Genomic DNA, 113,057 nt, shown 5'->3' with positions numbered 1-113,057 from the left:
CGGTTCGTCGCGGGCGCTACAGCGCGCTATGGGCGAAGCGGTCGCGGATGTTCTTGTTGAAGTATTCGACCTTGGCGAACGCCAAGCGCAGGCCTTCGGCCACGTCCTTGGGCGCATCGGCATAGGCGTAGGCGCGACCGCTGACGAAGATGATCGTCAGGGTCGCGCCCGCCGGATCGTAGATGTAGCTCTTGATCAGAGCTGACGGCATGAGCGCGCCTTAGGTCTTTTGGCGGTCGCCCTTGTCGCCCTGGCCGGGACCGGCGTCATGGGTCGAGTGGCGCCGCTGGTCCGCCGCAGAGGACTTACCCACGTCCACTTCTTCGCTGAAGTGGCCCTGGTTGTCGCGGCGCACGTAGCGCTTGTCACCGGGGGTGGGTTCGATCAGTTCGCGTTTGGGCATGCAAAAATCTCCCTGCTCAAAAATCGAATCCGCAGCGACGCGATTCTGTTCCGCGAGCGGCGTCCAGACACGCGCGAAGGCTCGCGCCTTTCTTCCGATCGGACGGAACGTCCGGGCGTGGGCGCTTCTCTTGGTGTCCGGACGGCGCCTTTCAGACGCTGGGGACGCCAGCGGCCCGGCCATACTCCCCCCGACGATCGGCCGTCCGGGAGAAGTCGCGCATCTCCTGGTATCTGGAGAGCTTGGCCTTGGGATCATCCTTGGAGTTGGTCGTGGCCATGGCGTCTCCTTTGCCAACCTTAACGGCCAGGCGGTGCGGCTGATCCCGCCGCTTATTCTGTGGACAAGCGCCCGCTGAAAACCGGGTGGAAACCATCACGTGCGAGAACCGGGGGGTATCGGATTGAGCCGAGAGGTTTGGTCATGGATTTTCAGGAACACGCAAAGCAACACAGTCAAATCCGCGATGCGCTCGTCGCGGCCATTGCCGAGCGCCAAGCGATCGATCCCGCGACTTTGCGATCGGATCGTCTTTGCCCGAGCGGGTGCTGGCTGCATGGCGAAGGCGCCCGGCGCTGGGCCGGCAACCACGCCTTCCTGGGACTGATCGAGGCGCATCGCGCCTTCCACCACGAGGCCGCGGGGGTCGCCGACCTGATCAGCCGCGGCCAATGGGTCGAGGCGCAAAGATCGCTTCGCAACGGATCGCCGTTTGCGCTGGCGCTCGGCGACCTGACCGCCGCCCTGCGCCGAATGCGTGCGGCGGCCACGTCGGTGGCCGCCTAGACCAGGCTAGGCCCGCAGCGCCACGGGCATCGTGGGTTCGGCCAGATAGGCTGGAAAGAGGAAACGTCCAGCGCGTTCGCCGTTGCGCAGGCGGATTTCCAAAACCACCGGCTCGCCCGCGTCGGACAATCGGTGACAAAGGTCACGCGCGGCCTGCTCGGCGCGGGCGCCGGTAGCGAATTCCAGGGGGCCGTCGTCGAAATCGCCGCGAACGATCCAGCCGTCTCCCGACGGCGCGACAAAGACAAAGCAAGGCATGGCTACAACGCAGAAACAGTAGAATGACGAAGTGGCGGCCGGTCCTCCGCTGGCCGGCCGACCACCCCTACGCTTAGGAGAACGTGTCGCGGTCCAGGCGCCTCAGCGCTGAGAGGACTTCGCTGAGCGGCACCGGCCCGGGCGTCCCCAAAAGCCATCTCTGGCTAGGCCGATGTTCCACCGCACTGGCGTCCGAGGCCCAGGCCGCCAAGATCTCGCGCTTTTCAGCGGGATCGAGGTCCTGGTCCTTGAGCACCTCCAAAGGATGGAGAAAGCCGACAGCGGGCCGCACAGGCCATGGACGCGCCCGATCGTTCCAAATGTCCGTGCGCATGGCCCGTCTCCTAGGCGGCCTTCCGCGTCTTCGCGGGCTCGAGAGGCAGCGCGCGTTGGTCCGCGCCCACGGCAATGCGAATCTGCCTGGGCTTCAGAGCTTCGGGCACCTCGCGTGCGAGGTCGATCGACAAGACGCCATGGGCGTGGGTCGCGTCCTTGACGACCACGTAGTCGGCCAGCTCGAACCGGCGCTCGAAGGCGCGCTGGGCCAAGCCTTGGTGGAGGAATGTTCGCGCGCCCTGACCCTCGCTCGCCGCCTTCTGTCCTCGGATCACCAAGAGATTAGGCTCGGTCGTGATCTCCAGATCCGCTGGCGCGAAACCGGCGACCGCCAGCGAGATGCGATAGGCGTCCTCGCCCGTCCTTTCGATATCGTACGGCGGATAGGACGTGCTGGCGCCGGTGCGCAGCGCGGTCTCGACCAGATCGACCATCCGGTCGACGCCGATCATCGAGCTATAGAGGGGGGTAAAATCAAACGCGGTGCTCATTTCCATCTCCTCGAAAGCAAGTTGGACATGAGGGGCGCTGAGCGAAGCGCCAAGCACCCCACGCGCCGGGCCCTGTCGGCGCCCGGCAAGCAAGCGATGAATTAGGTCGACCTCGAAATGCGTCAAGATGTTCGCGTTTGGAAAAAATACTCGCATGTCGCTCCTAACCTCGCGTGGTTCTTCCGTCGCGACCACCCCGGGGGAACGCCACGCGTCAGGCGCTTGAAGCTCCCGCAGGTTTTCTCCGTTTCCACCCGCCAGGGTCGAGCGTAAGGCTTGAAGCGTGAAGCGATGCTCGCTTCTGCCCTTCCTGGGCGTTTCCTCCCTATGACTGGCCCGGCGTGTGAACGCCGGGCCTTCTTTTTGGCGCGCGGCGCCGCCTGCCAGCGCCTCGCATGTCAAAAGCGGTCGCAGCTTCAACTTGGCGAAAATTTTCCGAGTCGCCTCAAACCCTTGGCGGCGTTGGATCAGGCCTTGGCGCGCGCGTGGGTCGCACCCCTGGGCTGATTGACCCTCGCGCTGGGACTGCACGCTCAAACCGATCGGCGAAACGGGCCGTCTGGCCGTGCGCCTGGGCCTGCGCCGCATCAGTGGCCTGCGGGAGGAAGACGCCGCCCGCCTCGTTCTGGCCCGGGGCGAGGAGCCTTATCGGTCGGTCGAGGACGTCTGGCGCCGCCCGGGCCTGGGTCCCGGCGCGCTCGATCACCTGGCCAAGGCCGACGCTTTCGGCCCCGAACTCAACGTGGCCCTGAAGGCCATGACCGAGGGCCGGGAGATCATCGAGGACTACAGCCACGTCGGCCTGACCCTGCGCCGCCAGCCGCTGGCCCTGCTGCGCGAGGACCTCTCCGCCCTCAAGCGCGTCCCCTGTCGCGCGGCGGACACGGCCTGGGACGGCCAGTACGTCCAGACCGCCGGCCTGGTGCTGGTTCGCCAGATGCCCGGCGCCGCCAAGGGCGTGATGTTCATGACCATCGAGGACGAGACCGGCGTGGCCAATCTGGTGATCTGGAAGACCCTCTACGAGAAGCAGCGTCCCATCGCGCTCGGCGCCCACCTGATCGGGGTAGACGGTCGCATCCAACGCGAGGGCGAGGTGGTCCACCTGGTCGCCTACAAGCTCCACGACCTGCGCGACGTGCTCAGCGGCCTGGAAAGCCGCGCCAACGATCCGGGCGACATGGCCTGGGCCAAATGCTCGCGCAATTTCTGCTGAGGAAGCCGATGGACGCCCAGCCCCGCCTGTTCGACCTGCCCCTGGCGCCCAGGAAATCCCTGCCCGAAGGGTTCCGCTATCAGGAGAACCTGGTGAGCCCGCAGGAGCAGCGCGACCTGGTCGCCAGCGTCCAGGGCCTGCCGTTCAAGCCCTATGAGCACCTGGGCTATTTCGGCAATCGCCGCATCGCCGGCTTCGGCTGGCGCCAGGACGAGGCGGGCATGATGGTCGAGACCAGCGAGCCGATCCCCGCCCTTTTGAAGCCCCTGATGGAAAGGGTGGCCGCTCTCACCGGCCTGGCCGCCGAGAGCTTCCGCCACGCCCTGGTCACCGAGTACTCGCCCGGCGCCGACATAGGCTGGCACCGCGACCGTCCGCGGGCCGTGGCCGTCGCCGGCGTCTCGCTGCTGTCGCCCTGCAACTTCCGCCCGCGTCGCAGGGCCGGGGCCGGCTGGGAGCGCGCCTCGATCATCGCCGCGCCGCGCTCGGCTATCTGATGAGCGGCCCCTCGCGCAGCGACTGGCAGCACTCCATCCCCGACGTCGAGGCCCTGCGCTACTCGGTGACCTTCCGAACCGTCCGCGGCTGAACCGCGCCCATCCCCGGCTAGGTCGCGGCCGGCGCGTTCAGCATTGCCTCCAGCCGCGTGACGCTGGACAGCACCGCCTCGAAGTCGGGAACAGCGCCAAAGATCATGCCGCTCATCGCCGCGTAGTCGCGCGCCAGCCTGACAATCATGTCGTCGTGCGGCGCCAGGGCGAAGCTCCCCGGCTGAGCCGAGGCCAGGTCGGCGTCGGGGCGGTTGAAGAACAGGCGCGCGTGGGCCACGCAGTCGGCGCCCAGGGCTTGGGCGCCCAGGGCGCCCCGGGCCGCCGGGCTCTCCATCAGCCGATGGATGTCGTAGTAGTGGCGCGAGACCCGCTGGCCCTCGCCCCGCAACACGCCCTTGGCGTCGAAGGCCCGCCGCAAGCCGTGCAGGATCACCACCTTGTCCCAGAAGGTGCGTTCCGGATCGACCGTGACGACGCCGGCCACGGCCAGATCCGCGCCCGGCAGATCTTCGTCCGCATAGGGTCTGATGGTCCTGGGCTGGTGCGGATCCAGGGCCGACTTGGCCCCGCTCTCGATCTTGACCAGCTTGTGAACATAAGGGTCGTCGGCCGTCACGGCCGGGTAGCGCAGAAGCAGGCTCTGGCCATCCTGGTCGTCCAGGTCGATGTCGACGGCGAAGGCTCCGGCGTCCAGGCCGTTGAACAGGGCGTCCAGGGTCCAGCAGACCCAGAAGTCCTTCTCGATGTTCGAGGGCGTGGAGCCCAGCCGCTGGGCCGTGGTGTTGAACAGGCCAAGGCGCGTTTCGGCGTCGGCGCCGATGACCTGATCGAAGGCTGGATTCATCATGGCGCCGGCGCCTGGGCCAACTCATCGGCGATGTGCGGGCGGATCAGGTCCTGCATCCAGCTGGGCAGGGCGGCGAATCCGTCGGCCAGGTCCCGGCGCAGCGCCGGCCCCGTCTTGGGATCGGCGAGCAGATTGCCCACCCGCCGCGCGTAGTCCTGGCCGACGTCGTCCTGGCCAAGCGTGTCGCGCAGCCAGTGCAGCGCCTGGACCAGGCGCATGGCTGGCCGGCCGGCCCAATAGAGCTTGCTGGCCGCGGTCGGCCGGAAGGTGATGGCCATCTGGCCAAGCTTTATCGACCGCAGCCGCGCGTCGGCATGGACCACGATCTTGGCCGGCACGGCGTTGGTGAAGCCCAGGTCGTTGGCCGCCGTCATGCCGTCGATCAGCAGCCGGATGTGGTCGCGGCGGGCCACCGCGTCGATCACGGCGGCCGGGTCGGGCGGACTCAGCTGCTGGGTCAGGCTGTTGAGCTTGGGTTTGTCGTAGAGTCCCCGGTCGATCCGGCGCAGCACGCCCTGCGCCAGCCGGCGTTGCAGCGCCTTGTCCACAGCATCGCGACCGCCGAGGTCGGTGAAGTCCGACGGCGTCCACACCTGGCGGCCGGCCGCCTTGGCGATCCGGTCGTCCATGGTAGAGGTCAGTTGTGATCGGCCGCTGGTCATGTCCGAAATGTGTAGACAAATTTCGGACGTCATTGCGCGACGGGCGTCAGGCGGTAATCGCCGTCAATCCAGCCCTCGACCCGAACGAGGCTCTCCAGACACCGGCCGGCCGGCGCGCGACGGATGAACGCCACCAGGTTGACGGCCTGGCCGATCGCCCGATGGGGCACACGCGGCGCGACCTCGCCGATCAGGTCTTCCAGGCGGCTGAGCGCCTCTCGCGCGCTGTTGGCGTGAAGCGTGGCCAGGCCGCCGGGATGCCCGGTGTTCCAGGCCTTGAGCATGTCGAGCGCGCTGCCGTCGCGGACCTCGCCGATGATGATGCGGTCCGGGCGCAGGCGCAGCGCGGCTCGAACCAGATCGGCCATGGTCACCGCCGGCTCCGTGCGCTTGGTCAGCAGGGCGATCTGATCCTTGGCCGAGCACTGCAGTTCAGGCGTGTCCTCGGCGATCAGCACCCGATCGGCGGCGAAGGCGGGCTCGGCCAGAACCGCATTGGCCAGGGTGGTCTTGCCGCTGCCCGTGCCCCCGGCGATCAGGATGTTGTCGCGGCCCTTGGCGGCCGCGCGCAGCGCTTGGGCCTGCGCGTCGGTCATGACGCCCGTCTTCACATAGTCGTCGAGGGTGAAGATCACCTCCGGCCGCTTGCGAATGGTGAAGGCCGGCGCGGTCGACACCGGCATGAACACGCCCTGAAAGCGCTCGCCTGACCTGGGCAGGGTGGCGCTGACCAAGGGCTGGTCACGGGTGACCACCTCTCCCACATGGTCGGCCACCAGCCGCAGGATCCGCTCGGCGTCGGCCGGCGCCATGCGCTCCCCGCTGAAGACCCGGCCCTGGCCGATCCGCTCGACCCAGATCGCGCCGTCTGGATTGACCATCACCTCCACCACCGAAGCCTCGGCCAGGGCGGCGGCGATCACCGGTCCCATGGCTTGGCGCAGGGCGCTGTGCTTGCGGTCGAGCGATTCCTGGGACGAAGACGTCACGCCTAGTCCTCCTCGTTGTAGACGAGGTCGACGATGCTGAGCCCGTCCGCGCAGGCGAGAGTCATGGCGACATCGGCGCCGCGCATGGGCGGGGCGTATTCCTCGATGGCGCGCACGCCCAGCCAGTCGATTGGGGGCTTTCCTGGAACGTCCAGGGTCTCGGGCGTCTGGACGAACCCGGCCTTTTCTCCGTGAAAAAAGTCGCGGCAGTGGACCGAGAACAACGGTTCTTCCCAGAAGCGGATCTTGTCGGCCAGGAAGGGCTTGGCATTGTTGACGAACAGAAACTGCTTGCCGCCTGGCAGGGCCCGAACATCCTGCTCGGCCAGGACATAGCGCTCGACCTCGGCCTGGTTGCGGCTGCGGTGTCCCTTGGCGAACATCAGTCTCGGATCGCTGAAACTCTCGCGCATTTCCAAGGAGCGCCCGGCCCGCTTGATGATCCGTTCGATGCTGGTCGGCTCGGAGGTCGCGAAGGCGGCGGTGATGTGGCAGTTGTCGAAGATCGAAGTGTGCACGCCATAGTGCTTGAAAACGTCGTTGAACGATTGGCAGATCAGGTGGGCGGTGACCCCGTAGCCGGCCATCTCGCCAAGGGCGTTCTCCAGGAATGGCAGCGCTCCGAGCTTGGGGAACTCGTCCAACATCATCAGCAGCCGATGGCGCTTCTTGCGGCCGCGGCTGTCGGCGTCGATGGTCTCCATCAGGCTGTTGAGGCTTTGGCGCAGCATAACCCGCACGAGAAACGCCAGGCGATCGGCATGGGCCTGGGGCGTGATCAGGTAGAAGCTGACCGGCGCCTCGGCGCAGACCAGGTCGCCGATGCAGAAGTCCGACCAGGACGTGGCGTGGGAGACCAGGGGATCGGCCCACAAGGCCAGCGACTTCTGCGCCGTGGCTAGGACGCTGGAGCGCACCCGGGGTTCCATGCTGCGAAAGGCCGTCGCTCCTAGCCACACCTCCGGATGCACCTCGGCGATCGGCTCGCCGTCCGCGTCCCGCGCCAGGCCGGCGGCGGCCCGCGGATCGGGGCGCCAGCGATGCTTGGTCCCCAGCATGGCGTCCAAGGTGGCGTTGATGTCGATCAGCAGCCGGCGGACGTAGGTGAGGTTCTTCAGCTCGTCGGGGGCGGTGTAGAGGGCGTGGAGGATCACCCCGGTGAAGAAGTTGGCCGCGCTCTGGTCGAAGAAGTCGAGATTGCCCTGCTTGAGCCCGATCGGATCGACCAGAATGCCGACGATGTTCTGGATGTCGGCGATTTCCATGGGCCCCTTGCGCACCTCGAACAGCGGGTTCCAGCGGGCGGTGTTGATGTCCGTCGGCGCGAAGTAGAAGGTGTGGGAGAACTTGCGGCGATGATCGGCGGTGATATGCCAGAGCTCGCCTTTGCGATCGTAGGTGAACTGGCTCTCGCCCCAGGCGGTCTCAGATGTCACCACATGGCCCGCGCCCTTCCCCGACCGCGATGCGCCCACCAAGATGCAATGCTCCACCCCGGTGAAGGTGAGGAGCCTGCCCTTAAGCCGTCCCAGCACCCGGCCGGTGAGCCGTTCGCCATTGAGCAGGCCCGCGGCCTTGGCCTCGGCCAAGCCGCCCCACGCCGCCGTCCCGAAGGGCTGGGGCCGAGCGACGAACCGCTGCGTCAAGCCGGCGATCAAAAGGATCGGCCAGACGAACACGCAGAGGCCGACCAGCGCCGCCTGATCGAAGGCCTGCGGGTGCCTCGCGGCCCAACGGCCATACCAGGTCAGGATCGACCAGGGCGCATAGATCCTTATCGGGCCAAGTTCGCCCCAACCCGCCCCGAACGGTCTGGGATAGGCGAAGAGATGGGCCGCCGTCTGGGTCGCGGCCCAAAGCCCGATCAGCGCCAGCAACAGGCATAGGGGCGCGAGCCAGCGGGCCTTGACGGACATGCTCATATGGTCAGCAGAGCCCAGGCGGCGCGGCGGGCCAATTCCGCATTTCTCCAGGGTCTGGGCGCTTGCGCCGGCCCCGCCCTTGCCGGCTAAGGTCCCGGGGAGCCGAGCAGGAGACGTCGATGGGCGGCATCTGGATGGATAACCACGATCTGGCCGACAGCCTGGCCGAAGTCGTAGGCTTCAAGGCCGGCCTGGCGCTCTCGCGTACGCGGATCGGCGCGATGCTCAAGGACTACGACGTCAAGCTGGCGGAGCGGCTCGTGTGGCCCGAGGCGCGCATGATGCGCGTGGAATCGACAACCTATCAGGAGGCGGCCACCTATCTGCTGTACAAGGTCGGATACGTGGCCACCCCGACCGTCCTGCCGCCGGTCGGCGGGGTCTATCATCGATACAAGGGCGATCCGGTCCGCGGGAAGCTCACCGGCCCGATCGGCGAGATGCTGGTGGAATGGATGGACACGGCTCTGTCCGGGCCGGCGCCCGCCAGCGGCCTGGACCCGACCCCGTTCATGAAGCGCGCGGCCGAGAAATTCGGCGGGCCCGGGCTCGACGTCGCCATGGCCTACCTGCGCGGAATCGACGTCAATCAGCAGATCGATCCCTGGACGCGCATCCGTCGCACCGACTGGGCCGATACGCGCCAGCTCGAGGATCTCTTCAAAAGCGAAAACCTCGAGACGTTGTACGGCAAGTTCTTCGACCAGCGCTTCATCGACTACATCGCCCGCAACTTCGACGAGGAGATCGACGACGTCCATTGGCGCCAGTTTGAGGCGCTGACCGCCGAGCATTTCGAGAAGCAGGGCTTTCGCGCCGAGCTCGGGCCGGGTCGGAACGATGACGGCATAGACGTCCGCGTCTTTCCCAAGGACGACAATCCGAGCCTCCCGCCCCTGATCATCGTCCAGTGCAAGCGTGAGAAGCGCAAGATCGGCAAGACCCTGCTCAAGTCGGTCTATGCCGACGTGCTCTGGGAGAAGGCTGGGTCAGGCCTGATCGTCACCACCACGGAGCTGTCTCCCGGGACCGACGGCGTGCGCCAGGCGCGCGCCTATCCGGTGGAGGCGATCGACCGCGGGAAACTGCGTGATTGGGTCTTGGCCATGCGAACAGCGCCGACCTAACGCGCACTCTCAGCGATCTGGCCCGATCCCTGGGACCTTGCCCTGCACAAGCGCCATGACCTTACTCAGGGCCCGCTCTTGGGCGACCGGCGCGTGGGCCTTGACCACGTCGACCGCCCGGCGATCGACCTCGCGCACCGCCTGCCCCACGCCCAGGTCCATGCGAGTGGGCGCGACTATGCCGTCATGCCCAAGCTCTCGGGCCACCAGGAGCTTGACCCGCGTACGGGCCACAGCCTCGATCCGGCGGTCGGCGCGCTTGATCTTGCGCTCGAGGGTCCGAGCTTCGCGCCGCGCATCCGCCGCCGCCTGCCGCGGAGGATCCAGGCGGGAGGCGAGATAGACCCGGCCGGCCTCGCTGCGCAGCCACTCCTGGCGAACCTTCAGATCGACCTCCGCGCGCCGGTCCGCCGCGCGCGCCCGATCGACCGCGTTCATCTCGGCATGCGCCGCCCAGATCATCCGGACCGGGTTGCGGACCCATCGCACCAGGGTCTGGCGACGCGCCCTGCCCTGCTCGATGCGGTTCTGGGTCCAGTCCAGTCGCCGGGCCGCCGCCGCCCGTCGCGAAAGGGCCTCGCCCATCACCTCGCTCACCACGGACCGGGCCGTCGGAACCTCGATCGGCGCGGTGACGCGCGCCTGGGCGCGGGCCCAGCTGTCGCGCTCGCGAACCATGGTCTGGTGGATGGCCTCGAACTCGCGGATCACCGCATCGATCGGATAGGCCTGGCGCGGACGTCCGGCCGCCATCTGGTCCTCGAGCTCGCGCACCTGAACGGGGCGCGTCTGGCGCTCGGCGTTGCGGGTCTGGACCCGGCGGTTGATATCGCCGCGATCGGACGCCTCCCCGCGCCGCTCCATCCCCGAGGCGGCCGGCCCCAGGTGGATGGTCGGCTCCTGGTCCAGGCCCTGATCGTTCAGACTGCGGCTGGTGACCTGCGGCGCCTCCTGACCAAGATGCTGCCGCAGATGCAGGTTCTGGATCTGCTCCCACTCCAGGCGCAGGGCTTTCACTGCGTCCGGGTTGTCCCACTCCCGAGCCTTGAAGCCGAAGCCTTCAGGCCCGACACGGCGGGTCGTCACCAGGATGTGGGCGTGATGGTTTCGCTCGTCGCCGTGGGCGTCGGGATAGTGGATGCCGTAGTCGGCGATCATGCCCTTGCCCACCAGGCTCTCGGCGATGAAGGCGCGGACGAGGCCGTGGCGCTGATCGTCGGACAGCTCGTGGGGCAGCGACACCAGGATCTCGCGAGCGGTGCGCGAGTCCGCGCGCTTGTCGGCCGCCTCGGCCGCGTTCCATAGCCGCTCGCGGTTCTGCAGCTCGCCGGGCGCGGCGGCCGGGGCCATGATCCCGGTGAAGGCCACCCCGCCCTTGTCGGTGTAGTCGAACACCATTTCGAGGCGCTTGTCGAAGAGCTTGCCGGCCGCGCGATAGGCCGACGCGGCCACGGCCGAGCGGCCGTCGCTGCGTTTGATCGCCTTCACCTCCAGCCGATAGTGGGCCACTGGATCCTTCCCTTGCTGGGCGTGGAGCGCCCGATCTTCAAGCCGCGCAGCGAACGGGATCGCTAAGGGGCTTGCCCCTTGGCTCGACGCCAGACGACGCCCCGATCTTTCGGCGTCGGCGGGCTGCCGGGTCTCCCGGCCGCAGGCATTGCAACGCAATGCATAACTGCGCCCTTGTCACTATGTGCTGAGAAGGGGTACGCTCAATCCGTCGTTAGTTCAAGCCGAAGCCTCTCGATGGAAGCCGCCGTCAGACCCAAGCGCGCTCCCCGCCGCGCTCCCGAGAGCCCAGCCGCCAAGGCGCGTCGGCTGCAGAACCTCGCCGTGCAGCTGGCCGACCGTGAGCACCGCGCCCGGTCGGCCCTGGCCAACCTGACCGGCGCCCTGCCCCGGCATCGCGGGCATGTGACGCGGCTCGATCAGATCGAGGACGAAGGACGCCGCCTTCAGGTTTGGAAGGCCAGGGTCGAGCGCCTCGAAGCCTTGCTCGATCAGACCGAGCGCAAGCGCGAGACCCGCGCCAAGATCGTGCTGGGCGGCGCGCTGCTGGCCGAGGCCCGCGCCGATGACGAGGGTGCGGCCCTGATGGCGCGACTGCTCGACGTGCTCGATCGACGGGTCAGTCGCCCGCGAGATCGCAAGGCCTTGGCCGATACGCTCGGGCTGGCCATCGCGCCGCTGCCAGGAACGCCGGCGCCGTCCCTGCCGGATTTCGACGCCATGGCGCGGGCGAGATTGGAGGGCGCGGCCGCGGAGCCAAGCATTGAGGGTCGCGGGCGCAAAAAGGGAGCTTAGCGCGCCCCCTCCTCCGCGCTTACCCACCGCTCGAACATCGCGTCCAGGGCCTCGTCGCATTCGGCTCGCAGCTGCTCTGCCGACTTGCTGTTGGGCGCAAAGGCCACATCCACGGCCCAGACCGTCATGTGGTCGAATGCGATGGCCCAGGACAGGTTCGGATCGGTCCGGTCGGCCTGTAACTGTGTACGGGCCGCCGCCTCGTCGTCGGTCCAGCGCCGGATGAAGCCGCCGCCGAGAAGATAGAGCGTGTTGCTGTATCGCGGCATGCCGCTGGCCAGATGCTGGGCGATCAGGTCGTCGTCGATGTGATCGAACGTGGTCTTGGTGAACTCGAACATGGGACATCTCCGGCTAGGCCGACGCTCCCCTTGAGCGCCTTTGTCCCTTCCCCGCTGTCGGGCCCCGGCCAGTCACCGCAGGGGTCGCGCTCGCGCGGGCCCGGAGGGGAACCCGCGCAGCGGGTTGACGGGCTGGGTGACAGGGTAGGATTGGAAGAGGCGCCTCCAGGCTCAGTAGCCGAAGCCGCGCCGTCGCAAGTCGACGGCGACGAGCGCCTTCAGGGCGCTCGCCAGCGAGGCGGGCCCTCGGGTGGACGCCGAGGCGACCGGGATCTGGCGCCCTGGCGCCGGGCCCGTGGAGACGAGCGGGCGCCGAGGCTCAGGAAGGGCGCGCCCCGATGAGGCGCAACCCCGGCCCAGCGTCACGCAAAGAGAGGGCTCACGCCCCCTCCCCGCCGCGCGACTTGCCGACCAGCACCTGACAGAGGGCGAGATAGGCCATGGCCACCAGATCGATCGCCAGCAGCGCCCCGAAGAGCATCAGGGCCTTGGGGCCGGCTGGACGCCCGATGAAGAAGGACGCCGTCAGCCCAAGGCAGGCGAAGAAGCCGACGACGAGGGTCAGCTTGAACCCGATCAGGACGATGAGCTTTTCAGTGCGCGTGAAGGTCATGGGTCTGGTCTCCGATCGACGCTCCCGATGAGCGTCTTCGTCGACCGGGCCTGTCGGGCCCTGGACCGTCACCGTCCGCGCCGCGCGCGGCGCGGCACCCGCGCCAGCGGGTTGACGGACCGGGTGACAGGGCAGGATCGGCGGAAGCGTTCACGGGCTCGGGCAGCCCATGCCCTCAGCGGCCTGCCAGGGCGCGGATCGGTCGCTCAGGGTTGGGGCGCGGCAAGCCGTGCGGGGTCTTCGACAATCTCGCCCGTCGGCAGCACGACGAGGCCACGGGCACCCGCCGCGGCCGGCGCAAGGGTTCCTGACGCCTGGACCGAGACGTCAATCGCATCGGGCGAGCGCCCCTGATCGGGAAAGATTGCGCCGCCCGCCGCCGCAAGGGGATCGAGCGGGGCGGCGCCCGTCCTGCCCGCCTGGCCCGGATAGAAGGCGTGATCGCCGATCACCACGCTGGGCGCGGCTCCGCCGAAATGCACCAGGCGCGGCGACACCGTTCCGGCCGCTGCGCGCGCGGCCACGATCTTGGGGTTCTGGAAATAGAGGGCCCCGCCGGTGAGATCCGGCAGCCGGCCCTCCAGGGCCAGGTTCAAGATGGTGTCGATGCGCGCGCGCTCGGCCGGGCGCACCGCCGGCAAGGCGCGCCAGTCGCCGCCCGCCCGCAGCACCGGCTCGAACTGGGCGCGGGCATTGACGACCTGGTCGATGCTGTCGCCCCAGCGCCCGGCCGCGAGCCTGTTGAGGATGGTGTAGACCACGCCGGCCAGGCCGCTGTCGCCCTGCCCGGCCGCCTCGGCCCAGGTCACCCGGGCGATGGCGTCGCGCCCGCCTGGCGCATCGACCACGTCCCGCAGCCGGGCAAGGTCCGGGCGCTCGGCGGCGACCTGACCCCAGGCGCTAGCCGGGGCCGTCGCCAGGACGAGGACGGCCATGGCGCCGGCGAGGACCCGCCCCCAGGTCACGAAGGCGTCTCTGAGGTGAGAATCGGCATGTAGACGCCGAGGATCTCCGCCCGATGGACCGGACCGTAGTAGCGGCTGTCGAAGCTGTTGGGGATCCGCGTCGAGAGCACGAAGACCTCGTCGGCCGCTAGGCGCCGACAGTCGCGCCACTGCGGGAGGGACCGACCGCGCCGATCGATCCGCGCCGCGGCCGGCCAAACCTGGTCGTTGACGAGCACGCGCCGCTCGTCGGCGCAGACAAGATCCCCTGCCCCGGCCCGCACGGCCTTGAGTATGCTGGTGCGCGCTCGCTCGGGCATGGCCTCGGCGACATAGGGATAGGCGCCCGGCGGCGGCCGAAAGGCGATGATGCGCCCGACCGCCGGCGGAAGGCGGGAGCGGACGTAGATGCCGGTCGGTTCGCTGGGCGAGGTGTTGACCAGGACCAGCGGCGCGGGCGCGAGGGCCTGGACCGCCGCGATCGGTGCGGGGATCAGACCAAGCAAGGCGATGCGGAGCCCTCGATGCATGGCCAAGGCTCTCACCCGGTCGATGGTCTCGGCAATTCCCGAGAAATCCGGGGTCGTCGGGCCTTCTCGGGGTTCCCGGCCTGGGTCGCAGACCCCGAGCCGGGGAAACAGGGCCCCTCTTTTGGCCCTGTGTTTCCCGGCGGCGCTTCAGCTGCGCCGTTAGAGATATTGTTATGTACGAAGTTAATTAAGTTAAGGGGCCTGACAGGGAGGAAAACCTGAGTGCGTTCCGTGGCTTGGCGAAACACCCAGTGGGCGATACCCCGTGGATCGGTGTCTGTTCCCCCGAGGCTTGGGTGGGCGTTCCCCCGCAGGAAGCGTGGGTGAAAACCCGTGCCATCCACAGGTTGGACCGGTGGGTGAAAGACCGAACCCGGCCCGAAGTCCCTCCGGTGGGCGAATCCCCGACGCTTTCAGGCCGCTGAGGCCGCAAAATCCCCGCCAACTAGGCGTTCTGCCGGTCCCGCGAACATCTGACGGGGCCAAAATCCGCCCTTAGATGGCCCCGCGCTCCCGTGAAGGCGCACCAGTGGGCGAAACCCCGACATCCGGACCGACCCCGGTGTGTGAAACCCCGAGGCAAAGCCGAGTCCAGGGTGGGTGAAACCCCGAAGCATGGCCCTGGCGCCCGGTGTGCGAAACCGCGATGGCGCGGTGTGCGAAACCCCGACGCAGCTCCCTCAACCGGGTGTGTGAAACCCCGAACGATAGGCCGATTTCGGTGTGTGAAACCCCGAGGGCCTACCCCCACCTCCGGCGGGCGTTCCCCCCGACGGATTGGAGGCGCTTCGGTGGGTGAAACCCCGAAGAAAGGCCCAGGCGGTGTGCGAAACCCCGACAAGCCGGGCCTTATCGGGTGTGTGAAACCCCGACGTGTCCCTTCCACGGCCGCCGCCGGCGTTTTGGCGCTGAAAATCGGCGTCCGCGCCCGGTTTTAACCCGCTGTTTACCAATTTGGCGGGCGGCCAGGGCGACTCTGGTGTGTGAAAGACCGTCCCGCAGGGCCAGGCGTTACTTGAAGTCCTGGCGGCAACTACTTGAAAATATGAGGAGTCGGCAATCGCGGTGTGCGATAGACCGTTAGTCGTCGTCGCGCACGACCCGGCGCTTGGTCCAAGGCTCGATCAGCCCGTCGACCTCGACGGCACGGCGATCTTCCCGCTCCCGGCGGACCCGCGTGGCCGTCTCGGCCTCAAGCTCGGCCTGGACCTGGATGCGCTCGACGACCGAGCGGCGAATGAACCTCACCGCCTGGGAGCCGTCCCCGGCTGTCGTATAGGCCATGTCGTACTCAGGCAGGTCGTTGGCCTCGACGATCTTGCGCAACATGCGCGCAAATTCCTTGGGCGCGCTGTCGGAGCCGCTCTTCTCGTGCAGCAGGCTGACCCGGCAGGTCCAGCCGTCGTCCTGGTCGCCGGCGTGTTTGCGGGCGATGCGGTAGATGATGCGCTCGAGGCCGCCGGAGATCTGGAAATAGTCGGGGTGCATGGTCAGCACCGCCTTCTCGTTCATGATCCCTTCCCAGACCCAGTTCGACAGCACGATACGCAGCGCCACGGGGTTGCCCTGGCCGTCGGTCTCCACGCCCCATTCGTCCAGCCAGCTGAAGCGCGCGTCGTGGCCCTTGCGGGGCCGGCGGATGGAGGTGTGGATCGATGTGGTCGCGAGACGATCCAGCGCCGCCTTCAGGTCGGCATAGCCCTTGCCGCCGGTGTCGCGCTGGATCGTGCGCAAGAGGTCATAGGCGGTGACGTGCAGGGTCCGGGGCACGTCGTTGCGGCCCTCGGCCTTCATGCGGTTGAGCGCGCTGGTCGCCCAGATCAGGATGTCGGCGTCCCAGATGGTGGCCATGCCGTAGGCCGGCATCGCCTCGACCTTCACCGTGACCTCGCCGTCGGCGCTCTTGTACTCGATGGGCTTGAGGCGCTTGCGCTTCTGCAGCGAGAAGAACGGCCGCTCCATCGTCTCGCGCTGATCCTTCAGCGAAAGATCCCGCATCAGCGGAATGAACAGGTCGAACTGGTTGTTGCGGTCCTTGGGGGCCGTCATGCGCCCTGCCCTACTCTCACGATCATCTGGCGTACCGCGATTCGCTTCATCGCCGCCGCGTGCCGGATGGCCGCGGCCACACCGGCGGATCCACCCAAGTCATCGAGGGGGCAAAGGAGCAAAGCCCCATTTGCCCCTTTGCCCATCTTCCTATTTTCTCACCCGGCGTCCGTCTTCGTGGAGCGTCGCCATATCGACCGGGTAGCCCTTCTCGGCCAAGGCCTCCAGGACCAGGAACTTTACCGTCACCCGCCGCCTGACCGCGTCCAGCTTCAGCGCGGTCGACAGCTCATCGTCGATGACGAATTTCAGCGAGGTCTCGCGGTCGGAGAAGTCGGTCGCCGGAGCGGGCTTGACCGCCTTGGGTTTGGGAGCCGCGCGGGGGGCCGGCGCGACCGCCAAGGCCTTTGGCGCGGGCGCGGGCGCGGGCGTCGCCTGGGCCGGCGAGGCCACGTCCGCCTCGATCACGCCGGCAGGCGCACTGGTCGTGCGATTGAAGCCCAAATCCTCGGTGGCTTTGCGGAGGGCTTCGGTGGCGCCCGCGTCGTTGATCGGACGGGGTCGTGGGGCCGGTTGGAAGGCCGGGCGGGCGGCTTTGTCGGTCATGGTCTCCCCTCCCCTATCAGGCCGCCTGGGCCTGGTTGGCCAGCGCTTCAAGCAGCTCGGCCAGCACCGCGGCGATCTCGCGCGCGGCCTTGGCCTCCCCGCCGGGGGCGCTGGGCGTCATGCCCGTGAAGTGGATCTGCTGATAGGCCGCGCGCTGGATGATCTCCGTATTGAGGACCGGGATACTGTTGTCGCGGATCTCCTGGCGGGCATGGCCAGCCACGCGGCTGTAGAGCGGGTTCATCTGGCTGAACACGACGCGCGCGGGGATGCCGCGCTTGAGCATCTTCTCGGCGCGCTTGACCACTTCGTAGGTGCGGTAGACCTCCTGCAGGTCCATGCCCGAGATTTTGGTCGGGATCAGGACCATGTCGCTCTCGGCGATGGCGTAGGTCACCGCCTGGGAGGCCGCGCCTTCCAGGTCCACGAAGACCAGGGCGTACTCGCTGGCGGCGTTGGCGATGACGTCCTGGATCCTGGTCTCGTTGGCCTCGCTGATGACGGTGACCGTGCAGTCGTCGCCGGCGCGCTCGCGCCAGCTGGCGACGTGGCCGTTGGGGTCCCCATCGACGATGGCCACCGAGCCGCCCTGTCGGGCGAAGGCGTCGGCCAGGCACATGACCAGGGTGGTCTTGCCCACCCCGCCCTTCGTCGAACACACGCTGATGACCGCCATGGGGAAGTTCCCTTCTGAGGCAATGGGCAACTGGACAACTGGACAACTGGGGTCTTGGGTTTCTGCCGAGGTCCCCTTTTGCTCAAATTAGGTTATGGGCAATTGGTGAACAGGGTTTTAACCCAAGTGGGTAAATGGGGTTCTGGGGACATGTGGAAAGCAACTTTTCCACAGAAACCCGCTTCACCAAATTCGCAAAACACCTTCATCCCAGATGGGCAAGGGTGGACTTAACCCAGAGCCCATTTGGTGAACATCACTCTAAACCAGATACCCAAGTTCGCAAACGGGGTTCCGGGAACTTCCCGGTTTGGGTAAAATACCCAAATGGGGATTTGCCCTCTTGCCATGATGGGGCGAGGGGGTTCTGGGCAAGTCCTCAAGAGGGCAAGACCACGCCTTGAGCTGAACTGCTTCGCCGGGCCGCGCAACACCCCAGACGCCCAAATGGGAACTTCCCCATTTGCCCACCTGGCTGAGCTCCCGCGCTACAGCCGCCAGGCGCGATAACGCGATCGGCCGCTGACTTCCATCACCGACGCGCCCAGGTTCGTCAGCAGCCGCCGGGCCGTATGGCCGGCGACGCCCAGGTGCTCGGCCGCCATCGGCGCACTGACCAGGGGCCTGGCCAGCAGAAGGTCGACGAGATCGGCCGAGCGGTCGTTGGTCCTGCGCTCGCCGACGCGCTTGAGCACCACCTGGCGGGCCAGATCCAGGCGCTTCATCTCGCCCAAGCCCGCCTCGGCCCCGACCGCCGTGATCTTCAGCCAGTAGGCCAGGCGGGCCGCGACCGGGGCGGCGACGAACCCCCGCGGCGGCTGCAGGTGGGTCCGACGCGGGGCCTCGAAGGCGAGAAGGCACGAGCGCGTGCGGCCCGACACCCTCAGGGCCTGGGCGACCATCACCCCGCCGACGAAGGTCTGGCGGGGCAGGGGGTTGACCAGGCGCCAGCCCTCCAGCGCCGTGGCCGCGCGCAGCAAGGCCGGCGCGCGATCGGGGAGGCGCCGGGTCCACTGCACCCACTCCTCCACCGCCTCGATCGAATCGGCCGTCTCGCCCCGGCTCAGGGTTTGAACCTGGTGGACGAGTTCGCCGACCAAGTCGCGGGCTTCCGCGCCGGGGCCGGGGCGAACCTCGTCGGGGTCGATAGCGGAGGGGGCCATGAGCGGCGGGTCGCTGCGATGGCCCGCCAGCCAGACCGCCCCGTGCGCGGTCTGTAGCTCCGAGCCCGCGCCCCGCGCCTTGCGCCGGGCCCGCACGAGACCGTAGGTCGCACGCAGGGCCTGATCGGGAAGGCGCGCGTCCATCTGGGCGTCGTGCAGGACCAGGTCCTCCATGTCGACGATCTCGCCGCTGACCCAGCCCCAGCCGTTGGCCTCGATGAAGTCGACCCGCGCGGCCCAACCCTCGGCGAAGGGGCAGGCCTGGGCGCGCGCGTCGAGTCGGCTCACCGTGTCCTCGGCTTTGGCGAGGTTCAAAAATAGCCCTTCGACCGAGGCGTCCAACAAGCCGTTCTCCGCGCCGAAAACGGCGAGTCTGAGTGACGCACATTTATACCCCTTAAGTGTGCGTTACGCCATGGCCCGAACATGACCCCGCCCCGGAAGGGATCCTCCGGGGCGGGGGAGGGGCCTTTAGACCTCCTCGTCTTCGGGATTGGTCTCGGGGCGGTCGAGCGACTTCAGCTCGTGGCCCGGACCGGCGACCACCACCTTGGTGAAGTAGCGCTCCTGGCCGTCCTTGTCGGTGTAGTGCTCGTTGCGGATCTCGCCCTCGACATAGACCTTCGAGCCCTTGGGGAGGGGACGCGAGGAGAGCCACTTGACCGTCGCGGGGCTCCAGATCTCGACCTGGTGCCAGGTGGTGAAGTCCTGACGCTCGCCGTTCTTCTTGGTGTAGCGGCTGGTGGCGACCCGCAGGACCGCCAGGGCCTTGCCGCCCGAGGTGGCGCGAATTTCAGCGTCCGCGCCGGTGAAGCCGATCAGTTGAACCTTGTTGAGCATGGTCTTTCTCCGTCTTCCGCCGGGAATGGCCCCGGCGGCTCGCGGTCCCTGCCGCGATCACGCGTCCTGGCAGGGCGGGGACTAAGGGCCGGGCCAAAGCCCGCGGACGGTGGACACCGGGCTGCACGCAGCGCAGCGGAGGAAGGCCGGAGGCTCCGCCGGCCCGCGCCTCGCTTACGAGGTCGGCTTTGACCCGGGCCGCCCCGCCCTAGGGATGGCGTGACAGATCGCGCGGGTCCGCACGCCACTTGGGGCTCCGCTGCCAAGGCGGATGACCTGCTGATCAAGGTGCTGGTCGGCCAAGCCGCGCCGCGCGCTTAGCCCGGTTCGACGCAGCCGGCGCAGACGGCCGAGGTTTTCCGCCGCCTCCGCGCCTAGGACCGGCCAGACGTCTGGATCCACCGGCCTTGGCCGGCGATGGAGCCCAAGGCCTTCAAAGGGCAACGCCCCAGCCCCGAGGGCGCGCGTGTCGGATGCAAGATCCGCAACGAGCATGCGCCGTCCGCGGCAAGCGGTTTCAGAAGGCGACAGGTCGTCGGTCGGGCGCTGTCGGCGCCGGCCGAACAACAGCCGAACGGGTAGGGGAGGCGACCGCCCGTCCCAGGGACGCTCTGGACGGGTCATCGCAAGGCGCCGGAACGAATCGCCAACCGCTAAGGTTAGGGTCCGATCCCATGGCGGCCGCAAGATCTCGCGGTTCGTTCGGGCTTTATTCCACCCGGCCTGGCGTCGTCCCAGGCCTTCGGACTGATGCGGTTAGCCCGCGTCGGCGGCGTCCTCATCGGCCATGGCCCGAACGAGCGACAGGATCTGCCGACGCACTCGACCCCGCCCGATCCTCGCGAACTTCTCGGCCAATTCGAGACCCTCCGGCGTACTTAGGAAGGCGTCGAGGGTCCGATCCGCCGCCGCACGGGATGGATCGGGCGCGTCCGCGCCCGGATCGCCCAGGCCTTCGAAGAAATAGGACACCGGCACCTTCAGGACGCCGGCGGTCTCGTAGAGCTTGGAGGCGCTGATGCGATTGGCGCCGCGCTCATACTTCTGCACCTGCTGGAAGGTGAGCTTCAGTCCCGCAGCCAACTGTTCCTGGCTGACGCCGGCCACCTTGCGGCGGGTCCGCACGCGGGCGCCGACATGGAGGTCGATCGGGTTGGGCGCGCGGCTGTCGGGTGGAGAGTTGGCCAAGTTTCTAGGTCCTTTGTCCAAGGCCGCGGGCGCCAAACGCCGCCGGCGCGTCGGAGCGAGAGAAAAAGCGCCGGGCCGCGGCTTTTCAACCCTGATGTTTTCCAGGGACGAGCGCTGGCCCCCAAGCCTCACAAAAGAGGGCGCGACGGCCAAGGCCGCCGCGCCCGAGCCGTCAGGCCCGCAGCCGCACCGTCACGCAGCGGATGCCGCGTTCGGCCGCCTTCTGGGCGAGGTTGAGCGCCGGACCGAACGGCTTGAGCTCGCCCCCCCGCGCGGCGTCCAACGAATTGGCCAGGGTCAGGACGCAGACCGGCTCCAGCTCCAGCAGTTCGTCATTGGCCCGGAACGGCGCGGCCCGGCCGTTGCGGTCGAAGTCGGCCCTGGCCAGCACCGTGGTGACGCCGTGCGACCGCGCCCATTTCTGGGCGAGCTTCTCGCCGCCCCGCGCGCCGGTGACGGCCAGAGCCATGTCTGGCCAGGTCTGGCGCGCCCAGTTGAGGGCGTCGAAGATGCGCCCGGCGTCGACGGCGGTGTCGGCCTGAGGGGCGGCGCGGAAGCCCACCACCACGGTCCCCGGATCGACGGCGCGGTGTCGCCGGGCCCGCATGGCGCGGATCGCCTCCCGGGCCTCGACCTGGGCGGCCGATAGGCGCGAGGCCTTGACGCTGCCGCGCCAGGGCTGCCAGGCCTCGCCGGTGGCCAGGGCGTAGGCCTGGGCGGCCGCGTCGCGGATCAGTTCCACGGCCTGGACGGCGACATCGGCGGCACGCGTGCGCTGGGTGGCCTCTTGGAGGTCGGTGTCGGCCACCTCCGAGCCGTTGAAGTCGCGGACCTGGCGCTGCAGGTCGTCGCGGGCGCGGTCGGCCTCCCGCTCGATCCGCTGGGCGGCGGAATGGAACGCGCCGATCAGGGTCTCGGCCAGGGTCGTCTGGAAATCCTCCAGGGCGGTGTCGGCCAAGAGGTCCAGCAGTTCGGTCATCACGCAGTGGCCCAGCTGGACGAGGGCGTCCTCGGGCGGATGCGGCCGCGGATCGTCCAGGCTCAGGGCCTGGGCCTCAAGGGCGGTGAGCGGGCCGGTGAGGGGGGCAGGGGCGGTGGCGGTCATGGGACCAGTCCTTCAAAAGGGTCGGGAGCGAGCCCGTGGGCTCCCGACCGCCTTCCGCGCCGACGGACCGGTTCCGGTCGCAAGGGCTTTGAGCGCAGCGCCCCTTGCGGCCGGGGCCGGCCGGTGGCGAGGTCGCTGGAGCCCAGGGCGGCCTCCCACCGTCCGGACGGTCACCAGCCCCGCGCCGCGCCCGAACGACGTCCCCACGCCGTCCCCGCGTAGGGGTCGGCCTTGAGCTGCAGGCGGGCTGGATAGGCGACCGCCTGATGGCCCGGGCAGTAGGGCCCCTTTCCGATGACCGCCGCGCCGCAATAGCCAAAGCCCGCCGCCTTGGGATCGCCCACCGGCCAGCGACAGATCCGCGCCGTCAGGGCCGCGCCGTCGAACACGCGGGCGACCGCCTCGACCGGCGCGGCCTGGGGCGTTCGCGCCCGAACGGCCGGGGCGGCCGGCGGGGGAGGGGGCCTGGACGGCGACGGCCGGCGCGGGGCCGAGGTCCTTGGCCGTTCGGCCCGGGTCCGGCGCGGAGCCGACGGCTCCATGCGCCCGGCCAGGCCAAGCCGGTGGACCTTGCCGATCACGGCGTTGCGGGTCACCCCGCCCAGGGCCTTGGCGATCTCGGCGGCGGAACGGCCCGCCAGCCACAGGGTCTTCAGAGCGGCGACGCGCTCGGCGCTCCAGGAGGAAGAAGACATGGGACACCTCGTCTGCTCGCGCCCGATCGGCGCGCAGACGGATCCCTCCCTTTGCCTTTCCCCGGGCTGGGCGGGTCCCGGCCCACCCTTGAGATTCTCCGGTATTGGCAGGCCGCCCGGCCCCGCCTAAACCTCGTCGTTTCCGATCCTGGCCCCGCCCCATCGGGGCCCGCCCGGGAGGCCAGCGTTATGTCCAGGCTTCGGCTAAAGACGCTGGCGGGTGTCTATCAAGCGCCTTCTCAACTCCCGGAGCGGCTGATCGATCGGCGACACGTCGGATCAAGGACCTCCATGTCGATCATCAAGGCCAAGCCCTTGCGTCCCGGCGACGTGCTTCTGGAGTCGGGGAATCCGAAGATCGCCGCCGGCGCCGAGGGCGGCGTCTTCGGACATGCCAGTCTGGCCGTGACCCGGCTCACCTGGATGCAGGTCGGGCTGCGCGCGATCATGCTACAGGCCCGCCCCATCGCCCGCTACCGCTCCGAATCCAAGACGTTCATCGGGTTTGAGATCGATGGCGCCGCCCTGGTGCGTCGCCGCCATGCGCCGCCGACGGCGACGGACGTCTGGGCCGCCGTCACTTCGGAGCTGGGGCGCAAATACGCCTCGCGGGTCAAGCTGCAGCAGATCAAGGATTTGACGCCGGAGGCGATCGAGGCCCTGGCCCAACCGCTGGATTACGTGCCCGAGTCCGACGACCCGCTCACGCCCGGCCGGCTCTGTTCCGAGGCCTGCGCCGTCGTCCTGGGCCTGTCGCAAACCCTTATCAGTCCCGGCGCCCTGGCGGCGACCGGCGAGCTGATGGATCTGCCCGCGCTCGTGGTTCCCTACGCGACCTTCGTCGAGGCGCACCCCCGATCTGACGAGCTCGCCGATCTGGTCAACACCATCTCCCGCCGCGCTGCTCCCAGGCTCTCGCGCGCCTTGCAGGCCTGCGCCGAGCGTCTGGAGGCGGGCGAGGACATTGACCAGGACGCCTTCCTCGCGTCGATCGAAGCCGAATTCACCGACACGGTCGGGACCAATTCACAGTTGGTCCGCGAGATTGAAGCCCTCGAGGCCCAGATCCTCGACGGCTGACAGCATGAACCGTCGCTTTTGCTTGTGACGCCGGGAAGGGGACGCCAGACTCCTCGGCGATGAAATCGAATCTCGACTACCTGCCCGACCGCCAGCACCGGGAGCTGGACAAGATCGTCGGCCACCTGCTGGCCGGGTTCGAGCAGGCCGTGGCCGGCGGCACCCAGGCCTGGCGGCGCGGAGCCAAGATCTACAAGATCATCCTGTTTGGCAGCTATGCGCGCGGCGACTTCGTCGACGAACCCCACAACGGCTACCTTTCGGACTTCGACATCCTGGTGGTGGTCAGCGACGAGAAGCTGACCGACACGGCCGACTACTGGTACGAGACCGAGGAGAAGATCGCCCACGACCCGTCGATCGGACGGATCGTCAACCTGATCATCCACGACCTCTCGGAGATCAACGCCGCCCTCGACGCGGGCCAGTACTTTTTTCGGGAGGTCATCGAGCAGGGCGTCGTCCTCTACGAGGTGCCCGGCCATGCCTTCCACCCGCCCAAGCCCCTGACGCCCCAGGCCGAACTGGCTCTGGGCGAGACCTACTATCGCAAGATCTTCGACACGATCGAGACGTCCTACAGGATTGCTACGTTCGCGATGTCGAACGGTGACGAGAAGGACTGGCCGCACAAGGCCGCCTTCAACCTGCACCAGACCGTCGAGGCCGCCTATATCGCGGTGCTCCTGCTGACCGGCTTCTACGCGCCGCGGTCGCACAACATCCTGTTCCTGCGCTCCCAGGCCGAGGCCAAGGCCCCGTCGCTGATCCCAGTCTGGCCGCGCGACACACGGGCCCAGCGCAAGCCGTTCGGCAAGCTCAAGCGGGCCTATGTCGACGCCCGCTATAACCAAGAGACTTTCCACATCACTCAGCCGGAGCTGGAGCACCTGAAGGTCAGCGCCGAGCAGCTGATCGGCCTGGTGCGGGCGGTCTGCGAGGCGCGGCTGGGCGAACTGCGCCGCGTCGCGGGCCAGGCCGCGACCTGATCCACGCTTGAAAATTTAACCTTCAAGGTGTATTTCAATGGCGGCGAAGCGAAATCCGCATCACGCGCTGGCGGCGATCCAGACGAAATTCGCGACCGTGGCGGGGCTGGAGATCACGCGGGTGGCGACCGAGAACGCGCGAGCCCTGGGTTATGGATTGCAGGATGTCGTCGACGCCGTGCAGGCGCTGCAAGGTGGTGACTTCATCAAGTCGGAGACGGCGCACAGTCCGCCCAATTCAAGGGTCTGGCACGACACCTACAACCTGCCCTGGGACGGACGCGTGCTGTTCCTGAAGTTCGCGGGCGAGACCTTGATCGACCTGACGCTGACCTCGTTCAAAGAGACCGGAAAATGACCGAGACCCGCATTCATCCCGAGACCGGCAAGGTCCTGCGCCGCGACACCCGCGCCCAGACGGTGCGGTTCGGCTCGATGTCGCGCGTGGTGCAGGCGCCGGGCTGGTATCCCGACGACGACAGCGACTCCATCCATTCGGGCGCTGATCTTGCTGAGAGCAACAGGGCCTTCGAGGCGTTGAAGGCCGCCTACGCCGCCCACGTGCGCAAGGTCCGCAAGCGGCTCAAGCTCACCCAGGAGGAGGCCGGCCGGCTGATCGGCGGCGGCAGGCGCGCCTTCCAGAAATATGAGAGCGGCGCCACACCGCCCGGCGTGGCCGCGGTCGGCCTGATCGAAATTCTGGCCCGCCATCCCGAAGAAGTCGACTTCCTTCGGGCCCTGCGCGCGGAGGCCTGAGCGGACCCTCGGCGACAGGACGTCACACGCCCGGGCAGGGCGACCTCTGGCGCCGAACCGTCCGCCACCCCGCGTCAGGGATCGCAACCCGAAGGGCCAAGACCCGCGCGCGGGGCTTGGGGCGGCTCCGACGCCTAGAGCCCGGCCGCCGAAGGGCGGCGACGCCCTTATGCTCTATCAGTAGCCAACCTCGGCGGCCTGCACGTCCGGATAGCGGGCGAGCAGAGCCTGCGCGGCCGCGACCCGGCCGCCCGTCAATCCACGGCTGGTCAGCAGGTGATCGAGACACTCCAAGCGGGCCTTCAGCTTGTTGACCGGAGCCGTCGGCAGGTTCTGACGGCGCAAGCGGCTTGGTTGCTTCTGGAAGATCCGATTGAACAGTCGGTCGTGATGGGCGCAGACGTTGCGCAGATCGACCAGACACTCCAGCCAGTTGGTGAGCACCTCGTGGGTGGGCATGCCGAAGTCGTCGGCCACGGCGGCTTTTATCGGATTGGACAGAAGGGCGTAAAACCTCACGGCGGCCCCGAAGGTCAGAAATTCCTTCATGGTCCAGAATGGCGGCAGCACAGGATCGCTGTACTTGGCCATGTAGTTGTGAGCGCGCGCGTCCCTGGACTTGGCGTAGAGGGTCGATAGCTGTTCTAGGGCCACACGGCGCGAGGCGCCGTCCTTAAAGGCGCTCTCGGCCTTGTGGGGATGGCTGCCGTGCGCGCGGGTCAAGGCCTCCGACATGCTGTTGCGGAAGGCCAGCTCGAAGTCACCGCAGGCGTCGAAGCAGATCGCCCGCAGGCGCCGGTCGCAATCATAGAGGTTGAGGATCTGGTTGTAGGTGGTGCCGGCCCGGAACGGCTTTCCCGGCAGATGGGTCTGGCGTCGCGCGATGAAGTAGATGCGCAGGCGCTCGTACCCAACCCGCTCGATCTTGCGGGCCGCGACATTGGGCCGAGGCACCACCAGACCGCGGGCGCGCAGATGCGCGACCCAGTCGCTGGGCGTGGCGTGCGGCTTGGTGTAGGGAGGAAGCGCCATCTCAAACGAGAAGGACCGCCCTTTTGCACTCCACCCGAAGGTGGATCGTGTGGCGGCCCGTGACCCCTTATAAATAGCCTTTCGGCCTTTAAGTTCAAGTAAAAAGGCCCGCTGGCGTCGCACGTCCGCCAGGGCGCCCCTCTCAACTTGCAATATTGGCGGTCGTCCCGCTCATGGCAAGCGGGCTGCCCCGGATGGAAATCTCGCCGATTTGGCCCTAAGATCACCGCAAAGCCCGCCCGGCGGACGATTTTTCGCGCCCACCCCAGGGCGCCCACGCCTCTCGGGGAGACCCAAGCGTCGCCCGCCCCCCAGGCGGCGGCGCCTCCCCGGAGGAAGACCCCCACGCCCGACCAAGCAGATTGCCGCCATGCTGCATCCCGTTGGAGCTGCATGCCCTGTCGCTCATTCCCAGATTTCCGTAACCGGAAGACGCTGGCGCCTCCCCCTCGAAGTTGCGCCGGGCCCGGCCCGGGCTCATATCGGTTTCACCAACCGGAGCCGAAGCGATGAGCGCCAAGGAAAAGGGCAAGGCCGCCGACGCGGACCTGCGCACGAACGAGAAGAAGTGGTCCAAGCCGCTGATCGAGGCGGGCTACACGGTGTTCCCCACCGTGATCATCGAGAACCAGCGCCAGCTGGGCCTCGACGCCGTCGACGTCAACATTCTGATGCACCTGGCGTCGAAGTGGTGGAAGGCCGAGGGCAAGCCCTATCCGTCCAAAGGCACGATCGCCCAGGCCATGAACCTGGACCCGCGCACGGTGCAGCGGCGGATCGCCGCCCTGGAGAAGGCCGGCTATGTCCGTCGCGAGGAGCGGCGCGAGACGCCGACCGGCAGCAAGACCAATGTCTATCACCTGGATGGCCTGATCGCCGCGGCCAAGCCCTTCGCCGAGGAGAAGATCGCCGACATCGCCGAGCGGGTGGCCATCAACAAGGCCAAGGCCGCCCGCAAGGGCGCCCCCAAGCCCAAGCTCACCCTCGTGGCGACCGAGGAGGATTAGAGCCTAATCCTCCTCCCTGACGCGGCGTAGCTCAGCCAGGATAGAGCCCCTGTTTTCGACATGGACTGGGCGGTGACACGCCAGACTATGGGCAGGGCGGTCGCGGGTTCAAGTCCCGCCGCCGCGTCCCCTTCCTTCCACTCCAGGCCTGGAGCCTCGTCGATGGCCCGTGATCCGCGTCCCGCCCCCGCCGCGCCGGAAGACGGCCTGCTGGAATGGATGAAGGCGGCCCGGATCATCGCCAAGATCCCGTACCCGCCGGTCTCGGCCTGGGAATTTGGCCAGTTGAAGACCGAACGCGCCGTCCGCGACCGCCTCAAGGGCGCGACAGTCTACATCATCGCCCAACGACCGATCCTGTGGTTCGACCAGGTCCGCGTCGAGGACGGGCAGATCCGCTTGGACATCAACGACGGGCAGGGCCCGCCCGTGAAGGCGATCGTCGACCCCTATGGCCTGGGCATCTTCGCGACCGACGAGCCGATGACCGTGGAGTGCGGATTTCACCATGACGCCACGGACCAGCCGCCGCCTTGGGACCGGGCGGCCAGCCTCAAGCTCTATGACCGCGACAAGACCCTGCGGGTCTGGTGGAGCCCCCAGAAGCTGCTCTTCGAAGCCTTCGCCCTCGATCGCCCGATCCTGCTCGCCGGCGATCCCGAGCGGTTCATGGACTTCGAGATCCACTATATCGGCAAGGCCTACGACCAGCGGCTTTGGAAGCGGCTGAAGGCCCATGAACGCTATCTCGACATCCTGACCTACGAAAAGGTCCGGGGCGTCGACCACGCCCAACCGTCCCTGGAGATCACGATCTTCGCCCTGGAAGTCGTCGAGCTGGAAGAGCTTCACGGCGTGCGCGACGGTTCGGAGGAGGGCCAGGCCGATCCGCCGGGGCTGACGATCTTCCGCCATCCGGACAATCCGGCCGATCCGCGCTGGCGCGCTTTCCGCCGCCGCTGGGCGCAGGCTCACGAGCCGGCGGTCACGACGGAACTGGAAGCGGCGCTGATCGATCTCTTCAAGCCGGCGCACAACACGATCAAGGTGAAGGTCTATCCGAAGATCGCCGGCGGTCTCCACGCCTTGGGCTATAGCGACACCTTGCTGCGCCTGAAGAACTGCCCCTACATCTTCCGAACCGAGGCAGGCGGCACGCCCCTGGAAGGCGCCGATCCCGAAGACGGCTGGTAGCCGCGCCGGTAACCCAGCCCTGCGCCGACCGACTTGGCGCGGCGTGAAGTCTATGGCATCGCACGGCGCGAAACTCGCGGATCCCGCCCCATGACGCCCGACACCTTCCGCACGCTCGCCCTCGGTCAACTCAACGCGCGCCCGGCCTCGCGGCTGGGCGTGATCGAGTTCCTGATCGGCGACAAGGTGTTCGCCGCGCTCGGGGTGGATCCGGGCGTGGCGATAGTCCGGCTTTCTCCCGAAGATCAGGCCCGGGCCCGGGCGGCCGCGCCCGCCGTGTTCTCGCCCCAGCCGGGCGGGGCCGGCGCGCGCGGCGTCACCTGCGTGCGTCTGGCCCTGGCGCAAGACCATCAGGTCAAGCCGGTGCTCGCCCAAGCCGCGGCCCGCGCCCGCAACGCCCGCTCGGCGCTCACGCGCCTGGGCTGAGCGCCGCCGGCGCGCCGCTCGGCTTGCAACCCCGATTCGGCCGTCTTAGACTCAAGCCGCGTCGCTGAAAGCGTGACGCCGAGGCGTGAGAACCTCGCTTGATAGAGCCGCTTCGCGACCGGACGTCACCCGGCGCGACCGGTGTGCCTGCGCCGCTGGCGTCGACGACGACGCGCGCCTTGCCACTCAAGCCATGGTCTCAAGGACGACCCGACCCTCGTCGGGCGGCGCCTCACCACGGAGGCGAACCATGGCCGGTGGCCACGATCTTGAGGGCGGGTCGGTGACGACGCCCGCCGCCGGGCGGCGAGGGGAGGGGCGGCGATGAGCGACCTACTAGCCGAGCCGCGTCCGGCTCCGACCGACACGGCCGTCTCCCCGCCGGTGCGCGGCGGCGACGTCGAGCGCCTGTTCCGCAGCCAGGCGCCCCGGCTCTTGCGGCTCCTGACCCGGCGCTACAGCCGCGAAGAAGCCGGCGACATCGTCCAGGAGGTCTTCCTGCGTCTGACCGGCGCGGCCGACCGCCAGACCCTCACCAATCCCGAGTCCTACATGAAGGGCATCATCTGGAACCTGCTGCGCGACCGCTCGAAAAGCTTCGCCCGTCGGATCGAGCGGAGTCACGCCGAGCTGCAGCCCGACCGCCACGCGACCGAGGAGGGCGATCCGCATCAACTCCTGGTGGCGCGCCAAACCCTGGCGCGCTACGAAGCGGCGGTCAGCACGATGAAGCCCAAGACGCGGGAGGTCTTCCTGCGCCATCGACTGGACGGCGAGAGCTACGGCCAGATCGCCGAGGCGCTGGGCATGAGCGTGAGCGGGATCGAAAAGCAGATGGCCAAGGCGGCGGCGCACCTCAAGCGCGCCTTGTCCAGGCGCTGATCAGGGAAGGGGGCGTATGAGCCAGCAGGACAAGGCGAGGGACCAGGAGGCCGCCCAATGGTTCGCGCGCATGCGCGGACCGGGGGCCCTGACCCATCGCGCCGCCTTCGACGCCTGGCGCGCCGACGCGGCCAATCGCCGGGCCTATGAGGCGATCGAGCGCCAGTTCGACGAGGCCGGCGTCCTGGCCCAATCGCGCCGTCCAGACGTGTGGCGGCGCACGCGCCGGACGCGCGATCTCGCTCCGGTCTACAAGATCACCGGCGCCCTGGCGGCCTGCGTCATCGCCGCGGCGGTTCTGTCGCTGGTCGCATGGCGCGGCGGCCAGGCCGAGATGCGCTACGCCACGGGGCTGGGCCAGATCCGCGCGGTCAAGCTGGCCGACGGCTCCTCCATGGTGCTGGACACCGACAGCGCCGCCACCGCCGTGACGCGCGCGGGCCGCCAGGTCGTACGGCTCGACCACGGGCGGGCGCGGATCGTCGCGGCCGGAGCCTTGCGGATCGAGGCCGACGGCGCCCAGCTCGACGGCCATGGCGCCACCCTCGACCTGGCCTTAGCACCGCAGGGCGGCCTCGCCGTCACCGTGCTGTCAGGCCAGCCCCGGCTTTCCGGCGCCGCGGCCCGCTTGCTGCCGGACAGCGCGGCCCTGCCGACGGGACGCGAGGTGCTGTTCGGGCCCAAGCTCTCGTCGGTGAACATCCGGCCCGCCTCCAAGGTCGAGGCCCAGTGGCCCTCGGGCCTGCGCACCTTCGACCAGACGCCGCTGTCGGCGGTGGCCGCGATCGCCAACCGCTACAACAGCCGAAAGATCCGCTTGGCCGACCCAGCCGTCGGCGCGCTGCGGGTCTCGGGGGCTTTCCGGGTCACCGGCGCGGACGAGCTGGCCAACGGCCTGGCGGCGGCCTTTGGCCTCACCGTCCTCAAGGCCCCGAACGGCGACCTGATCCTGAGCCGCGCGGCCGCCTGACGACGACGCCGTGACACTGGCGTGGACTTTTTTGGGAGGCGCCGCCCGCTCGCCTCGTCCCTCCCCCCCAGACACGACGCACCTCGCGTCCTTTTGGGGGAAACCATGTTCTCGATCACGACCCGCCGGGGCCTGCTCGCCAGCGCCGCGGTCCTCAGCCTGACCCTGGCGGGTCAGGCCGCAGCCCAGGCGCAAAAGCCCGCGGCCGCTCTGGCCTACGACCTCGAGCGGCAGGACCTCGGCAAGGCCCTGACGGCCGTGGCCCAGGCCAGCGGCCGGGAGGTCATTGTTCCCTCCGACCTGGTGGCGGGAAAAGGCGCGCCCGCCTTGAAGGGCCGCTTCACGCCCGACCAGGCGTTCGAGCGCCTGCTGGCCAACAGCGGGCTGGTCCTGATCCCCGTCGGCGACAAGCTGGTCCTGCGCCGCGCGCTGAGCACAGCGCAGGGGGAGCCTCAAGCCGGCGACCCTGAGGTTCTGTCGGAACTCGTGGTCACCGGCACATTGATCCGCGGCGCCGCGCCTGTCGGGTCGAACCTGATTGCGATAAATCGCGACGACATCGATCGGGCCGGTCAAGCCACTGCCCAACAAATCATGCTGGCCCTGCCGCAGAATTTCGCTGGGGGCCCGGGCGAGACCACCTCGGGGACAAGCAGCCGAAACGGAGCTCCGTTCAACACCGCCATGGGATCGGGCGTCAACCTCAGGGGTCTCGGGTCGAACTCAACACTTGTACTGATAAACGGCGCACGACCTGCGGGCGGCGGCATTGCCGGCGTTTTCGCCGACATTTCGGTCATCCCCGCCTCGGTGATCCAGCGCGTCGAGGTACTGGCTGACGGCGCTTCCGCGACTTATGGGTCCGACGCGGTCGCCGGCGTGGTGAATTTCATCATGCGCGATCGCTTCGAGGGCGCTGAGACACGGCTGCGCTACAGCACGGCCGACGGGGACGCACGAGAGGTCCAGACCGGCTTCTTGGTCGGTAAGCGCTGGGCTACCGGCCGGGTCGTCGCTGCCTACGAGTACTATGACCGCGACGCCCTAGACGCTGCCGATCGTGACTTCGTTCGCGAAGACCTGCGCCCGTTCGGCGGCGCCGACTATCGCCGGGCGTTCGCCGCTCCAGGCACGATCGTCATGTCTGGTCAGTCCTATGCGCTGCCGCAAGGCCAGAACGGCACAGGACTGACACTCAAACAGTTGACCGCCGGATTTCAGAACAAGGCGGATGACTATGCGGACACCGATGTCCTTCCGCGCCAGCACCGTCACAGCGTCTATCTTTCGGCCGAGCAGTCGCTTGGAGATCGGACGCGTCTATTCGGGCAGGCGCTGCTTGCTCAACGCGAGTTCGATCAACGTGTCCTGGGCGGCAGCCAACGGACCGTTTCGGTGCCGAACAGCAACCCGTTCTATTTGAACCCACTAGCCGGAACAGGCCCCGTTTCGGTGCAGTACGATTTTCGGGGGGATTTCGGCGCTCCGCGCAGCAACGGCAAAGTACGCGCTTACAACACCCTCTTCGGTCTGACCGAGAGCTCGGCGAGTGGTCAGCGACCTTACAAGGTGGCGTCGCACGCCAGGAAGAGCACTACCGTATCGACAACTACGGCCCCAACAGCACGGCGTTGGCCGCGGCGCTGGCCGACAGCAATCCGGCTACGGCGTACAATGTATTTGGGGTGGCTGGATCAACGCCCGCAGCGACGAGGGCTCGTGTAGCCGGCTGGTTCGGCGCCGATGGCGCGTTCAAGGCCGCCTCGGCGGCCCTGCGTGCCGATGGTCCGCTGATTGCTCTGCCTGCCGGCCTCGCCAAGCTTGCCGTTGGTGTCGAGTGGCGGTCCGAGCGCTACAGCCAAACATCCGCGTCGTTCCTGAGCGGAACCCAGCCCACGTTCACGCCGACCGTTTATCCAGGGACGCGCGAGATCGCTGCCGCCTACGCGGAGGCGCGGCTTCCACTGGTCGACGAAGCCATGCGCGTGCCCGGCGTCCGTCGTCTTGAGCTATCCCTGGCTGGACGGATCGAACGGTATAGTGATGTCGGCACGACGTCGAACCCGAAGCTGGGACTCGATTGGCGGCCGGTATCAGACATCGTTGTCCGGGCGAGCTTCGGAAAGTCCTTTCGCGCCCCGAGCTTCCAAGACCTGCGGAGCGGCCCGACCGTCACCGCGTATCAGCCGGTGGTGCTGCCCGATCCGCGCTCGCCGTCGGGAAGTTCAACGGTCCTCGCCTTGCTTGGCAACGCACCGGACATGGGTCCCGAGCGGGCCACCACCTGGACGGCGGGGTTCACCTATACACCAGCCATCGCGCCCGGTTTGAACGTGTCGACGACCTTCTATGACATCGAATACAAAGACCGGATCGCCAATGTGAACGCCAATGCGTTCAATCTCCTGATCGAACGTGACGTCTATCGAGACGTCATCACGGAAAACCCCCCGTCTTCCGTGGTGGCCGGCTACTACGCTAGCCCCCAGTTGCTCAATCCGAGCAATATCCCCGCCTCGGCCATCACCGCGCTGGTCGATCTGCAGAACCGCAATCTTTCGTCGGTCCACCAGAAGGGCCTAGATGTCGATGTAGGGTACCGTCTCGCCCTCTCTGCCGGCGACCTGGTCTTCGGCCTCACCGCGAGCAAGATCTTTTCGGTGGACCAGAAGGTCACATCGGGTTCGCCGGTGATTGATGTCGTGGGGACGATCGGCAACCCCGTGGATTTCCGCGCAAGAGGTCGGGCGCTCTGGGCGAACGGGCCATGGTCGGCGAGCGCTTTCGTCAACTATACCGCCGACTATCAAAACCAGACGGTCAGCCCCCGCCAACGCGTGAAAGCCTGGACGACGGTGGACGCCCAATTGGCCTATCAAGTCCCGGCCACCTCGCCACGGTTCGGGGGGGTGCGGGTGGCTCTCTCGGCAAATAATCTCTTCGACCGCGCTCCACCGTTCGTGGAGCAGCGCACGGTCCTTTCGGCCATCGGCTACGACGGCGAGAAGGCCGATCCCACGGGTCGCCGCTTGGCGATCGAGGTGACCAAGGCATGGTGACGATGCCCATGCTGGCCGCGCTCGCCGCTATTGCGCCCGCTCCATCAATGCCGGCGCTCATCGAGACCGTTGACCTCACCACACCAGTCATCTCACCCGACGGTACGACGGTGGCGTTCCGGCAAGGGCGAGCTTCGCTGAACAGCAACCGGTACGAACTGTCATGGTGGACTCTTCCGGTCGATGGATCGGGTGGCCCAATCAAGGTCGGTGACGGTGGGACGGCCTTGTGGAAGTCCGAGGGCGTTCCGGTGATCGAGCCCCCGCAATGGAGCCTCGATTCCAGGAACATCTATTACCGGGCCCTGCGTTCGGGCCAGGTGCAGGTCTGGCGCGCACGCGGCGATGGAACCGGAGACCAGGTCGTCAGCCGGGACGATGCCGACGTCGACAGCTTCGCGCTCCAAGGCGAAAATCGCCTGACCTATTCCGTACGCGCGACACGCTCGCAGATTATCGAGATGGAGCGGACGCTCTACGAGAAAGGCGTCCGAATCGACGGAACGGTCGACCCGTCGCAAAATCTCTTCGACGCTGTCGAGATCAATGGCCGACCGGCCGTAGAGCGGTTCTCGGGTCGATGGTTCCAGCGCGACAGTCTGGCCTTCGCAACGCCTGAACGCTTCAAGACGGTGGATCTCGGCACGCTCGCCCTCGTCGATGAGAGCGATAAGGGCGGGCCCTCCCGCGCGAAGGCATTGGATGTGTTCGCCAAGGTCAAGATATGGGCGAGCGCGCGCTCCGAGCGGTTCGGCGAAGCGCGTCTAACCTACGCTGCGGGGCGCTGGCGCTTGGAGGTCGTGCGGCCGGACGGATCGGTCGTGACCTGCGCCGGCGCGCCTTGCGACCTGCCGTCGCTCGACTGGGTCGCCTGGCGCCCGGAACAGGACGAGGTTGTCTTTCGGGCGCAAGACGACCAGCATCGCACCGTCCTGGCGTCGTGGCGGATCGGCCGACCGCCGCGAACGATTCTCGTCGCGCCCGGACGCTTCGACGGCGGCGAGTCGGGTGTTCCCTGCGCGATCGGCCCTGGCGCGGTCATATGCGTCCAGGCTGCGGCCATGACGCCGCCCACCTTGGAAGAGATCGATCTGGTCAGCGGCGCTCGCCATGTCCTTGCCGCTCCCAATGGGACATCGATCGTCGATCCCGCCCTGGTGGCCAAGTCTCTCGTTTGGAAGGACAAAGAAGGCCGTGTTTTCACGGGCGAGCTCATAGCGCCAGCGGGCGCAGCCCAGGTTCCGCTGTTCATCAACTACTACAACTGCAGCGGCTATCTAAGGGGCGGCACCGGCGACGAGTGGCCTTTCGTCGCCTTCGCCAAGGCCGGGATCGCCGCCCTCTGCATCCAGCGGCGTCCCGGAAGCATGGACGCCATGGCCAACTATGACGAGGCGTTGAGCGGCGTCTCCGCGGCCATCGACCTGCTCGATCGTGAAGGCCGTATTGACCGGCGCCGGGTCGGGATGGGCGGTCTTAGCTTTGGCACCGAAGTGACCGTCTGGGTGGCGCGAAAGTCCAATCTCCTCGCGGCGGCGTCGATCGCCTCCGTCCTGATCGAGCCCGCCTACTATTGGCTGAACGGCGTCGCCGGCCGCGATGTGCACGACGGCCTCAGGGAGGCGTGGAAACTTGGGGCTCCGGAGGAAACGCCCGAACGATGGAAGCAGGTGTCACCAGCCCTCAGCATCGAGGAATTCAAGACCCCTCTGTTGATGCAGCTTCCAGAACAGGAGTTCAGGCCAACGATTGAGTTCTTTGCACGTCTTTCGACAAGCAAAACCCCAGTCGAACTGCATGTCTTTCCCCAGGAACGCCACGTCCTGGCGCAGCCGCGTCATCGCCTAGCCGCCTACGAGCGCAACCTCGACTGGTTCCGCTTCTGGCTCCAAGACTACGTCGATCCGGATCCCCTCAAGGTCGATCAGTACCGCCGCTGGCGCGCCATGCCTAGGCCGACGCCGCGCTCTTAATTGGCCAAGTGCGGGCCCAAGCCTCCACGTCAGCGAGATACAAAAGCCTAGCCATTTCCAGGGCGTTAGGAGCGGGCTTGGCTAGGCTTGCCTCGACCGCGGAGCGATCGACCAGCTCGGCCGTAACGAGCCAGCCCCGAACAAGCTGGTCGGCAAGGGCGGCGCGGTTGGCCTCGAACGCCTGGCCCATAAATCCCGTCAAGCCACCCTTGGACTGACGGTGGAAGACCTCGCTCGGCAGTCTGTCCTTGAAGGCGTCACGCGCTACAGCGCGATTACGCCCGCCGGCGTTGGCCATCCAGGTCGGGACCCGAAGGCAAGCTTCGAGCACGGGTTGGGCCAGCAGAGGAAAACGCACCGGCGCTTGGTCAGCATGCCCGTAGCGATCGAGGAAACCCATCGCGACCAGGATGGCCGACACATGCTCACGCTTTCCGGGCAGGATATCGGCGGGCGGGTTGAGCCATGGATGGGCTGGCGGATCCTCCGGCACCTGCAGCGTCAAGTAACTGAACACTGGCGCTATTCCGAGCAGCGGCATGTGGCGAAACGCCTTTCGGACGGTAAGGCTCAGAGCGCGCCAGGCTGTTGCTTCGTGACGGCGACAAAGGTCGTCGAGAGCGGTGAAGAATCGCGGGCCGAGTCCGAAAGCGCGAAGCGCGTCGGCCGCCGGCGCCGCTGTGGGCAGCGCGCAGAAGACGTTGTCGCCGCCCAGCCCGCTGAAGTAGGCCCCGACGCGCTGACCGGCGCCGAGTTTCGCCAGCGCTGCATCGATGGGTTGAAGCAGCGCTTGCGCCGCCGGGCGTGGATGTAGGCCAGGCCGTGCTTGCCGTATGTCGACCCCCTGGGGCGTGACCAGTTCGGTCGTGAGCTTGCCCCCTGCGGCGAGCGCTACGGCTTCGGCGTAGCGTCGTTCATCGCCATCCATCGTCGGAGTGTGGAAATTGATCAGGCTGGTTTCCGCGCCAGGATCCAGGCTGCAGGCGATGATCGAGGAATCGAGGCCACCGGACAGCTCCAGAACGCATGACCCGGAGGCGGCGCTCCATCCGCGAACGCTGCGCTCAACCGCGTCGCGGACGGCTGCGGCTGCCGCTGCCGGGCTCAGGAACTCTTCGGAGCGGGCCGCGTAGACCCACGGCGACCAGGCCAGTGTCTCGCGCCGATGGCCTCCAACCTCGAATGCGGCCCGAACTCCCGGAAGAAGTTCGGAGATTCCGCGCAGGCCGGTTTGCGCGCCGCGCAGCTGCGGATAGGCCAGCATTCGCCCGATCGCGGACCAATCAAGTTGGGGCCGAGCAAATCCAGCCCTTAAGGCGACGTCGATGCGCGAAAAAATCCACCACGCACGATCTCGCCGCACCATGTAGGCGGGCAGGGCGCCGGAAGGGTCCCGCAATACATTGATGGCGCCGCGCTCGGGCGAGCTCGTTATCGCAATATAGCCGCCCCAGACGCGGTTTAGGAGGCCTTCGTCACCTGACACCATCGCATCAGCGGCCGCGACTTTAGGAAGTTCGGAAAGCGGTGTGGCTTCGCCCGTGGAAAAGATTGTCCCAAGCACCGCACCGCATGGGAGCTCCGTGTGCGGGAGAGCCTCGTCGGCCAAAACCCGAAGCCGGCTTGCTCGATAGATGACCCGCATAGTCGGCAATCGGGCCACGGCGTTGTTTAGGTCGTCGACCTCGGCGTCATCGCCGACCACGATCAGGTAATCGGCCGACATCAGACGGCCAGGATGACGCTGTGGCCGATCACATGGTCCAGATGGTCGTTGAGAACCATCCGATCATGCTGGAGCCAGCAATGGGCCTTGAAGGGCTGGCGTGTGACGCCAAAGACCAACAGCGGCCGATGTCCGCGGCCCGCGAGATAGTTCAGCATTGCCAGGGAGTCGAGCAGGCACACTGGTTTGATAGGTGTCCAGCGGCGAGCTCTCTGGTATCGGCGCGCCAATTTGCAAAGCTCGTCGCGATCGCTGGACCCGTTCGGCCCAGGAAGACCGGAGATGATCTCGCGCAACGGGGTTCCACGAACCATAGCCCTGGCGTGCAGTACAGCGCGGGCGACAGCGGCGACGTCCGTTGCCGAACAGGAAATCGAGGAACATGCGCCCACATCGCGCAGGCTGGTGTTTGCTGTCGGCGGCCGCCGGCCATGGTGCGGCACAGCGGCATCTTCGACAACGCCCAGCGCCTTGAGACGCGCCAAGGCCGCCAGATCGGAAGCCTCTTCGAAGGCGCAGTCGACCAAGCTCGAGAACGCGGTCTCGAGGTCGCCCGGCAACCCGAAGTAGCGGTCACGCCGAATGTCGAGAAACATCGCGCCGCTGGGGCTTACGCAAAACCCAAGATGCGCCGGCACGGTCAGAACCATAAGGGCCTCCGTTGGGACCCGCGTCGCGGGTCCCCCGGGTTTCGTCAGTCCTCGCCGAGGCCATCCGGCGCCCCGCCGATCCCAACTTCGGGCATAACGGGCACGACGCCTTGGGTTTCGACGGTGACGGCGCCCAGGTCGACCAGGACGTCTTCGACGTGGTCTTCGATCCGTTCCATGACGGTCTCCTACTGTTTGGATGAATCCTGCCGTGCGCCATGAGCTTGCCCCAGATCGCACGACAATGGCGTTGGGGACCCGCGGGAGGCGGGTCCCCGCTTCGCGTCAGTCCGCGGACAGACCAGCCGGCGCTTCGCCGATCCCGACCTCGGGCAGGAACGGCGTCCGTCCCTGCGTTTCGACGGTGACGGCGCCCAGGTCGATCAGGGCGTCTTCGATGTGCTCTTCGATCCGTTCCATGACGGTCTCCTTCTCTAGGTCACGCCCACCGTGACGGTTGTAAGGTGCGACCGAAGGTGGAGAACACGCAGGGAATAGCGCCGGAATTTCGCGAAAATTCTCGCAGAATTCAGCGCGGCTCGCGGTCCGCGAGACCGTGAAGATGGCGGACGAGGATCGGCACCAGTCGGAGACGCCGACGATGATAGGCGACCATCATGGTCCTGATCGCCCCGCCTTCGCCGTCGAGCAGGAGCCTATGCAGCTCTGCCACCTCATCCGCGAAGTCGGCGACGAGGCTCAGCTCCGCCCGACGCACGCGGCGCAGGCGATCACTCACGCCGGCGACGGCCCACTCGACCTCGACATTGTCGCTCTGCGCGGCCAGCACCGCGAAAACTGTCTCCAGACTGGCGATGGGCCTCGCGCCCGCGTCGATGTCCGGGGCTGGCGTGAACGTTCGAGCCGGTCCCGTCCTAAGCGCGTTGACCAGCAAGGCGGCATTCCACTGGTAGAGATCCGACAGGCCCGGTTCGGTCAAACGTGGGAATGAAAAGCCCTCGCCCTGATGGCTGACCAGCAACCGCTCCCCCGCCATTCGGTGAAGGGCCGCGCGTACGGGTGAGGCGCTCGCGCCGAAACGGCGCGAGAGTTCGCCGATGTCGACGCGCTCGCCCGGGCGGTAGTCGCTGTCGGTCAGAAGGAAGGACTTGATGGCGAGGTAGACCCGCTCACCGGTTCCGGCTTTCTCGATCATCCGCACGATGATGGTGATTGGCCGTCGATCGCGCATCTCCAGAAAAATACGGGTGGAATTCTACGGGGTGCGACCGATCACATGAGCCCCTCCGCCTTCAGGCTGAGCACCTTGTCGCTGCCGACGATCATGTGGTCCCACAGCGCCAGGCCCAGGGCCTTGGCCGCGTCGCCCAGGGCCTTGGTCATCTGCAGGTCGGCCCGCGACGGGTCAGGATCGCCGGACGGATGATTGTGCGCCACGATCAGGGCGCTGGCGCCGACCTCCAGCGCGCGACGTATCACCTCGCGCGGATAGACCGGTGCGTGGTCCGTCGTGCCTTGGCCCAGTCGCTCCACGACGATGAGCTGGTTGCGCTTGTCAAGGAACAGCGTCCAGAACTCCTCGCGCGGCAGGCCGCGCATCTGGGTCGCGAAATAGTCCGCGACCGTCCTGGACGAGGTGAGCAGCTGGCGCCCCGCCAAGCTCGCGGCGCTAACACGGCAGGCGATTTCACGCACGAGCTTTAGGTTCACCGCCGACTGGGGGCCGACGTGGCGCAGGAGCTCCGCAACGTCCGCGGCCAGCACGCCCGAAAGGCCGCCAAACCGCTCGAGCAGGCGCTCGGCGTTGCCCAGGGCGTCGTCGCAGTCGCTCGCGGCCAGATGCAGATTCAGGATCTCCACATCCGACAGCACCGCGTTGTCCATCCGCGCGGCGACTTGGCGCACGGCTTCGGCCGAAGACGTTGGCGGAATGAAATCGCGTGCTGCGAAGACTTCGCCGACGCCGAAGCACTCGGACCCAGGCTCTGCGGGCGCGGTGTGATCGGTGGCGGTCGTGGTGTCGGGAGTGGGCGGGGGAGGGCAGGCGGACATGGCGTCCTCCAGCTGGTCGGCGCCGGACGAATTTCCGGATCGCTCGCCACCGACCGCCCTGCCTTTTTCCTTTTGACCCGACGCCCGAGATCTCGGCGCTAGATCAGATCCTCCGGACGCTGCGGCCGCCCGGAGGCCGGTCAAGCCGCCGACTAGGCCGCCGCCAGGATCGTCTGGGCCGGCCAACGCGCCAGGACCGCCGACAGCACAGCCTCCTGATCGGCCGGGACGAACACCCGGGGCTGGTAATTGATGATCTCGACGAAGCAGCCGAGCTGGACGAAGGCCTGCCGTTGGGCGGCGGCGCCAACCACCTCGATCCGCCAGCGATCCATGACCTTGGCCCGCCGTAGCCACAGGCCAGTCGTCAGGGACAGCGATGCGCCCTCGTCCAGGATCATGCGCCGGGCGACGCCGCCTTCGCCCACGGCCTGGGCGGTGTCGGTCAGACCCAGCGCCACCTTCAGCGCCGGAACCTGGCCCAGATCCAGCACCCGCCCCAGCCACCGCCGGCCATCAGGAGCCTTCAGGCGTCGCACCGTCGCCTGCTTGCCCGGCAGACTCGACCAAACCGGCAGAAGCAAGCCCGTGACCAGCGCCATCTCGCGCGAAATCCAGGGATCGGCGGCGGCGACCTCGGCGGCCCAGGCCGCGCGCCACGCCAGCTCGTCGACCGGCTCCCACGCCGATTCCTCGAACGCCTTGAGCGGGGCCACGGTGCGTTTTTCGGGTCGAATCAGGCGGACGGCCTGGATCAGGCGGTCGTTGTCGTCCGTGGTGGTCAGACCCCGAACCACCAGGGCCCCGCGGCCCGACTTGGAATTGACCGCCATCATCAGGGCGGCGGCGTCCTGGCCGGCAAGCGCCTCGTCGGCCGAGTACATCTGGCGACGCGTGCGGACCGCGAACCGCACCAGGCGGGTTTCTGCGCGGGTGGCCACATCGGTGCGCAACACCTCCTCGCCCAGCACCTCCAGATCGTCGGCGACGATGTCCTCCATGCCGCGATCCAGCGCGCCAGAGGCGCTGGCCCGTTCCAGGATCCCGGCCAGGATGGCGTCGAAGGCGGCGAAGAGACCGTTCTGGTCCTCGATCCGCAGGGCCAGCAGCCGATTGAGGAAGGTGTTCATCGGCGGCAGGTCGTCGGAGGCGCGCAAGTTCCCTTCATGATCGGCCAGGGAAAGGCCGGTCTTGGCCTCGAAGGCTTGCCGGTCCATGGCCTCGACCTGACCGGTGAACAGCGCGACGTAGAAAGCCAACAGCGCCCGGTGCGCCCACGGGCTTTCCAGATTGTCCTCGGGGCGGAAGAGGCCATTGCCGGCGGTGCGCCGCTCGCCGCGGGTCAGGGCGCCCAGACTGTCCAGACGCCGCGCGATGGTCGACAGGAAACGCTTTTCGCCATGGATGTCGGTCGTCACCGGCCGGAACATCGGAGCGCTGGCCTGGTTGGTGCGGTGCGAGCGGCCCAGGCCCTGGATCGCCGCGTCGGCCCGCCAGCCAGGTTCGACCAGATAGTGGGCGCGGCGCTGCTGATTAGCCGCCGACAGATCGGCGTGATAGCTGCGTCCGGTGCCTCCGGCGTCGGAAAACACCAGGACCCGCTTCTTGCCGGCCATGAAGGCGTCAGTCTCGACGCTGGCCGCAGAGGCGCTGCGGCGCTCAACGACCTTGCGCCCGCCCCGTGAGACGACACGGCGGGCCCGCCCGGTGATTTCCGCCACCATCTCCGGCCCCAAGGCCTCGAGCACCGCGTCGAGCACGCCCGGGACGGCGGGCAGGCAGGCCAGGTGGGCGACGCTCTCCTCGCGCAGCCGCAGGGCCGCCTGGCTGAGAACCGGCGCGCCGTCCTCCATCAGGGGAACCAGTGTGACCTCGCCGTTCTCGTCCTCGACCTCGCTCATGGCCTGAACCGGAAAGGCCGACATCAGGTAGTCGAGCACCTGGTCCTTGGGGGTGAGGTCGATGGAGAGGTTGTTCCACTCCTCGACCGGGATCTGGGCCAGCTTGCGCTCCATCACCGCGGCGTTGGTGGACACGACCTGGACGACCGCTGAGCGTCCGTTGGCCAGGTCCTCGCGGATCGCGGCGATCAGGCTAGGCGTCTTCAGCCCGGCCAGGAGGTGGCCGAAGAACCGAAGCTTGGCCCCCTCGAACGCCGACATCACCGCCGAGGCGGATTGGCCGCTCCTGACCTTGCCATCATCGTCGATAACGCCGGTGGCCTTCAGGGCCGCGCGAAGATTGTGGTGGATCAGCTGATAGGCGTCGGCCCAGCTGTTCCAGATCTCCACGTCCTGGTCCGTGAGCTGATGGCCGAGCGCCTCGTACTCCACGCCGTCGAACGACAGCGAACGGGCGATATAAAGCCCCAGCGCCTTCAGCTCGCGGGCGATCAGCTCCATGACCGCCACCCCGCCGGACTCGATGGCGTCCAGGAAGGTCTCGCGATTGACGAAAGGCGCTTCGACCCCGCCCCACAGGCCCAGGCGCGAGGCGTAGGCGAGGTTCTCGGGCGTCGTCGCGCCCGTCGCCGAGACATAGAGGACGCGGGCCTTGGGCAGGCGGTTCTGCAGGGCAAGACCCGCCATGCCCTGCTGGGAGGCCTTCTTGGGGCCGCGCGCGCCCTTGCCGCCGCCGACGGCGTTGGCCATGGCGTGGGCCTCGTCGAAAACAATCACCCCGTCAAAGTCCTCCCCGAGCCAGGCGACGATCTGGTCCAGCCGGGAGGCCCGCGCCCCGCGCGCCGGTTGGCGCAGCGTCGCATAGGTCGAATAGAGGACGCCCCGGTCCAGCCGAATGGCGTCGGCCTGCTTCCAGGACCCCTGCGCGACGATGTCGCTGGCCGCCCCGCCGATGGCCGACCAGTCGCGGCGCGCATCTTCCAACAGGGCGTCGTTCTTTGACAGCCACACCGCCTGGACCCGGCCCTGGGCCATGTTGTCGGCGATGACGCCGGCGATCTGACGGCCCTTGCCGCAGCCGGTGCCGTCACCCAGGAAGAACCCGCGCCGGAAATGCACCGCTTCGGGCGTGTCGGCGCCGACCGACAGGGCGATGTGTGGCGCGTCGGAGATCTTCCAGGCGCCCGGCAGCATCGCCGCATGGGCCTCGCCGGCGTAGATCACCGTCTCCAGCTGGGCGTCGGACAGCCGGCGTTCGGCCAGGAGACGCGAGGGCAGGATCGGCCGGTAGGTCGGGGCCGGCGGCGCCACCGAGGCCATGGGCCGCGACTCCACCAGGGCCGAAGGGTGGGGAGCGGCCCGGTCGATGGCGATCCGCCCCAGGCGATAGGCCTGGTAGAGGCCGACATCCTGGCCTTCGCCCGTCCAGTCGACGACCCGATAGTCGAGCGGTTCGGTTTCATTGATCAGGGAGAGACGTCCGGCCGGTGCGGCCAGGGAGCGCGCGCGCGGCGCCAGCACCGAGACCTGCGCCACGCTGACGAAGCGCCGGGGCTTGGCGCTGGCGCGCGCCGCGAGCGCAGCGGCGGCCTTGGCCGCATCGGCGAGGGTCTCGGCGGCGATGACGGGGGAGGGGGCGACGGCCACGCCGCGATCGACCACCAGCAACCCAGTCTCCACCGAAGTTCCCTGGCCCGCATAGGCGCGGGCCGGGAACGCGATGCGCGCGACGATCGCGCCCTGGCGCGACAGCCGCTTGAGCGCCGCCTGGTCGTCGAAAAGTCGCGCCGGGACGATCGCCGAAAGGCGCCCGCCCTCGGCCAGGACCTCGATCGCCGCGTCCAGGTGGGAGCCCAGCGCCTGGAATGGCGGATTGAGCACCACGGCGTCGAAGGAGCCGGAGGGTTCGAGGAGATCCTTGAGATGGACCGCGTCGTGGCGGGTGCGCGGAACCTGGGCGAAAAGGCCATCTAGCAAACCCGCGCGGCCGCTCGACAGCTCGTTGAGCGTCAGGTGCGCCCCGCAGACCTCGGCCAGAACCGCAAGAAGCCCTGTGCCGGCGGACGGCTCCAAGACCTTGTCGCCCAGCCGCACCTGGGCGGCCAGGACAGCCAGGGCCCCAAGCTCCGGCGGCGTGGAAAACTGGTCCAGGGCAACCTGCTCTTCCGAGCGCCGGCTCTGTGTCGGGGTCAGGGCCGAAAGGCTGGCCAGCAGGGCGCAGATCTCGGCCGGGGCGTCCTCCAGGCGCGCAACCTGCGGGGCCAGACGGCGGATCTGCAGCACCAATGCCGCCTCGATAGCGTCGTAGGCGTCGCGCCAGGACCAGGCGCCGTCGACGTCGGACGCGCCGAAGGTGGTGGTCATGACGCCGGAGACGAGCTTGCGATCGAGCACCCGCGATCGATTCAGCTGGGCGGCCAAGGCCCGGGCGGCGGACAGGAGGTTGGCGGCGGTGTCGGCCTGGGAAGGGGCGAACAACGGCAGGGTCGCGGTCATCGGAAGGTCCTGGCTCACCCGCCGCGGAGGGCTCCTCCCTCCAGACCCGACGGGCTCGCCCCGCCGGTCCCTTCCTCGCCCCTGGCTCCTTGGGCCGCGGCTAGCAGAAGTCGGGCCCCTGCCCGCTAGGACAGGGGCCCTTGGTCAGGCCGCCGCGGCCGCCTCGCCTTCGGCCCCGCCTTCCGAAGCGGTGGCCCCTTTCGCGTCGTCCCCCGCGGCGTTCGCTTGGTCCCCGGCGTCGGGGTCGGCCGCGGGCTCGGGCTCGGCTTCGACCGAGGCCGACCAGGCCAGGGCCTTGGGCGTCCATTGCCGCTGCGCGGCGGCCTCGGCGACGAAGGCGACCAGTTCGTCCTTCTTCAGACCCGAGGCGCGTGCGTCCTCCACGCCCATCTCGCCCAGCATCGCCAGCAGCTGGCCCTTGGAGTGGACGGCCAGAAACGCGGTGTCGGGCGTCCAGTGGACGCTTAGGTCGGCGTCGCACAGGGCGGCGATCTCGGCGGCCTCGGCCCGAGCGCCGTGCCGCACGAGGCTGGTGCGCACTTCGCGCACGTCGAGACTGATGGCCACAAGTTCGGCCAGGAGCGCCATTTTCTCCCCATGCGCCAGGGCGTCGACATAGGCGACGGGCCGCAAACCCGAGGCCAGATAGTCCTCCCGGCGGAGCGCCAAGCGCGCGCGCACTTCGCCGTCCAAGGCGGGATGCGCCGGGAGGCTGGCGCGCTTGTAGCGGGTGGCCGACAGCGTCAGGGCCGACTCCCCTTGATAGACATGAGCGTTCAGGGCCAGGAGCTTGAAGAGCTGGGCCAGGAGCGCGGTCAGCGCCGCGCTCGGATGATCGGCCAGATCTCGGATGAGGCCGCGCGTGGCGATGTCGGTGCGCGTCTCGTGGAGGGTGTGGCTGGTCCCCTCGACCACGACAACGGCCTTGGGGACGGCCAGCTCCACGATCCGGCCGTCGGCGGCCGCGGCGCTGTCGACCGTTTCGTCGTCCGCGCTTTCATCGCCGCTTTCGTCCTCCTCCGCCTCCGGCGCGGGAAGCACGAAATAGGTCGCCTCGACCCCCAGTTCGCGGTGCGGCGACAGCAGCACCGCCCCCAGGCTCGCGCCGGTCAGGCCCGCCTCGACCAGTTCGGCCTTGGCGGCCAGGAGGCTGGTCACCGCGTCCAGCGCCGTCTCCTCGTCGAGGGACTGGCCGCGCACCGCCGCCTCGGCCTCTTCGATGTCCTGACGCGCCTTGGCGCGGGCCGCCTTTTGCGCCTCGGTCAGGTCGCCATGATAGACGTAAGGCAGGGTTTCGAACCCGTCCGGTGCGCGGTAACCGTTGTCGGGACCGACATAGACCGCCAGGCCCTGGGCCTTGTAGGCCTCGATCAACGGCATGATCCGCACGCGCCATTGCGCGTCGAGAATGTCGGCGTCGAGCACCTTGTCCGGCAGCTCGCCGAAGAGGTCGGCGACCAGCCGCCCGCCCGCCGCGCTATAGCGACCGGCCCCGACCAGAGCGAAGCGGGGGTCCCTGGCGGTCAACTCGTCCTCGTCCAGGACTTTGCGCAGCTGATACTCTTGGAAATGGCCGTCGAGCGCGGCCTGAGCCAGCTGTTCCTGCTGGGTCTTGTCGGCGATGCGCGTGAAGGCCCGCACCTGCTTGAGGGTCAGGCGGCCCTGTCGCAGCGCCGCCAGCACGGTGGGATGAACCCCGGCCAGGGCTTCGAGCCGCTTGATCTCCAGTTCCGAATAGCCGAGCGAGGCGGCGATGAACGCGGTGTCCATCTTGGCTTTGCGCAAGCTGCCGATCGCCATGATGATCGAGGCGATGTGCACCGGGGCGGTTTCGGCGTTGGGCAACACGATCGCCGCGGCCTGGGCGGCCTTGCCGACCGCCAGGACGCATTCGACGGCATAGTCCTCGTCGATCGCGCCACGCGCGACCAGTTCGAGCAGGGCCAGGCGACGTCGGCGCCCGTCGAGCGTCATGTAGGCCTGTTCGTTCTTGCGGCCCGTCCGGACGATCGGCGGGACGATGACCCCGGCCGCGGCGATGGTGTCGGCCAGCTGAGCGATGCGTTCATCGGCGGCCTCGTCGAAGCGGAGGTTTTCGGGCGCCAGGCCCAGGTCGCGCAGAGGCACGCGGATGCGGTTGTCGGACGGCGCCGGCGCGGCGGAAGCGGCGAGGGCCAGGGCCCTGGCGGAAGACGAACGGGACATGGGGGAACTCCAGCGCCCCCGGACCAGGACCATCCTGCCGGTCGGGCGCATCCGCCCGGTCCCTCACTTCCTCCTTTGGCCACCGATCGGGCCGTTCGCCCCGGCCGCGTCCAGCTCATTCCAATCCCCGAACCCCGGCGGCGGAAGGACGATCCTTGTCGCCACGCCGAGCGCTCGGAGAACCCGTGCGAGGGCGGCGGCGGACGCTTCGCCCTCTGGCCCCCGATCGGCAGCGATGACCACCCGGCGCACCCCGGGGGGTGGACGCCAGGCGCGAAGGTTTGAGGTCGAAAGCAGCGCCCAAGCCGGCAGGTCGAAGCGTCGTCGCGCCGAGAGCGCCGTGAAGACGCCTTCGGCGACGAGCAAGGTCTCGGCTGCGACATCCAGGCGTACGGCGCTGCCCGGCGCGACGGCGCCGACCGTCTTGCGCGCCAGCCGCAGCGCCGACGCGCGGTGGCCATCGGCCCGCAGGTAGGTGATCTCGATGGCGGTGACCACGCCGTCAGGATCGCAGACCCCGGCCAACAAGGCGGGCCGCGTGGCGGGACCCGGCCGATAGACCGAGAGCGGCGCCAGGCCGTGGTGGCGAAGCGCCGCCGGTCCGGGCGGATCGCCGACCAGGCCGCGCAGCCGGCAATGGCGTTCTGACAAGGTGCCCGCGATCCTGCGCCCGCTGGCCCAAAGGGCCTGGGCGACCTCCCGTCGGCGCGCCCGGTCCTCATCCCGAACCGGTGGTCGCGGCGAGGCCGAGGAGTCAGCGGGTTCGCCGGCAAGCAGGCCCCTGGCGCGAAGATCGTCGCGGACAATGCGCCAGTCGGCGTCGCCGAAGGTGTGGATGATCAGCCGGCCGTCCCGCTCCAGCAAGGACACCGACCGATCTCGCCGACTATGGCCAGGGGCGGGGATGTTGGCGCGACGACCTCCGGCATAGAGATCACCCCCAAGCGCTCTGACTATGGATTTGAGGGACATGGCAAGGCTCCAGCGACCGCAACCCAGCGGCCCGGCGGCCTGGCCCTCCCTTCATCCTTTCAAGCGGACGGGCGGGTCCAATCGCCCCTGGGCCGCGCAGAGCTGAAATCAACGACACCATCACCGCTCCGAGCGCCTGGGCGGGGTTTTTCCGAACCGATCCTTCAGGCCATAGAGGCTAGGCAGCAGGTTCAGGCACCCGACCTTCTCGCGTTCGCACATGGCGCGCAGATAGCCGCCGGCCGAGCTCCTGATCTCACCATCCTTCCAGCGGGCCAGGACCGTGGCCAGGGCGACGGCCGCCCGGTTTCGACCCATCACGTCGCGCGCTTCGCGCATGGCCGAAAGATTGATCCCCATCAGGGGGGCTACGCGAGCGACGGCGTCGACCAGGTCCTCCCATGACGCGCCGGCCAGGTCGTCCAGATAGTCGGCGACCTCGGGCACGGCCTCCAGCACCAGCGACAGCGGGATCACCTCGTCGCTGAGCGGCGCCTCCACCCGCGAAGGTTCAGCGGGCGACGGCGACAAGGCCGATCGCGCCGAGGGCTCGACTACCTCTTGTCGAAGAGATGGATACGTTGATCCTTCAGATCTTGGCTGGGTTGTAGGTTCTTTCTGGGCTTCGCTGACGACGCCCCTGGGCTCATGTTGACCTTCCTGGCGAGCCCTGACCCAGGCCGCGTCCACGGCGGCCAACAGCGCCTGGAACGTCTCATGCAGGGCCTCGAGCTCTCCAAGAGAGGGGGTTCGAGGGAGCCGGCCCAGCGCCTGGTCGACCGCCCCATGCCAGTCGAACCCACCATAGCCGCGATGAAGCGCGTCGGCGCAGACGGTGCGGATCTCACGCCGGATCTCGCCCAGCTTGCGCTTCAAATGCCGGCGCTGGGCCTGCTCCAGGCCTCGGGCGGCCGCCAGGTCGGCGAACTCGTCCCAGCGCACGGCCAACGGGGCCAGATCGAAGCCGAAGGCCTCCAGGATATGGCCGCGATCATCGCGATAGCCCCAGCGTTTGCCGTTGCCGCTGTCCTTCATGTGGACCAGGCCCGCGCGCACCGCCGAGCGGATCAGGCCCTGGATGCAGCTGCGCGAGCGCTGCAGCTCCTCGCAGAGCGCATCGTTGGACGGCCAGGCGATCGGCCGGGTGCGGCCGATCCAGTCTTGTTCGGCGGTCACCCGCACCAGGGCGCGCACCAGGCGCACGACCCCGTCGCCAAGCCCCAGCCGAGGCGCGGCCCGCTCGAAACGATCGAGCAGCATGGCCTTGGAGATGCCTTCCGGCAGCCCCTGGTAGGTGTCGGCGAGCTTGGCGGCCGCCCATTGGGCGTCCGCCAGACGGCGCACGTCACCGATCCCGTTCGAGACGGTCTGCATTTCCTGCTCCTCCTAGGGGAGGCCGCGGGCGCACAGGTTCCCGTCGCGCGAACGCGCGTTTTTGATTGCGGCGATGTCGGTGATTCGGTTAGAAAGAGCAGGACTTGAGAGCTCGGGCGGGACGCCAATCCCGTCTAGCGAATGACCTGGAGAGCCCGGCGCGTTTCGGCGAGCCGGGTTTTTCTATGCGCTCACGGCACGGTTCCTTTCCGATTGCCCCCGCTCGAAGTACTCGCGAAGCGCTTGCTCCAGAGCCGCCGTGCGGTTGGTGAAACCGCGCCCGTCCTTCATCGCATCGAGCCTGTCGATGAGATCCCTATCCACCAGCGCGTTTAGTTGTCCCTTGCCGCGCGCCCGGGCCTCGGCCCGGAGACGCTTCTGGTACTGCGCGTGATATTCGAGGTCGCGTGCGGTCGTCATGGCGTCGACGATAAGATCGCGATTCCGGCGGGCGGAACTAATAAAGGTGACCGGCCAATACCCGGGATGCGCGAATAAACGCCTTGAATTGAAGAAGAATCGGACTCTCGGGCCGAGTCGCGCCGCATCAGTGACCTCCCACGACTTCGGGCGGCAGGATCAGGTCTTTGTCGACCATGACCCGCACTGGAAAGCCCGGGCGGATGCGCAAGGTCGGCGCGCGTTGCAGATCGCGCTCGACCAGGCGCTGGCCGGTCTGGCTGGCCTGAGAGGCGATCCCGCCGGCGCCGTCCTGCAGGACCAGATTGTCGCTGCCGCGGGCGATGCTGTTCTGAGCCGCGGCCCCGCCGATCGAGATCAGGGTCGACAGGCCGATGGCCCGGGCCAAGACCGGCAGGTGGGTGTCGACCTTGTCCCTCAGGCCCGCCGTCCCGGTCGCATCGGCTCCAGTCATGCCGGCCAGGTCCACTGACCGTCCTGAGGGCCAGATCAGGCGCGTCCAGACCAGCAGCACCCGATCCTGACCATAGCCGACCTGGCTGTCGTACTTGCCGATCAGCCGCGCCCCCTGCGGGATCAGCAGCACGCGGCCGGTGCGATGGTCGAACACTGGCTCGGTGACCTGGGCCGTGACCAGACCGGGCAGATCGGAGTTGAGGCCCGTGATCAGGGCCGCCGGGATGACCGTTCCGGCCTTGACCTCGTAAGGCGACAGCGCCGCCTGGGGCAGGCTGGGCGCATAGGTGGGACCGGCCGCGCCGGTCCGAGCGATGAACGCCTCCTTGGGACGAGCCCCGTCGCCCGGCGAGGGGGCCGGGGCCGCCACGCCCAGGGCAAGGTCGGCGCCGGCCGGCGCGGAGGCCTGGGTCGCGGCCCCCGGGGCGCCGCCGAAAAACGGCCCGGCCCGGCGGGCGGCCTCGCGCTCCTCGGCCCGTTGGCGGGCGACTGCGTCGGGCGGGGCGGCGGGGGCGACCGGCCCGGTCGGCGCACCAGGCGTCTGGCCAGGTGAAGTCCCAGCGGGGCCTGGCCCCGGCGCGGCGGGCGCGAACGGCGAGGGTTTGGGCGGGGGCAGGTCGCCATAGGTCGCCGGCAGGCGCTCGTCGATCGGCGCGCTCGTGGCGGCCTCAGGGCTGGTTTGGGGCTCGGCCGGCGGCCTGGCGGCCTTGCGGCCGCCGCCGAAGGCGATCAGGAAGCCGATCCCGACCAGCAGCAGGACGCCCAGCACGCCCGCCAGGATCACCGCGGGCCGATAGCGGGCGATCGGCCGGCGCGGCGCTTCGAGCACCGAGCGCGGCGAAGCCTTGGCCGAGGCGGGCGTCTCGGGCTCCCCGGTGACATCGCCGCGGGCCGGGCTCACCGCGAACCGCCCTGGCGCGTGATGCGAACGATGCTCTGGCGGCCCTCGCCAATCCGCAGCTCGGCCCGGTCGATCAGCCGGTCGACGACGTAGAACGTCCCGCTCTGGCGATAGTTGACCAGCTCGGCGCGGTCCTTTTCGCCCAGCAGAAAGAGCGGCGGGGCCTGATCGGTCGCCAGATCGGCGGGGAACTCGATATAGGTCTTGGCCCCGTCGTCGAAGACCCGCACCGGGGTCCAACGCGGCGCCCGCCGGTCCTTGGGATCGATGCGGTAGCGGAAGTTCAGGCGATCGACGGCGACGTCGGCGGCGACGGCTAAGGCATGCTGCTGGGCCAAGGCGCGCTCGACCGCCGCGGCCTTGGCCAGATCCTGGGGATAGTTCCAGCTCAGGACGGCGGTGTAGATCCCGCCGCCGGTGCTGACCGCGTCGATCAGGTAGGTGCGCTGATCGGTCGTCAGGACAATGTTTGTGCGCAGGTCGGGCCGGATCGGCTTGACGAAGACGACCACCTGGGACGCCTCGCCGGCCCCGGCCGTCGTCTCCCCGATCACCCAGCGCACCGTGTCGCCGGCGGCCTTTGAAATCAGCTTCTCACCCGGTTTGAGGGCAATCGTGGTCAAGAACCTTGGACTGGTGTGGACGGTATAGAGGCGGCCCGGCTCGAAGTCGTAATAGAGCGCCGAATTGACGTAGGACGCCGGGGTCGGCCAGTCGCGGGCCTGGGCGTTGGCCAGGGCGATGGTGGCCATCGGCCCGCTCGCCGCGCGGCGGGACCGCGCCGCCGGCCGGCGCTTGGGCTTTTGCCCGGCGCGCGCGACGGTCGCGCCGCCCGCGGCGCCTTGCGGCTGTTGCGCCGCCCGGATCGGCGCGACCGGCGATGGCGCGGGTCTCGCCGCCGGCGCGGCGGCGTTGGGCGCGGCCGGCGCCGAGCCGGGGGTCAGGCCCAGCAGGAGAACGACCGCCAGGGTCGGGACAGACGGGCGCGACGGCAGGACAGGGCCGCTCATAGGTCTCGGCTCCACTGGAAGGCGGTGATGAAGACGCCCAGGGGATTGGCGCGTAGCTGGGCCTCGTTGCGCGGCGGGGTGTGGGCGACGGTGAAGAGCCCGGTCCAGCGTTGCGCGGGCAAGGCCGCCCCGTGGTCGAAAGCGGTCTCACGCCACTGGACCTGGTATGTGGTGGGACTGCGCGGCAGGACCGAGACGATCTCGACCGTGGCGGCTTCGTCGCCGACCCGGGCGAAGGGGTCATGGTCGCGGGCGTGCTGGGTCAGGGTCGCCTTGGCGTCGCCCGAGACAAAGGCGTAGGCCCGCACCCAGTTTTGCCGCAGCACCACCGGATCGGTGCTCTTGGCCCGCACCAGCTGCACGAAGTCGGCGACGAAGTAGCCGGTCTCGGCCTGGCTGGGCCGATAGACGCGGTCGGCGAGTTCGATCCGGCCGGGCCGGCCGTAGCGGTCCACCGGCACCACATAGGTGGCGATCTTGGTGTCCTGGCGCTCGTAGATATAGGCCCCCAGCGACAGGGCCGCCAAGCCAGCGCAGGCGAACGCCATCAGGCGCCAGTTGCGGGCCGCGGCGAGCTTGGCGCCGTCGCGGTCATCATGGATCTGGCCGGCGCGATGATAGGGCGTCTCGATCGGCAGGGAGTCGCCGTAGCGCTCCTGGGCGCGGCGGAAGGCGGTGGACATCGGCTAGGGCTCCGGCGCTCAGGGTTCGTCCGACGGCGGGTGAATCTTCGGCATGCCGATCGGCTGGCCGGCGGCGTCCTCGCGCCAGGGCCGCGCGCCGCTGACCGCGCCGGCCCGCGCGCGCGGCCACGTCGGCGCCCGACCGCGGGCGGGGCGGCTTCGCCACCCTCGTTTGCGCCGCCCTCGGTCGAGGGCGCGGGGTCGGCCGCCGGTGCGGCGAACGAAGCCTTGGCCTTGGCCACCACGCTAGAAAGGCTTGGGGCCGCGCCGCCGGAAGGCGGCCCGCCCGAGGGCGGGCTGGCCGAAGCGCCGCCGCCCGAAGACGGCGATCCCCCGCCCGAGGGCCCGCGGCCGCCGGACAGGCCGCGAAGCCCGGCCGCGCCCCGGGCGGCGCTGGCGCCGGCCCCGGCGGCCATGCCGCCCATCGCCCAACGGCCCGCCAGGGCCAAGCCCCCGGCGGTGGCGGCCAGGCCCACCACGCTCGAGGCCGCCGACCCGGCGCTCAGCTGCGGCGTCCCGGTGATCTGGGCGGCGGCGATCGCCGGGATCTTCAGGGCCAGCATCAGGAAGACGATGGCCGCCACCAGCAGGCCACAGCTTTCCTGCCAGGTCGGGTCGGGCGAGACGATGTAGGTGGTGAAGATCTGCTCGCCGATCGACACCACCATGGCCAGGGCCATCATCTTCACGCCGACCGCCGGAACATAGGCGATCGCCCGCTCGGCCAGGAACGAGGTCTGGGTGAGGATGCCGAACGGCACCATCACGAACGAGATCAGGGTGACCACATAGAACTCGACCACCGTGACCACCACTTCGACGCCCAGGATCACGAAGGCCAGGATCACGCCGATGATGACGATGGCGGTGACCAGGATGGTGTCGATGTGGGTGAAGAAGCCCACGCCCATGCCTTCGCTCGCCAGGCGCCCGATGTACTTCAAAAGCTCAAACGCCACGTCCAGGCCGTCCCAGACGATCTTGGACGGCGCGTTCAGAAAGTCAGTCAGGCTCATCCGATCGCCGCCGGCCTTGAGGCCCAGGGCGGTGAAGCCCTTGATCACCGTCAGGGTCAGGGGATGCCAGTTGCTGATCAGCCAGGCGAAGAACCCAAACAGCAAGAGCTTGCGGATCAGGGCCGCCGGCACGTTGTCGTTCTCGTCGATCGCCCAGAGCAGCGCCGACAGCCCGAGGCTGATCACGATCAGGGCCGCGAAGGTGGTTCGCACGTCGCCGTTGATCAGGCCAAACCCCGCTCCGACCTGGCTGGTGAAGCGCGCGAGGAAATCGTCGAGGGCGGAGGGGGAGGCTGTCTGCATCGGCGGCTAGTGGAGGTCGCGTTCGGTCATGCGGCCGGGCTTGCGCCGGACGTAGGCGACCGAGCATGGGTCGTTGGCGTCGCGAATGTCCGGGTCGGGGCAGCGCTTGGGCTTGGCGGCCGGCGGCCTGGCCGCATCAGGGGCTCGGGCTTCGCCCGATGTCCGACCGCAGGCGGCCAGGGCCAGGCAAAGCGACAGGACGAGCCAGAGGGGGGTCTGGACTTTGGTCATTGCAGGACGTCTCCGGAGAAGCGAGGCGCGCCGCGGGTCACCACCGAATTGCGCTGACGGTCGGCCTCGCTCTTAGTGACGACGGCGCGCCGTTCGGCCTCCCAAGTTTCCGCCTGGCGGGCCTGGGTGATCATCAGGGTCTGAAGCTGGGTCAGCTGGGTCGAGAGGGCGGCCAGAAGCTGGTTGGTGGCCTGGATGGCCGCGGTCTGGCCGGCGGCCGATTGCGAGGCCCCGACCGCCGAGGCCACCGCCTGACCCGTCGCGCCCTGGGCCTGGACAATCTGGTTCTGGACGGCCATGGCCTCCTGCAGCGTGTGGCGGCTGTTTTGCCCCCAGCTGGCCAGCCGCGCGGCCAGGTTGCGGGCCGACAGGCCGCTCAGGTCGTCCGGATAGAGGTCGGCGAAGGACTGGCTGATGTTGGCGGCCTGGTAGCCCAGCCCCCGGGCCTGCTGCAGAAGCGCGGTGGCCTGGCCGGCGATGTCGCGCAAGGGTCCGGTGACGTCCACGCCCAGGGTCTGAAGCATTCGCGCCTGATTGGTCAGCTGGCTCTGCAGCGCCTGGATCTGCGACAGGCCGTTGGAGACCGTCTTGATCGCCTGGGCCACGGCGGCGGGGTCGTAGACCGTGACCTGCGCGCACGCCTCGCCGGGGCCGGCGGCGGCCCCGAGTCCGACAGCCAATGACAGGCCAAGGCTCAGGCCTGAACGCATCAGGTCGCGACGGGAAGGGGTCATGGGCGGGGCTCCGAGCTCGAGATCGGGGGCGGCCGGTCCGACCGCGCGCCGGTCCAGTCCAGGAAGAGGTCGGCCAGGCGATCGCGGGCCAGGATCGCCCCGCCGGTCAGGACCAGGCCGGCCAGCAGCAGGCGCGGGTCGCGCAGGGCCGGGGCCAGGACCATGGTCAGGACCATTCCGGGCGCGAGCGACAGGACGAAGGCCAAGCGGGTGAGGCGTCGAACCCGCGTCGCGGCGGCTGGGCGTTCAACCAAGGCGGCGGGGTGGGGGTCGAGCTCAGGCCGCATCGCGGGCCTCGTCCAGAAAGTCGCCGACCTCGGGCAGGCCCTTGGCGCGGTAAAAGCCGGCGGCGAACCCGTCCGGCCCCGCCTGGCGAAGCACCTTGTCGATCAGCGACTGATCGCCGGGGCTGGCCGAGCCGACCGCGGCCAGGGCCACCGGGCCTAGGCCCAATTCGAACAGCCGGTCGCCCGCCGCGCTCTGGTAGTAGTATTCGCGCTTGGGCGCGGCGCCGGCGATGATCTCGATCTGCTGGTCGTTGAGCCCGAACCCGGCATAGGCCTTGGCCACCAGGGGCGTGCGGGCCTCGGGGTTGGGCAGGAAGATGCGGGTGGGGCAGCCCTCCATCAGGGCCGGGGCGATCGGGCTGTCAGTGATGCTCGACAGCGAAAGGGTGCTGAAGACCACGCAGACATTGAGCTTGCGCACGGTCCACAGCCATTCGCGGATCTTCCGGGCGAAGGCGGTCGACTCCAGGAACCGCCAGGCCTCGTCCAGGACGATCAGGGTCGGCCGACCGTCGAACCCCCGCTCCAGGACATGGAAGAGATAGGTCAGGACCGGCCCCAGGGCCGCGGGCGTCTCCATCAGGGCGCCCAGCTCGAAAGCTTGCCAGTCGCGGGCCGTCAGGCGCTCCTCGGCCGCGTCCAGCAGACGGCCGTGGGGGCCCTCCAGGGTGAAGGGCTTGAGCGCGGCCTTGACCGCGTGGTCCTGGACCGTGGCGGCCAAGACCGTCAGGGTGCGTTGCTCGGCCGGTCCCGAGGCGAGGTTGGCCAGCGCCGTCCACAGCTCGCTCTTGAGGGCGGGGGTGGCGTTCACCCCACTGGCCTCCAGGAGATCCAGGATCCAATCCTGGGCCCAGATGCGTTCTTCGGCGCGGTCGATCCTGGCCAGGGGCTGGAAGGCCGGGGCCTCGCCCCACGGGCCCAGGTCGTAGAAGCCGCCCCCGACCAGCAGGCTGGCCGCGCGGCAGGATCGACCCTTGTCGAACATCACCACCCGCGCGCCCGGATAGCGCCGCCACTGCAGGGCCAGGGTGTTGAGCAGCACCGACTTGCCCGCCCCGGTGGGTCCGACCACGAAGGTGTGGCCGACATCGCCCTGGTGCAGGTCCAGCCGAAAGGGGGTGGTGGCGTTGGTTCGGGTGTGCATCAGGGGCGGCTGGACGCCCGGACGGCCCTGCTTTCCCAGCTCCTCGGTCAGGTGGGCGTTGAGCAACGGGCCCGGCCAGATGGCCGAGACGGGGAGGAGGTCGCAGAGATTGAGCGTGCTGACCATGGGCCGGCGCACGTCGGCATAGGCCTGGCCGGGCAGGCCGCCGAGCCAGGCTTCGACGGCGTTGAGGTCCTCGACCTTGGTGACGAAGCCGGCGCGGTTGATCACCGCGTCCACGGCCCGGACCTTGGCGGCCAGACGGTCCGGGTCCGGATCGGTCAGGGTCACGGTCGGGGTGACATAGCCCATCGAGGCCGCGTCGCTGCCCAGGATCGCCAGGGCCGCGTCCGCATCCTGGGTCTTTTGCAGGGCGTCGGGATCCTCCAGCAGCGACGGCTCGTGGGTGATCGCCTCCTTGAGCAGGGCCAGGACGCCCTTGCGCTTGGAGAACCAGCGTTTGCGCAGCGTGGTCACCGCTCGGCGCGCATCTTCCTTGTCCAGGGGCAGAAAGCGGCAGACCCATCGGTACGACAAGCCCAGGGCATTGAGCTGGTCGAGTAGTCCGGGCCAGGAGGCGGCTGGATAGGCGCGCACGGACAGGGTGCGCAGATAGTGATCGCCCAGGCGCGGATAGAGCCCGCCCTGGAAGTCGTCGTCGGTGAGGACCGCGTCCAGATAGATCGGGATCTGCGGCCGGGCCACGGGCTGGCGCTTGGTCGAGACGCAGGCGTGCAGATAGGTGAGGGTGGCCTCGTCATCGAGCGGGGCGACCAGGGGGAAGACCCCGGCCAGGATGTCGCGCACGGCCCCGACAGTGGCCCTGAACTCCTCCAGGGCCAGACGATAGAGCGCGTCCGCGCCCCGGCCCTGGGGCAGGTTCTCCACCAGCAGGCTCTCGGCCCGACCGATGGCGTCAGGGGCGGGCAGGTAGGTGAAGGTCGCGAAATAGCGCGACTCGAAATGGGCGGACTCGGCCTCGAAGGCCATGCGCCGCTCCTCGTCGATCAGATGGCTGACCGGATCGGGAAAGGCGCTGGCGGGATAGGATTGGGAGGGCGATCGCACCGCCTCCAGGTGCAGGCACCAGCGCGATCCAAAGCGCCGAAGGGCGTTGTTGAGCTGGGCGCGAACGGCCATCAGCCCCGCGGGCGTGGCCGAGGCCAGATCCGGTCCTCGAAACTCCAGGCTCGTCTGGAACGACCCGTCCTTGTTCAGCACGATCCCCGGCGCGATCAGCATCGCCCAGGGAAGGTGGTCGCAAAGCCGGCTCGAACGCGTGCGGTACTCGTTGAGGAACAGCATGGACGCCTAGCCGTCGTAATGGGTCGGCTGGCGCAGGTGCCGCCGCAGGATGTCGAAGACGTAGGGGTCGCGCTTGGCCATCCAGAGCGCCGCGCCATAGAGCGCCGCGCCCAGCGGCAGGCCGATCCACGGCGCCTGCAGGCCCAGCGCCAACACCGCCGTCAGGGTCCCGATCAGCACCGCAGTCATGCGCGGCACGCCCGCCAAGGTCACAGGCTCCGAAAGCGAGCCATGGAAGTCGATTTCATAGCCGTCCGGGGCGCCCATCAGATCGCCGCCCCACCGGTGAAGCCCAGGAATCCCAGGAAGAAGGTCGAGGCGGAAAACGCGATGCACAGGGCGAACATCACCTGCATGCCCTTTCGCACCCACGAGCCGCCCTCGGAGATGGCCACCCCAAGACCGGTGACGGCGATGGCGATCACGCCGATGGCCTTGGCGACGGGCCCGGTGATGGAGTCGGCGATCTGGGTCAGCCAATTATCCCAGGGCATGCCGCCCCCGGTTCCGCCGGCCCAGGCCGGCTCGGAGGCGAGCAGGGCCAGGGCCAGGCCGATCGCGAGGTTGGCCGCGATGCGTAGGCGGCGGTGGCGGTGGCGGTGGCGGAGATGGGCGGGGATCATGGGCGCCTCGGGTTGAGTCGAGATGACCGTTGCAAACCCGTTATGGGGACGACAATTCCGAGGAAATGCCGGGTGGAGTCCTGCCGGTGCAGCCCTCCACCCGCAAAGTCTCAGTGCTGAAGGTTAAGGCCGGCTGCGCGTTCAGACGCGCGCGCAGGGCCCCGTCTCGAACGCGCGGGCGCCGAGACGGGTCGTTGCCGATGGATGGGTCGCGGCAGGCGCTTCGGCGCTAGGCGCAGGGCGGGACGGGTTGGCCGACCGGGCCCGGTTCAACGCAGGGCGTGGGCGACGGCGCGGACGGCGCGTCCTCCGGCGCGATCGGCGGAATTTCTCCACGCTGGATGGCGATGGCGACCGCCTGCATCCGATTGCGCGCACAGAGGCGTTTATAGGCGTCCGACAGGTACTGGTTCACCGTTCGGTACGACAGGCCCAGGATGAACCCGATTTCCACGGCGGTATGACCCTTGCTCGCCAAAATCAGGCACTGGCGCAGGCGCGGTGACAACACATTGCTCACGAACTCTACTCCTAGCTGGCACGGAACCAGCCGGCGTCGTGTTTCGTCGACAGCACTCAAAGCACAGGCCGTTCTCAAGCGGCGAACACTCCGCATGCCGGATTCTTCGCGAACGCCGGCAAACATCACGTCATAAAAGCGAGCTCTCGTCGCATCGGCGCGCGACGGGCTCGTGCGTCATTGACCCGATCGAGGCCATGGCGGAATCGGCGGATCCAAATCCTTTCTTGAGTTTGTGAAAGTTCAGGCCGATGGGCGGCGGGCCTTGCGATCCTGCGCCCCAGGCGATGCAAGCGATGGTGCCATAGCTCCAGAGCGCCAGGACCGTAAGATAACCCGCCGCGCCAAGTCGTCCCTCCGCGGCGATGAAGGCCAGATGCGCGCCGACGGTCAGGACCTGGAACGCCGCGGCGAGGATGGGCCAGAGCTTTTCGGACCCGAGGACGACGGCGACCGACACGCCCAGAACGACGGCGTCGATGGCGATCACCGCGCCTTGAGGTCCGGTCCAGGGCCGCTTCTCGACCGCCAGTGACGCCATGCAGGCGGCCAGATAGGCCGCCCCCAGGACCTTCTCCTCCCAGCGCCCCCGAACAAGCGCGGCCACGCAGACCAGCACCATGGCGATGGCGAAGACGAGGGGAGACCAGGCGAACACGTGGCGGTCGGGTTCAAGCCGCCGCCTCGAGCGCGCCCTGCGGCGCGGCGCCCTCGGGTTTGTGCAGGACGCCGGCGGCGACGGTCTCGAAGCCGTACTCCTCGCGCAGGTCGGCCAGGCCCTCATGGGTGTCGAGCACGCTGCGGCGCGCGCGCTCCAGCGCGGCCAGGGCCTCGGCGGCGCCGCCGATCACGCGTTGGCCGGCGATGGCCGGCAGTCGATTGGCGATGCGCGCCTCGCACAGGGAGGAAATGAGCTTGGCCGTCTCGCCAAGCGTGCGATCGAGCGCGTCCTCAGCCGAAAACAGCTGCTTGGCGACGCGCGCCGCGGTCAAATTCTGCATTGAGCGTACTCTGGTTGGGGCCTGACCGGCCTGTCGGGTGGTTGCCGTGGTCGCTCAGCATCCGATCGATCGAACGATTTAGGACGTAGCCGACGGCGGCGGCGCCGAGGGTGACGAGTCCCAAGATCATCGTGGCGATCGCAATGGCGACCAGTCGCCGGGCCGGGGACCGCAGACCCCGTCGCACCAGACGGTCGGCCTTGGGCCGGAGCCGCTCGGATTGAACTCCCCCCGTCCCGGCCTCGTGGCCGTGTGAGGCCTCGAGCGAGAAGGGGAGGGGATCGTGATCACCGTCCCGGGTGACGGCGGCAGTTGGTCGCCAACCGCCGGCGCCAACCATTGGCGATGATCCAAAGTCGAGATCATCCCGATCCCCCCTGGCGGCGGCGATGTAGGCGATCACCGCTTCCTTGCGGCTGGCCACGCCCAGCTTGCGGATGATCGCCTGCATGAAGGTGTCGACCGACGCCGGCCGTATGCCGAGCAGCGGCCCGATCTGCTTTGAGGTCAGGTGCTGCGCGGCCAGGTCCAGGATTTGACGCTCGCGTTCCGTGAGGCGCTCAATCATGCGATTTTCCGCCGCGGATAAGCTGAAACCATACAACCATAGGTCCTATTGGCCCTAGGCTGCACAGAGGGTCAAGGGTCGCGGAAAGCGCGTGTCCCGACATTTTCCGTCGGCTCGGCGAATAGGCAGCCAAACCTCACTAGGTTTAATTTCTTGAATGTCGAGCGTACGGCCCGGGTGCCGCTTTCGCGTCGGCGGTGCGCGCCGTCGCCCCGCTGTCCGTGTGTAGTGGAGCGCGCCGTTTCACCGTCTGATGGAAACCGCCGGTTCTAGTGAAATCGGCCGCGCGCGTCGACACCCGCGCCATCCTCGGTTCCTTCGGGCCCGCCGCCTGCGCACCATCGTCTACCTCAATGACCGGCCGGTCCGGCGCTGGAGCGCCGAGGAGATCGGCTTCATGCAGGAGGTCGCCGAACGCACGCGGCAGGTCATCGAACGCGGCGAGGCCGAGGCCGGGCTCTGACTCGTCGCTGACCTTGGGAAGGTCGTCACCTTCGAGAACGAGCGCTATCGTCGCCGGGTCGAGCCGGCAACCCGCACGGCGTTGGGGCAGGTCGCGACCAGGGACCGGGGCTGGACGCTTCTCACTCAGATCACGCTGGCGGACTAGAGTGTGAGCACGAGCCGAGCTTTGTCACGCTCTGGGCGGGTCTGGAACAAGGGCCACGCCCGGTTTTGTCGCCGACGCGACTTATGATCGGGTAGAGCTAAGGCGGGGCGCGGCCTCAAAAAGGGGGAGGGGGCGAAAGATGCGACTTCTGCACACGTCCGATTGGCACCTGGGGCGTACGCTTGCCCAAGAGAGCCTGCTCGATGATCAAGCTCACCTGCTCGACCAGGTTTTCCAGGCGATCGTGGATCACCGGGTCGATGCGCTGATTATCGCCGGCGACCTTTTCGACCGCGCTGTGCCGCGCAAGGAAGCGGTGCAACTGTTCAATGATTTCCTCGCCAGGATCTATGCTGACACGCCAGCTGCAATCGTGGCGATCGCCGGCAATCACGATGCCCCCGATCGGATCGGCTTCAATGCCGCGCTGCAGGATCCCCGCCGCGTCCTGATCCGCGGGCCTCTGCGCGACCGGCCCCACCCGCTCGTGCTGCACGATGAACACGGCGAAGTGGCGATATCGGCGCTGCCGTTCAGCGAGGTCTACGCCGCGCGCGACGTCTTCGAGGACCCCGCCATCGCCAGCCCCGCCGACGTCCTGGCCGCTCAAGTGGCTCAGGCGCGAGGCCATGTTCCGGCCGGCGCCCGCTGGGTGGTGACCGCGCACGCCTTCGTGGAAGGCGGCCGTATCACCGAGACCGAGCGCCCCCTGACCCAGGTCGGCGGTATCGAGACCGTGCCGGCCGCGACCTTCGAGGGCGCGGCATATGTCGCACTCGGCCATCTGCATCGCGCCCAGGAGGCCGGGGCGGCGCATATTCGTTATTCCGGCGCGTGGATGGGCTTTGGTTTCGATGAGGCCGAAGAGACCAAGTCCCTCAGCCTCGTGGATCTGGACGCGGCGGGCTCGGTGACGGTGCGCACAGTGCCCCTGTCGAGCCTGCGTCCCCTGCGGGTCCTGACCGGGCGCCTTCAGGAACTGCTGCAGGCCGGCCGGATCGCAGCCGGAGTCGCTCCCGCCCTGATCAAGGCCGTGCTTACCGACGAGGGCGCCTTGATCGACGCGATCGGACAGTTGCGCGCGGTCTACCCTCACGTCCTGCAGCTGGAGCGTTCGAACCGTCCCATGCTGACTGGGCCGGGCGCAGCCGCCGCGATGGTCGACCGACGCGACCCCACCCGGGTCATCGCCGCTTTCCTGGAGGCAGTGCGCGGCCAGGGCCCTGACGCTCCCGAAGCGGCGATCATCACCGCCACCCTGGCCGACGTCGAAGTCGAGGAGGTCTAACCGTGCGCCCGCTGCGCCTGTCCCTGCGGGCCTTTGGCCCGTTCGCCGACACCCAGGTGATCGACTTTCGCCCAGCCCTGGAACGACGCCTGTTCGGGATCTACGGCCCCATGGGCGCGGGCAAGACCTCGATCCTCGATGGCCTTTGCTTTGCGCTGTTCGGCGAGTCGTCGGGCCAGGAACGCCAGGGCGAGGACCTGCGATCGCATCACGCGAGCGCGGAGGTCGAGACCCAAGCCGAGCTGGTTTTCGACGTCGGGGGCAAACGCTATCACCTCGTCCGGCGTCCCCGTCAGACAGTGCGTGGCCGGCGCGTTGGCGCCTTGGTCGAACGCGCGCACTGGGCTGCGCTCTACGACGCAACAGGCATGCCCGTGGACGACATCGGCCCCGACAATCCCGGCGTGGCGCTCGAGGAGCGCAAGGTCGAGGCCGTAGCCGATCGCCTGCAGGCGATCTTGCATTACAGCGCCGCCCAGTTCCGCCAGGTGGTCCTGCTGCCGCAAGGCCAGTTCCGCCAGTTGCTGACCGCCTCCAGCGACCAGCGCTCGGCGGTGCTGCGCGGGCTGTTCGACGTCTCGCTCTATGAACGCTTCGTCGAGCGGCTGAAGGCGGAAGCCAGCGCGCTACGCGACGCGGTGGGCCAGGGCCGCACGCAGATCGAGGCTCATCTGGCGGCTCAGGACGCCTCGGACCTGGAAGGGCTCAACCAGGCCCTGGCGGACGCGGCCGAACAGGCGATGGCCCAGGCCCGGCTTCGTGACGCCGAGGCGCAGGATCGTGATCGCCTGCGAACGGCGTTGCAGACGGCGCAAGCCTTGGCGGGGCGGTTCGCCGAGCACGACGCGGCCCAGGCCGCCGTGGCCGCCCTGCTGGACGAACAGGGCAAGATCGAAGACCTGAAAGTTCGCCATGCCGCAGCGGCCAAGGCCGAGACCTGCGCCGCTGCGGACGCTCGCGCGGCGGCTGCGGCCCATACCCTGACCACGGCCGTGACGGCGCGGCGGACGGCGCTCGAAGAGGCCGAACGTTTGGACGCGCTGGCCGCCGCCGCCGCCGATCGCCTGGACCAGTCCGCTGCGCTTCAGCCCGAACGCGACGCCGCCGTCGCTCTGGTGACCGGCCTGGACGCCTACCGGACGCGCCTGGAAAACGCCCGCCCCCTGAAAGACCACGCCTTGGCCAGTGCGTCGGCGCGCGCAGGCGCAGCCAGCGCCCTGGCCAGCGCGCAATCGGCCCGCGCCGCCGCTGCCGAGGCCCTTGAGCAGAGCCTTGCCCAGCACGCGCGGGCCCAGCAGCAAACCCTGCGCGCCGAGGCGCTGGAGACCGCACTCGCGCTCGCCCGCAAGGAACACAAAACCGCCGTGGAATTCGAAGACGCGGTCAAGGCCGTCGAACGTCTCTCGGCGCTCACGGCCTCGGCCCAGGCGCGGCTGGCCGCGGCGCGCTTGGACTTGGCCAAGGCGCGGTCGGCCGAAGAGGCGGCCGAAACCGCGCTTTCCGAGGCCCAGGCCTCGCATCTGGCCCTCGTCCTGGTCGAGGGTCAGCCCTGTCCGGTTTGCGGATCCGAGGCCCACCCCCATCCGGCGAAGCCGGCCGTGGACGGCCAGGATCTCGAGCAGGTCCGACGAGCGGCGCGAACCCTGCGACAGGACGCCGACACCGCCGAGCGTCAGGCCGCGGAGGCGGCCGCCATGATCGAAGGCGAGGGCAAGGGCGCCGACACCCGTTTGCGCGCCCTGAAGGCGCCGCCGCGCGCCGCCGAACAGGTCGCCGCCGACTGCGTGCGCTTGGAACAGGACCTCGCCCAACTGATGGCGGAGGACCTGGCGGGCCTGGCCCAAGCGCTCGAGACCGCCCAAGGCGCGGTGGGCACCGCCGACAAGGCGCTGGCTGAGACACAGACGGCCTTCGCTCTGGCCGACAAGGACGACGCGGCCGCAAAGGCCGCATTCGAGGCGGCGCTGTCGGACGTTCCCAAGGACCTGCGCGACGAGACCAGGCTCACCGCGGCCCGGACTCAGGCGATCGCCGCCCGCGACCAAATGCTGGAGCGACACGCCGGCGCGCTTGCGGCCGAACGCAGCGCGAGCGAGGCGGCCAAGGTCGCTGCGGCAACGGCCGAGGCGGCGGGCCAACGCGAAGGGGAGCTGGAGGTCACGGCCAAGGCCGAGGCGATAGCGCTCGAGGCGGCCTTATCGGCCGCCGGCTTCGACGCGGCCGGCTATGAGACCGCCAAGGCCGACGCGCCCCATCTTGAGACCTTCGCGGCGCAGATCCGCGCCCTCGGAGAGCGGGCCGCGGCCGCGGCCGATCGGCGTGATCGCGCCGCCGCCGCCATCGCTGACCAGGCGCGGCCCGACCTGGCCCTGGCCGAGGCCGCGCTCGTCGCGGCCGACACGCGCCTGGCCGGGCTGGAACAGGCGGTCTCGACGTTAGGCATGCGCGTGGGACAGCTGGAGGCCACACGCGACATCGTGGTCAAGCTGGAAGACGAGCTGGCCTTCGCCACCGAGCGCTATCGCGTCCTGGGGGAGCTTTCCAATCTCAGCGACGGACGTAACGCCCACCGGCTTCGGCTGCGGGACTTCGCTATCGCCGCGACCTTCGATTTGGTGCTGGAGGCGGCCAATCTGCGGTTCAGCAGGATGTCGCGTGGGCGCTTCGCCCTGCAGCGCAAGCTCGAAGGCGGCGACGGCCGCGTGCGGTCCGGGCTCGATATCGAGGTCTATGACGCCCACACCGATCAGAAGCGCGACGCCCACACCTTGTCAGGCGGCGAGGGCTTTCTGGCCTCTTTGTCACTAGCACTGGGCTTGTCAGACGTCGTCCAGGCCGAATCCGGCGGGGTCCGACTCGACGCCATCTTCATCGATGAGGGTTTTGGCCATCTCGACGACGAAACCCTCGATATCGCCCTGGAGACCTTGCGTGACTTGGTCGGCCAGGACCGCGCGGTGGGAGTGATCAGCCATGTGGACGGCGTCAAGCAGCAGATCTTGGCCGGCTTCGATGTGGTGCGCACCCTGCGCGGCAGCCAGATCGCGCCACGCCGTGACGACTAGAGGAGAGCAAGGATGACATCCGCCCTTTCGGCCACCGCCTTCGCCGAGGCGGTTCTCGCCGCCGCCAACGCCGCCGCGAGCCCCCTGGTCCAGGGTTGGCCCCAGTCGGACCGCGAGGCTCCCCGGGTCATGATGAGCCCGGCCGATTTCCTTTCGGCGCTCGCCGCGGTGCAGCCCAAGCTGGTCTATCGGATCCAGGCGACCTTCGATCCGGAGAGCGAGCTGGAAGGCGCCTGCGAGACCGTGGGCCTGGAGACACCACCCGATCCGCTCCTGGCGCGTCGCTTCGCCGATATCACCAAGCGCGCGCAACGTCGCGAGGGCGAGCCGACCATGACCCTGGCCGGGTTTCTCTATGAGGGCGTCCTGCACGCCGCCCAGGTCGTCGCCGAGTGGTCAGCGACGCTGGAAGACGAGTTCGCCGCCCGGGCGGCGGAAATCCAGGCCGAGACCGAGGAGCGCACGGCGGCCGCCGACGACCTCGCGATGGGCGAGATCCGCCAGCTGGCCGTGGAGCTCGCCAACCATGCCGGCTTCAACACCCACCCCGCCAGCTTTTCCAAACGCCGCTTCCTGGCGAGCGAGCTGTTCAAGGGGCGCGACGCCGACGCGCTCTACCGCATCACCGAACTGGCGGAGATGATCAGTTGGGTCCGCAAGGGCGGCGTGCCGCTCGACGCCTAGCGCGGCGACGGCGGCCCGGACCTCATACGAGGTCGGCCTTGACCGGCTCCTCCAGCGTCGTGCGATGGCGCGAGCTAGCCGCTCAGTGCGCCACTTCTCCCGACAGCAGTCCATCCATCGCTGCCGTTGGGAATGGCACCTTCCCGACGGAGAGTGCCACAATCTCGATCCTGCGAACGTGGCCGCGACCCAGCAATCGGAACTGCCGGCTCTAAATGACACTAGGCCTTAGGCATACGCAGTCCGGCGACTAGACCTGGAAGCGCGGCGACGAGCGCGGCGTTAGATCGAGCCCAAAGATCACGCAATAACTCGAGCGGGGCGAATTCGTCATACTTGGCCTCTTCCAACGTCCTGACGAAGGTCGAGAGCGCGCCAGCGTCGATCGGCCGGCTTAGCTGGCGAAGGATCTGAGCCGCTTCATCTGGGGTCGTGTCTGGCAGGGTCACGCCAAGATGGTGTGCCTCACAATCAAGGCCTGCGGCCGAAAGGGCGACAGCCACGACACTCGTCATTGCCGTTCCGCGCCATAGAAGCACATGCGTATCAGCGCCAGCGGCGATCAAGTCCGTGTCGGCCAAACCGTATTCCGTGAAGGCGGCCCGGCCCTCGATCAAAAGGCCCGCGGCGACGTTGTCTAGGTAGTTGGGAACGTCACCGTCGAGGTAGACCGAGCGCATCTCCGCCGCCAGCCGGTCATGGATAGGCTCCACCGACAACCGATCGAAACGCGGCAGTTTGCCGGCGGGATGCGAAACGACCTCGAGCACCTTGGCCCGGTCATCGACACCCACGACGCGCCAGCGCCGCCCCGCGAACGCCACCAGGCTTCCCGGCCCGAGCAGGTTGGCGATCGGGATGGTCCCCAAGGTTCGGCCGGCGTGCACCAGGCGCCATTCCACCTCACTCTGGAAGATCGCGTAAAAGTCCCGTCCTTGCGTGAGGTTCTCGCCTTCAGGACCAAGCATGAGCGTGCCGTCCGGCGCCTGTTCGATCAGGCCCAAACCGGCCAGATTTCGAAGCAGACTGGCCATGTCGGCGCGGGGCAGGGCGCTGAGCGGTCCCTGACCGCAGACGATATCGAACAACGGGCCGGGCCGAAGTCCGCCGTGCTCGACAAGGCAAGAGAGGATCTGATGGATAACCACCGTCACGATCGCTGGATCCTGGATGGGCGGCTCGACGAAGCGCTGCAGCAGAAGCCGAATGGACGCTGTCGCGCGGACGATCTCCGGACGTAGACGGTCCAACGGATCCTGAGCGGCTATTGCATGCTTCTCACGGATGTAGATCCGAAGGATCGCAGGTGCGCCGCGGCGTCGACCGCTTCGACCAAGACGCTGACGCAACGAGGAAAGCGATCGAGGCGCGCCGAGTTGCGCCACGGACTTCACTGACCCGATGTCGATGCCAAGCTCCAAGGTGGTCGTGGCAATGGCGGTCGTAGGCAAGTCGGCGGCTTTCAGACGAAGCTCGAGCTCTTCGCGAAGCTCCTTGGCCAAGCTGCCGTGGTGGGGAAAGAATTCGTTCGGCGCGCCGTGCGCCTCCGCGCGACGTCGAAGCCGATCGGCCAAGGCCTCCACCGTGCGACGCGAGCCGCCAAACACGAGGTTGTTGTCGCCACGCAAGGTCTTGAAGGCATGGTCAGCGATCTGATCGAGCGCGGTGTCGCCCCCGTCAACCTCGGCCTCATTTTCAGCCTCGTTCGGCTCAGGTCCTTCGACATAGCCTCGGATTTGCAGGCGCAGCTCGGGCGCGCCGCCAGCGATGTCCACGAGACGCACCGCCGCCGGATCGACAGGGCTCAACCAAGCCCGGGCGGCGTCGAGATCGCCAAGGGTGGCCGAAAGACCGATGCGTCTTGCCGGGCGATCAGCCATTCGATCGATCCGGTGCAGCAGACTCGCCAGATGCAGGCCGCGCGGGCCTTGAAGGAAGGCGTGCAATTCGTCGATGACGATGGCGTCCAGACGGCCAAATAGCCGACGCGCAGCGTCGGTGCGCCGAAGCAGCAGCGCTTCGATGGATTCGGGTGTGATGAGGACCACGCCGTTGGGACGTTCGAGCGCGCGGCGCTTGGCCGACTGTGGCGCGTCGCCATGCCAACGCACGACGTCGATTTCCAATCGCTCGCAAAGCTCGTCCAGGCGCCGGAACTGGTCGTTGATCAGGGCTTTGAGTGGACTGACGTAGAGGATCGACAAGCCCGGCGTAGCGCGAGCCGCCGTCTCGGTGAGCAGCGGCAGAAAGGCCGCTTCGGTCTTGCCAGCCGCCGTGGCCGCAGCGATCAGCGCGCTAGCGCCGGTGTGCAGGATCGCTTCGATCGCACACTCCTGCACTTCACGCATCTCCGTCCAGCCCTGGTCTCGGATCCAGCGTTGGATCGTCGGGTTCAGCCGATCGAAGCCCGTGGCGACGTCAGAGGCGGAGGGTGGCAAGTTCGTCGTCGCCGGCCTCGGGGATCAGGGCGAGGTCAGCCTCTCCATCGTTGTCGGCCGCGATCTCCACCACGCCCAAGAGGTCGCGCCAATCCTCGGTCGGGTTCTGTTCAAGAACACTCAGGAACTGGACGAAGACCTTGATCGTGTTGCGCGGCGTGCGGAAATACGCCTCGCCGATCCGCTTGTTGCAGTGGACCATGAACTGCGTGAGAGCCTCATCAGGCACCAGGTGCTTGTCCGGCGCGCCCAAGGCGAAGATGTTGCGCAAATTCGACAGCAGGACCAGCAGGTCCTCCGGCGATAGGCTTTGCAAGCGCAGGACCGGGCCGGACAGATCCACCCGTCCTTGGGTCGCAAAGCCGTTTTCCATCAATCGGGATTGGAGAGCCTGGTAGCTGTAGAGCCCGCGGCGGCTGTCCATCAAGAACTCCGGCGTACCGCCGAACACCACCCCCAAACCGCTGACCTGTCCCTGCAGCACGTCGTTCACGATGCGCAGAATCTGTTCGAAATTCTGGTTCCGGGCCTGGGCGCTCTGCAGCTTGTAGAGATTGACCATCTCGTCGAAAGCCACCAGCAGCCCCCCGTAACCTGCCAGTCGGACAAAGGCGGCCATCAGCTTCAGGCTGTCATACACATTGTCGTCGTCGATGATGTTGCGAACACCCAGGGCCTGTCGCGCCTCGGTCTTGGTCGAGTATTCGCCGCGTAACCAACGCAAGGCCGCGGCCTTGATGGCTTCGTCGTCGGCTTCGCTACCACGCCAATAGGTCTTGAGGACGGTGGCGAAGTCGTAGCCGCCGACATGTTCTTGAAGCGCGGCGAGACGACGATCGATCGCCCGTTCGACCGTCGCGCCCTCGGCTTCGGCCTCGCGCACGCAGTCGGTGATAAACCGTTCAACCACGCTGGACAGAGCGCCCCCTTCGGGCTTGGTCCGCGTCGCCATGTTACGAACGGCCTCTGCATAGAGGCCTCTGGCCTGCCCCCCGGTGGCGTGTATCCGACGATCCGGCGCCAAGTCGGCGTGGATGGTCACGAGCTTGCGCTCCAGCGCGATCAACCGCACCAGATTGAGAAAGAAGGTCTTGCCCGCCCCATACTCGCCAATCACGAACCGGACGGCGGAGCCGGCATCGGCAATGCGGTCGATATCACGGACCAGAGCGGCGACTTCGCCGGCCCGACCCACCTGAACGTGAGCCAGTCCCGTGCGCGGCACCACGCCGGCGGCCAGCGCCTGTAGGATGGTGTCGCGGTCGCGCGGGCGCAGCTTCGGTCGATCGGTCACGCTAGATTCCCCATGGTACGAAGCTCTGCCGCAAGATGGGCGACGGGCATGAGCAGGTCCTCATCATCAATGACGGCCTCGTCGAAGGTTTCGAAGCCCCACTCGTTGATCGTCTCCAGCGCCCCGTCTGGAAGCAGCTTGAGCTCACGAGCCCGAGCATCGAAGATCTCACGTTCTAGCCCGTCGGCAGACAAGATCGCGACGAGGAGTTGTGCGTGATTTGGCTCCAGGCCGGCAAAAGCGCTCGATGAGGGCTTGGCTTCGGCCTTTGCAGGCGTTGGTGCATCGTCCTCGTCGGTGAAGATGCTCGACAGCAACCCAGCGACCTCGTTCGTCTCGCGGCGAATGCGTTCGAGCCGGGTAGCATCGAAGGCGACCGTGTCAGGATCCCGCGGCGCTTCGGGCGGGATGGCGACGCCCGCGCTTGGTTCTTCTGGAGCGATTGAGACAGGCGCGTCGACCTGCACCGCACCACGATGCAAGGCGGCGTAAACCTCCTCCTGGGGCAGGTTCAGGGTCTTGTGCAGTCGTTCCAGGAAGCGCACTTCGGTCGGCTCGACGCGACCGTCGGCGAGGACCGCGCCGATCGCCGCGGCGCTGACTCCGCGGCGTGCGCCCTCGGGAAGCTTGGCAAGGCGCCCCAGCGCGGCCTGTTGCTTTGGCGGCGCCCTCAGCACGTAGAACGCCACAGCCAGCAACCGGACACGATCGGCGGGGCTCAGTCCAGGCATGACCTGGAGGTCGGCGCTGATCTGATCAAATTCCGCAGCGACGACCTCCCCATCAACGGTCGCGGCCAGGGCGGCGATCTCCGCCATGGTGCGTGCGGCGCCGTAGTGCTGACTTTCCAGGCGCGGCGCCGCGCCGCCTTCGGCCGCGAAAATCACCATCTCGCCGTCGGGCGCAAGGCCCGTCTCTCCATATCGGCGGTCAGGCTCGAAGGCGATGTCCAACTGGTCCAACATGCCGCCGATCCGGCGCTGGATCGGCAGCGAGAGCTTGGGCTCGGCGAGGGGCGTCTCGAGAATGTCGGCGACCTGCTTGACGCTCGCCACCGCCATCTTTCTGTCGCCGATCAGGGCAAATAGCGCCTCACGCGCTATTTCCGCGCCCCTCGCCATAGGGGTCGCACGAAGATCGCGGGGCAGACAAAGGGCGGCCTCCAAGCCGCCACGCCCTTCTGGTCGGCGGCCCAGCAAGCGGCTGAAGGCATCGAGATCCTGGACGCAGGCGTCGAACATCTCTTTCAAATGATTCAGTGGGGCCGACACCGCACAGATGTCCGGAAAGGCGCCGAGAGCGAAGCTCGTCTCGAAGCGGCCGCTGGCGGCGCGATAGACGCTTTCAAGTCGCGTCTTGGGCGCGCGGACCTTCAAGCCGCCTGGATGGCGTTCCCCGAACCGCAGGCGCCAGAGAGCACACAGTTCATCGAAGCAACGGGCGACAGGCGTACGAAACCACAGGGGCAGCGAGAGAATCCACAGCAACGCGTCATCGGCGTCGAAGGCCCGACCTTCCGCCAGGACCGCGCCGAAATACCGTCGCGTGGCCAGCGGCATTTCGAAGGTCGAAAATGCGGGCGCGAGGAGCGGCGGACGCACGATCTCGCTGGTGCGAACGACTTCGGCGACGTCGAGCAGGCGCGTGGCATAGCTCGAAAAAGACCCGTTTTGATCATAGACGACCCTGAGCGATCGAACCTCATCGATGATCTCCTCGGCATCTTGGAAGGCCTTCTCATGAAGAAGCCGGCGCTCGAGACCGTAGAAGTACAGGAAGACCAGACCGATCGGCGCATCAGGATCGCGTCGTCCGCCAGCCAACCATTCGAGATAGGCGCGGCGGACGGAAGCACTTAACCCCCGATAGCTTGGCCAGTAGGACAGGTCCGATGCGCCACCATCCGCAGGCGCGTTTGCCGCGACGGGCAACGACGTGTCGACCAGGCAGTTCTCGCTGCGCCAGGCTTCGTTGTTGGCCTTGCCGGCGTAGAACAGGCCTCCGGAGATTTTCAGGCCGCCCAAGTCGAGGAGTTCGCCGCTGGAAAGCCATCGAGGTGGCTCGCCTGCCTTCGGGGCGGACCGAGGACGCGGCGGTGCCGAGACGGGTCGGACGGGCACATGCGCGGAAGTCGGCTGGAGAGCGGGGCGAGCTTCCTGGCGCGCAACGGCCGCCGGGGCCTCGATCACCGGATTGGCGACGCCCCGCTCGGCCACGTTCTTCGGCAAATCGGCCTTGAGTTGTTTGGCATAGTCGACAGCTTGCCTGAGGGTAGCGAACCCGTAGCTGCCGTGCACATACCGCTCATTGCGATAGACGATGCCGAAGGCGTTCATCGTCAGGCGATCAACGACTTCCTGCGTCTTGGCTTTCGCGGTTGAATCGTTCGAACCGGTCATCGCTGGAGCTTCCACGGCCAGGACGGTGGGAGGGAGATCGACAACGATCTTCGCCCGGCCCTGACCGGCCGAAAGTGACGCCGCCGACGCGGGCCGAGGCGGTGAACGGTAGGCGGGCTGGGTCTCGGAACGTGGCAGAGGTTTTCTGACCTTGGACTGTAGCCAGAACAGGAACACCGCGCCGATCCCAAGCAGGATAAACAGTTCCAACCTACACACCCCATGGGCCCAACCCTCGGTTAAGCTTGGCTACGCTATGCGGTGGGTGGCGGCGAATCCAGCCCGCCGATGTTAGATTTTCGACGCAAGCTATGCGGGTGCGTGCGGCGACTGGGGCGACGCGAAACCTAAGCACCAGGATGACCGGGGGAGATCTGATGGAGGAGCTGTTTCTTATCGATGACGAGCTATGGCGAAAGTCCCGCGCGGGCGCGCGCTCCGGGCGAGGTTTTCGCTATCAGGATGCTGTGGCGGCGCAGCTAGCGATCAAGGCCTGGCGTGGCGACTGGGCCTGGACAACCGTTGTGCCAGAAGGGGTCGACGATCTCACTCTGCACGGCCCGGCTCTGGAGCTGCGCGTACAGTTGAAGTCGCGGCACGATCCACGCGGCCGGTTCACCGTGGACGAGGTCGTCACGCATCTGGCCAAGACTGCCAAGTCGCTCCCGCAAACTTGGAGCCAGGACTCTCGCCTCGGGATCGCGCTGGTCCTGGAGCGAGCGGTCGATGGTCTGACGGCGACAGGCTGGGGAAAAACCCTCGCCGATAGTGGCCAGGCGCTGGACGCCTTGAGAAATGGGCTACGCGCCGAGCTTTCCGGCTGGCCGATCGATCAGGTCGAAGCGCTTCTGGGGCGCGCGTACCTGATCGTCGAGGCGAAGCCAATGGACGAGGCGGTCGCGCGCCTCGTCGCAGGCACACCCTATCCCGACGCTGCCGCAAGGCTTCTGGCTCAGCGGTTTCGTGAACTGGCCGGCGCAATGGCGGACGCCAACTACCTTGCGCCATCAACTCGGCCAGGGACGCTGGGGGTTTCTGACGTTCAACAGGTCGTCGACGCCTTTGGTCTTGCCTTCGATCCAGCCGCTTTCCTCGACCTGAGCGGGGGGCTGTGCGAGGCCGCCGATTTTTTCGAGCCCGTCGACACGTCCGGCTTCTACAGCGGTGTCGATGTCGCGCCGGCCCATATCGGCGCGGGCGTGGTGTTTGATCGCCCTGTAGAGGTGACCGCGATCCTCGAGGGCCTGGAACAACATCGCGCCGCGCTCGTTGCGGGGCCGTCCGGCGCGGGCAAATCGGGCCTGGCCTGGCTCAGCGCCTTTCACACCCGCCACGCGGTGCGCTGGTATCGCGTCCGCCTGTGCCGAACCGACGATGTCGCCAGGCTCGTTGCCTGGGCGCGCCTGCTCGAAGCCAATCCCGAACGTCCCGTCGGCTTCGTCGTCGATGATGTCGGTCGCGGCGAGGAAACGTCCGGATGGGATCTCCTCATCCGCGAGAAGAACGCAGTCCCGGGGCTTCTCCTCATTGGCACAGCCCGTGAGGAAGATCTCTTCACTCTGAGGTCGCTTCCACAGACCAGTGTCTTCAGGCCCAAGCTCGACGAGGCGCTTGCGATCCGCGTCTGGGAAGCGCTCAGCGGGGAGGGCGCTTCGGTCTTCAAATTCTGGAGAGAGCCCCTCGAAGTCAGCCGTGGTCTCCTTTTGGAATACGCGCACCTCCTGACCGCCGGACGCCGCCTGGAGGAGACGCTGACTGAGCAGGTCGCCCGCAGGCTGGCGGAGGGGCGGGACGACGAACTGATCGCCCTGCGCGCCATCGCCTTCGCCACCGCTCAGGGCGCTGCGATCGATCCTGGGCGTCTGCGATCAAGGCTGGGCTGGGAGACGCCGAGGTTTGCCAGGGCGATCAAGAGACTCGTCGACGAACATACAATCCGCGAGCGGGGCGACGCCTCGCTCTCTGCCCTGCACGAAATTCGATCGACCTACCTCGATGCTGCCATTCAGAACGCTCTGGGCGAACCGCGTCGAACGGCCTTGGTGGAGGCGGTGTACACCGTAGAGGCGGGGTCCTTCGCCAGCCTCGTGGTCCGCACGCTGCGCAAGTGGCCTGATGAGAAGAGCAGCTTGCTCGAAGCCGCGGGACAGCGCCTTTCCGATCCTGACACGCCTGCAGGCGCCTGGATCGCTGTTCTCTACGGCCTTGCTGTGGCTACCGCAGATATGGTCGCCGAGCGCTGGCTGGAGATCGCGCGCGCGAATGACATCGACGATCGCTTTGCCGGTCTCGCCTTCAATTTCGTTGTCGCTAAATCAAACTTTGACGGTGTTCCTCTCTTCGCACGCGTCAAGAACGCCCAGGCCGACTTCGCAAAGGTCAAGGTCGGCGACTTGCGTACCGCCTTGTTCGAACGTCTGGCCCCAGGCTCGCGACCGCCGATCGTCAATCTGGCGTCAGCCCATGAACTGATCGCCGCCATGCTCCCCCTCGCAGGGTGTGAAGCTGGGCCCAAGCTTGAATTTGGCTGCGAAGACAACGTCGGCGAGGCCGACCTGATGCCGCTCCTGGAATTCCTCCAGGTCTTGGCAGAAGTGGATGCCGAGCAAGCCGTCAAAATTGTCGACATCTGTGGTGGAGCAGAGGTCCTGCTCGAAAGGCTCTACCTGGAGACCGCATGGATCACCCGGCCATCCCTTGGCGAGCAAGACGGCGAAGCGATCGTCACTGCCAAGGTCAGAGCGGTTTCGGCGCCATCCCAGTCAAATCTCGAGGAAAGCGTCGCGCGAGTCTGCGAACTGATGGCGATGGCGGCGCCGGCGGCCCAACTGATGATCTGCGAAGCGGTCTTCGCCAATGACTCTCCTTTTGGCGTTGGCATGTATACGGTCCGTAGGACCCTGCGCCGCGATGTGATGCCGTCACCGGCCAGGATCGCCTTGAATCGCGTGGTCAATCGGTCGATCGGCCGGCTGGTCGCCACCGACAGCGAGACGGACCGCGCGACGATGCTGGCCAGGGCGATGGCCGACCTTTCGCGCCTGTTGGGGGATGCCGCGAACTACTACTGTCGGCAGGAGCAGCCTGGGCCGTATTGGAGCGGGCTGAAGATAGTGCGTGGTTTGATGACCCAGGTGATCCCGCCTCCGCAGCAGGCCGAGACTTTTGCGGGTCCTCTCGACCAGGGAACCTACAAGGCTCATGACAGCCTCCATGGGTTCGCAACTAACATCCAGGAACTGATCGGCGAGCTGACCCAAGTAGAACCGCCGAAGGTGCGCCTCATGGCGCTAAGGGCTCGGGATCTGGCCAAGGAAGCCGGCAAGCTGACGGACCCAGATTTTTGGCGGATGACCGGCGAACGGCCCACGCCTGCTCTTGAGACCATACGGACGATTCTCCTGGATCTCGCTGCCGTGCTGAGCGACGTCGATGCAGATCCGTTGCGGCTGCGCGCCGCCTCACTGAGGTTTTCAAAAGTCAGCCGACACAACAATATTCTCGCGCGCGCGGCTAAAGAGGCCCGTGAACGCACGGCAGCTGATGTCGGGCGCCGGTGCGTGGCGATCGCCGAGCACCTCGCTGCCCATGGGCTGAGTGTCGAGGTCTATGCGCGGATCGATGGCGAGGACGTCGGCCTGAACCATCTCAATGCACGGTATATCGCGCTCCAGCGCGTCGATGAGATCGTCGACTGGTTCAAAAGCCAGCCTCTGCTGATCGCGGCCTGTGAAACCCTTCCCGACGATTTGACGACCTTGGCATCGGCTCCGCTTCGCGACGGTGTCATCGCCCCCATTGCTGTCCAGTTCGGGCTCAGCCTGTTGCCCTACGGCGGGCTTGTCAGCGAATGGCAGGCGAAGCTTCCCTATCCGGTGCTTGAGGATCGGGTGCTCGACGACTATCGGGCGGCGGTGGAGGCGCTGGTCACTGCATCTTTCATCTTGCAGGAGACGGGCAGGCCACTTCTGGCGGAAGAGGACGCGCACCTCGATACGCAGGTCGAGACTGTAGCCGCTGTGAGTGAACGGGCTGCAGCCGCCGTTGATAGCGACCCGTCGGCTGATCTAGCGGAGATCCTTGGGTTCCTTGGTGAGCTCGGCGTGCGGGTTGGCGCTGAGCAGGATGGAACGGCTGAGGGGACGACAGTCGCGGTCGAGATGTTAAATCTCGAGTCCGAACTCGCGCAGACTAATCTCGGCGCCCAGATCCTGCTGATGGAGCGCGGGGTCTCGCGCCATCAATCACAGCAGGAACGTGTGGCCAGGAACTGACGACCCTTGCCCGGCTGCAACCCTGTCGCTCGGCATCGCTGTCGGTAAAGTCGGGGCGCCAGGCCATAAAGTGACTGCGACCGCCTTCATGATGCAGGCGACACTCGGACATCTCGATGCCAGTCGACCGCCATCTATGAGAAGGCGTAGCCACCCTCGTGAGCCGTGTCGCTGTCCGAGCACACGACGCCCCTCTACTGAACGTCGCGTTTCTGCAGCCGCGCCGATGTCAGAAAATGGCGCTGCCCCGCATCCCCGACCCTCGAAAGGTCGGCTCGCGGGTGGCAAGCTTGACGCGCTGGCGGCCCCGCCGATCTACCTCATGGCGGAGTCTGCGCGGCATTAATTAGCCGCCTTGCCCGTCCGGCGCAGGTCGCCAGCGTCGGCCTTTATTTCTGATCAATGCTGACTGTTGGCCCTGCGACGCCACTCATCGTCGATGTAGGTTTGCACTTCATCGATCAAAGATGGGTCTACTTCCGATTTCAGGTCCAAGAGATCCTTCAACTCGGTCGGTGAGAAGCCCGCTCGGACTAAGCCGCCAAACGCTTCTTCGAGAAACGACGGCGCCAGCCCCTCCGCGTGCGAAAGATCAACTACCAAACGCACGCCGCGCTGGAGGTCGGGGATCAGGAACTCTTCTCGAAACCGCTGACCATTATTGGGACCATGCGATGGGTATCTACCAAATGGATACCGGTCGAACTGAGTGGCAACGTCCACTACTTTCGTCATGAAGCGCCTCCCTGGCTAAGCATCAACGACCCTTAGGGCCATTAACTTTCCACACAATTAAGGTTCCGGGCAACTCGGCTTCTAGTTGCCGGCCAAATTCAACCCGGCGCAGTTGTGCGTTAGGATGATCCGGATTCTTGACAATGATATGCTCCCCCTGTCGGCTGATAATCTGGATCGATCCGCCTGCAGCCTTTTCGTCGATGAGCCGCACCATCGAGGTCAGCCCCTTGCCGTGCTGATCAAGGCCGGTTTGGGTGCGCGCTTCCTTCAGCGCTGCGGCGATGATCAAGTGATCGGGAGGGTTCAGAGGGTCGATATCAAACTTCCGTAGTAGGCCTGAGTAGTTCTTCACCGCAGTGCGCGGGAGACCGACACCCTGGTCCAACGCAAAAAACCAGGCCGAGTTCTTTTCGACATCGAGAATGCCGGCCGCCCACCACTGACCAGGCAGGCAAGCGCTTTGATCAACCTCCACGTCAGGATAGGCGTGCATGATGACGTTCGTCATTGCTTCATTGAGCGCGGCGTGGATCTGGTTGGTGAAAGCCCTGTCACCCCAGGCCTTGAGCGAAAGATCCGCGACCTCCGCCATCAGCGGTCCCATTTCTTGGGTCGTGGCAGCCGATCGAATTGTCGCGATCCAGTCGGCTGGCGGGCCCACTTGATCGCGGATGTTCAGCTGCCGGTGAAACCCAAGCTGAGAGAGAACCTCCAAGGCTCCCGACGCAGCCGGATCGCAACCGGCGATCGAGCCTGGTCGCAGACTGTGGCAGCGCTGGAGCTCGGCAGTCAGCAACATGCAAGCGACGATGTCGATCGAGACGCATGCAGAAAGATCCACATAGACGCGTCGATCGCGGCGGAGAACGCCTCGTCGGATTTTGGTCAGGAAACCCGTCAGAGCCGTCAAGCCGTGACGGTAGTTCAACACCGCCGGAGCCCGTACGACATTGTAAGGATTGCCCAGGCGGTCCCGCACGCGTCGCTCGGGAACGATGGAAGGGCCCTCGAACACGTGTGTGACGAGCTCGGCCCTGGGCGTGGTAGGCCTATCGTTCAAGACAATATCGGCAAGCGCGCCGCTGAATATGGCCGCGCCGCCGGGCGGCGGAGTTTCACTCAAGATTTTTGCCGCCGATTCATCTAGCCGGAAGGGGAAAACTGAAGGCGGCACCCGGCTCCAGTCAAGTTAGACGGCTACAAAGCACAATGCGACGAAGTGTTTAACCGTCGCCTCGTAGAAGCGAAAAGGCCCGCGCCGTGCGCGAGGAGTGCTTGACCTGATTGCGAAGGCGGCGGATCGAAGCCTCGATCGAGCCCTCCAATTCATCGTCGAGGGCCACGGCGTCCTCCGCCTTGGCCAAGAAACCATCCAACTTGACCAACTCTGCCTTGCACGCCTGATAAGCGGTGCTGTCTGCGATCTTGCGTTTGAGGTTAAGGCCGAGCCGTCGCCGACGGCCGTTCAGCTGCCGCAGCATCGCGCTACGGTCCGCATGGTCCGCCGCCAACGCAAAAACATCGAATAGATCGTCTTCGAAGCTTTCCAGGCGAACGAGTTCGATGTCCAAGGAGGCCACGCCCGCCTTGAGGCGCTCCAGCGTGGCGGAGCCTACCAAGCCGCCCAATAGACCCAGGCTGGCAGCAAATAGCGCCTCGAGCGGAGTGGCCATACCTCAGGCGGCCTTCGCGTCGCGAATATAGCCCTGAATGGTGTCTATGAACGAAGGATCGCGGTCCGACTTGATGCGGATCTGGTTGAGGAGATCTTTGGCTGCGAAACCTACACGCACCAGGCCGCCAAACGCTTCTTCGAGGAAAGATGGCGAAAGGCCTCTCGCCCCATCGAGATCGACCACTACGGGTTCGCCCTTTCTAAGCGCCGGCACGAGCCATTCGTCGCGAAAGCGCTGCCCGTTCCAGTCGCCGTGCGACGGATAACGACCGAACGGGAAAGGATTAAAGTCGGCCGCCAATCGAATAGTTGTTGTCATTGCTGCCAACATCTCAAAATCTCGTCTCCACTCGTCACGCTTTTAGCTGCCAGATAATAAGCGTGCCCGGAAACTGGAACCCCAATGGGACGCAGTATTCCTTCTCGCCGTTCTTCGCCGCCGGATTGCGATACGCATAGACGGCATCACCCGAAAAGATATTGATGAAACCCGACGGAAAAAGGTCGATCAGGGCGATCATGTTATTGAGGCCCTTTCCGCGCTCACCCAGACCACTGACCGTCCGCCGTTGTTGGATCGTCGCGCGCAGGATTTGAGAATCGGTGGGCTTAGCGTTGATCGGACGCCAGTCGCGGTCTTGGATCATCGACTTAAGTAGGCCCGAAAGAGCGTCGCCGATATGACGTGACCCCCATTTCTCATCCAGCCATAACGAGAGTCCTGGGTTGATTTGAGCCTTGGTGTTGGTGGGTGGCAAGAGGCCGGTGCGCGGAGCTATCAGCCTGCGCAGCGTGCCGGCCGGTCTCTCCGCAGAAGGCGCTGGCGTACTCCCTGGGCGTCATCCAGCCGAGCTTGGAGTGGGGCCGGTGCTCGTTGTAGTCGCGCCGCCAGGTCTCCAGCACGGCGCGGGCGTGCGGCAGCGACCGGAACAGGGTCTCGTTCAGCAGTTCGTCGCGTAGCCGGCCGTTGAAGCTCTCGTTGTAACCGTTCTGCTGGGGCTTGCCCGGCGCGATGTAGTGCCAGCCCACGCCGCTGTCGTCGGTCCAGGCCAGGATAGCGTTGGACGTGTATTCGGTCCCATTGTCGCTGACGATGGTGTCGGGCCGACGTCCACGCTGGGCGATGATGGCGTCCAGCTCACGCGCCACCCGCCGGCCTGACAGCGAGGTATCGGCCACCAGGGCCAGGCACTCGCGCGTGCAGTTGTCGATCACCGTCAGGATCCGGAACCGGCGGCCGTCGGTCATCTGGTCGGACACGAAGTCCAGGCTCCAGCGCTGGTTGGGCGTCAGCGGGACCTCCAGGGGCCGCCGCGTGCCGACCGCCCGTTTGCGTCCGCCGCGCCGGCGCACGGTGAGCTTCTCCTCGCGATAAAGCCGCTGGACCCGCTTCTTGTTGACCGCGTGCCCCTCGCGCCGCAGCAGCACGTGCAGCCGGCGATAGCCGAACCGGCGGCGCTCCTGGGCCAGGGCCTTGAGCCGCTCGCGCAGGACACCGTCGTCGGGCCGCGTGGCTTGGTAGCGCACGCTGCTGCGATCCACGCCCAGGACCCGGCACGCCCGCCGCTCGCTCATCTCGTAGGCCGACCGCAGATAGGCTGCGGCCTCCCGATGCGCGGCGGGCGTCACCACTTTTTTCCCAGCAGATCCTTCAGCGCGACATTGTCGAGCATCGCGTCGGCCAGCATCCGCTTGAGCTTGGCGTTCTCGTCTTCAAGCGCCTTTAGCCGCCGCGCCTCCGACACGTCCAGCCCGCCGTACTTGGCCTTCCACTTGTAGAAGGTCGGCGAGCTGAGCCCGTGCTTGCGGCACAGGTCCGCCACCGGGACGCCCGCCTCCTGCTCACGCAGGATCCCTATGATCTGTTCTTCCGTGAACCGTGATCGCTTCATTCGTCCGTCCCTTTCCTGGGGCGGACTCTAGTTATTCCTGGAGGAGTTTCAGGGGGTCACGTCAGATATTCTGAGGCGCCGTGGCTGGAATGCCAGCGCCGTGGTCGAGCGCGACGAAGGTAGCCGTGCGATTCATCAACAACCCCGCGACCCACCAGCGTTCAGCAGGGTTGGGCTCATCGTGCCCAGCCCCGTAGGCCCATGATAGCACATTGTCGGCCGCTTCATTGAGCGCTGCATGAACCCGGTCAGCAAGTTTCATATCCGCAAACAACCCCTCCGCCAGCTTCGCGACCTGGAATGTCCGCGCGCCAGGAGAAGGGTCACCTCTCATTCCAGAGGTCACCTTCATCACCTGAGGCGCGATAACCTCAAGCTTGATCTCGTCGAAACGGTCATCAACGGCGACACCGAAGGCGGCCAGCGCAAAGCGGGCTGCGCCGTTGCGCGGCATCCGGACATCGATCTGAAGTTCGTGCTCCAACCGGCACCGCTGCATCGACGCGGCCAGCATGACACACGCGGCCACATCGATGTGGTTAGTATTGTATAGGTCTAACAAGACCGGCTGCGTATCAGCCCGCGCGAACACCTCAAAAGCGCTAAGAGCCTCGAGCAACCCGGCCAAATCGCGCTCACTGATCGCTAGGCGCGCCGGTCCCTTGAAAAAGCGATGGGCAGGAAACCGCAGGCGAAGCGCCGCATCCTCCTTTGCCCTTCCGCGTTCGCGGCGCGCTCTTCTTTTACTCGTCGCCACCGCGGATCAGCGCCATCATTCAGTTTCGCCGAACGTCTAGCGACTGACGCGCGCTGAATCCATACCAATAGATTTGGGATTTCGCCTCATGCCCTGATGCGCGACGTGATGGCGAATGGCCGCATTGTTCCACTTTTGTTCCAATCCGGTTCCGCAGTCAAGATCTGTCTGAGTTCGACCCTGGAATGCCGCTGGGAACCGGTGCCGGCGCTCATTCGTAGACTTGGTCGTACTGCTCTATGATCACTTTCCCCAAGCCCTGAGCGAGTTGACGCGTACGCTCGGCGCGCGCGGGGTCGGCTTCACGCTTCAAACCCTCGACGTCCAATGTCGCCTCAAGCGTTAGGTCGATCAGCGGCGCCTGGACATTGAACTGCGGGCGCAGGCGGTGCAGCAGCGCCAGCCTGTGCGTCAGCGCGTCAATGTCCGCTTGTAGGATTTCGAGCGATGCCTGCGCATCCTTGTCCTTTCCCGGTCGTCGCCAGACCTTCGGGGCCTCGCGTCCGATCCGCTCCAGGATCGTAAGGCAGTCCTGGACGCGCTTGAAAAACTCATCCCGGCGCTGGCGACGGACGCTGAAGTAATGGACGACGAAGAACCCGGTCAGAGCAATCGCCGCGCCGCTACCGCTGATGATGGGGCCTAGGCGATCGGGCGGCGGGGGTTTTCTCGTGCTGAGTTCGTCAAGCCGGCCTTGCTGGACAGCGAGTTTGGTGCGGAGCGACTCGGTTTCCGCATCGAGCTTGCTGAGGCGAGCGCCTTCAGTTTCCGGCTGGCTCGCGGGCGTCGTGACCGGTTTGCTGCCCTCCTGTCGCGACGCCGCAGACGTTTTGAGAGTCTGGCTCGTCATGGCCGGTAGTTCTTCATTGCCTGCATCATGCAGCGGCGCGCCATTTCGGCGACAAAGGGATCCTCGGACGAGACGATCGTGATCCGCGCGATCAGCGCCTGCGCATCTTCGCCTTGCCTAATAGCCTCGCGGACCAGACCGCCAAATGCCTCGTCCAAGAACGAAGCCGGGAATGCGAGCATCCCGTCCATATTCAAAACGACATCAGCACCACCGGCCAAGGCAGGTTCGGCGATCTCCTCGCGGAACTCTTGGCCGCTAGAGGGGCCGTCCGAACGGTATCGGCCAGCTGCAAACCGGCCAAACTTGTCAGCTACATTGACGACAACGGGCTTACCCAAAGCCGCCCCCCATGTCGCTGTCGAGGGGCACGGAGAACGAAACTGTCGTGCCAACGCCGCTGCTGGCTTTGCTGACCCGCCCCATCGGCGAGTCGGCGCTGAACGACACGAGAAAGCCGGAGCTTTGGATATCGAACGTACAGCCCCGGCGCCGTTGAACAACGCCGACCATTCCCGAAAGGCCCCTGCCGCGCCATGGCCCGTCATGGGGCGCGTCTTCAGTACATGCAGCTAACCGGATCAGGTCTGCCGGGCTGCCTTCCGGAAGCCAAGGGACGCGACGGACAGAATTCGCGATGCCGACTCCCTGGTCGCGGACGGTAAAAACGGCGAGTTTCTGATCGGCATCGACCCGAACGGTCGCTTCCCACCCAAGCCACGCCGAACGATCGGCGGAGTTGGGATATGCGTGATGCCGAACGTTTGAGACCGCCTCGCAAAAGAAGACGTACACATCGCGCGTCACGCTCTCGCTAGGCTGCATACCTTGAGCTAGGTTCCATAGCGCCGCCGGGTCGATCGGATTGTCGATGCCACCGCAAAGCGTGTGCTGCCGGCATTCAGTATCGGGAAGTGCCTTGGCGATCGCGGCTCGCATGCGTTGACTTTGCCCTCACCGCTAGCTGTTCAATTTGGCGGGTCAACTATCGGTGTATGATGAAGCTCACCGTCAGTCCACTTAGGGTGCTAGCTCGGCGCGTGTCTGGCGCGCAATTCGCCCGTCGCGCGACCATGGGCGGGAGGTCGTGCATGCCGCACCATTCAGGCAACCCAAAGGCCTGCAACGGGTCGATCTCGCCTCTGCGCTTGGCGGCTGAATGTCGCCTTTCTGGCGGCATTCCAACGGCAGCTCTTGACTCATCTGGGAAGTCCGAAATGGCTGCTTTCAGGGTATCCCGTACCCCTTTCAAATCGCGTCCGGCGCGGCGAAGTGGTGGGCGACATTGACGACCTGGGGGTGGGACGAAGGAAGGTCGTTCGCCCAAGCCTAGGGCCTGCGTCGCGCGGCCCAGACCAAGCCAGCGATCGCGGTGACCAGTGTAGCAAAGGCGGTGATGTGTTCTGGCGTCATGCATGGATCCTTCAGGTAGGGCCTTTTGCTTGAAGGATTTTGCGACCGGGCGCAGGTCACGACCGTTTGCATGTCCCCCTATTCCTGGGTCATGCCCAACCGCACAAGATCGCGGCGGGGGCGATATTCCTTGCTGTCGCCGCGCCGCTCGAACAGCTCCCGGATGTGCCGCGTGATCCACTTGTCGTCCGAGGTGAAGGACCAGCTGGGGTCTTTTCTGATTTCCTCCTCGACCATACGCGCGCACTTCGACAGCGAGATTTGCTGATCCTGTACGATTATGCCCCTGGCGATCACCCGAAGTTTCTCGGTTTCTGCGCGGCTCTTTTGCCGTTTACCTGCTTTGAACCGGGCGTTCTTTTCATCTGCCTGGAGGCCTCGGAGCGCTGGAGCCAGCAGCCGGTCCTCGGCCTCAGCCCTGGCCATCAGGTAGCCGAACGCGACATAGGGTTCGTGATCGTAGGTCTTCCCGCCTTCGAGCAGCGCCAGAATCGCGCGGCGATAAGTCTGAGAAAGGTTGGGTGAAAACTTGGGCCAAGCTTCTAATGGCTCATCGACCAGCTCATCCAGATTGTCGATCCCCGCGCGCGCACCGAGGCGAGCAAGGAGGGTGTGGTAGGCGGACCGGTAGTCGTCCAGGAAGAGATAGGCGTCCGTGGCCTCCTCGCTGAGCAGCACGAGGGGCCGCGAGACGGGCTCTACGCGCTTGTCGGGATGGACGACGACGAGGTGAGCTTGCTTGCCCTTGTGCGCATCGTCGTCGCCGAACTGGGCGTAAGGCGTCTTCAGTTGAGCTGTGCGGACCAGGCTGATCATGATGACGCTTCCCGCCGCGACGTCGATGACCTCGATGCGCTCAGCCATGAAGGCGCGCACCGGGGGCGGCGTCCACGGGAAAATCAGCTCGGGTCCGTAGAGCGATTGCCGTTCTCCGTAGGCTCCGAGGGTGTGCAAGGGTTTCCAGATCTCCTTGTCTACGTCGCAGGAGAGATCGATGTACACACCGTCGACGAGGACTGGTTCCGGGCTGCGCCACGCGTCCGCCAGCTTGAATACCCGATTGATACGAGCCCGGTCTTCCAGCGTCAGCTTGAAGGTTTCGGTCTCGTCACCCACCGCTGGGGAATGCCGCTGCATTCGGGAGGCTCCTATCCGGCTGGATCCGCGATGGCTTTGGTGCGGGCGCGCCCGAAATCGCCCTTGCAAAGCGTGACTCCGTTGTGCCCGCAATCGATGCTGAAGATGATCTCGTAGACCAAGTCTCGATCTTCGTGGAGTTCGCGAGCAACCTCGGCGCTGAGAAAGACGCGGATCGTGTCGTCGGGCAGTTTGGCCAGCTCGGCGTTGAGGTGGGCTTCGATCCGGGCAACGGCGCGATCGTAGTTTCGAGCTTTGTCCAATTTTCGCGGATCCCGCCCGCTATAGGTCTGGCGAGGAATGCGGATGGGATAGGTCGTCATGTCGTCGGCTCCCGTGTCGCCATAGAGGTTCTGCATATCGTCGGGACGCAGGTCGCCCTGGTAGAGGACGAGGTTATCGCGAAAGCAGAAGTGCGCGACCACATGGACGTAGCCGGGACTACGACACAGCGTCTCCAGGTCCTGAAAAACCGCCTGTTCATTGCGTGGCTTCGTCATCGTCTACCCCAAACCTAAACTTGGCTTATCTTGGGAAGCTGATGCGACAGGAGCGGTCGCTTCCGCTGCCTTGCCCAGACCGGCGACGAGACGCCTAGGGGCCTTCGCTGGCGACTGCCGCCACCGGCGAAGGATCGAAAGCTGAGCGAGCGCTAGCGATCCAAAGGCTCAAGCCGAGCATCTCAGTAATATCGACGGCTTCGGAATCGTCTTGTCGGTCGTCCATAGAAACCCCACCTACCCAGGGCGCTTCGTCACGCCGGCACGACGATCGGCGGCTTGATGGCGAGCCGGTTTCGGACCTGGGTATAGATTTCGGCCACACCAGCCATCTTCAAGGTGACCACCACGGCATAGGGAGTCGGGTCGATTACGTCGTCGATCTGACGTTGAACAACAATGTCGAAGGTGGCGTCCTCGCCGAAGACGGCTGCCCTGTCGCCTTCCCAACGTCGGTGAACAACCGTGCCGTTGTGGATCTGATTGTAGTCAGGCTGACGCCCGCCGGCTGTCACCGCCAGCGCCGCCGCCGAGTCTGCAGGCTCGATCATCTTGATCTGGACGCCACGATATTTCGGCGCGCCGATGCGTGGCGGCGCCAGCCAGGCGACGGTCACCGCCACCTCATGAGGCGCGGCCTTGCCGACCATGGCGACCGGCAGCGGCACGCGCACAGTGTGGGCTTGATCAGAATTGAGCCGGCCTACGCTCCAAAGGGTCGCGCGATCGTCTGTACAGTCCAGGATCACCTCGCCGTCGATCGCGCCAAAGCCGAGGAAGCGGCGGACATTGTCCTTTTGTTGAACGCTGAGCCGGCCGTTGGCCGGCCCCAAGGTCTGGACGATGAGATCCCGGGCCTCGGTCCATTTGGCCGAATGCACCAGCAGAGCCTTGAGCAGGACAGCGCGATGGGCTGAGGGAATATCTAGGAAGTCTTCGTAGACCGCCTCGAGCGCCTCGTGGGCGCGACAGGCCAGACCCGTCACCTGAGCCGCCGCGACGCTGGTGCCGATCGACCGCGCCTGTGTCGCCATGGGATTGGTCGCAGACGGCGGTGCAGCGACGAGAATGCCGCCAAAGGTGCCGGCGTTCTTCCCCATTGGACGCAGGGCGTGACCCGCCCCCGCAGGCAGCAATCTGACGTGATGGCGCCCACCGGGCGCTAGGATATCCGGCTTGACCGCCCCACCCTGACCAGGACCAAGGGCGCTGGAGACGGTGCATAACCCCGTCTCGCTCCAGACATCGAAGGTGGACGCCGGCAGCGGCCCGACCGGCGCATTATCGCGATGCAGCGCGCCGACCGTGATGGCGTTCATCGACTCGGCCGGAGCCAGGACCCGGCGATAGGCCATGGCCGAGCCGCTGGCTTTCAAGGCCAGCTTGGCGCGCTCGAGCGGCGCCAAATCCTCGAAGGCGATCGTGTTGACCTCATCGTTGATCAGGTCGCCACCATGGTTGCCGGCGCTGATCACAAAAAGGACACCGTAGGCGTGGGATAGGTAGTCGACGACGCGGGCCCAGCCCGACATCTTTCCGGCGAACGGCTTATTGCGATCCCCAAGCGAGGCGTTGACGATGATCACACCCGGCGCGGTGGGATCAGGTCCGGCCTTCATCCGAACGATCGCTTCGTGAAATAGGTCGGCGGGCAGGCGGTCTGGGAAGCGCTCGTCGTCGTCGATCTGCGGCGGGGCGAACATTACATTAACGAAATGGACGCGTCGGGTCAGCGGCGGTGGCTGCGGGGCGAAAAGATCGCCATGCAAAACGGCCGAGGCCATGGCCGTGCCGTGCAGGCGTGGCCCAACGGCTCGAGCTTCCAGGCCGAAGGGATCTTCGATTGATAGACGCCCGACCAGTTGAGGGTGCAACGCCATTGGTACGGCGTCAAAGATCGCCGCGATCGGCACGCCATCAGGCAGAGGGGCTTCGCCGGCGACGGCCCCACCGTCCTGCGCCTCGAAGGTGGTCAGATGGACGGCGCTTTGCGGCCGGATGTGCATGACCGCCTCAGAGGCGACAATGCCCTCATAACCTCGCGCCAGGATTGCCTGGATTTCCGCGATCGGCACATCGGCTAGCATGGCATGGTAACGCGCGCCGTCGATCCGGGTAGAGGCGATGACGGTGCCGCCGCGCGCGGCTACCGCGGCGGTCGCTTGAGCCTGCACGCCGTGGGCTTCGGCGCGGTAAACCAGCTCCAACTCGATCCTTACCAAACCGCGGGCGTCGGCGCGCTGCTCTGCCAGCACCGCGCGGTCCTCCAGTGTCAGCCGGTCCTGCGGCCCCCAGGCGCGCAGATCCTTCATCTGCAGGAAGAGGTCGCGCCAGGGCGCAAAGCCCTGGGGCAGAGCGCGTCCGGCGGCGTGCTGACGCCATAGGCTGACCATTTGAGTCAACGCCCTGGCGTCGGGGATCATCAGATAGAGCGCTGGATCGCGATCGCCGTCCTGGGCCTCGAGCTCGTCGGCTCCGACAAATTCCAGGCCGGGAACCCGTGTCGCCGCGCGCATGAAACCGCTGACATCAGCCGTCAGATCAAACACCAGCAGACGCTCGGGGGCGATGCCGGCTGGGTCCGCCTTAAGCTGGAGCGCGTCAGCACCGGGTGTCAGGATTTGAGCGAGGCGTTGAAGGCGCTGACCCGCCGGTCTCTGCAGTTGCTCAGCGGTCGGGATCAGCCTTGGGCGCGGAAATCCGACCCTTGTCACCCGCGCGCGGCCGGCTGGGTCGTCGAGCCTCAGGAGCGGGCGGATCGGACGTTTCGCCATGTCCCTCCGGGGTCACTCGGGACCCCCACAACAACAGCTCGTCGCTCAAGACCTGCCGAAGCGACTCACCACCCTGAGCGAGAATATGCCTACGACGCACGTTTTGGCAGAACTCGAACACTTCGGCAAAGCTGATTGAACCCAATTTCTGGGCGACCCTTTCCGCCGAAAGCCCGGTGGGTTCGGGCCAGGCGTCCATGAAGCGGGAGACCAACACTGCCCGGCCGGCGGCATCAGGCCTTGGCATTTCGAGCCGGAGCTGGAAGCGACGCCAAACCGCGCGGTCGAGCAACTCAGCGTGATTGGTGGCGGCGATGGCGACGACATAGCTGGGCAGCTGATCTAGCTGCATCAGCAGGAAGGAGACCACGCGCTTGATCTCGCCAGTCTCATGCACGTCGCCGCGCTCTTTGCCGACGGCGTCGAACTCGTCGAAGAACAGCACGCATGGGGTGGCGCGGGCATATTCGAACAGGCGCGCCATCCTTGCGTTCGTCTCGCCCAGATAGGCGCCGACCAGGGCGTCGTAACGCACGGTCAACAGCGGTAGGGCAGTGGCCTGGGCGATTGCTTCGGCCAGCGAGGTCTTGCCGTTTCCCGGAGGCCCCGACAGTAGGATCCGGTGACGCGGCTGCATGCCCTGAGCCCGCAGCAGGTCGGCGCGCAGCTGCTCCTGGATCAGTTGCTGGCTCAAGCGCTTGGCCGGCAGGGGCAGGATCAGATCACCCAGCTCGATCCGCGCTTCGCTTTCGATCACGAAGTCGCGGCCTCCCGTGTTGCTGCGGCGCAGCTCCGCCGAATTGGTCACCGGCACCGATTGCAGGGCCCGCTCTAGACGGTCCGCCAGCACATGGTGGCTGCGTGACTTCTCTTCGGCGACAATCGCCTCCACGGTGCTTGTCAGCATCGAACGATCGCCCGCCGCGCCGGCCCGGACCAGAGATATCAGCAGATCGCTTCGTGCCATGTCACCAACCTGCGGCCGCGCGCAGAATCTCCTTTGACGCTATCACAGGATCATTGCAGCGAGGAGCGCACTCCGCTCCAGCCGGTTCCCGCGCCGTCTTTAAGTATGTCGAACTCGTAGATGTCCCGCCCAAGGCACCAATGGGGCGGATTGAGTACGCGAAAGGAACAACAGACGCTACCAACGCGACTACAATTGATCGCCATCATGGTCGCGTCTTCCGATGACGAGACATCAAATCTGGCTCACTGTTACGACAGAATCGGACGGGGCTGTTTGGCCGCTGCACCGCGACTACTCGCAGAGGCCTAGCCTTTTCGCCCCAGCGCTGAACGTCCAGTTCCTGGATGGAGGCCAAGTTCCGTTTATGGCGCTACGTCGCGCCTAAACCGACCGTGCTTATCCGTTGGGCGAGCGATCCAGCGTTCTGGAGCGCCCAGGCGCCATCTGAGCTTCTCGCCGATTTCTTTGTCTTTCCTGGAGTTTCCGATCGCCAATTGGCTGTTGAGATCGGCCAAAACGCGGTCTTCTTAGTCGTCCTCGTGAACCACGGGGACCGACATGGACCAGCCCGACACCACCGTTGAACTGACCCGTAGCCAGCGCATGCTGCGCTCGGCGCTGGGGCCGCTGCTGCTGGCGCGCCTTGACGATCCCGGCGTCGCCGAGCTGATGGTCAATCCGGATGGCCGGGTCTGGCTCGACCGGTTCGACGCGGGTCTGGTCGACGCCGAACTGTCGGTAGCCCCGGCCGACGCCGAGCGGATTCTGCGTCTCGTCGCCCATCATGTCGACGCCGAGATTCACGCCGGCCGTCCGCGCCTTTCGGCCGAGTTGCCCGGAACCGGCGAGCGGTTCGAGGGCCTGATGCCGCCGCTGGTCGCCGCGCCGGCCTTCTCGATCCGCAAGCCCGCGCGGCAGATCTTTTCCCTTGATGACTATGTCCACACCGGCGTGATGACCGCCGACCAGGCGGAGGTCCTGGCCGGCGCCGTACGCGAACGCCGCAACATCCTCGTGGCCGGACCGACCTCGAGCGGCAAGACTACCCTGGTCAACGCGCTGCTGGCCAAGGTCTCTGAGAGCGGCGACCGCGTGATCCTGTGTGAGGATCTGCGCGAGTTGCAGTGCGCCGCGCCCAACCTCGTGGCCATGCGCACCGTCGATGGCGTCGTCATGCACCGCGATCTAATCGAATACGGCAAGCAACTGGCGGCCGAGACCAATTCCAAGGTCGCTGAGCCCGGCAAGCTGATCGTGCCGATGGTGGGGCGCTTTATGGAAAGCGATCGCGGCTTCACGCGCGGTCGCAAATCTCGTGGCAACTAAAGCGGGCAGGGCCGGCGGAACGACGCAACAGTTTCTGACCGTCACAACGCTGGTTCGCGACAGCGCTGGCCATGAATCTTCTCCCCCCTTAGACCGCTGGAAGCGGCCGTTGCCGATTCCGCAAGCTTGGGACTCGTGTTGTGTTCAAGACCACCCGCGCCGAGGCGCTCGTGACCGCTCGGCGGCTGCTGCGCGGGTATGCCAGTGCGCCCGACCCACGTCGCCAGATCCAACAGCTCTATAGCGCTTTGATCCATGGCGAAGGTTGGACGGCCAGCCATGAAGCGGAGATCTTGGCGTTTGGAGCTTGGCTCCAGGCCCATCCGAGCCTTGGCGAACTCAAGCCACGATGTGAAGGCCTGCTGACGAAGATCGGCTAGCGAAACGGGAGTTTTCGTCGCCGTTTTCGCTAGGCCAGCACCCGATTTCTGCGGGATTGCGCGCGACATCTCGCCGGTCAACGATCAGGTCTGGCGTAAGGCGAGCTTTGACGATGCGACTCCCCACCGACGAGGAATATGCATGGATCTTGAGCGGCATGACGGCTGCCGAGCGCATGCAGCTTGACGAAGTCGTGGCCGAAATTGTCGCCGCCGAAATTGACGGATCAAACCCCGACGAGCTTGAAGCCTTGGCGCATGTATTTGCGAGGCATGCCTTGTCTTGTGAAATAGAGCTTCGCGCCACAGGCTTTGAGCTGGCGGCGTGCATGTTCGACCATGCGGAACGCCTTCGATCGGCCGCCCTGCCAAACTGACGACATCCGATTGTTCTGCGGCGGGCGTTAAACGCCGCAGATCCGCCCAAGCGTCGGGCCGCAAGAGCTGGATCTTCCGAGGTACAGCCCCGCGCCGGCAACTCGACGCGCGGATGAGCTTCACAGTAGCGCTGCCTGTGGTAGTGTTTGGTAAACGCTGTTACGTGAGGTGGGTGTGGCCCGCATAACCTCTTGGATCGCAGCGCTGGCGATGTCGCTGTCGGTCGGGATCACAGTCCAGGCCGCCGTCCCGGCGCCGGTCGGATCGCAGGGCGTGGCCCTGCATGTGATCAATGTCGATCAAGGCGCCGCGGCGCTGTTCGAAACGCCTTGCGGCACACTTTTGATCGACGCTGGCGGCCGGACGGACGCCGACACCAACCATCTTCTCGACTACCTACAATCCTACTTCGCGGCGCGCCAAAGCCTGGGCGGCCGCTTTGCAGGCGTCTATCTGACCCACCCGCACATCGATCACGACCTTTCCATGCTCAAGGTCGATGCGGTCTATGATTTCGGCGTCTTCGTGGACGACGGGCGCATCGCCGGCGATGGCTCCAAGGCGATCGCCAAGAAGCTCGCCTCGACCTACACCGGCGATCGGGTCAGGCACGTCAACGAGGTCACCTTCAGTCGGCTTACCGCCGCCCAGCGTAAGAAGGGTTTCACCGACAAGGGCATCGACCCGCTGGTCTGCGAAGGGATCAAGCCGAAGGTGACGGCGCTCTCGGGCGGTCGCGACCCACAGGCCGGATGGAGCAAGGACGCCAATGGCAATCCCAACAACCACAGCCTCGTGCTGCGTATCGATTACGGTGTGACGTCCTTCCTGTTCCTGGGAGATCTCCAAGTCGAAGGCCAGCGTGATCTGGTGGCGCGCTACGGCGACACCCCGCTGCTCGACGTGGATGTCCTGTTCTTACCCCACCACGGGGCTGAGAATGGCGCCACGCCGCAATTGCTGAACGCGACTACCCCGAAGGCCGTCGTGATTTCGGCGGGAGATCCCTTGGTGGAGGAAGACTGGACCGCCTGGGACCATGGCCATCCAAGGGTCGCGGTGCTCGATCGTCTTCAGGCTGCCGTGAACACGAGCCGGCCCAGCGTCGGCAAGCTGGGGTTCACCGCCCAGAACACCAAGCCGGTGAGCTACACAGTCACCAAAGCCATCTATTCGACTGGCTGGGATGGCGACATCGTTGTCCATGCCGACGGTGCGGGCGCGCTCACAGTGTCGACCGAGAAGTAGGGCGGCGCTGCGGTTCAGCCCCTCAGGATCTTGAGATCTCTCCTGAGAAGGCGCGCTGGGCCGACCACCATTGCGTTAATGCGGCATTGAACAAAACATGAACTTTTTTATTGCCAAACGCTGAGTGGCGCCGCCAACTATAGCTCGGTTCATCTTACTATCTGGGGCGATTGGCATGGGACTAGAACCGTTTCTCCTGACTGGTGCAGTCCTGGCCGACAAATCGCTGCGTCATGCGCTGCTCAAGCCGTCGGTCACGACCATTGGCAAGTTTGCCGATGCGTGGATCGAACATCTCTTCGCGCCATTACACCCGGCTCGCTTGGGCAACTTTTGGCGACATGCGGCGGAGGCCGAACGACGACTAGGGCAAGAGGGGCTCAGGGATGCGGCCGCGCAGCCGTCATTCGTCGAATGGGCCGAAGGCGTCTCGATGGTCGAGCCGCAAGATGAGGAATTGGCGACCATCTGGCTGGCGGCCTTGGACGAGATGCGTCAAGGCGGTCATGATCGTCTGAAGCTCCTGGATATCGCCAAGAAAATGCGCCCGGACGAAGCCCTGGCTTTCGATCGCCTGATCCGGTCCTGGCACAAGCCTGGGCGAGGCTTTCCTGTTCCTCCGGCGCCGCTGTGGCGATGGCTCCTCGACAGTTTTCGGCCCTCGAGCCAGCAACGAGAGAACCTCCAAGCGCAACGCTATCTGGCGCGCTTCGTGGCGTTAGGCCTAGCCCAATCGCAGGGCGTGCGCCTTCGCGCCAGCGGCGGTTTGAAGTTGTCGGCCACTGCGGCGTTGGTGCTTGTCGGAGCTTGGGGATGGAGCTTCGTTGTTGGGGCGGGCGCCGGCACGCTTGAAATGCAGGCGATGCGTATGGCGATTGGCTGGGGCGCCTTCGCACTCGGGTTTGCCGCCGCTCTTTCGCTGGCCCGTAAGCTGATCAATCCGCCCGAACTGAGCCCGGAGGGCGAGGCGCTGGCTTGGAAAATACTCGATCTGCGGCCGACCGTCGGAAACCCGACCCGAACGTCGGCGGCCCGAAAGCCCAGGCGCTCCGGCAAAACGAAGGACGACAAACGCCCTTAGGGAGCGGCGTATTCGCCGCTCATCACTGCACCAACAGCCGCATTGATGTCCTTTTGCAGTAAGCCGACCAAGAAGGCGGTCATGCGCTCAGCGGCCGGTTTGACGATGGCGCCGCCGACATCGACAACTTGGTCGGCGAACGCCTCGCCCGCTTTGCCCGCCACCTTCTCTCCCAGCTTACTCAAAACACCGGTCGCCAGAGCCTTGAAGCTCTTGTCTGGTAGTTGCTTGTCCTTGACCAAGCGGGCCTTCACCGCAGCTTTGGTGTCCGCGTCGATCAGATCATCAAGGAAATCGACGAACGCCTCGACCGGTAGCCTGACCAGCTCACGCGAGAACGAGGCGTCGGCGAACACGCCTCGGCGCTTGAGCCGGGCGATGATGTCTTCTCGAACCAAAGGGCTCTCCACCCCGAAGGTCAGCAGTGTTCCGTCCTTGGCGAACCGAACTGCGCTCAGCGCTGCAATCAGTTTGATCTTGAGCGCGGCTTCGTCGCCGGCGGTACGCAATTGCCAGTTCATGACGAGGTTACGGGCCTTGGAAGGCGGCACGTTGAATGTCCTGGCCAGGTCGTAGATCGGGCCTTCTGGATCGATGGCTCCGGCGACGACCAGCGCCTCGAAGACCAGCAAGTCGATCTCGGTCTTTGAGCGCGCGCCAAAGGCGGGCGCTAGATATCCGCTCAAGAACCGTTCCGCGAACAGCTTGGATTTTGCCGGGTCGGCCAGGGCGCCGTGAACGTCATAGGCCATTCAATGAAGTCCTCACCATTGGGTCACCGGTAGGGCGTGGGGGCAGGAGGATAGATGGCCCAGCGGCGGGGCCGCACCGTCCCAGGTGGCAGCCGCGCCCGCCAAATGGGTTGTCGTGTGCGTGGCCGTCGCCAGGACATCGGCGGTGGCCACCGCCATGGCAGCTGTCGAAGGTGTCCATACGCCGTGATCCCATGACTTTGCCGCGTGGGCCTGGACAGCGGCGCTGGTGGGATGACGCGTGGGCGGTTTCTTCGGGCCATGGGCGTTGTCTGGACCGAACGAGTAGAGAAGGCGCGCATAACCGCTGGCGGGACGTGGATAGGGCGTGCTCGAAGCGCCCATATCGGCGCCGTGGTGTGGTGCGACCAGGCCCACAATGTGCCTTGGCGTGGGATGGGGAAGATAGTTGTAGGCGGCGTCGCCGGTCAGGATCCAGGAAGGGGGCGTATCGAACGCGTGGTTGGTGACCACAAGGGCAAGGCCACTGCCGTTCCGTCCAGGACCCGTGCAAACGCGTAGGTCGTAGCTTTGCGTCCCGACGGTCCACTGGATCGGGGGCAAGGTGGAATCCACGACCAGCACCGAGCCGCCGGCCTTGAGGATATCGTTCGCCAGCAGGGTGTGGCTCGTGGAAATCTTCTGGCGGGGAACGATCCAGGTGCTGGCGTGCAGCGCCGTTTGCCTATGTGCGCCCGCCCAGTGATCGGTGTCCCAGTGGGAAAGGATGACCGGTGGCTTCTCGCAAGTGCAGAAGTCCACCCGCGCCGGTGCGGTCGGCGCATTGCGACCTGAGCCGCATCCGACGTCGAAATAGTAGATCGGAAAGCCGCACTGGCAGACCAGGGCCGAAGCCGAACCTTGACCGATGTCAAAGCAAACCAGGCTTTCCACTTGGCACGCGGGCCGCAAGGCGTATTCCAATGCCTCCAGATCGGCTGTGGGCCAATCCTTCATATCGAATAGGGCGTCCAAAGCGGCCGATGGCGCGGAGCGCTTCGGCGTCAGGTGCAAGAAAGCCCGGGTCGGCGGCGCGAATAAGCCGCCATAGACCAGGGCGGGAACGTCGGTTTCTTCGTCGGTCAAGCTGAGCGTGACCCAGGGCTCTTCGGTTCGCGGCGTAGCCTCGAACCATCGATGGTCGCGGGCGAGAGAGAATTCGATCCGATAGACTGGAACCTCGTCGTAAGGGTCAGGCCCGTCGAAGCCGTCGCCGCCGCCACCAAAGTGACGTTTCCATCGAGTTCGAGTGCGCTCGACGAGGGTTGGATCGCTTAGGTCGAAAGGGCTGTCGGCTTCAAAGCCCTTCCAGTCTGCGTCGATGGCGTCGAACACGAATGTCAGGTCGTCTTCACCGTCCTGAACGATCGGCTCCAAATCATCCAAACGAGCATAGGCGCGGCTCGGATAGCCGCGACGCCATTCCTCCAGATCGAAGAACCGATTCATCCGCCGAACCCCAAGTTATGCAAGCGCTACTATAGGTCGCGTTACGCTTCCATCCAACCGTATGGAGCGATGCCTCCGATGAGGGCGCAAGACAGAAGCGATGGGCTACCAGCTGAGGCCGGCATCGGCTCGCGCCGCCGAGCGTCGGGTGGAGGCGTTCCTGACCGACGGCAGCGCGAGGGTGGATTTGCGAACGCTGTTCGGCCAAGCTTGGAGCATGGTCAAGCCGTCTCGCCCCGTTCTTGTGTTAATGGTCGCCGTGGCGATCGCTGGCTATTTCCTCGGCGGAGCCACTGCCAAGGACAACAGCCTGTTGGGCTCGACGGTGGCGGCTTGGGCCCAGGCCATCTTCGCCGCCGCCGCGGTCTTCGCCGCGGCCTGGCTCCAGGAACGCTTCATCACGCGGCAGGCCCAGGATTCCAAAAGGCGGATCTACGAAAACGCCGCCTCCAGCGCGCGATGGGTCCTACAATCCTTCCAAGCGGTCCAGCGCGCCGTCGAGGGCAAGAGCCTCAGCCTCAAGAATTTCGTGGCGCTGGAAGAGCAGGGGCCTTTGACGCTGTCGATGAAGGTGCTGAGCGAGCTGAAGGTGTCGGAGTTAGACGATCCGACCCTGGCGGCGGCGGTCTTCAACCTACAAAGCGTGATGATCGTTGTGGCCGAGCGACGCGCGACCCAGTTCGAGATGGCCAATATGACATCGAGCCCGATCGTCACTGAGGGCTGGTTTACCCAGAACGCCGTCGATGTCTTCAACAAGGCCGCGTCGGTTGAACGGCGGGTAGCCGAGCTTAATGGCAGGGCGCCGGCGCAGTTGCAGTAACTCGCGCGCTCCGCGCTGTGCGACGACCGAAACTGACGTCGAGCGCCATGATCGTGTTGAGGCGACTCGGTTGAGGGTGGATCAGCTTAGGTTGCTGTTTCGAGGGGCGACACGCATGAGGCGCTCAGCTTCCTTTCGGATGCCGCAGGGGTAGGAATGTCAGGAATAGGTCCCGTGCGCGCCAGCCGGGAAGGCGACCAGTTCCATTATCTTTGGGCCGCCAGGCAATGCCTCCTGCTGCTTCCGGGCCAAAGCGACCTGGTCGCCGTTACGATCGAGGGGCCCTCGACAGAAGAGGCGCCAGAGGCGCCTGTCGAGGATGGCGAGGAAATCATCGACGCTGGCCTCTATTTCGGGGCCGAGAGTGTTCAGGAAGCGTCCGCCATCCAGTACGTTCAGCTCAAGCACTCGACGCTCCAAACCGATGTGCCCTGGACGGCCAGCGGTTTGGCCAAGACGATCGCGGGCTTTGCGGGTCGCTACGCCAAGATGGTCGCCGCGACCTCGGCGCAGCATGTCGCCGATCGTTTCCGTTTCAGCTTCGTCACCAACCGTCCGATCAGCGCGAGCCTCGCCCTGGTCTTGGCGGAGTTGGCGAACGGCACGGCGCCGGGCGACATGGCGCTCGGGGAGCAGATCTTCGGCTACACGGGGATATCGCGCGCCGACGCCCTAGAGTTTTTTCGGCTCTTCGCGGTGGAGAGCGCGATTGATGGGCTTTGGGCGCAGCGCAACTTGTTGGCGGAGGATTTGAAGGCCTACCTCCGGACGCAGACTGGGACGCGCCTGTTCAGCTCAAGGAACTGGTCACCCAGAAGGCCCTATCGACGGCGGCCAAGGATCCGGCGATCCGTCGCCATGACGTCCTGCGCGCCCTGAAGGTCGATGAAGCCGATCTCCTTCCGGCCCCCAATCTGGTCAAAGGTGGGCTCGAGGCGTTTCCGCGCGAACAAGAAGACGACATCCGCCGACAGATCCGGGAGTCTTCCACGCCCATCCTGATCCATGCGGACGGCGGTGTGGGTAAATCCATTCTGGCCGCCCGGCTGGCCGCGACGATGCCTGCCGGCTCGCTGGCAATTCACTACGACTGCTTCGGCGATGGCCTCTATCGCAGCGCCCACAACTTCCGACACCGACCGCGAGACGCCTTTACCCAGATCGCCAACGAGTTGGCCGGTCGAGGGCTTTGCCACCCCCTGATCCCGTCGGTGCACGCCGACATCAAGGCCTATCTGCGCGCCTTCACCCATCGCCTGACCCAGGCCGTGACGGTGTTGGTCGCAGCTGACCCGACAGCGGTGCTCTGCGTCATCATCGATGCGGCCGACAACGCCGAAATGGCCGCGCTGGCCGACGGGGAGGCGTCCAGCTTCGCGCGTCACCTGATGCACGCGCCGATGCCGGCTGGAGTGCGCCTAGTGTTCACCAGCCGCAGTCACCGCCGCGACAAGCTCCAGGCGCCCATCGACGCCGTTCAGATCCTGCTGGCGCCGTTCACGCCGACGGAAACGGGTCGGCACCTTCGCCGCGAATATCCCGACGCCAGCGACGCCGAGGTCGGCGAGTTCGCCTATCTGAGCAATCACAACCCCCGCGTCCAGGCCCTGGCCATGGACGCCAAGGCGCCCCTGCGCCAGATGCTGCAGAACCTGGGACCCAATCCCACGACGATTGAACGGGCGATCGGCGATCTCCTCGGATCGGCTATCGCCCGTCTGAAGGCCAGTTCGCACAGCATCGACGCCAACCAGATCGACGACATCTGTCGAGGTCTGGCGGTGCTGCGTCCCCTCGTGCCGATCGACGTACTGGCGCGCTTGACGGGGGTGGACGCAGGAGCGATCCGCACGTTCGCCTACGACTTGGGGCGGCCGCTTTCAGTTCGGGGCGGCTCGCTTCATTTCCTCGACGAGCCGGCCGAGACCTGGTTTCGCGAAACCTACGCGCCTGATGCGGCCAGCCTGTCCGTGTTCTTGGACCGCCTTCGGCCCTTGGCCGTCGAGAACGCCTATGTCGCTGGCGTCGTGCCGCACCTGATGCTGGAGGCGGGACGCCGTCAGGAACTGGTGGACCTGGCCCTGTCCGCCGACGACTTGCCGACCGCCAATCCGCTCGAGCGGCGCGACATCGAACTGCGTCGCCTGATCTTCGCGCTCAAGGCTTGCCTGCGCCACAAGACCTACGCCGACGCCGCCAAGTTGGCGCTGAAGGCTGCGGGAGAAACCGCCGGCGAAGATCGCCAGGAGGATCTGCTCCAGTCCAACATCCATCTGGCCGGGGCCTTGCTTGAGCCGGACCGCGTGCTGGACCTGGTGTCGAGGCGCACCTTCGGATCGGACTGGATGGGATCCCACCACGCCTACGACGCGGCGATCTTGTCAGGCCGGGAGGATCTGGCTGCCGAAGGCCGCAGCCGACTGCGCATGGCCACGGAATGGTTCATGGCCTGGGCGCGCAAGGAGCGTCAGGAAGATGACTGGAGTCGCGAAGAGACCGTTTCCGACGAAGATCGCGCCGCCATTGCCCTGGCCGAGCTGCGCTTGCGCGGCGCCAAGCGCGCCACGAAATTCCTGCGGGGATGGCGCGACCGCTCCCTATCGTTCACCGCAGGCCGACTCCTGGCGGATCAACTCGTCGATCTTGGCGAGTACCAACGCCTCGATGAACTAGCGGTCGCGGCGCGCAACGACGTCTGGCTCTTGCTGGCGTTGTCCCGGGCGGCGCGCGCCGCTGGCCGCAGCCTTCCAACCCCCGTCTTGGCGCGATTGATGCGCTTGTTGTCGTTCGAACGGCTCAAGCTGGGCGAATTTAGCGGCTGGGACAATCGATGGGACATGCTCGGCGCGGTTAGCGATGCGGTCGAACTGGCGATCGTGGATCTTCCGCCGGACAATGAGCGGTGGGCTAAACTCCTGCGGCGCTATCTGCCGGAGACACCGCCTACCGACCTGACCAGCCGGTACGGCGTCAATCGCCCCGCGATCCTGCGCCCCTACGTCCTGGAAGCCACGCTGCGCGATGTGGACCTGCAATTGGTCGATGTCGCCCCAGCCAGTATCCGCAAGGAGATCGAGGATAAGGGCCGTTCATACGGACGCAGTGGTGACGCCGATATCTTCACTCAGGAAGCCAGCGGCCTACTGCCATGGCTGAAACTGTTGGCGTCCGTCCGGTGCGGCCGGTCGCCGGCGGATCTTCCGGCCGCGATCGCTGAAGCGCTCAAGCTGAGCGAGGCGGCGATCAGACAGGGCTATCGGGAAACCCACGGTCTTCGAAATGCGATCGCCTCGATCTGGGCGAATCTTCTGGCAGACGCGCGGGCCACTGATCCCGTCTACATCGACCCCTTTATCGCGTGGAAGTCCAAGGGCGGTGAATATCTTCAGCTCGACACCCTGACGGGGATTTGCCGCCGGATGAGCCGCACCCCCGGCCTGGAAAACCTTGCCATCGACTTCGCCGCCGAAGCTGGCGCGATCCTGGAAGGCAGCCGTGAGCAGGCCGAGACGCGCACCGAGGCGTTCATGAAGCTCGCGCGCGCCGTCTATGTCGCTAGTCGCGCCGAGGCGGGGGCGTATTTCGATCGGGGTGTCACGATCGCCGATCGGGTCGGTGAGGAGAATGTCGAGCGCTGGACAGCGCTCCTGCATCTTGCTCACGCCGCCGCCGAGCCCGGACATCCCCGATCCAAAACGGCCTATCGGCTCTCGCGGGCGGCGGCGCTGGTCTATGAATACGTGGCCCGGGACAAGTATTTCGACTGGGACACCACCGTCGCGGCGCTGGCGAAGCTCTGCCCCAACTCGGTGCTGGCGATCCTGAGCCGCTGGCGCGACCGGCAATTTGGCGACAAGGGGCGGGTGCTCGAAGAAGCGATCGGGCGGCTCGTGGCCGATGGCCAACTGCCGCCACTCGCCCCAATCGTCCTGTCGGGCATGGAGATCGCGTGGAACCGTCCCAAGATCCTGCAGGGGTTCCTCGCCAGTGGTGAACAATCGTGGCGCCGGCGCAGCGGCGCCGAGCTCGCCTATCGCTACATGCGGACCTTCCCCTACGATGCCGAGCGGTGGACGGAGTTGGCCAAGACGGCGTCGGAGGAGGGGTTCGACTTTCCCGATGTCGAGCGGCTGGTGGCTTTCAGGACGGCGGCCAGCCGCGCCGCGCCGGAGAAGGCCGACACCTATCAACCTCGGGAGCGACGCACCCCCGACTGGAGCACCTTCTTCAACGGTGTGGATCTCACCGACTCAAACGCCCTTCTGGCCGCCTATAAACGCCTGCGCACCTACGATGCGCCCTATGAACTGGACGAGTTCTACAAGCAGACGGTCGCTCGGCTTTCGCCTGGCGCAGAATCTGCGTGGATCCGGGCGCTGGGCGAATGGCCCGATCTGGACTTCTATGATCTTGAGCGGGTCTTGCAGTTCGTATCGTCGGCCTGGTGGAAGCGGCCGGCGTTCAGGAGCGCGGCGAAGGATGTCGCACTCGCGCTTTGTCGGCGCGAGCCCGGAAAAATCTACTTTAGTGGCTTCAACCGGTCTCGACGGTTTGCGACACTTTTCGAGGAAGGGGTGCTCACCCGCGCGGACGCGGTGGAAGCCTGCCTGGCCGGCTACGCCGAACAGGTGGAAATCTTCGGCTCAAGCGGGCTTTTCCAGCTGGTCGAGCCGCTTTCCCTTCAACTCGCGCCTGCCGAAGCCGACGAAGCCTTGGAATTTGGCCTGGATCTCCTTGAACCGACGCTCACGGTCGAGGACGGCGACGGGGAATGGCGTACGGAGCTAGCTCCGGCGGGCGGGGTGATTGAAGCCTTGGCCGGCTACGTTTGGGCGGGGTTAGCGTCTCCGATTGCCGCCGAACGATGGGAATTCGCCCATGTCGTCCGCGCCGCGATCGAGCTTGACTGGAGCGAATTTTCCGCGGCGCTCGCCAGTCTCGCGACGCAGGGGGAAGGGCGCGCGTTTGTCGACCAGGGCCTTCAATTCTATGCCTGGCATGCTCGCCAATGGCTGGCGATCGGGCTTGCCAGGGGCGGTCGCGACAAGCCTGAAGGCCTGGCGCCCTTCGTCCCGTGGCTGACGGCCCAGCTTTCGACCCATCACGTCATTGTTCGGGCCTTCGCCGCTGACGCGCTGACATCCTGGGCGAAGACACCAGAAGGGCGCCTAGGCACCAGTACGGATCTGGAAGCCGTGAACCGGTCCCCGTTTCCCACCCAGACTTACAAAGGTTGGCGCGAGCTGGACGTCGACGATCGCGGGGACGATGCGGATGAGGAGGCCGACGGCGACGATCGCTACTATTTCGGCATCGACATCGGTCCGTACTGGCTAAAGCCGATGGGCCGGATCTTTGGCGTCAGCGAGCGCGGGGCTGAGCGGCGGGCGTTGAACGCGATCCGCGATATCATGAGTTGGAAGACCCGCGGTGGCTGGCGCGAAGACGCACGCCATAGCCGCAGCGTGTTCAGGGACGAAGAGACAAGCCATTCCCACGGATCTTTCCCCAAGGTCGACGATCTGACCGCCTATCATGGCTACCATGCGATGATGTTTTCGGCGGGCCAACTGCTCCAGGAGCGGCCCGTCGGTCACGATGAGCACGCCAGTAAGGACGACTTCGAAGATTGGCTAGCGGACCATCTCCTGACCCGTCCGGACGGACGGTGGTTGTCGGATCGTGTCGATCCGGCCCTGATCGAAGGTGTTGACCCACAAACCAATCGGGACACGTGGCCCTGGGAGGTGAATACCGCGCATCTGGACCGGCAACTCCGCACGCATGAGGGCGACCTGGTGCTTTGGGGGCACTGGTCGAACGGTCACGACGACAAGCGCGAAACGATCGATGTCCAAAGCGCCCTGGTATCGGAACCGGCGGCGCTGGCGCTCTTGGCGGCGTTGCAGACCGCCCCGGATCCAGGGCGCTTCAGACTGCCGGACGCGGAGCCTGATGAGGCGGTGGAAATCGCCGCCGCGAAGCTGACCGGTTGGGTTGATGACATTGGCCTGCCGCGCCGGCTTGACGAATTTGATCCGTGGTCGGGCGATCTGAGGTACCCAGCAGCAGTCCCGAACGCCATCGTGCGAGACGCCTTGGCGCTCACCGGTGACGCGGACGGGCGGAATTGGCGGGGGGAATGCGGGGAGCGCCTAAGAAGCGAAAGCTGGTCAACGGTCCAGGGTTACGGGCGCGAACAGGAATCGGTCGCGCATTGGCGGCTGTCTGGCAACGGACCATTTGCGGCGGCTTTGCTTGAGGCCAATCCCGGCACGGTCATGATCCTTCGCGTCGCGATCAGGCGACCACTTCCGAGCTACGAAGTCAAAAAGGGCGGGTTTGAACCCTACCCCTGGCCCTATGTCCGCTACTATTTGATGAGGTTCGACGGTGTCGCAATCCCGCACTGAAGCTGTTCTAAAGCTGGGAAAGAAGCTCGCGGCACAGCTTGACGACGAAGGCGACCTCGTCTCGGCTTGGCTCTCTCATCTTTTGGCCGAGCGGATCACGAAGGTTGAAAACGCCTCCGCGCAAGCCAAGTCCGCCGAGGAGCGAGCCTGCGTCGACCTCATTCTCGAACTCTGGCGACACAATGCGTGTTTTCCAGATCGAGCAAGACCTTATGCGGAGATGGATCCGGTCATGCGGGCGATGGAGTCGCTCGATCCAGAGCGAAATGAATTTCGATATTCGCACCATGCGCGCAGGGCGGCGAAGTCAGAGGTCTTGCCCGAAGCCGCTGATCGTTGGCTCAAGTTTGCGTCAGGCGTTGACAACACCGCCCGCTACCTCATCCGGCTTGCGCTGGGGCAAGCCGTTGAAGCTTCCGCCTCGACGGCCAGCGAGTGGGCTGACCTTGCGCAGGCCGCCATGGCAGATGAGGGACCGGCCGGGGTCGTGATACGCTTCGTGTCGCAATCGGGAGAGGCCAATGAAAAGAGCCTCGACGAGCAGAGAAGGTTGGAGCGTCTGGACACGCTCAACACATTCATCAGCCTAGCGCAGAGCCTCGCCACCGAATTGGAAAACGCTTCAGCGTCGTGCCACTAGGTCACGCACTTCTGACGTGGTCCACGCTTCTTGCCTTTGTCGGCCCGATAATGTGGTTTGATTTGAATTGTGAACGCGTAGTTCTCTTGGGTGTCCAACAGAGCGCCCCACAACATGGAAGCCGAGCAGGCGCTGCTCGGCGTCCTGCTCTACGACAACGCCGCCTACGAGCGCCTGACCGACAGCCTGCAGGCGCGCTGCTTCTACGAGCCCTTCCACCAGCGCCTGTTCCAGTCGATCGAGACCCATGTCCGCAAGGGCCAGCTGGCCGAGCCGATCCTGCTGGCCGACGAGTTCAAGAAGGACGCCGCCTTCGAGGAGCTGGGCGACCTGCGCTACCTGGCCGACCTGCTGGATCGCGCCCCGCCAGCGGCCAATGCCGGCGACTACGCCCGCGTGATCTTCGACCTCTCGCTGCGCCGCGAGCTGATCCGCATCGGCGGCGACATCGCCACGGCAGCGCAAGGCTCCACCGACGAGAAGCGCAGCGCCCGCGACCAGATCGAGTCGGCGGAACAGAGCCTCTACAGCCTGGCCGAAAGCGGCGCGACCTCCTCGGGCTTCGTGTCGTTCGGCGACGCCCTGCGCGGCGCCGTGGAAATGACCGCCGAGGCCTACAGCCACGAGGGCGGCATGTCGGGCGTCGCGACCGACCTGATCGACCTGGACCAGAAGATCGGCGGCCTCCACCCCTCCGACTTGGTCGTGCTGGCCGGCCGTCCGTCGATGGGTAAGACGGCGCTGGCGACCAACATCGCCTTCAACATTGCCAAGAAGTACGCCTGGGAGCCCCAGCCGGACGGCACCAAGAAGACGGTCAGCGGCGGCGTGTGGCCTTCTACTCGCTGGAAATGAGCGCCGAGCAGCTGGCCCTGCGTATGCTGGCCGACGCCTCCGGCGTGTCGGGCGACAAGCTCCGCAAGGGCGAGATCGACGCGTCGGAGTACGGCCGGGTCCGCGACGCGGCCATGGAGCTGCAGGAAGCGCCGCTGTTCATCGACGCCACCGGTGGTATCTCGATCGCCAAGCTGACCGCCCGGGCCCGTCGCCTGAAGCGCCAGCACGGCCTGGACCTGGTCGTGGTCGACTCCCGAGCACTTGGCCTGGCGCGACGAGATGGACCGCCTACAAGGCTTGGCCGAGGTGATCATCGCCAAGCAGCGTCACGGCCCCATCGGCACCGTGCGGCTATCCTTCGATAGCGACACCACCCGCTTCGGCAACCGGGTGTGGACGCGCGGGCGGCCTATGTCGGTCATTCACGCTTGAGTTTTGACAGCGCGACGGCCCCCACCATGGGCGGTTACGCCACGACGCGTCTCGCCGCGCGGCTGTGGTCGGATCGTCTCAGCCTAGGCTTGGCGATCGACAATCTGTTCGACAGCGCCGGTGATACCTTCGCCTATGGCAATCCCTTCACGCTGAAGCTATCTGGGCAGAGCACACCTCATTGGCCAAGGACGGTGTCGCTCGAGATTCACGTTCGCTATTGAGTAGCATGGGTCTCGACGGCGGCCAGCAGCCCTTTCTGCCGATAATCTTAATTAGACGTGAAATATCGTTATATTGGCGGATTTTATTTTTATGTTGTCCCTGACTCCGATAGCTGCGAGTCGCAGCCCGCCTTGGATCTGTTGCCACGTCGTTCCGGGTTTTCACGATTTTCTGACTCCAATCGTGCGACTGGCTGATCGCAATTGCTGCGACTGGCAAAGTGCGTCGAAGCCAGGCGTCGAGCACAGTGCTGGTGATCCGGGCTGTTCGGCCCATCCTCCACTTCACCCTTGAGCGCAAATGTGACACCACCGCGCCGCGCATCCTGCCGCATAGCAAGGTAAAGGACGTTAGTCCGTCGGTGGCCGGGTGAAAATGGCGTCTCAGGTCCTTACTGGATTTCCATTCATACATAGCCAACCGTCTCCGAGCTCACCTCCGCATAGGACATGGGGCCGCAAATCCCTGGTGGAACTAGACAGTAGGGGCTGGATTTATCCTTCGCTGCGATAGGGCTGCGCGTTGAACTAGGCAACGACGAGGAGGGACAGCTGACCGCCCCGGAGAGCACCCAGCGGCTGTTGATGAGGCAGCGCCATCAAGCGTTCGATTGGACCGCAACGCCAATCGGGCCGATGGCGTCATGGCCTCGCGCGCTCCAGACAGCCTTGAGCATCGCGCTCGGGTCTCGACAGCCCATGTTCATCGCCTGGGGCCCCGAACTTACGTTTCTCTACAACGACGCCTACGCGGAGATTCTCGGCGACAAGCACCCCGGCGCGCTGGGACGCCCGTTTCAGCAAGTGTGGTGGGACATCTGGGATGACATCAAGCCGCTGGTGGACCGCGCCCTGGCTGACGAAGCCACCTGGTCCGAGAACCTGCCGCTCACCATGAACCGCCGCGGTTTCCTGGAGGAGACTTGGTGGACCTTCTCCTATTCGCCGGTGCGCGATGACGACGGGCGGATCGGAGGAATGTTCTGCTCCTGCTTGGAGACCACCATTCAGGTGCTGGCGGAGCGCCAAAACACCGAGCAGCGACAGCGCCTGTTCGAACTCTCACGAGACTTGTTCGGCGTCGCGACGACCGACGGCTACCTCAAGTCGGTCAACCCGGCTTGGTCGCACGTTCTGGGGCGCACGGAGGAAGAGCTGCTTACGCGGCCGTTTTCCGAGATCATCCACCCCGATGACCTTGGGACGACCGCCGAGGTGGTGGCCGCCTTGGCGAGAGGCGAAGCGGCGCATCAGTTTCACGTCAGGCTCCTCAAGGCCGATGGCGAAGCTATCGCATTCGCCTGGTCGGCGGTGCCTGACGCGGCCTCCGCATCAGGCATCTTCTATACGGTGGGCCGCGACATCACCGAAGAGCTCCGTCGCGACGAGATGCTTCGGCACAGCCAGAAAATGGACGCGATGGGACAGCTGACCGGCGGCGTGGCCCACGACTTCAATAATCTCCTGATGCCGATCATCGGCAGCCTGGACATGCTCCAGCGCAAGGGCGTTGGGGATCAGCGATCGCGGCGCATGATCGATGGTGCGCTCCAATCAGCCGAGCGCGCCAAGACCCTGGTGCAGCGGCTGTTGGGTTTCGCACGGCGTCAGCCCCTGCAACCCCAGCCGATTGACCTAGCGGCGCTGGTCCTGGGTATGGAGAGCCTGCTGGCGAGCACAGTGGGCCCACGGGTCCGGATTTCGTACGACTTGGAGTCCGACCTGCCCTCGGCGGTGGCCGACGCCAACCAGCTTGAGATGGCGTTGTTGAACCTGGCGGTGAATGGCCGAGACGCCATGCCGGAGGGCGGGGTGCTCACGATCCATGTGGGGCTGGAGACTTTTCACCACCAACATGGATCCGAGCTGAGGCCCGGGCGGTACTTGCAGCTCTGCGTCCACGATACGGGTGTGGGCATGGACGAGGCCACTCGGGTCAAGGCGACCGAGCCTTTCTTTTCGACGAAGGGCATCGGTCGCGGCACCGGCCTTGGGCTATCCATGGTCCATGGCCTGGCGGCTCAACTCGGCGGCGCGCTCTCTTTGGAAAGCGCTCCTGGCGAAGGCACCACGGTGAAGATATGGCTTCCGCTGTCGGGCGCCGATCCAACCGCGCTTGCATCGGCCGCGGAGTCTGCGCCTGGGCCGCATTCCGGGACCGTGTTGCTCGTCGACGACGAAACCCTCGTGAGGTCCAGCACGGCCGACATGCTCGCTGATCTCGGATACAGGGTTGTCGAAGCCGAAAGCGCCGCACAGGCGCTCCGCAAGCTCGACGAGGAGATCGAAATACAGATCCTGGTGACCGACCACCTGATGCCCGAGATGACTGGCGCGGAGCTAGTCGTCGCCGCGCGCCGCCGTCACCCTGGCCTGCACTGCCTGATTGTCTCGGGCTATGCCGAAGAGTCGGGTATCTCAGCCGACTTCGTGCGGCTCACAAAGCCGTTCCGACAGGCCGAGCTTGCCGAGAAGCTCGCGGGTTTGGCCGCCGGGCTGGAGAATTGAATGAGCCAATCCTCGCGCGCAATTTGATCGCTCGGGTGGCGCCGCCTAGCCGCCCCACGCCAGGCGCGGAACTTGGCTTTCCTCGGGACTCGACATTCGTTCGCCCGATCGAGAAGAACGCGATTTTCAACGAGGTCCATCGCCACGCCCCGGTAGTGCTAGGGGCTCAACGTCAACCCCGTTTTCTCAATCTCCCGCCTCGATGATGGATTTGATCCTGGTCGCCAACGCATCCATCGGGAATGGCTTGCTCATGACGTGCATTCCCGGTTCCAGGTGGCCGTTGGAGATCGCCGCGTTCTCGGCATAGCCGGTGATAAACAACACCTTCAGATCCGGTCGCCGGGTACGGGCCACGTCCGCCATCTGCCTGCCGCTCATCCCGCCCGGAAGGCCTACATCGCTGATCAGCAAGTCGAGATCGAGGTCCGATCGCAGCACCTTCAAGCCTGCGGCCGCGTCGGCGGCTTCGATGCATTCGTAGCCAAGCTCGGCCAAGGTGTCGGCGATCAGCATCCTTACCGTGGGCTCGTCATCGACCACCAGCACCGTTTCCCCGTTCGCGCGGGGCGGGCGGACCACGGCTTGTTCCTCGGCGGCGTCCGAAGGCTCGCCCCTATGCCGGGGCAGGTAGATCTTCACCGTCGTTCCTTGCCCAAGCTCGGAATAGATGCGCGCCTGGCCGCCGGACTGCTTGGCAAAGCCATAGATCATCGAAAGGCCCAGACCCGTTCCCTGTCCGACGGGCTTGGTGGTGAAGAACGGGTCGAAGGCCCGAGCGATCGTCGCCGCGGACATCCCGACGCCGGTGTCGGTGACGCTGACGGCCACATATTGCCCCTTGGCCATGTCCCGCTCGACCGCACCAACCGGGTCGACCCAGGTGTTGGCCGTCTCGATCGTTATGCGGCCGCCGCCGGGCATGGCGTCGCGCGCGTTTATGCAGAGATTGAGGATGGCGTTTTCAAGCTGGTTGGGATCGCAGAAGCAGGGCCACAGGCCCGCCGCCAAGACGGTCTCGATCTCGACGCCAGGGCCCACCGTCCGGCGGATCAGGTCCTCGACGCCGGCGACAAGCTTGTTGGCGTCCAGCGCCTTGGGCTCGAGCGTCTGCTGGCGCGAGAAGGCCAGCAGACGGTGGGTAAGGGTCGCCGCTCGCGTGGCGGCGCCCTGGGCCGCAGTCATGTATCGCTCGAGGTCCGTCAGCCGGCCTTGGGCGAGCCTGGCCTTCATGAGTTCGAGACTGCCGGTGATGCCGGTCAGCAGGTTGTTGAAATCGTGGGCGAGACCTCCGGTCAGCTGGCCGACGGCTTCCATCTTCTGGGCCTGGAACAGAGCTTGCTGCGAACGCTCCAGCTCAAGCTCGATTTCGCGGCGCTCAGTGAGATCGCGCGTGACCTTGGCAAAGCCGATGAGCTCCCCGTCATCGTCACGGATCGGGTCGAGCACGACGCTGGCCCAAAAGCGGCTGCCGTCCTTGCGCCGGCGCCAGGCTTCCGCCGTGAAGCGGCCGTCGCGCCTTGCGGTCTCCAGCGCCTTGGCGGGAAGCCCCGCCTCGACATCCTCGGGCGTGTAGAACTTGGAAAAGTGCGCGCCGATGATCTCGTCGGCGGTGTAGCCCTTGATCGCTTGGGCGCCAGTGTTCCAGTTGGTGACGTAGCCTTCGGGATCGAGCATGTAGATGGCGTAGTCGCTCACGCCCTGGACGAGCAGCCGGAAACGCCGCTCAGCTTCGAGGGCGGCCTGGGCGGCCTCGCGCTGCTCGGTGATGTCCCGCGTGATCTTCGCAAAGCCGGCGATCCGGTCGCCGTCCCAGATAGGATCGACCACCACCATCGCCCAGAAGCGCCCGCCGTCCTTGCGCACGCGCCAGCCTTCGGCGGCGAAGCGGCCTTCCGCCGCGGCGCGTCTCAGCACCTCGGCCGGCAGGCCCGCATCGCGGTCTTCCGGCGTATAGAACCTCGAAAAATGCTCGCCGATGATCTCGTCCGCGCCGTACCCCTTGATCCGCTCGGCGCCAGGGTTCCAGCTGGCGACGTAGCCTTGCGGATCCAGGATATAGATCGCGTAGTCGACGACGGACTGGATGAGCCGCTCATACGCTGTCGCATCAAGGGCGCTTGTCTTCGAATTTGCAGGCAAGCGAGGGCACTCAACAGGATTTTAGCGGACTAGTGGGAGTCAACGCGAGACGTTGCACGTTGGTTCCCGCGAAGTTTAGTCGAACGGCGCGTGTGATCGAGAGAAAGCCAAGCCCCGGGGGATGAGAAATTGGTTCAGACGCCCATCTTCCGACTGCTCTATGTCAGCACGGCGAGTGCATCGGCGGCGGTGGCGCTGCATGAAACCATGCGCGCCATTCTCCTGGTATCGGACGCCAATAATCGCCGGGATGGCATCACCGGCTTCCTGCTTTCCGACGGCTATGTGTTTGTCCAGGTCCTGGAAGGACCTGAGAGGAACGTCCAAGCGTGTTTTTCGCGCATTTGCGCGGATGATCGAAACCGGACGCCCGAAGTCCGTGACGCCGGTCCAGCGACCGAAAGGCTCTTTCCACAATGGTCGATGTGCGGCTTGAATCTGAGCGGTCGAGACAACCTGCTGCTTCGACCTGGCAATATCGGCTTTGACCTACTGGGCGCTGCACCGGGCGCGCTGCTGCAGCATCTGCAGACGCTGGTCCACTATCACGGCCCCGCTCTCATACAGGCTCACGCGCCCTTGATGAGGGCGTCTGTGTGACCGTGCTGCTTCCGCGCCACCCAGCCCGGCTCAAGATCGACTCCAGGCGCGATGCAGTTCCCTAGCCGTCGCCCATTTTGCTGATCCCGCCCTGCCGCTCCTTGCCGCCGCTGCTGTGAGCGCGAGGCGTGAGGCCGAGCCAGGCCGCGAACTGGCGCCCAGAGCGGAAGAGTGCGGGGTCGGGTGCACTGGCGGCCATGGCGCTGGCGGTGATCGGCCCGATGCCCGGGATTGTGGCGAGCCGCCGGCTGTTCGCATCCTGCCGATGCCAAGCCAGGATCCGATGTTCCAGGCGCTCGATCTCCGCGCGTAGCGTCTCCAGTTGATCGAACGCCAGGAAGTGATCCTTGATCCGGCCTGTGGCTCGGGGGTCTTCCTAGTTGAAGCCTATAAGCGGCTGATCCTTCATTGGCGCAGCCGCAACGACTGGCGAAAGATCAACGTCACCGTACTCAAGCAGCTGCTCGAGCATATCCGCGGCGTCGACCTGGAACAGGGGGCGATCGAGCTCGCGGCCTTCAGCCTGTGCCTGGCTTTGTGCGATGCGCTTCAGCCCGAGGAGAACGGCTTGCCCATCGCGTCGTTCGCGCCGAGAGCAAGGGCGTAGTCGAGCCCCTGTCCGCTCGGGAGATTTTTCGAGCCGCCGGAAAAAGGCTTGATGCTCTCCATGATGGTCGAAATGCCCTCCTTCACTGGCATGAATAGATCCACGATGGCGAGTTCGAACGATTTCGTTCGCAGGATTCCGTCGCGGACCTCTTCGCACTCGAAGTCAACCGCTTCGGCCTGACTTTGTTCGGCCTGTGCGCGCGCGGCCTCCGGCCGCCGGCGATCATTGTCGAGCGTTTCGAGATAGATCGAGATCGCGAAGTCTATCTCGAGTAAAACGGATTTCACGAGCGCGGTTATCGCTTCGCTCATCTTCGCCTCGCCCCTTGCGAAACATCTTGCCTGGCCACACCGGCTGCACGACGCCCCGCAGCAGATGATCAGCCACGACCGCGTAGCCATACTAACGCGTATCGGCCTGAGCGGACTTGCCTGCTCACGCCCGAGCGGCGTCGTCGCCTAGTGACGTGTTGAGCCAAGCCCGGCAATTTGCGCGGCGACCGTTCTAGCGGCCTCTTGGGCCACGAGAACAATGCGTTCGCCAGCGCCTCGAGACTTCATCCGTTCGGCCCCCGGCGCAAAGTTCAATCGCCAGGTCACCGAGCGCTCAGCGCCGGGTGCTCCAAGATCACGAATTGAGAGCTGAAGGTTGCCCTCTCTAAGGACGGGAATGATCAGCGGCAGGGCAAAAGCCGCGTCGGAATAGCCATCAGGCGTCTCGAATGGAAAGACCTGCTCAAGTCCCTCGCACACAACGGCCAGGGCGCCCGACGTCGCCGTTTGGTCGAGATCCAACTGGACCGTGAGCCAGCATTCGATGAGGCCGGGTCGACTGCCCGCATAGATGTCAGCGCCAAGAATGCCGATATAGGCTGAAGAGCCATCGGGGCGGTGCTCGACCTTGGAGCAAAGGAGTGCAGAGCGCAGACCGGTGATCATCGAACGGCGACGCTATTCGATTTACTACTGGAAGCAAGCAGGCTTGAGATCGTTTGCCTCTTAAGGGTTCTCGTTCGGTTCGCGCTCCTCTCCGAGTTGGCAGCGCTCCGGCGCATCACCAGCGGACTCTTCCCTCGCCTTTGGTGGCGGGCACTTCTCCATTTTGGGGCGCGACCAGGCGAGCTATGCGTTGTCGCCGGCCTCGTCGATGAAGAGCGCTAGTGAAAGCGGCGCGTCGAACAGGGGTCGTCGAGGTGCAAACGATAGAAGGTTCTGGGCGGCTCGCTCTTGGTGGCCATCTCCCAGGCGTCGCCTATTTCGTCCCGCGCCGGGGTCGAGGTCGGGGCCGGCTGGAGCGGTGCCGGGAAGGCCCCCGAGCCCCCCAGTCAGCCTGAACCTGAGCCATCCCGACATCGGTTCGCGCGCTTACAAGCGTCACTCCCGGCCGCGCCGCCGGCTAGGACTGCGGCGACGTCTTCACCTTGATCTAGAACGCCGAAGGACTGAGCGGCCTCTCCCCCGGACGCGCGACAAAACCCCCGCGTCCGGCGACGCGGGGCGAGGCGTGGGACCAAGGGTTCGGGGCGGGCCACGGCCCGCCCCTCCCCTCATTCGGCCGCCAGGATGGCAGGGTTGGGATCGCAGTCAGGGCCACGTCGGGGATCTGGCCGACCTGCGCCGGAGGCCTCACGCGGCGCAGCGCGCAGCCTTGGGCCGGTCGTTGATCCCCTTCCAGGAAGTCGCGCAGGATCGCCTTCTGCGTCTTGACCTTCTCGCCGACATTACCGTCGGCGACCTTCTTGCCGCCGAGCTCGGCCAGCATGGCGTTGATCGCATCGGCCTTGGAGACGGCTTGCCATTCTGAATACCACAACACATTCTGATATCGATCGGATCACGAAGGCGTTCGGGGGAGCATCGGAATGGCCGAACCGTCATCGGCGTCGACGACGCCAAGCCCGGGCGGAG

104 protein-coding genes, 1 tRNA gene and 4 pseudogenes are annotated in these 113,057 nt (G+C 66.4%); 37 read left to right on the top strand and 72 right to left on the bottom strand.

The annotated features are described in order from the left end of the window. Window positions 1–16 precede the first annotated feature (16 nt). The 3 genes from CSW62_RS25550 to CSW62_RS27315 all read right to left on the bottom strand — a co-directional run bounded on the left by CSW62_RS25550 (window position 17) and on the right by CSW62_RS27315 (window position 683). Window positions 17–211, bottom strand: coding sequence for a KTSC domain-containing protein (locus tag CSW62_RS25550; protein ID WP_099582566.1), 195 nt, complete (start codon window positions 209–211; stop codon window positions 17–19). Between the two features lie 9 nt (window positions 212–220). Further along, entirely contained in the window at window positions 221–403 is a 183-nt protein-coding gene (locus tag CSW62_RS25545) for a hypothetical protein (protein ID WP_099582565.1), read from the bottom strand. Window positions 404–554: 151 nt separating this feature from the next. Beyond that, window positions 555–683 carry a hypothetical protein gene (locus CSW62_RS27315; RefSeq protein WP_255408405.1) on the bottom strand — a complete coding sequence of 43 codons (129 nt, stop codon included), beginning with the start codon at window positions 681–683 and terminating at the stop codon, window positions 555–557. Window positions 684–826: 143 nt separating this feature from the next. On the opposite strand from CSW62_RS27315, the gene CSW62_RS25540 reads away from it, so the two are divergent. Beyond that, complete coding sequence (locus tag CSW62_RS25540) at window positions 827–1,189, top strand: CZB domain-containing protein (RefSeq protein ID WP_099582564.1); 363 nt, start codon at window positions 827–829, stop codon at window positions 1,187–1,189. A 6-nt stretch (window positions 1,190–1,195) separates the two neighbouring features. Here CSW62_RS25540 and CSW62_RS25535 read toward each other — a convergent pair whose 3' ends face one another. Next, complete coding sequence (locus CSW62_RS25535; protein WP_099582563.1) at window positions 1,196–1,447, bottom strand: hypothetical protein; 252 nt, start codon at window positions 1,445–1,447, stop codon at window positions 1,196–1,198. Window positions 1,448–1,791: 344 nt separating this feature from the next. Next, window positions 1,792–2,430: an Hsp20 family protein gene (locus CSW62_RS25525; protein WP_369827567.1), complete on the bottom strand. Its 639-nt coding sequence runs from the start codon at window positions 2,428–2,430 to the stop codon at window positions 1,792–1,794. Between the two features lie 370 nt (window positions 2,431–2,800). Here CSW62_RS25525 and CSW62_RS27565 point away from each other — a divergent pair. The 3 genes and pseudogenes from CSW62_RS27565 to CSW62_RS25515 all read left to right on the top strand — a co-directional run. Beyond that, window positions 2,801–2,989 (top strand): annotated as a pseudogene (locus CSW62_RS27565) (type II secretion system protein GspK); the annotation flags it as partial. A 42-nt stretch (window positions 2,990–3,031) separates the two neighbouring features. After that, on the top strand, window positions 3,032–3,490 hold the full coding sequence (locus tag CSW62_RS25520; RefSeq protein WP_369827569.1) for an OB-fold nucleic acid binding domain-containing protein: 459 nt from the start codon (window positions 3,032–3,034) through the stop codon (window positions 3,488–3,490). Between the two features lie 8 nt (window positions 3,491–3,498). Beyond that, window positions 3,499–3,987 carry an alpha-ketoglutarate-dependent dioxygenase AlkB gene (locus tag CSW62_RS25515; protein ID WP_233206816.1) on the top strand — a complete coding sequence of 163 codons (489 nt, stop codon included), beginning with the start codon at window positions 3,499–3,501 and terminating at the stop codon, window positions 3,985–3,987. Between the two features lie 109 nt (window positions 3,988–4,096). On the opposite strand, the gene CSW62_RS25510 is transcribed toward CSW62_RS25515, so the two are convergent. The 4 genes from CSW62_RS25510 to CSW62_RS25495 all read right to left on the bottom strand — a co-directional run bounded on the left by CSW62_RS25510 (window position 4,097) and on the right by CSW62_RS25495 (window position 8,461). Then, window positions 4,097–4,888: a nucleotidyl transferase AbiEii/AbiGii toxin family protein gene (locus CSW62_RS25510; protein ID WP_233206815.1), complete on the bottom strand. Its 792-nt coding sequence runs from the start codon at window positions 4,886–4,888 to the stop codon at window positions 4,097–4,099. After that, on the bottom strand, window positions 4,885–5,517 hold the full coding sequence (locus CSW62_RS25505) for a DUF6088 family protein (protein WP_199170751.1): 633 nt from the start codon (window positions 5,515–5,517) through the stop codon (window positions 4,885–4,887). The genes CSW62_RS25510 and CSW62_RS25505 overlap by 4 nt, the downstream gene beginning before the upstream one ends. 62 nt (window positions 5,518–5,579) lie before the next feature. Further along, window positions 5,580–6,539, bottom strand: coding sequence for a P-type conjugative transfer ATPase TrbB (trbB, locus tag CSW62_RS25500; RefSeq protein WP_099582559.1), 960 nt, complete (start codon window positions 6,537–6,539; stop codon window positions 5,580–5,582). A 2-nt stretch (window positions 6,540–6,541) separates the two neighbouring features. After that, entirely contained in the window at window positions 6,542–8,461 is a 1,920-nt protein-coding gene (locus tag CSW62_RS25495; protein ID WP_099582558.1) for a type IV secretory system conjugative DNA transfer family protein, read from the bottom strand. Window positions 8,462–8,580: 119 nt separating this feature from the next. Here CSW62_RS25495 and CSW62_RS25490 point away from each other — a divergent pair, with 119 nt between their 5' ends. Next, window positions 8,581–9,588 carry a restriction endonuclease gene (locus CSW62_RS25490; RefSeq protein ID WP_062098469.1) on the top strand — a complete coding sequence of 336 codons (1,008 nt, stop codon included), beginning with the start codon at window positions 8,581–8,583 and terminating at the stop codon, window positions 9,586–9,588. A 9-nt stretch (window positions 9,589–9,597) separates the two neighbouring features. Here the strand turns inward: CSW62_RS25490 and mobQ are convergent, their stop codons facing one another. Continuing rightward, window positions 9,598–11,097, bottom strand: coding sequence for a MobQ family relaxase (gene mobQ / locus CSW62_RS25485; protein ID WP_099582557.1), 1,500 nt, complete (start codon window positions 11,095–11,097; stop codon window positions 9,598–9,600). 237 nt (window positions 11,098–11,334) lie between these two features. Between mobQ and CSW62_RS25480 the strand changes: the two genes are divergently transcribed. Further along, complete coding sequence (locus CSW62_RS25480; RefSeq protein WP_062098473.1) at window positions 11,335–11,892, top strand: hypothetical protein; 558 nt, start codon at window positions 11,335–11,337, stop codon at window positions 11,890–11,892. Here CSW62_RS25480 and CSW62_RS25475 read toward each other — a convergent pair. From CSW62_RS25475 to CSW62_RS25420, 12 genes are all read right to left on the bottom strand, one after another. Beyond that, window positions 11,889–12,233 (bottom strand): hypothetical protein, encoded by a 345-nt coding sequence (locus CSW62_RS25475; protein WP_062098475.1) that lies wholly within the window; start codon window positions 12,231–12,233, stop codon window positions 11,889–11,891. The genes CSW62_RS25480 and CSW62_RS25475 overlap by 4 nt on opposite strands. Before the next feature lie 379 nt (window positions 12,234–12,612). Next, window positions 12,613–12,846: a hypothetical protein gene (locus tag CSW62_RS25470; RefSeq protein ID WP_062098477.1), complete on the bottom strand. Its 234-nt coding sequence runs from the start codon at window positions 12,844–12,846 to the stop codon at window positions 12,613–12,615. Between the two features lie 206 nt (window positions 12,847–13,052). Then, complete coding sequence (locus tag CSW62_RS25465) at window positions 13,053–13,811, bottom strand: cell wall hydrolase (protein ID WP_231737554.1); 759 nt, start codon at window positions 13,809–13,811, stop codon at window positions 13,053–13,055. Next, window positions 13,808–14,320: a S26 family signal peptidase gene (locus tag CSW62_RS25460; protein WP_062098479.1), complete on the bottom strand. Its 513-nt coding sequence runs from the start codon at window positions 14,318–14,320 to the stop codon at window positions 13,808–13,810. The genes CSW62_RS25465 and CSW62_RS25460 overlap by 4 nt, the downstream gene beginning before the upstream one ends. A gap of 1,080 nt (window positions 14,321–15,400) precedes the next feature. Beyond that, window positions 15,401–16,369: a replication initiator protein A gene (locus CSW62_RS25455; RefSeq protein ID WP_062098481.1), complete on the bottom strand. Its 969-nt coding sequence runs from the start codon at window positions 16,367–16,369 to the stop codon at window positions 15,401–15,403. Window positions 16,370–16,519: 150 nt separating this feature from the next. Beyond that, window positions 16,520–16,975, bottom strand: a complete 456-nt coding sequence (locus tag CSW62_RS25450) for a hypothetical protein (RefSeq protein ID WP_099582556.1) — start codon at window positions 16,973–16,975, stop codon at window positions 16,520–16,522. Between the two features lie 16 nt (window positions 16,976–16,991). Then, window positions 16,992–17,651, bottom strand: a complete 660-nt coding sequence (locus CSW62_RS25445) for a ParA family protein (RefSeq protein ID WP_099582555.1) — start codon at window positions 17,649–17,651, stop codon at window positions 16,992–16,994. A gap of 488 nt (window positions 17,652–18,139) precedes the next feature. Continuing rightward, a complete protein-coding gene (locus CSW62_RS25440; protein WP_143324484.1) occupies window positions 18,140–19,102 on the bottom strand; it encodes a helix-turn-helix domain-containing protein in 963 nt (320 codons plus the stop codon). Window positions 19,103–19,285: 183 nt separating this feature from the next. Continuing rightward, window positions 19,286–19,654 carry a single-stranded DNA-binding protein gene (locus tag CSW62_RS25435; protein ID WP_099582553.1) on the bottom strand — a complete coding sequence of 123 codons (369 nt, stop codon included), beginning with the start codon at window positions 19,652–19,654 and terminating at the stop codon, window positions 19,286–19,288. A 756-nt stretch (window positions 19,655–20,410) separates the two neighbouring features. After that, window positions 20,411–20,842: a helix-turn-helix domain-containing protein gene (locus CSW62_RS25430; protein ID WP_099582552.1), complete on the bottom strand. Its 432-nt coding sequence runs from the start codon at window positions 20,840–20,842 to the stop codon at window positions 20,411–20,413. Between the two features lie 172 nt (window positions 20,843–21,014). Then, window positions 21,015–21,947, bottom strand: a complete 933-nt coding sequence (locus CSW62_RS25425; RefSeq protein WP_099582551.1) for a DUF2493 domain-containing protein — start codon at window positions 21,945–21,947, stop codon at window positions 21,015–21,017. A gap of 170 nt (window positions 21,948–22,117) precedes the next feature. Then, window positions 22,118–22,642, bottom strand: coding sequence for a GcrA family cell cycle regulator (locus CSW62_RS25420; protein WP_099582550.1), 525 nt, complete (start codon window positions 22,640–22,642; stop codon window positions 22,118–22,120). A gap of 291 nt (window positions 22,643–22,933) precedes the next feature. Here CSW62_RS25420 and CSW62_RS25415 point away from each other — a divergent pair, with 291 nt between their 5' ends. The 4 genes from CSW62_RS25415 to CSW62_RS25400 are packed head-to-tail and all read left to right on the top strand — an operon-like array spanning window position 22,934 to window position 25,467. Further along, window positions 22,934–23,722: a hypothetical protein gene (locus tag CSW62_RS25415; RefSeq protein ID WP_099582549.1), complete on the top strand. Its 789-nt coding sequence runs from the start codon at window positions 22,934–22,936 to the stop codon at window positions 23,720–23,722. Between the two features lie 59 nt (window positions 23,723–23,781). Continuing rightward, window positions 23,782–24,711 (top strand): HEPN domain-containing protein, encoded by a 930-nt coding sequence (locus CSW62_RS25410; RefSeq protein ID WP_099582548.1) that lies wholly within the window; start codon window positions 23,782–23,784, stop codon window positions 24,709–24,711. A gap of 37 nt (window positions 24,712–24,748) precedes the next feature. Further along, on the top strand, window positions 24,749–25,069 hold the full coding sequence (locus CSW62_RS25405; RefSeq protein WP_099582547.1) for a type II toxin-antitoxin system MqsR family toxin: 321 nt from the start codon (window positions 24,749–24,751) through the stop codon (window positions 25,067–25,069). Next, the gene (locus CSW62_RS25400; RefSeq protein ID WP_099582546.1) at window positions 25,066–25,467 is read left to right on the top strand and encodes a type II TA system antitoxin MqsA family protein; all 402 of its coding nucleotides are present in this window, start codon (window positions 25,066–25,068) and stop codon (window positions 25,465–25,467) included. The genes CSW62_RS25405 and CSW62_RS25400 overlap by 4 nt, the downstream gene beginning before the upstream one ends. A gap of 177 nt (window positions 25,468–25,644) precedes the next feature. Here CSW62_RS25400 and CSW62_RS25395 read toward each other — a convergent pair whose 3' ends face one another. Further along, on the bottom strand, window positions 25,645–26,499 hold the full coding sequence (locus CSW62_RS25395; protein WP_099582545.1) for an Abi family protein: 855 nt from the start codon (window positions 26,497–26,499) through the stop codon (window positions 25,645–25,647). 509 nt (window positions 26,500–27,008) lie between these two features. Here CSW62_RS25395 and CSW62_RS25390 point away from each other — a divergent pair. The 9 genes and pseudogenes from CSW62_RS25390 (at window position 27,009) to CSW62_RS25355 (ending at window position 36,010) form a co-directional block, all read left to right on the top strand. Continuing rightward, complete coding sequence (locus CSW62_RS25390) at window positions 27,009–27,506, top strand: helix-turn-helix domain-containing protein (protein WP_099582544.1); 498 nt, start codon at window positions 27,009–27,011, stop codon at window positions 27,504–27,506. A gap of 20 nt (window positions 27,507–27,526) precedes the next feature. Next, a tRNA-OTHER gene (locus tag CSW62_RS25385) sits at window positions 27,527–27,633 on the top strand. Window positions 27,634–27,668: 35 nt separating this feature from the next. After that, entirely contained in the window at window positions 27,669–28,700 is a 1,032-nt protein-coding gene (locus tag CSW62_RS25380; protein ID WP_099582543.1) for a hypothetical protein, read from the top strand. 90 nt (window positions 28,701–28,790) lie between these two features. After that, window positions 28,791–29,126 (top strand): hypothetical protein, encoded by a 336-nt coding sequence (locus CSW62_RS25375; protein ID WP_099582542.1) that lies wholly within the window; start codon window positions 28,791–28,793, stop codon window positions 29,124–29,126. Between the two features lie 324 nt (window positions 29,127–29,450). Continuing rightward, the gene (locus CSW62_RS25370) at window positions 29,451–30,008 is read left to right on the top strand and encodes an RNA polymerase sigma factor (protein WP_099582541.1); all 558 of its coding nucleotides are present in this window, start codon (window positions 29,451–29,453) and stop codon (window positions 30,006–30,008) included. Between the two features lie 16 nt (window positions 30,009–30,024). Next, entirely contained in the window at window positions 30,025–30,978 is a 954-nt protein-coding gene (locus CSW62_RS25365; protein WP_099582540.1) for a FecR domain-containing protein, read from the top strand. Between the two features lie 105 nt (window positions 30,979–31,083). After that, window positions 31,084–31,800 (top strand): annotated as a pseudogene (locus CSW62_RS27200) (secretin and TonB N-terminal domain-containing protein); the annotation flags it as partial. A 500-nt stretch (window positions 31,801–32,300) separates the two neighbouring features. Further along, window positions 32,301–34,037, top strand: coding sequence for a TonB-dependent receptor (locus CSW62_RS27195; RefSeq protein WP_233206825.1), 1,737 nt, complete (start codon window positions 32,301–32,303; stop codon window positions 34,035–34,037). Next, window positions 34,031–36,010 carry an Atxe2 family lasso peptide isopeptidase gene (locus CSW62_RS25355; RefSeq protein ID WP_099582539.1) on the top strand — a complete coding sequence of 660 codons (1,980 nt, stop codon included), beginning with the start codon at window positions 34,031–34,033 and terminating at the stop codon, window positions 36,008–36,010. Before CSW62_RS27195 ends, CSW62_RS25355 begins: the two co-directional genes overlap by 7 nt. On the opposite strand, the gene CSW62_RS25350 is transcribed toward CSW62_RS25355, so the two are convergent. The 25 genes from CSW62_RS25350 to CSW62_RS25240 all read right to left on the bottom strand — a co-directional run bounded on the left by CSW62_RS25350 (window position 35,988) and on the right by CSW62_RS25240 (window position 60,549). After that, complete coding sequence (locus CSW62_RS25350; protein ID WP_099582538.1) at window positions 35,988–37,736, bottom strand: asparagine synthase C-terminal domain-containing protein; 1,749 nt, start codon at window positions 37,734–37,736, stop codon at window positions 35,988–35,990. The genes CSW62_RS25355 and CSW62_RS25350 overlap by 23 nt on opposite strands. Then, complete coding sequence (locus tag CSW62_RS25345) at window positions 37,736–38,386, bottom strand: lasso peptide biosynthesis B2 protein (RefSeq protein ID WP_099582537.1); 651 nt, start codon at window positions 38,384–38,386, stop codon at window positions 37,736–37,738. The genes CSW62_RS25350 and CSW62_RS25345 overlap by 1 nt, the downstream gene beginning before the upstream one ends. Window positions 38,387–38,430: 44 nt before the next feature. After that, entirely contained in the window at window positions 38,431–38,565 is a 135-nt protein-coding gene (locus tag CSW62_RS26285) for a benenodin family lasso peptide (RefSeq protein WP_143324483.1), read from the bottom strand. Window positions 38,566–38,671: 106 nt separating this feature from the next. Then, window positions 38,672–38,806, bottom strand: coding sequence for a benenodin family lasso peptide (locus CSW62_RS26280; RefSeq protein WP_143324482.1), 135 nt, complete (start codon window positions 38,804–38,806; stop codon window positions 38,672–38,674). Between the two features lie 109 nt (window positions 38,807–38,915). Next, the gene (locus tag CSW62_RS25340) at window positions 38,916–39,542 is read right to left on the bottom strand and encodes a GntR family transcriptional regulator (protein WP_099582610.1); all 627 of its coding nucleotides are present in this window, start codon (window positions 39,540–39,542) and stop codon (window positions 38,916–38,918) included. A 77-nt stretch (window positions 39,543–39,619) separates the two neighbouring features. After that, entirely contained in the window at window positions 39,620–40,399 is a 780-nt protein-coding gene (gene radC, locus CSW62_RS25335) for a DNA repair protein RadC (protein ID WP_099582536.1), read from the bottom strand. Between the two features lie 152 nt (window positions 40,400–40,551). After that, window positions 40,552–44,796 (bottom strand): bifunctional class I SAM-dependent methyltransferase/DEAD/DEAH box helicase, encoded by a 4,245-nt coding sequence (locus tag CSW62_RS25330; RefSeq protein ID WP_099582609.1) that lies wholly within the window; start codon window positions 44,794–44,796, stop codon window positions 40,552–40,554. Between the two features lie 144 nt (window positions 44,797–44,940). Continuing rightward, complete coding sequence (locus CSW62_RS25325) at window positions 44,941–47,001, bottom strand: ParB N-terminal domain-containing protein (RefSeq protein ID WP_099582535.1); 2,061 nt, start codon at window positions 46,999–47,001, stop codon at window positions 44,941–44,943. A 63-nt stretch (window positions 47,002–47,064) separates the two neighbouring features. Then, on the bottom strand, window positions 47,065–47,871 hold the full coding sequence (locus tag CSW62_RS25320) for a toprim domain-containing protein (RefSeq protein WP_369827565.1): 807 nt from the start codon (window positions 47,869–47,871) through the stop codon (window positions 47,065–47,067). 222 nt (window positions 47,872–48,093) lie between these two features. Beyond that, on the bottom strand, window positions 48,094–49,347 hold the full coding sequence (repC, locus tag CSW62_RS25315) for a plasmid replication protein RepC (protein WP_099582533.1): 1,254 nt from the start codon (window positions 49,345–49,347) through the stop codon (window positions 48,094–48,096). A 183-nt stretch (window positions 49,348–49,530) separates the two neighbouring features. Continuing rightward, entirely contained in the window at window positions 49,531–49,767 is a 237-nt protein-coding gene (locus CSW62_RS25310; protein WP_099582532.1) for a ribbon-helix-helix domain-containing protein, read from the bottom strand. Between the two features lie 127 nt (window positions 49,768–49,894). Further along, complete coding sequence (locus tag CSW62_RS25305) at window positions 49,895–51,124, bottom strand: TrbI/VirB10 family protein (RefSeq protein WP_099582531.1); 1,230 nt, start codon at window positions 51,122–51,124, stop codon at window positions 49,895–49,897. Further along, window positions 51,121–52,134: a P-type conjugative transfer protein TrbG gene (gene trbG / locus CSW62_RS25300; protein WP_099582530.1), complete on the bottom strand. Its 1,014-nt coding sequence runs from the start codon at window positions 52,132–52,134 to the stop codon at window positions 51,121–51,123. The genes CSW62_RS25305 and trbG overlap by 4 nt, the downstream gene beginning before the upstream one ends. Continuing rightward, window positions 52,131–52,766 carry a conjugal transfer protein TrbF gene (gene trbF, locus CSW62_RS25295; protein ID WP_233206824.1) on the bottom strand — a complete coding sequence of 212 codons (636 nt, stop codon included), beginning with the start codon at window positions 52,764–52,766 and terminating at the stop codon, window positions 52,131–52,133. Before trbF ends, trbG begins: the two co-directional genes overlap by 4 nt. Beyond that, a complete protein-coding gene (gene trbL / locus CSW62_RS27190; protein ID WP_099582529.1) occupies window positions 52,682–54,136 on the bottom strand; it encodes a P-type conjugative transfer protein TrbL in 1,455 nt (484 codons plus the stop codon). The genes trbF and trbL overlap by 85 nt, the downstream gene beginning before the upstream one ends. Window positions 54,137–54,142: 6 nt before the next feature. After that, entirely contained in the window at window positions 54,143–54,367 is a 225-nt protein-coding gene (locus tag CSW62_RS25285; RefSeq protein WP_099582528.1) for a hypothetical protein, read from the bottom strand. Continuing rightward, window positions 54,364–55,101, bottom strand: coding sequence for a conjugal transfer protein TrbJ (locus CSW62_RS25280; RefSeq protein WP_099582527.1), 738 nt, complete (start codon window positions 55,099–55,101; stop codon window positions 54,364–54,366). The genes CSW62_RS25285 and CSW62_RS25280 overlap by 4 nt, the downstream gene beginning before the upstream one ends. Next, window positions 55,098–55,388, bottom strand: a complete 291-nt coding sequence (locus CSW62_RS25275) for a hypothetical protein (RefSeq protein WP_099582526.1) — start codon at window positions 55,386–55,388, stop codon at window positions 55,098–55,100. Before CSW62_RS25275 ends, CSW62_RS25280 begins: the two co-directional genes overlap by 4 nt. Then, window positions 55,378–57,837, bottom strand: a complete 2,460-nt coding sequence (gene trbE, locus CSW62_RS25270; protein ID WP_099582525.1) for a conjugal transfer protein TrbE — start codon at window positions 57,835–57,837, stop codon at window positions 55,378–55,380. The genes CSW62_RS25275 and trbE overlap by 11 nt, the downstream gene beginning before the upstream one ends. Window positions 57,838–57,843: 6 nt before the next feature. Further along, on the bottom strand, window positions 57,844–58,104 hold the full coding sequence (locus CSW62_RS25265; RefSeq protein ID WP_233206814.1) for a VirB3 family type IV secretion system protein: 261 nt from the start codon (window positions 58,102–58,104) through the stop codon (window positions 57,844–57,846). After that, on the bottom strand, window positions 58,104–58,460 hold the full coding sequence (locus CSW62_RS25260; RefSeq protein WP_099582524.1) for a TrbC/VirB2 family protein: 357 nt from the start codon (window positions 58,458–58,460) through the stop codon (window positions 58,104–58,106). The genes CSW62_RS25265 and CSW62_RS25260 overlap by 1 nt, the downstream gene beginning before the upstream one ends. Window positions 58,461–58,689: 229 nt before the next feature. Next, window positions 58,690–58,980, bottom strand: a complete 291-nt coding sequence (locus CSW62_RS25255) for a helix-turn-helix transcriptional regulator (RefSeq protein WP_099582523.1) — start codon at window positions 58,978–58,980, stop codon at window positions 58,690–58,692. Between the two features lie 130 nt (window positions 58,981–59,110). Then, window positions 59,111–59,638: a hypothetical protein gene (locus CSW62_RS25250; protein WP_099582522.1), complete on the bottom strand. Its 528-nt coding sequence runs from the start codon at window positions 59,636–59,638 to the stop codon at window positions 59,111–59,113. Window positions 59,639–59,651: 13 nt separating this feature from the next. Further along, the gene (locus CSW62_RS25245) at window positions 59,652–59,981 is read right to left on the bottom strand and encodes a hypothetical protein (RefSeq protein ID WP_143324481.1); all 330 of its coding nucleotides are present in this window, start codon (window positions 59,979–59,981) and stop codon (window positions 59,652–59,654) included. Continuing rightward, on the bottom strand, window positions 59,932–60,549 hold the full coding sequence (locus tag CSW62_RS25240; RefSeq protein ID WP_099582520.1) for a response regulator transcription factor: 618 nt from the start codon (window positions 60,547–60,549) through the stop codon (window positions 59,932–59,934). Before CSW62_RS25240 ends, CSW62_RS25245 begins: the two co-directional genes overlap by 50 nt. A 253-nt stretch (window positions 60,550–60,802) precedes the next feature. Between CSW62_RS25240 and CSW62_RS25235 the strand changes: the two genes are divergently transcribed. From CSW62_RS25235 to CSW62_RS25220, 4 genes are all read left to right on the top strand, one after another. Beyond that, complete coding sequence (locus CSW62_RS25235; RefSeq protein ID WP_099582519.1) at window positions 60,803–61,012, top strand: hypothetical protein; 210 nt, start codon at window positions 60,803–60,805, stop codon at window positions 61,010–61,012. A 286-nt stretch (window positions 61,013–61,298) separates the two neighbouring features. Further along, a complete protein-coding gene (locus CSW62_RS25230; RefSeq protein WP_099582518.1) occupies window positions 61,299–62,447 on the top strand; it encodes an exonuclease SbcCD subunit D in 1,149 nt (382 codons plus the stop codon). A gap of 2 nt (window positions 62,448–62,449) precedes the next feature. After that, window positions 62,450–65,512: an AAA family ATPase gene (locus CSW62_RS25225; protein ID WP_099582517.1), complete on the top strand. Its 3,063-nt coding sequence runs from the start codon at window positions 62,450–62,452 to the stop codon at window positions 65,510–65,512. 12 nt (window positions 65,513–65,524) lie between these two features. Then, the gene (locus tag CSW62_RS25220) at window positions 65,525–66,196 is read left to right on the top strand and encodes a hypothetical protein (protein WP_099582516.1); all 672 of its coding nucleotides are present in this window, start codon (window positions 65,525–65,527) and stop codon (window positions 66,194–66,196) included. 221 nt (window positions 66,197–66,417) lie between these two features. On the opposite strand, the gene CSW62_RS25215 is transcribed toward CSW62_RS25220, so the two are convergent. From CSW62_RS25215 to CSW62_RS25205, 3 genes are all read right to left on the bottom strand, one after another. Next, entirely contained in the window at window positions 66,418–68,544 is a 2,127-nt protein-coding gene (locus CSW62_RS25215; protein ID WP_099582606.1) for a DEAD/DEAH box helicase, read from the bottom strand. A 70-nt stretch (window positions 68,545–68,614) separates the two neighbouring features. Continuing rightward, entirely contained in the window at window positions 68,615–69,928 is a 1,314-nt protein-coding gene (locus CSW62_RS25210) for an ATP-binding protein (RefSeq protein ID WP_099582515.1), read from the bottom strand. Then, window positions 69,925–72,537: a TerB N-terminal domain-containing protein gene (locus CSW62_RS25205; RefSeq protein ID WP_143324480.1), complete on the bottom strand. Its 2,613-nt coding sequence runs from the start codon at window positions 72,535–72,537 to the stop codon at window positions 69,925–69,927. The genes CSW62_RS25210 and CSW62_RS25205 overlap by 4 nt, the downstream gene beginning before the upstream one ends. A gap of 167 nt (window positions 72,538–72,704) precedes the next feature. Here CSW62_RS25205 and CSW62_RS25200 point away from each other — a divergent pair, with 167 nt between their 5' ends. Beyond that, the gene (locus CSW62_RS25200) at window positions 72,705–76,601 is read left to right on the top strand and encodes a hypothetical protein (RefSeq protein WP_143324479.1); all 3,897 of its coding nucleotides are present in this window, start codon (window positions 72,705–72,707) and stop codon (window positions 76,599–76,601) included. A 399-nt stretch (window positions 76,602–77,000) separates the two neighbouring features. Here CSW62_RS25200 and CSW62_RS25195 read toward each other — a convergent pair whose 3' ends face one another. From CSW62_RS25195 to CSW62_RS25135, 14 genes are all read right to left on the bottom strand, one after another. Beyond that, complete coding sequence (locus tag CSW62_RS25195) at window positions 77,001–77,336, bottom strand: STAS-like domain-containing protein (RefSeq protein ID WP_099582512.1); 336 nt, start codon at window positions 77,334–77,336, stop codon at window positions 77,001–77,003. 22 nt (window positions 77,337–77,358) lie between these two features. Next, window positions 77,359–78,513 (bottom strand): hypothetical protein, encoded by a 1,155-nt coding sequence (locus CSW62_RS25190; RefSeq protein WP_143324478.1) that lies wholly within the window; start codon window positions 78,511–78,513, stop codon window positions 77,359–77,361. A 49-nt stretch (window positions 78,514–78,562) separates the two neighbouring features. Beyond that, the gene (locus tag CSW62_RS25185; protein ID WP_099582510.1) at window positions 78,563–79,012 is read right to left on the bottom strand and encodes a hypothetical protein; all 450 of its coding nucleotides are present in this window, start codon (window positions 79,010–79,012) and stop codon (window positions 78,563–78,565) included. A 3-nt stretch (window positions 79,013–79,015) separates the two neighbouring features. Then, window positions 79,016–79,345, bottom strand: coding sequence for an STAS-like domain-containing protein (locus CSW62_RS25180; RefSeq protein WP_199170750.1), 330 nt, complete (start codon window positions 79,343–79,345; stop codon window positions 79,016–79,018). Between the two features lie 22 nt (window positions 79,346–79,367). Then, window positions 79,368–79,661 carry a hypothetical protein gene (locus tag CSW62_RS25175; RefSeq protein WP_099582509.1) on the bottom strand — a complete coding sequence of 98 codons (294 nt, stop codon included), beginning with the start codon at window positions 79,659–79,661 and terminating at the stop codon, window positions 79,368–79,370. A 52-nt stretch (window positions 79,662–79,713) separates the two neighbouring features. Continuing rightward, window positions 79,714–80,906 (bottom strand): IS3 family transposase gene (locus CSW62_RS25170; RefSeq protein WP_099576098.1). Its coding sequence is split into 2 segments (ribosomal slippage): window positions 79,714–80,648 and window positions 80,648–80,906, totalling 1,194 coding nucleotides; the frame shifts between segments, so codons are not numbered across the junction. Between the two features lie 61 nt (window positions 80,907–80,967). Continuing rightward, the gene (locus tag CSW62_RS25165; RefSeq protein ID WP_099582508.1) at window positions 80,968–81,534 is read right to left on the bottom strand and encodes a hypothetical protein; all 567 of its coding nucleotides are present in this window, start codon (window positions 81,532–81,534) and stop codon (window positions 80,968–80,970) included. 340 nt (window positions 81,535–81,874) lie between these two features. Further along, window positions 81,875–82,513, bottom strand: a complete 639-nt coding sequence (locus tag CSW62_RS25160) for a hypothetical protein (RefSeq protein ID WP_099582507.1) — start codon at window positions 82,511–82,513, stop codon at window positions 81,875–81,877. Then, window positions 82,510–82,854 carry an STAS-like domain-containing protein gene (locus CSW62_RS26490; RefSeq protein ID WP_158235508.1) on the bottom strand — a complete coding sequence of 115 codons (345 nt, stop codon included), beginning with the start codon at window positions 82,852–82,854 and terminating at the stop codon, window positions 82,510–82,512. Before CSW62_RS26490 ends, CSW62_RS25160 begins: the two co-directional genes overlap by 4 nt. After that, the gene (locus CSW62_RS26485) at window positions 82,847–83,452 is read right to left on the bottom strand and encodes an ATP-binding protein (RefSeq protein WP_158235506.1); all 606 of its coding nucleotides are present in this window, start codon (window positions 83,450–83,452) and stop codon (window positions 82,847–82,849) included. The genes CSW62_RS26490 and CSW62_RS26485 overlap by 8 nt, the downstream gene beginning before the upstream one ends. Window positions 83,453–84,004: 552 nt before the next feature. Beyond that, window positions 84,005–85,063, bottom strand: a complete 1,059-nt coding sequence (locus CSW62_RS25150) for a hypothetical protein (protein WP_099582505.1) — start codon at window positions 85,061–85,063, stop codon at window positions 84,005–84,007. A gap of 11 nt (window positions 85,064–85,074) precedes the next feature. Beyond that, on the bottom strand, window positions 85,075–85,563 hold the full coding sequence (locus CSW62_RS25145) for a hypothetical protein (RefSeq protein ID WP_099582504.1): 489 nt from the start codon (window positions 85,561–85,563) through the stop codon (window positions 85,075–85,077). Between the two features lie 254 nt (window positions 85,564–85,817). Then, complete coding sequence (locus CSW62_RS25140; protein ID WP_199170749.1) at window positions 85,818–88,112, bottom strand: S8 family peptidase; 2,295 nt, start codon at window positions 88,110–88,112, stop codon at window positions 85,818–85,820. A gap of 118 nt (window positions 88,113–88,230) precedes the next feature. After that, window positions 88,231–89,304: an AAA family ATPase gene (locus CSW62_RS25135; protein WP_099582502.1), complete on the bottom strand. Its 1,074-nt coding sequence runs from the start codon at window positions 89,302–89,304 to the stop codon at window positions 88,231–88,233. A gap of 606 nt (window positions 89,305–89,910) precedes the next feature. Between CSW62_RS25135 and CSW62_RS25130 the strand changes: the two genes are divergently transcribed. The 5 genes from CSW62_RS25130 to CSW62_RS25110 all read left to right on the top strand — a co-directional run bounded on the left by CSW62_RS25130 (window position 89,911) and on the right by CSW62_RS25110 (window position 93,720). After that, window positions 89,911–90,633, top strand: coding sequence for an ATPase, T2SS/T4P/T4SS family (locus CSW62_RS25130; protein WP_099582604.1), 723 nt, complete (start codon window positions 89,911–89,913; stop codon window positions 90,631–90,633). Window positions 90,634–90,773: 140 nt separating this feature from the next. Next, a complete protein-coding gene (locus tag CSW62_RS25125; protein ID WP_099582501.1) occupies window positions 90,774–91,013 on the top strand; it encodes a hypothetical protein in 240 nt (79 codons plus the stop codon). A 113-nt stretch (window positions 91,014–91,126) separates the two neighbouring features. Next, window positions 91,127–91,390 carry a hypothetical protein gene (locus CSW62_RS25120; protein ID WP_099582500.1) on the top strand — a complete coding sequence of 88 codons (264 nt, stop codon included), beginning with the start codon at window positions 91,127–91,129 and terminating at the stop codon, window positions 91,388–91,390. Window positions 91,391–91,601: 211 nt separating this feature from the next. Next, window positions 91,602–92,639 carry a ComEC/Rec2 family competence protein gene (locus CSW62_RS25115; protein ID WP_099582499.1) on the top strand — a complete coding sequence of 346 codons (1,038 nt, stop codon included), beginning with the start codon at window positions 91,602–91,604 and terminating at the stop codon, window positions 92,637–92,639. A gap of 175 nt (window positions 92,640–92,814) precedes the next feature. Further along, window positions 92,815–93,720: a hypothetical protein gene (locus tag CSW62_RS25110; RefSeq protein ID WP_099582498.1), complete on the top strand. Its 906-nt coding sequence runs from the start codon at window positions 92,815–92,817 to the stop codon at window positions 93,718–93,720. Here CSW62_RS25110 and CSW62_RS25105 read toward each other — a convergent pair. Further along, a complete protein-coding gene (locus CSW62_RS25105) occupies window positions 93,717–94,472 on the bottom strand; it encodes a hypothetical protein (RefSeq protein WP_099582497.1) in 756 nt (251 codons plus the stop codon). The genes CSW62_RS25110 and CSW62_RS25105 overlap by 4 nt on opposite strands. Before the next feature lie 12 nt (window positions 94,473–94,484). Then, window positions 94,485–95,921 carry a hypothetical protein gene (locus tag CSW62_RS25100; RefSeq protein ID WP_099582496.1) on the bottom strand — a complete coding sequence of 479 codons (1,437 nt, stop codon included), beginning with the start codon at window positions 95,919–95,921 and terminating at the stop codon, window positions 94,485–94,487. A 100-nt stretch (window positions 95,922–96,021) separates the two neighbouring features. Between CSW62_RS25100 and CSW62_RS25095 the strand changes: the two genes are divergently transcribed. The 6 genes and pseudogenes from CSW62_RS25095 to CSW62_RS25065 all read left to right on the top strand — a co-directional run bounded on the left by CSW62_RS25095 (window position 96,022) and on the right by CSW62_RS25065 (window position 107,798). Then, a complete protein-coding gene (locus CSW62_RS25095; RefSeq protein WP_099582495.1) occupies window positions 96,022–96,744 on the top strand; it encodes a hypothetical protein in 723 nt (240 codons plus the stop codon). Window positions 96,745–97,463: 719 nt separating this feature from the next. Continuing rightward, window positions 97,464–103,157 carry an ATP-binding protein gene (locus CSW62_RS25085; protein WP_143324477.1) on the top strand — a complete coding sequence of 1,898 codons (5,694 nt, stop codon included), beginning with the start codon at window positions 97,464–97,466 and terminating at the stop codon, window positions 103,155–103,157. Further along, window positions 103,138–103,797, top strand: coding sequence for a hypothetical protein (locus tag CSW62_RS26275; protein WP_143324476.1), 660 nt, complete (start codon window positions 103,138–103,140; stop codon window positions 103,795–103,797). The genes CSW62_RS25085 and CSW62_RS26275 overlap by 20 nt, the downstream gene beginning before the upstream one ends. Before the next feature lie 114 nt (window positions 103,798–103,911). Further along, a pseudogene (locus tag CSW62_RS25075) lies at window positions 103,912–105,066 on the top strand (DnaB-like helicase C-terminal domain-containing protein). A gap of 26 nt (window positions 105,067–105,092) precedes the next feature. After that, entirely contained in the window at window positions 105,093–105,290 is a 198-nt protein-coding gene (locus CSW62_RS25070; RefSeq protein WP_233206813.1) for a hypothetical protein, read from the top strand. A gap of 699 nt (window positions 105,291–105,989) precedes the next feature. Further along, entirely contained in the window at window positions 105,990–107,798 is a 1,809-nt protein-coding gene (locus CSW62_RS25065) for a PAS domain-containing sensor histidine kinase (protein WP_158235504.1), read from the top strand. Window positions 107,799–107,984: 186 nt separating this feature from the next. Here CSW62_RS25065 and CSW62_RS25060 read toward each other — a convergent pair whose 3' ends face one another. After that, window positions 107,985–109,940, bottom strand: a complete 1,956-nt coding sequence (locus CSW62_RS25060) for a PAS domain-containing sensor histidine kinase (RefSeq protein WP_099582490.1) — start codon at window positions 109,938–109,940, stop codon at window positions 107,985–107,987. A 129-nt stretch (window positions 109,941–110,069) separates the two neighbouring features. Between CSW62_RS25060 and CSW62_RS25055 the strand changes: the two genes are divergently transcribed. Next, window positions 110,070–110,540, top strand: coding sequence for a BLUF domain-containing protein (locus tag CSW62_RS25055; RefSeq protein WP_062097757.1), 471 nt, complete (start codon window positions 110,070–110,072; stop codon window positions 110,538–110,540). Between the two features lie 64 nt (window positions 110,541–110,604). Here the strand turns inward: CSW62_RS25055 and CSW62_RS25050 are convergent. After that, window positions 110,605–110,868 (bottom strand): annotated as a pseudogene (locus tag CSW62_RS25050) (transposase); the annotation flags it as partial. Between the two features lie 12 nt (window positions 110,869–110,880). Here CSW62_RS25050 and CSW62_RS25045 point away from each other — a divergent pair. Next, the gene (locus CSW62_RS25045) at window positions 110,881–111,147 is read left to right on the top strand and encodes a DNA methyltransferase (RefSeq protein ID WP_231737523.1); all 267 of its coding nucleotides are present in this window, start codon (window positions 110,881–110,883) and stop codon (window positions 111,145–111,147) included. Here CSW62_RS25045 and CSW62_RS25040 read toward each other — a convergent pair. From CSW62_RS25040 to CSW62_RS25030, 3 genes are all read right to left on the bottom strand, one after another. Further along, window positions 111,090–111,461: a hypothetical protein gene (locus CSW62_RS25040; protein WP_062097753.1), complete on the bottom strand. Its 372-nt coding sequence runs from the start codon at window positions 111,459–111,461 to the stop codon at window positions 111,090–111,092. The genes CSW62_RS25045 and CSW62_RS25040 overlap by 58 nt on opposite strands. A gap of 147 nt (window positions 111,462–111,608) precedes the next feature. Then, window positions 111,609–112,088: a hypothetical protein gene (locus tag CSW62_RS25035; protein WP_062097751.1), complete on the bottom strand. Its 480-nt coding sequence runs from the start codon at window positions 112,086–112,088 to the stop codon at window positions 111,609–111,611. 487 nt (window positions 112,089–112,575) lie between these two features. Continuing rightward, the gene (locus CSW62_RS25030) at window positions 112,576–112,965 is read right to left on the bottom strand and encodes a hypothetical protein (RefSeq protein ID WP_143324475.1); all 390 of its coding nucleotides are present in this window, start codon (window positions 112,963–112,965) and stop codon (window positions 112,576–112,578) included. Between the last annotated feature and the right edge of the window lie 92 nt (window positions 112,966–113,057).

It is taken from the genome of Caulobacter sp. FWC2, assembly GCF_002742625.1.
Lineage (GTDB): Bacteria > Pseudomonadota > Alphaproteobacteria > Caulobacterales > Caulobacteraceae > Caulobacter.
Note: the sequence above shows the minus strand (reverse complement) of the source record. Positions and strands in the feature narration are given on the sequence as shown.

Excerpts from the sequence above, each read along its gene's own strand:
- CSW62_RS25550 (WP_099582566.1), bottom strand. The coding sequence starts at position 211 with ATGCCGTCAGCTCTGATCAAGAGCTACATCTACGATCCGGCGGGCGCG.
- CSW62_RS25545 (WP_099582565.1), bottom strand. The coding sequence starts at position 403 with ATGCCCAAACGCGAACTGATCGAACCCACCCCCGGTGACAAGCGCTAC.
- CSW62_RS27315 (WP_255408405.1), bottom strand. The coding sequence starts at position 683 with ATGGCCACGACCAACTCCAAGGATGATCCCAAGGCCAAGCTCTCCAGA.
- CSW62_RS25540 (WP_099582564.1), top strand. The coding sequence starts at position 827 with ATGGATTTTCAGGAACACGCAAAGCAACACAGTCAAATCCGCGATGCG.
- CSW62_RS25535 (WP_099582563.1), bottom strand. The coding sequence starts at position 1,447 with ATGCCTTGCTTTGTCTTTGTCGCGCCGTCGGGAGACGGCTGGATCGTT.
- CSW62_RS25525 (WP_369827567.1), bottom strand. The coding sequence starts at position 2,430 with ATGCGAGTATTTTTTCCAAACGCGAACATCTTGACGCATTTCGAGGTC.
- CSW62_RS25520 (WP_369827569.1), top strand. The coding sequence starts at position 3,032 with ATGACCGAGGGCCGGGAGATCATCGAGGACTACAGCCACGTCGGCCTG.
- CSW62_RS25515 (WP_233206816.1), top strand. The coding sequence starts at position 3,499 with ATGGACGCCCAGCCCCGCCTGTTCGACCTGCCCCTGGCGCCCAGGAAA.
- CSW62_RS25510 (WP_233206815.1), bottom strand. The coding sequence starts at position 4,888 with ATGATGAATCCAGCCTTCGATCAGGTCATCGGCGCCGACGCCGAAACG.
- CSW62_RS25505 (WP_199170751.1), bottom strand. The coding sequence starts at position 5,517 with ATGGACGACCGGATCGCCAAGGCGGCCGGCCGCCAGGTGTGGACGCCG.
- CSW62_RS25495 (WP_099582558.1), bottom strand. The coding sequence starts at position 8,461 with ATGAGCATGTCCGTCAAGGCCCGCTGGCTCGCGCCCCTATGCCTGTTG.
- CSW62_RS25490 (WP_062098469.1), top strand. The coding sequence starts at position 8,581 with ATGGGCGGCATCTGGATGGATAACCACGATCTGGCCGACAGCCTGGCC.
- CSW62_RS25480 (WP_062098473.1), top strand. The coding sequence starts at position 11,335 with ATGGAAGCCGCCGTCAGACCCAAGCGCGCTCCCCGCCGCGCTCCCGAG.
- CSW62_RS25475 (WP_062098475.1), bottom strand. The coding sequence starts at position 12,233 with ATGTTCGAGTTCACCAAGACCACGTTCGATCACATCGACGACGACCTG.
- CSW62_RS25470 (WP_062098477.1), bottom strand. The coding sequence starts at position 12,846 with ATGACCTTCACGCGCACTGAAAAGCTCATCGTCCTGATCGGGTTCAAG.
- CSW62_RS25460 (WP_062098479.1), bottom strand. The coding sequence starts at position 14,320 with ATGCATCGAGGGCTCCGCATCGCCTTGCTTGGTCTGATCCCCGCACCG.
- CSW62_RS25455 (WP_062098481.1), bottom strand. The coding sequence starts at position 16,369 with ATGACGGCCCCCAAGGACCGCAACAACCAGTTCGACCTGTTCATTCCG.
- CSW62_RS25450 (WP_099582556.1), bottom strand. The coding sequence starts at position 16,975 with ATGACCGACAAAGCCGCCCGCCCGGCCTTCCAACCGGCCCCACGACCC.
- CSW62_RS25445 (WP_099582555.1), bottom strand. The coding sequence starts at position 17,651 with ATGGCGGTCATCAGCGTGTGTTCGACGAAGGGCGGGGTGGGCAAGACC.
- CSW62_RS25435 (WP_099582553.1), bottom strand. The coding sequence starts at position 19,654 with ATGCTCAACAAGGTTCAACTGATCGGCTTCACCGGCGCGGACGCTGAA.
- CSW62_RS25425 (WP_099582551.1), bottom strand. The coding sequence starts at position 21,947 with ATGACCGCCACCGCCCCTGCCCCCCTCACCGGCCCGCTCACCGCCCTT.
- CSW62_RS25420 (WP_099582550.1), bottom strand. The coding sequence starts at position 22,642 with ATGTCTTCTTCCTCCTGGAGCGCCGAGCGCGTCGCCGCTCTGAAGACC.
- CSW62_RS25415 (WP_099582549.1), top strand. The coding sequence starts at position 22,934 with ATGTCGATCATCAAGGCCAAGCCCTTGCGTCCCGGCGACGTGCTTCTG.
- CSW62_RS25410 (WP_099582548.1), top strand. The coding sequence starts at position 23,782 with ATGAAATCGAATCTCGACTACCTGCCCGACCGCCAGCACCGGGAGCTG.
- CSW62_RS25405 (WP_099582547.1), top strand. The coding sequence starts at position 24,749 with ATGGCGGCGAAGCGAAATCCGCATCACGCGCTGGCGGCGATCCAGACG.
- CSW62_RS25400 (WP_099582546.1), top strand. The coding sequence starts at position 25,066 with ATGACCGAGACCCGCATTCATCCCGAGACCGGCAAGGTCCTGCGCCGC.
- CSW62_RS25395 (WP_099582545.1), bottom strand. The coding sequence starts at position 26,499 with ATGGCGCTTCCTCCCTACACCAAGCCGCACGCCACGCCCAGCGACTGG.
- CSW62_RS25390 (WP_099582544.1), top strand. The coding sequence starts at position 27,009 with ATGAGCGCCAAGGAAAAGGGCAAGGCCGCCGACGCGGACCTGCGCACG.
- CSW62_RS25380 (WP_099582543.1), top strand. The coding sequence starts at position 27,669 with ATGGCCCGTGATCCGCGTCCCGCCCCCGCCGCGCCGGAAGACGGCCTG.
- CSW62_RS25375 (WP_099582542.1), top strand. The coding sequence starts at position 28,791 with ATGACGCCCGACACCTTCCGCACGCTCGCCCTCGGTCAACTCAACGCG.
- CSW62_RS25370 (WP_099582541.1), top strand. The coding sequence starts at position 29,451 with ATGAGCGACCTACTAGCCGAGCCGCGTCCGGCTCCGACCGACACGGCC.
- CSW62_RS25365 (WP_099582540.1), top strand. The coding sequence starts at position 30,025 with ATGAGCCAGCAGGACAAGGCGAGGGACCAGGAGGCCGCCCAATGGTTC.
- CSW62_RS25355 (WP_099582539.1), top strand. The coding sequence starts at position 34,031 with ATGGTGACGATGCCCATGCTGGCCGCGCTCGCCGCTATTGCGCCCGCT.
- CSW62_RS25350 (WP_099582538.1), bottom strand. The coding sequence starts at position 37,736 with ATGTCGGCCGATTACCTGATCGTGGTCGGCGATGACGCCGAGGTCGAC.
- CSW62_RS25345 (WP_099582537.1), bottom strand. The coding sequence starts at position 38,386 with ATGGTTCTGACCGTGCCGGCGCATCTTGGGTTTTGCGTAAGCCCCAGC.
- CSW62_RS26285 (WP_143324483.1), bottom strand. The coding sequence starts at position 38,565 with ATGGAACGGATCGAAGACCACGTCGAAGACGTCCTGGTCGACCTGGGC.
- CSW62_RS26280 (WP_143324482.1), bottom strand. The coding sequence starts at position 38,806 with ATGGAACGGATCGAAGAGCACATCGAAGACGCCCTGATCGACCTGGGC.
- CSW62_RS25340 (WP_099582610.1), bottom strand. The coding sequence starts at position 39,542 with ATGATCGAGAAAGCCGGAACCGGTGAGCGGGTCTACCTCGCCATCAAG.
- radC (WP_099582536.1), bottom strand. The coding sequence starts at position 40,399 with ATGTCCGCCTGCCCTCCCCCGCCCACTCCCGACACCACGACCGCCACC.
- CSW62_RS25330 (WP_099582609.1), bottom strand. The coding sequence starts at position 44,796 with ATGACCGCGACCCTGCCGTTGTTCGCCCCTTCCCAGGCCGACACCGCC.
- CSW62_RS25325 (WP_099582535.1), bottom strand. The coding sequence starts at position 47,001 with ATGTCCCGTTCGTCTTCCGCCAGGGCCCTGGCCCTCGCCGCTTCCGCC.
- repC (WP_099582533.1), bottom strand. The coding sequence starts at position 49,347 with ATGCAGACCGTCTCGAACGGGATCGGTGACGTGCGCCGTCTGGCGGAC.
- CSW62_RS25310 (WP_099582532.1), bottom strand. The coding sequence starts at position 49,767 with ATGACGACCGCACGCGACCTCGAATATCACGCGCAGTACCAGAAGCGT.
- trbG (WP_099582530.1), bottom strand. The coding sequence starts at position 52,134 with ATGAGCGGCCCTGTCCTGCCGTCGCGCCCGTCTGTCCCGACCCTGGCG.
- trbL (WP_099582529.1), bottom strand. The coding sequence starts at position 54,136 with ATGCAGACAGCCTCCCCCTCCGCCCTCGACGATTTCCTCGCGCGCTTC.
- CSW62_RS25285 (WP_099582528.1), bottom strand. The coding sequence starts at position 54,367 with ATGACCAAAGTCCAGACCCCCCTCTGGCTCGTCCTGTCGCTTTGCCTG.
- CSW62_RS25280 (WP_099582527.1), bottom strand. The coding sequence starts at position 55,101 with ATGACCCCTTCCCGTCGCGACCTGATGCGTTCAGGCCTGAGCCTTGGC.
- CSW62_RS25275 (WP_099582526.1), bottom strand. The coding sequence starts at position 55,388 with ATGCGGCCTGAGCTCGACCCCCACCCCGCCGCCTTGGTTGAACGCCCA.
- trbE (WP_099582525.1), bottom strand. The coding sequence starts at position 57,837 with ATGCTGTTCCTCAACGAGTACCGCACGCGTTCGAGCCGGCTTTGCGAC.
- CSW62_RS25265 (WP_233206814.1), bottom strand. The coding sequence starts at position 58,104 with ATGGGCGCCCCGGACGGCTATGAAATCGACTTCCATGGCTCGCTTTCG.
- CSW62_RS25260 (WP_099582524.1), bottom strand. The coding sequence starts at position 58,460 with ATGATCCCCGCCCATCTCCGCCACCGCCACCGCCACCGCCGCCTACGC.
- CSW62_RS25245 (WP_143324481.1), bottom strand. The coding sequence starts at position 59,981 with ATGCAGAATTTGACCGCGGCGCGCGTCGCCAAGCAGCTGTTTTCGGCT.
- CSW62_RS25240 (WP_099582520.1), bottom strand. The coding sequence starts at position 60,549 with ATGATTGAGCGCCTCACGGAACGCGAGCGTCAAATCCTGGACCTGGCC.
- CSW62_RS25235 (WP_099582519.1), top strand. The coding sequence starts at position 60,803 with ATGGAAACCGCCGGTTCTAGTGAAATCGGCCGCGCGCGTCGACACCCG.
- CSW62_RS25230 (WP_099582518.1), top strand. The coding sequence starts at position 61,299 with ATGCGACTTCTGCACACGTCCGATTGGCACCTGGGGCGTACGCTTGCC.
- CSW62_RS25220 (WP_099582516.1), top strand. The coding sequence starts at position 65,525 with ATGACATCCGCCCTTTCGGCCACCGCCTTCGCCGAGGCGGTTCTCGCC.
- CSW62_RS25215 (WP_099582606.1), bottom strand. The coding sequence starts at position 68,544 with ATGCGTGAAGTGCAGGAGTGTGCGATCGAAGCGATCCTGCACACCGGC.
- CSW62_RS25200 (WP_143324479.1), top strand. The coding sequence starts at position 72,705 with ATGGAGGAGCTGTTTCTTATCGATGACGAGCTATGGCGAAAGTCCCGC.
- CSW62_RS25195 (WP_099582512.1), bottom strand. The coding sequence starts at position 77,336 with ATGACGAAAGTAGTGGACGTTGCCACTCAGTTCGACCGGTATCCATTT.
- CSW62_RS25185 (WP_099582510.1), bottom strand. The coding sequence starts at position 79,012 with ATGGCCACTCCGCTCGAGGCGCTATTTGCTGCCAGCCTGGGTCTATTG.
- CSW62_RS25180 (WP_199170750.1), bottom strand. The coding sequence starts at position 79,345 with ATGTTGGCAGCAATGACAACAACTATTCGATTGGCGGCCGACTTTAAT.
- CSW62_RS25175 (WP_099582509.1), bottom strand. The coding sequence starts at position 79,661 with ATGATCCAAGACCGCGACTGGCGTCCGATCAACGCTAAGCCCACCGAT.
- CSW62_RS25160 (WP_099582507.1), bottom strand. The coding sequence starts at position 82,513 with ATGACGAGCCAGACTCTCAAAACGTCTGCGGCGTCGCGACAGGAGGGC.
- CSW62_RS26485 (WP_158235506.1), bottom strand. The coding sequence starts at position 83,452 with ATGCGAGCCGCGATCGCCAAGGCACTTCCCGATACTGAATGCCGGCAG.
- CSW62_RS25150 (WP_099582505.1), bottom strand. The coding sequence starts at position 85,063 with ATGCAGCGGCATTCCCCAGCGGTGGGTGACGAGACCGAAACCTTCAAG.
- CSW62_RS25145 (WP_099582504.1), bottom strand. The coding sequence starts at position 85,563 with ATGACGAAGCCACGCAATGAACAGGCGGTTTTTCAGGACCTGGAGACG.
- CSW62_RS25135 (WP_099582502.1), bottom strand. The coding sequence starts at position 89,304 with ATGGCACGAAGCGATCTGCTGATATCTCTGGTCCGGGCCGGCGCGGCG.
- CSW62_RS25130 (WP_099582604.1), top strand. The coding sequence starts at position 89,911 with ATGCTGCGCTCGGCGCTGGGGCCGCTGCTGCTGGCGCGCCTTGACGAT.
- CSW62_RS25120 (WP_099582500.1), top strand. The coding sequence starts at position 91,127 with ATGCGACTCCCCACCGACGAGGAATATGCATGGATCTTGAGCGGCATG.
- CSW62_RS25115 (WP_099582499.1), top strand. The coding sequence starts at position 91,602 with ATGTCGCTGTCGGTCGGGATCACAGTCCAGGCCGCCGTCCCGGCGCCG.
- CSW62_RS25110 (WP_099582498.1), top strand. The coding sequence starts at position 92,815 with ATGGGACTAGAACCGTTTCTCCTGACTGGTGCAGTCCTGGCCGACAAA.
- CSW62_RS25105 (WP_099582497.1), bottom strand. The coding sequence starts at position 94,472 with ATGGCCTATGACGTTCACGGCGCCCTGGCCGACCCGGCAAAATCCAAG.
- CSW62_RS25100 (WP_099582496.1), bottom strand. The coding sequence starts at position 95,921 with ATGAATCGGTTCTTCGATCTGGAGGAATGGCGTCGCGGCTATCCGAGC.
- CSW62_RS25095 (WP_099582495.1), top strand. The coding sequence starts at position 96,022 with ATGGGCTACCAGCTGAGGCCGGCATCGGCTCGCGCCGCCGAGCGTCGG.
- CSW62_RS25070 (WP_233206813.1), top strand. The coding sequence starts at position 105,093 with ATGGGCGGTTACGCCACGACGCGTCTCGCCGCGCGGCTGTGGTCGGAT.
- CSW62_RS25065 (WP_158235504.1), top strand. The coding sequence starts at position 105,990 with ATGTTCATCGCCTGGGGCCCCGAACTTACGTTTCTCTACAACGACGCC.
- CSW62_RS25040 (WP_062097753.1), bottom strand. The coding sequence starts at position 111,461 with ATGAGCGAAGCGATAACCGCGCTCGTGAAATCCGTTTTACTCGAGATA.
- CSW62_RS25035 (WP_062097751.1), bottom strand. The coding sequence starts at position 112,088 with ATGATCACCGGTCTGCGCTCTGCACTCCTTTGCTCCAAGGTCGAGCAC.